Annotated in this window: 74 protein-coding genes, 7 tRNA genes and 1 pseudogene (1 of these 82 cut by a window edge); 18 read left to right on the top strand and 64 right to left on the bottom strand. The window is 71.5% G+C overall.

All coding sequences use genetic code 11. The features are described from left to right. The 10 genes from ACFW48_RS26615 to ACFW48_RS26660 form a co-directional block, all read right to left on the bottom strand. Positions 1–129 carry the 5' end (the start) of a Pro-rich N-terminal domain-containing protein gene (locus ACFW48_RS26615; RefSeq protein ID WP_386318564.1) on the bottom strand. 786 nt of this gene lie to the left of the window's left edge, so the window shows 129 of its 915 coding nt (coding positions 1–129); its start codon is at positions 127–129; its stop codon lies off the left edge, out of view. A 161-nt stretch (positions 130–290) separates the two neighbouring features. Further along, positions 291–1,382 (bottom strand): 3-dehydroquinate synthase, encoded by a 1,092-nt coding sequence (gene aroB / locus ACFW48_RS26620; RefSeq protein ID WP_386318566.1) that lies wholly within the window; start codon positions 1,380–1,382, stop codon positions 291–293. Continuing rightward, on the bottom strand, positions 1,379–1,861 hold the full coding sequence (locus tag ACFW48_RS26625; RefSeq protein WP_345635374.1) for a shikimate kinase: 483 nt from the start codon (positions 1,859–1,861) through the stop codon (positions 1,379–1,381). The genes aroB and ACFW48_RS26625 overlap by 4 nt, the downstream gene beginning before the upstream one ends. A 32-nt stretch (positions 1,862–1,893) precedes the next feature. Beyond that, positions 1,894–3,078, bottom strand: coding sequence for a chorismate synthase (gene aroC, locus ACFW48_RS26630; RefSeq protein ID WP_386318568.1), 1,185 nt, complete (start codon positions 3,076–3,078; stop codon positions 1,894–1,896). A gap of 229 nt (positions 3,079–3,307) precedes the next feature. Beyond that, entirely contained in the window at positions 3,308–4,147 is an 840-nt protein-coding gene (locus ACFW48_RS26635; protein ID WP_386318569.1) for a shikimate dehydrogenase, read from the bottom strand. Further along, entirely contained in the window at positions 4,128–5,873 is a 1,746-nt protein-coding gene (gene mltG, locus ACFW48_RS26640) for an endolytic transglycosylase MltG (RefSeq protein ID WP_386318571.1), read from the bottom strand. The genes ACFW48_RS26635 and mltG overlap by 20 nt, the downstream gene beginning before the upstream one ends. A 130-nt stretch (positions 5,874–6,003) precedes the next feature. Beyond that, complete coding sequence (gene ruvX / locus ACFW48_RS26645) at positions 6,004–6,507, bottom strand: Holliday junction resolvase RuvX (RefSeq protein ID WP_386318573.1); 504 nt, start codon at positions 6,505–6,507, stop codon at positions 6,004–6,006. Positions 6,508–6,539: 32 nt separating this feature from the next. Then, positions 6,540–9,212 carry an alanine--tRNA ligase gene (alaS, locus tag ACFW48_RS26650; protein WP_386318575.1) on the bottom strand — a complete coding sequence of 891 codons (2,673 nt, stop codon included), beginning with the start codon at positions 9,210–9,212 and terminating at the stop codon, positions 6,540–6,542. Continuing rightward, the gene (locus ACFW48_RS26655; RefSeq protein ID WP_386318577.1) at positions 9,212–9,568 is read right to left on the bottom strand and encodes a hypothetical protein; all 357 of its coding nucleotides are present in this window, start codon (positions 9,566–9,568) and stop codon (positions 9,212–9,214) included. Before ACFW48_RS26655 ends, alaS begins: the two co-directional genes overlap by 1 nt. Before the next feature lie 7 nt (positions 9,569–9,575). Continuing rightward, positions 9,576–10,028, bottom strand: coding sequence for a DUF948 domain-containing protein (locus tag ACFW48_RS26660; RefSeq protein ID WP_121745912.1), 453 nt, complete (start codon positions 10,026–10,028; stop codon positions 9,576–9,578). 166 nt (positions 10,029–10,194) lie between these two features. Here ACFW48_RS26660 and ACFW48_RS26665 point away from each other — a divergent pair, with 166 nt between their 5' ends. Beyond that, positions 10,195–12,381 carry an ATP-binding protein gene (locus ACFW48_RS26665; RefSeq protein WP_386318579.1) on the top strand — a complete coding sequence of 729 codons (2,187 nt, stop codon included), beginning with the start codon at positions 10,195–10,197 and terminating at the stop codon, positions 12,379–12,381. A gap of 121 nt (positions 12,382–12,502) precedes the next feature. Here ACFW48_RS26665 and rpsD read toward each other — a convergent pair whose 3' ends face one another. From rpsD to ACFW48_RS26690, 5 genes are all read right to left on the bottom strand, one after another. Further along, the gene (gene rpsD, locus ACFW48_RS26670; protein WP_003977321.1) at positions 12,503–13,117 is read right to left on the bottom strand and encodes a 30S ribosomal protein S4; all 615 of its coding nucleotides are present in this window, start codon (positions 13,115–13,117) and stop codon (positions 12,503–12,505) included. 296 nt (positions 13,118–13,413) lie between these two features. Beyond that, a complete protein-coding gene (locus ACFW48_RS26675; protein ID WP_386318581.1) occupies positions 13,414–14,769 on the bottom strand; it encodes a replication-associated recombination protein A in 1,356 nt (451 codons plus the stop codon). A 69-nt stretch (positions 14,770–14,838) separates the two neighbouring features. Further along, entirely contained in the window at positions 14,839–15,501 is a 663-nt protein-coding gene (locus ACFW48_RS26680) for a vitamin K epoxide reductase family protein (RefSeq protein WP_386318583.1), read from the bottom strand. Between the two features lie 200 nt (positions 15,502–15,701). Further along, positions 15,702–16,964: a histidine--tRNA ligase gene (gene hisS / locus ACFW48_RS26685; protein WP_386318585.1), complete on the bottom strand. Its 1,263-nt coding sequence runs from the start codon at positions 16,962–16,964 to the stop codon at positions 15,702–15,704. Between the two features lie 13 nt (positions 16,965–16,977). Further along, on the bottom strand, positions 16,978–17,685 hold the full coding sequence (locus ACFW48_RS26690; RefSeq protein WP_386318587.1) for an MBL fold metallo-hydrolase: 708 nt from the start codon (positions 17,683–17,685) through the stop codon (positions 16,978–16,980). Positions 17,686–17,868: 183 nt separating this feature from the next. Between ACFW48_RS26690 and ACFW48_RS26695 the strand changes: the two genes are divergently transcribed. Beyond that, the gene (locus ACFW48_RS26695; RefSeq protein WP_386318589.1) at positions 17,869–18,693 is read left to right on the top strand and encodes a peptidylprolyl isomerase; all 825 of its coding nucleotides are present in this window, start codon (positions 17,869–17,871) and stop codon (positions 18,691–18,693) included. 135 nt (positions 18,694–18,828) lie between these two features. Continuing rightward, complete coding sequence (locus tag ACFW48_RS26700; RefSeq protein ID WP_386318591.1) at positions 18,829–20,058, top strand: DUF349 domain-containing protein; 1,230 nt, start codon at positions 18,829–18,831, stop codon at positions 20,056–20,058. 75 nt (positions 20,059–20,133) lie between these two features. Here ACFW48_RS26700 and relA read toward each other — a convergent pair whose 3' ends face one another. The 15 genes from relA to pgsA all read right to left on the bottom strand — a co-directional run bounded on the left by relA (position 20,134) and on the right by pgsA (position 35,463). Further along, positions 20,134–22,677 (bottom strand): GTP pyrophosphokinase, encoded by a 2,544-nt coding sequence (gene relA, locus ACFW48_RS26705; RefSeq protein ID WP_386318593.1) that lies wholly within the window; start codon positions 22,675–22,677, stop codon positions 20,134–20,136. A gap of 172 nt (positions 22,678–22,849) precedes the next feature. Beyond that, the gene (locus ACFW48_RS26710) at positions 22,850–23,398 is read right to left on the bottom strand and encodes an adenine phosphoribosyltransferase (protein ID WP_386318595.1); all 549 of its coding nucleotides are present in this window, start codon (positions 23,396–23,398) and stop codon (positions 22,850–22,852) included. Next, on the bottom strand, positions 23,395–24,528 hold the full coding sequence (gene secF / locus ACFW48_RS26715) for a protein translocase subunit SecF (RefSeq protein ID WP_386318597.1): 1,134 nt from the start codon (positions 24,526–24,528) through the stop codon (positions 23,395–23,397). Before secF ends, ACFW48_RS26710 begins: the two co-directional genes overlap by 4 nt. 1 nt (position 24,529) lies before the next feature. Then, a complete protein-coding gene (gene secD / locus ACFW48_RS26720; protein WP_386318599.1) occupies positions 24,530–26,329 on the bottom strand; it encodes a protein translocase subunit SecD in 1,800 nt (599 codons plus the stop codon). Positions 26,330–26,461: 132 nt separating this feature from the next. Beyond that, positions 26,462–26,977, bottom strand: a complete 516-nt coding sequence (yajC, locus tag ACFW48_RS26725) for a preprotein translocase subunit YajC (RefSeq protein WP_386318601.1) — start codon at positions 26,975–26,977, stop codon at positions 26,462–26,464. A gap of 175 nt (positions 26,978–27,152) precedes the next feature. Continuing rightward, on the bottom strand, positions 27,153–28,226 hold the full coding sequence (gene ruvB / locus ACFW48_RS26730; protein ID WP_386318603.1) for a Holliday junction branch migration DNA helicase RuvB: 1,074 nt from the start codon (positions 28,224–28,226) through the stop codon (positions 27,153–27,155). Positions 28,227–28,253: 27 nt separating this feature from the next. Next, positions 28,254–28,859, bottom strand: coding sequence for a Holliday junction branch migration protein RuvA (gene ruvA, locus ACFW48_RS26735; protein WP_386318604.1), 606 nt, complete (start codon positions 28,857–28,859; stop codon positions 28,254–28,256). After that, a complete protein-coding gene (gene ruvC, locus ACFW48_RS26740) occupies positions 28,856–29,422 on the bottom strand; it encodes a crossover junction endodeoxyribonuclease RuvC (RefSeq protein ID WP_386318606.1) in 567 nt (188 codons plus the stop codon). Before ruvC ends, ruvA begins: the two co-directional genes overlap by 4 nt. 118 nt (positions 29,423–29,540) lie before the next feature. Next, positions 29,541–30,293, bottom strand: coding sequence for a YebC/PmpR family DNA-binding transcriptional regulator (locus ACFW48_RS26745; protein WP_121745926.1), 753 nt, complete (start codon positions 30,291–30,293; stop codon positions 29,541–29,543). A gap of 51 nt (positions 30,294–30,344) precedes the next feature. After that, the gene (pdxT, locus tag ACFW48_RS26750; RefSeq protein WP_386318608.1) at positions 30,345–30,953 is read right to left on the bottom strand and encodes a pyridoxal 5'-phosphate synthase glutaminase subunit PdxT; all 609 of its coding nucleotides are present in this window, start codon (positions 30,951–30,953) and stop codon (positions 30,345–30,347) included. 18 nt (positions 30,954–30,971) lie between these two features. After that, on the bottom strand, positions 30,972–31,883 hold the full coding sequence (gene pdxS / locus ACFW48_RS26755; RefSeq protein WP_386318609.1) for a pyridoxal 5'-phosphate synthase lyase subunit PdxS: 912 nt from the start codon (positions 31,881–31,883) through the stop codon (positions 30,972–30,974). Between the two features lie 123 nt (positions 31,884–32,006). Continuing rightward, positions 32,007–32,549 carry a hypothetical protein gene (locus ACFW48_RS26760; RefSeq protein WP_386318611.1) on the bottom strand — a complete coding sequence of 181 codons (543 nt, stop codon included), beginning with the start codon at positions 32,547–32,549 and terminating at the stop codon, positions 32,007–32,009. 156 nt (positions 32,550–32,705) lie between these two features. Next, positions 32,706–33,869 (bottom strand): glycosyltransferase family 4 protein, encoded by a 1,164-nt coding sequence (locus tag ACFW48_RS26765; protein WP_386318613.1) that lies wholly within the window; start codon positions 33,867–33,869, stop codon positions 32,706–32,708. Beyond that, the gene (locus ACFW48_RS26770; RefSeq protein ID WP_386318615.1) at positions 33,866–34,798 is read right to left on the bottom strand and encodes a phosphatidylinositol mannoside acyltransferase; all 933 of its coding nucleotides are present in this window, start codon (positions 34,796–34,798) and stop codon (positions 33,866–33,868) included. The genes ACFW48_RS26765 and ACFW48_RS26770 overlap by 4 nt, the downstream gene beginning before the upstream one ends. After that, a complete protein-coding gene (gene pgsA, locus ACFW48_RS26775; protein WP_386318617.1) occupies positions 34,795–35,463 on the bottom strand; it encodes a phosphatidylinositol phosphate synthase in 669 nt (222 codons plus the stop codon). Before pgsA ends, ACFW48_RS26770 begins: the two co-directional genes overlap by 4 nt. A gap of 262 nt (positions 35,464–35,725) precedes the next feature. Between pgsA and ACFW48_RS26780 the strand changes: the two genes are divergently transcribed. Together ACFW48_RS26780 and ACFW48_RS26785 are read left to right on the top strand one after the other, a co-directional pair. Then, positions 35,726–37,924, top strand: a complete 2,199-nt coding sequence (locus ACFW48_RS26780; protein WP_386318619.1) for an elongation factor G-like protein EF-G2 — start codon at positions 35,726–35,728, stop codon at positions 37,922–37,924. Between the two features lie 265 nt (positions 37,925–38,189). Further along, complete coding sequence (locus tag ACFW48_RS26785) at positions 38,190–39,851, top strand: hypothetical protein (protein WP_386318621.1); 1,662 nt, start codon at positions 38,190–38,192, stop codon at positions 39,849–39,851. Between the two features lie 121 nt (positions 39,852–39,972). Here ACFW48_RS26785 and ACFW48_RS26790 read toward each other — a convergent pair whose 3' ends face one another. From ACFW48_RS26790 to ACFW48_RS26805, 4 genes are all read right to left on the bottom strand, one after another. Further along, entirely contained in the window at positions 39,973–40,521 is a 549-nt protein-coding gene (locus ACFW48_RS26790) for an HIT family protein (RefSeq protein ID WP_386318623.1), read from the bottom strand. A gap of 87 nt (positions 40,522–40,608) precedes the next feature. Then, the gene (thrS, locus tag ACFW48_RS26795) at positions 40,609–42,585 is read right to left on the bottom strand and encodes a threonine--tRNA ligase (RefSeq protein WP_386318625.1); all 1,977 of its coding nucleotides are present in this window, start codon (positions 42,583–42,585) and stop codon (positions 40,609–40,611) included. 91 nt (positions 42,586–42,676) lie between these two features. Next, entirely contained in the window at positions 42,677–43,948 is a 1,272-nt protein-coding gene (locus tag ACFW48_RS26800) for a hypothetical protein (RefSeq protein WP_386318626.1), read from the bottom strand. Next, positions 43,945–44,511: a DUF4365 domain-containing protein gene (locus ACFW48_RS26805; RefSeq protein WP_210961489.1), complete on the bottom strand. Its 567-nt coding sequence runs from the start codon at positions 44,509–44,511 to the stop codon at positions 43,945–43,947. The genes ACFW48_RS26800 and ACFW48_RS26805 overlap by 4 nt, the downstream gene beginning before the upstream one ends. 171 nt (positions 44,512–44,682) lie before the next feature. Here ACFW48_RS26805 and ACFW48_RS26810 point away from each other — a divergent pair, with 171 nt between their 5' ends. Continuing rightward, positions 44,683–45,408 carry a 3'-5' exonuclease gene (locus tag ACFW48_RS26810; RefSeq protein WP_386318628.1) on the top strand — a complete coding sequence of 242 codons (726 nt, stop codon included), beginning with the start codon at positions 44,683–44,685 and terminating at the stop codon, positions 45,406–45,408. Positions 45,409–45,548: 140 nt separating this feature from the next. On the opposite strand, the gene ACFW48_RS26815 is transcribed toward ACFW48_RS26810, so the two are convergent. The 9 genes from ACFW48_RS26815 to ACFW48_RS26855 all read right to left on the bottom strand — a co-directional run bounded on the left by ACFW48_RS26815 (position 45,549) and on the right by ACFW48_RS26855 (position 53,837). Next, positions 45,549–45,620, bottom strand: a tRNA-Val gene (locus ACFW48_RS26815). A gap of 39 nt (positions 45,621–45,659) precedes the next feature. Next, a complete protein-coding gene (locus ACFW48_RS26820; protein ID WP_386318630.1) occupies positions 45,660–46,118 on the bottom strand; it encodes an SRPBCC family protein in 459 nt (152 codons plus the stop codon). Between the two features lie 39 nt (positions 46,119–46,157). Then, positions 46,158–48,893, bottom strand: coding sequence for a Tat pathway signal sequence domain protein (locus ACFW48_RS26825; RefSeq protein WP_386318632.1), 2,736 nt, complete (start codon positions 48,891–48,893; stop codon positions 46,158–46,160). 137 nt (positions 48,894–49,030) lie between these two features. Further along, complete coding sequence (locus ACFW48_RS26830) at positions 49,031–49,630, bottom strand: hypothetical protein (RefSeq protein WP_386318634.1); 600 nt, start codon at positions 49,628–49,630, stop codon at positions 49,031–49,033. A 12-nt stretch (positions 49,631–49,642) separates the two neighbouring features. After that, complete coding sequence (locus tag ACFW48_RS26835; RefSeq protein WP_386318636.1) at positions 49,643–50,533, bottom strand: carbohydrate ABC transporter permease; 891 nt, start codon at positions 50,531–50,533, stop codon at positions 49,643–49,645. Then, the gene (locus tag ACFW48_RS26840; RefSeq protein ID WP_386318638.1) at positions 50,530–51,531 is read right to left on the bottom strand and encodes a carbohydrate ABC transporter permease; all 1,002 of its coding nucleotides are present in this window, start codon (positions 51,529–51,531) and stop codon (positions 50,530–50,532) included. The genes ACFW48_RS26835 and ACFW48_RS26840 overlap by 4 nt, the downstream gene beginning before the upstream one ends. After that, positions 51,531–52,832: an ABC transporter substrate-binding protein gene (locus ACFW48_RS26845; RefSeq protein WP_386318640.1), complete on the bottom strand. Its 1,302-nt coding sequence runs from the start codon at positions 52,830–52,832 to the stop codon at positions 51,531–51,533. Before ACFW48_RS26845 ends, ACFW48_RS26840 begins: the two co-directional genes overlap by 1 nt. A 401-nt stretch (positions 52,833–53,233) precedes the next feature. Further along, positions 53,234–53,305: transfer RNA gene (locus ACFW48_RS26850), tRNA-Val, on the bottom strand. A gap of 79 nt (positions 53,306–53,384) precedes the next feature. Next, entirely contained in the window at positions 53,385–53,837 is a 453-nt protein-coding gene (locus ACFW48_RS26855) for a TIGR02611 family protein (RefSeq protein WP_386318642.1), read from the bottom strand. 191 nt (positions 53,838–54,028) lie between these two features. Between ACFW48_RS26855 and ACFW48_RS26860 the strand changes: the two genes are divergently transcribed. Next, positions 54,029–54,442 (top strand): SsgA family sporulation/cell division regulator, encoded by a 414-nt coding sequence (locus ACFW48_RS26860; protein WP_004002642.1) that lies wholly within the window; start codon positions 54,029–54,031, stop codon positions 54,440–54,442. Between the two features lie 408 nt (positions 54,443–54,850). Continuing rightward, a complete protein-coding gene (locus ACFW48_RS26865) occupies positions 54,851–55,411 on the top strand; it encodes a CGNR zinc finger domain-containing protein (RefSeq protein WP_210961498.1) in 561 nt (186 codons plus the stop codon). An 86-nt stretch (positions 55,412–55,497) separates the two neighbouring features. Here the strand turns inward: ACFW48_RS26865 and ACFW48_RS26870 are convergent, their stop codons facing one another. Together ACFW48_RS26870 and ACFW48_RS26875 are read right to left on the bottom strand one after the other, a co-directional pair. Then, positions 55,498–55,677, bottom strand: coding sequence for a hypothetical protein (locus tag ACFW48_RS26870; protein WP_386318644.1), 180 nt, complete (start codon positions 55,675–55,677; stop codon positions 55,498–55,500). A gap of 186 nt (positions 55,678–55,863) precedes the next feature. Continuing rightward, the gene (locus tag ACFW48_RS26875) at positions 55,864–56,313 is read right to left on the bottom strand and encodes a hypothetical protein (RefSeq protein WP_386318646.1); all 450 of its coding nucleotides are present in this window, start codon (positions 56,311–56,313) and stop codon (positions 55,864–55,866) included. A gap of 191 nt (positions 56,314–56,504) precedes the next feature. On the opposite strand from ACFW48_RS26875, the gene ACFW48_RS26880 reads away from it, so the two are divergent. Next, positions 56,505–57,029: a DsbA family protein gene (locus ACFW48_RS26880; protein WP_386318648.1), complete on the top strand. Its 525-nt coding sequence runs from the start codon at positions 56,505–56,507 to the stop codon at positions 57,027–57,029. A gap of 47 nt (positions 57,030–57,076) precedes the next feature. Here the strand turns inward: ACFW48_RS26880 and ACFW48_RS26885 are convergent, their stop codons facing one another. From ACFW48_RS26885 to ACFW48_RS26895, 3 genes are read right to left on the bottom strand one after another with little or no spacing between them, the layout of a single operon-like run. Further along, a complete protein-coding gene (locus tag ACFW48_RS26885; protein WP_386318650.1) occupies positions 57,077–57,901 on the bottom strand; it encodes a GNAT family N-acetyltransferase in 825 nt (274 codons plus the stop codon). Positions 57,902–57,951: 50 nt separating this feature from the next. Further along, positions 57,952–58,773 carry an aminotransferase class IV gene (locus ACFW48_RS26890; RefSeq protein WP_386318652.1) on the bottom strand — a complete coding sequence of 274 codons (822 nt, stop codon included), beginning with the start codon at positions 58,771–58,773 and terminating at the stop codon, positions 57,952–57,954. Continuing rightward, positions 58,770–59,822 (bottom strand): chorismate-binding protein, encoded by a 1,053-nt coding sequence (locus ACFW48_RS26895; protein ID WP_386318654.1) that lies wholly within the window; start codon positions 59,820–59,822, stop codon positions 58,770–58,772. Before ACFW48_RS26895 ends, ACFW48_RS26890 begins: the two co-directional genes overlap by 4 nt. Before the next feature lie 177 nt (positions 59,823–59,999). On the opposite strand from ACFW48_RS26895, the gene ACFW48_RS26900 reads away from it, so the two are divergent. The 5 genes from ACFW48_RS26900 (at position 60,000) to ACFW48_RS26920 (ending at position 60,474) form a co-directional block, all read left to right on the top strand. Beyond that, positions 60,000–60,072 (top strand) — tRNA-Gly (locus ACFW48_RS26900). Between the two features lie 38 nt (positions 60,073–60,110). Next, positions 60,111–60,184 (top strand) — tRNA-Cys (locus tag ACFW48_RS26905). A 1-nt stretch (position 60,185) separates the two neighbouring features. Beyond that, positions 60,186–60,257: transfer RNA gene (locus ACFW48_RS26910), tRNA-Val, on the top strand. Between the two features lie 51 nt (positions 60,258–60,308). Next, a tRNA-Val gene (locus ACFW48_RS26915) sits at positions 60,309–60,380 on the top strand. A 22-nt stretch (positions 60,381–60,402) separates the two neighbouring features. Then, positions 60,403–60,474: transfer RNA gene (locus ACFW48_RS26920), tRNA-Val, on the top strand. A gap of 59 nt (positions 60,475–60,533) precedes the next feature. Here ACFW48_RS26920 and ACFW48_RS26925 read toward each other — a convergent pair. From ACFW48_RS26925 to ACFW48_RS26935, 3 genes are all read right to left on the bottom strand, one after another. After that, entirely contained in the window at positions 60,534–60,833 is a 300-nt protein-coding gene (locus ACFW48_RS26925; RefSeq protein ID WP_386318656.1) for a zf-TFIIB domain-containing protein, read from the bottom strand. 101 nt (positions 60,834–60,934) lie between these two features. Then, positions 60,935–61,879 carry a phosphotransferase family protein gene (locus ACFW48_RS26930; RefSeq protein ID WP_386318658.1) on the bottom strand — a complete coding sequence of 315 codons (945 nt, stop codon included), beginning with the start codon at positions 61,877–61,879 and terminating at the stop codon, positions 60,935–60,937. Positions 61,880–62,057: 178 nt separating this feature from the next. After that, positions 62,058–62,240 carry a hypothetical protein gene (locus ACFW48_RS26935; RefSeq protein WP_310874268.1) on the bottom strand — a complete coding sequence of 61 codons (183 nt, stop codon included), beginning with the start codon at positions 62,238–62,240 and terminating at the stop codon, positions 62,058–62,060. 599 nt (positions 62,241–62,839) lie between these two features. Here ACFW48_RS26935 and ACFW48_RS26940 point away from each other — a divergent pair. Beyond that, on the top strand, positions 62,840–64,312 hold the full coding sequence (locus tag ACFW48_RS26940; protein ID WP_386318684.1) for a protein kinase: 1,473 nt from the start codon (positions 62,840–62,842) through the stop codon (positions 64,310–64,312). A 122-nt stretch (positions 64,313–64,434) separates the two neighbouring features. On the opposite strand, the gene ACFW48_RS26945 is transcribed toward ACFW48_RS26940, so the two are convergent. The 9 genes from ACFW48_RS26945 to ACFW48_RS26985 form a co-directional block, all read right to left on the bottom strand. Next, positions 64,435–65,253: a TrmH family RNA methyltransferase gene (locus ACFW48_RS26945; protein ID WP_386318660.1), complete on the bottom strand. Its 819-nt coding sequence runs from the start codon at positions 65,251–65,253 to the stop codon at positions 64,435–64,437. A 1-nt stretch (position 65,254) separates the two neighbouring features. Continuing rightward, positions 65,255–66,487 carry a uroporphyrinogen-III C-methyltransferase gene (gene cobA, locus ACFW48_RS26950; RefSeq protein ID WP_386318662.1) on the bottom strand — a complete coding sequence of 411 codons (1,233 nt, stop codon included), beginning with the start codon at positions 66,485–66,487 and terminating at the stop codon, positions 65,255–65,257. Between the two features lie 210 nt (positions 66,488–66,697). Further along, complete coding sequence (gene cobT, locus ACFW48_RS26955) at positions 66,698–70,567, bottom strand: nicotinate-nucleotide--dimethylbenzimidazole phosphoribosyltransferase (RefSeq protein WP_386318663.1); 3,870 nt, start codon at positions 70,565–70,567, stop codon at positions 66,698–66,700. Between the two features lie 348 nt (positions 70,568–70,915). Then, positions 70,916–72,136: a precorrin-6y C5,15-methyltransferase (decarboxylating) subunit CbiE gene (gene cbiE / locus ACFW48_RS26960; RefSeq protein ID WP_386318664.1), complete on the bottom strand. Its 1,221-nt coding sequence runs from the start codon at positions 72,134–72,136 to the stop codon at positions 70,916–70,918. A gap of 119 nt (positions 72,137–72,255) precedes the next feature. Further along, a complete protein-coding gene (locus tag ACFW48_RS26965; protein WP_386318666.1) occupies positions 72,256–72,894 on the bottom strand; it encodes a GNAT family N-acetyltransferase in 639 nt (212 codons plus the stop codon). 147 nt (positions 72,895–73,041) lie between these two features. Then, complete coding sequence (locus ACFW48_RS26970; RefSeq protein WP_386318667.1) at positions 73,042–73,869, bottom strand: MetQ/NlpA family ABC transporter substrate-binding protein; 828 nt, start codon at positions 73,867–73,869, stop codon at positions 73,042–73,044. 78 nt (positions 73,870–73,947) lie between these two features. Next, positions 73,948–74,685 carry a methionine ABC transporter permease gene (locus ACFW48_RS26975; protein ID WP_386318668.1) on the bottom strand — a complete coding sequence of 246 codons (738 nt, stop codon included), beginning with the start codon at positions 74,683–74,685 and terminating at the stop codon, positions 73,948–73,950. After that, positions 74,682–75,728, bottom strand: coding sequence for a methionine ABC transporter ATP-binding protein (locus tag ACFW48_RS26980; protein WP_386318670.1), 1,047 nt, complete (start codon positions 75,726–75,728; stop codon positions 74,682–74,684). The genes ACFW48_RS26975 and ACFW48_RS26980 overlap by 4 nt, the downstream gene beginning before the upstream one ends. Positions 75,729–76,151: 423 nt before the next feature. Next, a complete protein-coding gene (locus ACFW48_RS26985) occupies positions 76,152–76,802 on the bottom strand; it encodes an HAD family hydrolase (RefSeq protein WP_386318671.1) in 651 nt (216 codons plus the stop codon). A gap of 141 nt (positions 76,803–76,943) precedes the next feature. On the opposite strand from ACFW48_RS26985, the gene ACFW48_RS26990 reads away from it, so the two are divergent. Further along, positions 76,944–77,303, top strand: coding sequence for a hypothetical protein (locus ACFW48_RS26990; protein ID WP_210961514.1), 360 nt, complete (start codon positions 76,944–76,946; stop codon positions 77,301–77,303). Then, a complete protein-coding gene (locus ACFW48_RS26995; protein WP_386318672.1) occupies positions 77,284–77,721 on the top strand; it encodes a hypothetical protein in 438 nt (145 codons plus the stop codon). The genes ACFW48_RS26990 and ACFW48_RS26995 overlap by 20 nt, the downstream gene beginning before the upstream one ends. Positions 77,722–77,752: 31 nt before the next feature. Here ACFW48_RS26995 and ACFW48_RS27000 read toward each other — a convergent pair whose 3' ends face one another. The 4 genes from ACFW48_RS27000 to ACFW48_RS27015 all read right to left on the bottom strand — a co-directional run bounded on the left by ACFW48_RS27000 (position 77,753) and on the right by ACFW48_RS27015 (position 80,468). Further along, the gene (locus tag ACFW48_RS27000) at positions 77,753–78,250 is read right to left on the bottom strand and encodes a GNAT family N-acetyltransferase (protein WP_386318674.1); all 498 of its coding nucleotides are present in this window, start codon (positions 78,248–78,250) and stop codon (positions 77,753–77,755) included. Between the two features lie 57 nt (positions 78,251–78,307). After that, positions 78,308–78,802: an RNA polymerase sigma factor gene (locus ACFW48_RS27005; RefSeq protein WP_386318675.1), complete on the bottom strand. Its 495-nt coding sequence runs from the start codon at positions 78,800–78,802 to the stop codon at positions 78,308–78,310. A gap of 74 nt (positions 78,803–78,876) precedes the next feature. Continuing rightward, on the bottom strand, positions 78,877–80,052 hold the full coding sequence (locus tag ACFW48_RS27010) for a glycerophosphodiester phosphodiesterase (protein WP_386318677.1): 1,176 nt from the start codon (positions 80,050–80,052) through the stop codon (positions 78,877–78,879). 188 nt (positions 80,053–80,240) lie between these two features. Next, positions 80,241–80,468, bottom strand: coding sequence for a hypothetical protein (locus ACFW48_RS27015; RefSeq protein WP_386318678.1), 228 nt, complete (start codon positions 80,466–80,468; stop codon positions 80,241–80,243). Positions 80,469–80,593: 125 nt separating this feature from the next. On the opposite strand from ACFW48_RS27015, the pseudogene ACFW48_RS27020 reads away from it, so the two are divergent. After that, positions 80,594–81,338: pseudogene (locus tag ACFW48_RS27020) on the top strand (lysophospholipid acyltransferase family protein). Positions 81,339–81,451 lie beyond the last annotated feature (113 nt).

An 81,451-nucleotide genomic window follows, 5' to 3' on the forward strand; every position in this document is an offset into this window, starting at 1 on the left:
CGCAGGCGGAGGAACGGGGGCGGAACCCTGGTGCGGGCCCGGGTGGTGTGCGGCCGGGGACCAGCCGACGGCCGGTCCGTGCCCCGGCTGATGGGGCGGCGGCAGCGGAGAACCCACTGCGTGCTGCATCCGGTGCCACTCCGTCTCGTACAGGCGATGGGCGCTGACAGCGGGACGGGGCCCGCTTGCTACCGAACGGTACCGCCCCCGGCTGTCGTTTGGTGAACGGCCGGGGGCGGTCCGAAGTGCCCGCCTCGCAGAGCGAATCGGACGGAAGGTACGCCGGGGTACTACTCGCCCACCTCGCCGTAGGCGGCGAGGAGGACGGCCGGGTCGGGGCCCTCCAGGACGGTGGGCTTGGCGAGGCCGTCCAGGACGATGAAGCGCAGCAGGTCGCCGCGGGACTTCTTGTCGACCTTCATGTTCTCGACCAGCTTGGGCCACTGGTCGTGGCGGTAGTGCAGCGGCAGGCCGACCGCTTCGAGGATGGTGCGGTGGCGGTCGGCGGTCGCGTCGTCCAGGCGGCCCGCGAGACGGCCCAGTTCGGCGGCGAAGTGCATGCCGACCGAGACCGCGGCGCCGTGGCGCCACTTGTAGCGCTCGTTCTTCTCGATGGCGTGGCCGAGCGTGTGACCGTAGTTCAGGATCTCCCGCAGCCCCGCCTCCTTCAGGTCGGCGGAGACGACCTCCGCCTTGACCCTGATCGAACGCACGATCAGCTCGGAGGTGTGCGGTCCGGCCGGGGTGCGCGCGGCCTGGGGGTCGGACTCGATCAGATCCAGGATCACCGGGTCGGCGATGAAGCCGGCCTTGATGACCTCGGCGAGCCCGGAGACGTAGTCGTTGACCGGGAGGGAGTCCAGCGCGGCCAGGTCGCACAGGACACCGGCCGGCGGGTGGAAGGAGCCGACGAGGTTCTTGCCCTCGGCGGTGTTGATGCCGGTCTTGCCGCCGACGGCCGCGTCCACCATGGCCAGCACGGTGGTGGGGACGGCGATCCAGCGCACGCCGCGCAACCAGGTCGCGGCCACGAATCCGGCCAGGTCGGTGCTGGCTCCGCCGCCGACGCCGACGATCACGTCGGTGCGGGTGAAGCCGGACTGGCCGAGCGCCTTCCAGCAGTAGGCGGCGACCTCGGCGGTCTTCGCCTCCTCGGCGTTGGGCACCTGGATGGCGATCGCCTCGTAGCCCTGCCCGGCGAGGTCGGCGCGCAGCGCGTCGCCGGTCTCGGCGAGGGCCTCGGGGTGGATCACCGCGACCTTCTTGGCCTTGGGGCCGATCAGACCGCCGAGCTCGCCCAGGAGCTGACGCCCCACCAGGACCTCGTAGGGGTCGGATCCCGCGGTGCCGCCGACCTGGATCCGGGTGACTGCCTCGCTCATGCTTCTTTCAACTCCAGTGCGTCGAGGGCGGCTCGGGTGACTTCTTCCGGCGTACGCCCATCGGTGGCCACGACGACCGTGGCGACCTCCTCGTACAGGTGGCGGCGGGCCTCCATCAGCTCGCGCCACTGTCTGCGCGGGTTGACCGCCAGCAGCGGCCGCGCGGCGTTCAGGCCGGTCCGCTTGACGGCCTCCTCGACGTCCATCGAGAGGTAGACGACGCGCTGCGCGGCGAGCAGGCCGCGCGTGTCCGCGTCCAGGATCGCGCCGCCGCCGAGGGCGAGGACGCCGTCGTGCTCGGCGAGCGCCCGGTGCACGGTCTGCTTCTCCAGGGCCCGGAAGGCCGCCTCGCCCTCGTCGACGAAGATGTCGGCGACGGTGCGGCCCTGCCCGGTGACGATGTCCTCGTCCGTGTCCCGGTAACCGACACCGAGCCGCTCGGCCAGCAGCTGTCCGACGGTGGACTTGCCGACGCCCATCGGGCCGACGAGGACGATCAGCGGGGCCGCGGTCACCGGATGGCCAGGTTGTCGAGGTACGAGGTGACGTTGCGGCGGGTCTCGGCCACGCTGTCGCCACCGAACTTCTCCGCCACCGCGTCCGCCAGGACCAGGGCGACCATCGCCTCGGCGACGATGCCGGCGGCGGGCACCGCGCACACGTCGGAGCGCTGGTGGTGGGCCTGCGCGGCCTCGCCGGTGGCGACGTCCACCGTCTGCAGGGCCCGCGGTACGGTCGCGATCGGCTTCATGGCCGCCTTCACGCGCAGCAGCTCGCCGGTGGTGAGACCCCCCTCGGTGCCGCCGGAGCGGCCGGACGCCCGCTTGATGCCGTCGGGGCCGGTGAGGATCTCGTCGTGCGCCTGGGAGCCGGGCACCCGGGCCAGTCCGAAGCCGTCGCCGACCTCGACGCCCTTGATGGCCTGGATGCCCATGAGGGCGGCGGCCAGCCGGGCGTCCAGTCGGCGGTCCCAGTGCACGTGCGAGCCGAGCCCGACCGGGACGTCGTAGGCCAGCACCTCGACCACGCCACCGAGGGTGTCGCCGTCCTTGTGCGCCTGGTCGATCTCCGCGACCATCGCCTTCGAGGCGTCCGCGTCCAGGCAGCGCACCGGGTCGGCGTCCAGCTTCGCCACGTCCGCCGGCGTCGGGTAGACGCCGTAGGGAGCCTTGGCGGCGGCCAGCTCGACGACGTGGCTGACGACCTCGATGCCGGCCGTCTCCTTCAGGTACGACCGCGCCACCGCGCCGAGCGCCACCCGGGCGGCGGTCTCCCGCGCGGAGGCGCGCTCCAGGATCGGCCGGGCCTCGTCGAAGCCGTACTTCTGCATGCCCGCGAGGTCGGCGTGGCCGGGGCGGGGGCGGGTCAGCGGGGCGTTGCGCGCCAGACCGGCCAGCACCTCCGGGTCCACCGGGTCGGCGGACATGACCTGCTCCCACTTGGGCCACTCGGTGTTGCCGACCATGACCGCGACCGGGGAACCGAGGGTGAGCCCGTGCCGGACGCCACCGAGGAAGGTGACCTCGTCCCGCTCGAACTTCATCCGCGCACCGCGACCGTAGCCGAGCCGCCGCCTCGCCAGGTGGTCCGCGACCATGTCCGTGGTGATCGGCACGCCGGCGGGCAGACCCTCCAGCGTCGCGACGAGTGCGGGACCGTGGGACTCCCCCGCGGTCAGCCAGCGCAACCTGCTCAACGGTGCTCCTCAGTGCTCGCGCCCCGGTTATGCCCTGCGTACGCGTCTTCTCCGCGTACGACGACGGCGTGTCCGGGTGCGCGGGCCCCGGTCCGCCACCTCCGATCCTCCCACGTCCGGTCGCCCGGCCCGGCCGCCGGTCCATCTGGCGGACGGGGCGCGGACGCCGGGCGGCGCCGCGGCACGCCTGCGGGCACGTCTGCGGGCACGTCTGCGGGCCGGACGGACGCTAACGGTCCGCGAGGGCTCGCTCTCCCGCGCGGCGCATGGCGGCGAGCGGGGCCGGGGCGCGGCCCGTCATCTGCTCCACCTGGAGCACCGCCTGGTGGAGCAGCAGGTCGAGTCCGCTGACGACGGCCCCGCCGTACGCCGACCAGCGGGCGGCGAGTGCGGTCGGCCACGGGTCGTAGAGGACGTCGAAGAGGGTCGCGGGCCTCTCGGGGACGGCGGCGGCGAGGGCGTCGGTGGTGCCCGCCGGGGTGGTGGCCACCACCAGTGGGGCACGCAACGCCTCCTCGGCGTCCGCCCAGTCGGCGATGCGCACGGTGACGTCCAGCCGCTCGGCCCAGCCCCGCATCTCGGCGGCGCGCGCCTCGCTGCGGACGTAGACGGCGACCTCGCCGGTGCAGATCCGGGCCAGCGCGGCCAGCGCCGAGGAGGCGGTGGCGCCGGCGCCGAGGACCGCGGCGGTCTCGACCTTCTCGATGCCGTGTTCGCGCAGGGCGGCGACGATGCCGGGGATGTCGGTGTTGTCGCCGGTCCTTCGGCCGTCCTCGGTGAGGACCACGGTGTTCACCGCGTCCACGGAGGCCGCCGTCTCGCTGATCTCGTCGAGCAGCGGGATGACCGCCCGCTTGAGCGGCATGGTCAGCGACAGCCCCGCCCATTCGGGGCCCAACTGCTCGAAGAAGCCCGGCAGCGCCTCCTCGTCCACGTCGAAACGGTCGTACGTCCAGCCCTCCAGACCCAGCTCGGCATAGGCGGCGCGGTGCAGTGCCGGGGAGAGGGAGTGGGCGATCGGGGAGCCGAGTACGGCTGCTCGGCGACGGTCAGTTGCCCGAGCTGGCATCGAACTTTTCCTTCAGCTTCAGGAACTCATCGTGCGTCTTGGCGAACTCGGTCTTGCTCACGCCGTCGGTGGCCACGAAGTACATCCAGCCGTCCTTCGTGGGTGCGAGCGCCGCCTGCAGTGCCTCTTCGCCGGGGTTGCCGATGGGTCCGGGCGGCAGGCCCTTGTTGGTGTAGGTGTTGTACGGGTCCGGGTTGCTGTTGATCTCGGACTCGCTGATGCGGATCTTGCTCTGGCCCTTCAGGTAGTTGAAGGTCGAGTCGAACTGGAGCTCCTGGTTGGTCTCCGTGTTGGTGGGCTTGAGCCGGTTGTAGATGACCTCGGACATCCTGCGGAAGTCGTCGTGGGTCTTGCCCTCCGCCTGCACCAGGCTCGCCACGGTGAGCAGCTGCCAGGGCCCGTCGAGGCCGAGGCCTTCCGCCTTCTCCTCGAGCCCGATCTTCTCGTACTGCTCGGTGGCGCGCGCCACCATCTGCTTCAGCACGTCCTCGGGCTTCTGCCCCTTGGTCGCCGAATAGCTGGACGGATAGAGGAATCCTTCCAGCGGATCCTTCACGTTCTTGTGGTTCATCGCCCAGTCGGGCAGGCCGAGAGACTTCCACTCGGACTTGGCGACGCCGGCCGTGGTGCCCTCGTCCACCCCGAGCTGCTTGTCGATCATCTTGTAGACGTCGACGTTGCGTTTGCCCTCGGCGATGATCAGGTTGCTGCGGCTCTTGGGGTTGAGCAGGAGTTCGACCGCGCTCTCGGCCGACATCTCCTTCTGCAGCGTGTACGCGCCGTCCTGGATGCTCTTGCCGCGGGGATTGCTCTGCTGGGCGGCGATGAAGGCGTCGACGCTCTTCACCACGCCCTTCCGCTTGAGCTCCTGGCCGATGGTCGAGCCGCCCGCTCCCTTGGGGATGGAGACGGTCACCTGCTCGCCGTTGCCGTCGCCCGCGTAGTCCGGGGCGGCGCCGAAACGATCCTGGTAGAACTGGTAGCCGAAATATCCGACTCCCGCCACGCCGCCGCCCAGCACCAGGCAGACCACGAGGCACGCGACTCCGCTGCGGCCCTTCTTGGGCTTGCCGCCCCGGCCGCCCCTGCGGTCACCGCGCCCGTGGCCGCCGAAGCCGTCGTCTTCTCCGTCCGCGTCCCCACCCGCGAAGAAGGCGTGCTCGCCCTCGTCGGGGCCGGGGTCCCAGTCGGTGCGCTCGGGATCGGGATCGGTGCGCCGGCGGGCGGGCGGTTCCGGTGGCGGGTACGCCTCCGGGGTGCCGTAGAAGTCGGGCTGCTCCGCGCCGTAGGCGGCGGACTGCTGGCCGTAGGGGTCCGACGGGTCGGCGGGGTACTGCGCGTGGGGGTGCGCGCCGGCGCCCCAGCCGCCGTTGTCGTAGCCGTGCTGGGGCTGCCCCTGAGAGGCATACTGCTGGTCGTACTGCTGCCGGTCGTACTGCTGCTGGTCGTACCGCGGCTGACCGTACTGGTCGTACTGCGGCTCGGGGGGCTGCTGCTGACCGTACTGGTCGTACTGCGGCTGCTGACCGTAAGCGGGCTGGCCGCCGTCGCCCCAGTCGCCGTACTGCTGCTGCGACTGCTGCTGCTCCGGATACTGCTGTGGCTGGCCGCCGTAGGGGGACTGCCGACCCGTATGGGCCTGCTGTCCGCCCCATCCGCCGTCCCCGTACAACGGGTCCTCCGGATGCCACGGTTCGGAGCCTGGGCCCCGGCCATACTCAGTCATCGATCCCCTAGAGCCGCGAGGCGACGGGGTGCGTCCGACCTTGCATGGGGGGCCGGCTTCCGTTCCGCCTCTTGCTGTGCGGTGGCTGTTCGAATGCCTCCGCATCGCGCGGAACGTTACCGTATCGCGATCAGATGACCACTTCGACGCCCTCGCCGGGCGGCCTGCCTGACACCCGTTCGGATTCCAGTGCCTGCTGGAGGATGATCACAGCGGCGGCCTGGTCGATGACGGACCGGCCCTTCTTGGACCTCACTCCCGAGGCGCGCAGCCCCTGACTGGCGGTCACCGTCGTCATCCGCTCGTCGACCAGCCTGACCGGGACCGGCGCGATGCCGCGGGCCAGCTCCTGCGCGAAGCGTCTGACCTTGGCCGCGGCCGGGCCCTCGCCCCCCTTGAGGGAGCGAGGGAGACCGACGACGACCTCGATCGGTTCGTACTCCTCGACCAGTTGCCGCAGGCGGCGGTGGGCCGCGGGGACGTCGCGTCCGGGGACGGTCTCCACCGGCGTGGCGAGGATCCCGTCGGGGTCGCACGAGGCGACCCCGATACGGGCGTCCCCGACGTCGATGGCCAGGCGGCGACCGCGGCGCATGACCGGGCCGTCCGCCGCGGCGTCGGCCGGCTCGTCCATCCGGCCGCCGCTCCGGCCGTTCGCCGAGCCGCTCACTTGGCGCTGTCCGCCACGAGGCGCTCGACGGCGTCGACGGCGTCGCCGATGGCGGCCGGGTTCTGGCCGCCGCCCTGGGCGACGTCCGGCTTGCCGCCACCGCCGCCGCCGAGGGTCTTGGCGGCGGTGCGCACCAGGTCACCGGCCTTGAGACCGCGCTCGCGGGCGGCCTCGTTGGTGGCGATCACCGTCAGGGGCTTGCCGCCCACCGTGGTGAACAGGGCGACGACCGCGGCCCGGCCGCCCTGGATCCGGCCGCGCACGTCGAGGACCAGCTTGCGCAGGTCGTCGGCGGTGGTGCCGTCCGGGACCTGCCCGGTCACCAGGGCGACGCCGCGCACGTCCTTGGCGGAGTCGGCGAGCGAGCCGGCGGCCTGGAGGACCTTCTCGGCGCGGAACTTCTCGATCTCCTTCTCGGCGTCCTTGAGCTTGCCGAGCATCGCGGAGACCTTCTCCGGGAGCTCCTCCGGGCGGCCCTTGATCAGCTCCTGGAGCTGGGCGACGACCGTGTGCTCGCGGGCGAGGAAGTTGTAGGCGTCCACGCCGACCAGGGCCTCGATGCGGCGCACGCCGGAGCCGATGGAGGACTCGCCGAGCAGCTTGACCAGACCGAGCTGGGCGGTGTTGTGCACGTGGGTGCCGCCGCACAGCTCCTTGGAGAAGTCGCCGATGGTCACGACGCGCACGCGCTCGCCGTACTTCTCGCCGAACTCGGCGATGGCGCCCTGCTTCTTGGCCTCGTCGATGCCCATGACGTCGGCGCGCACGTCGAGGTCGCGGGCGAGCACCTCGTTGATCTTCTGTTCGACGTCGGTCATCACGGCCGTCGGAACGGCGGACGGCGAGCCGAAGTCGAAGCGGAAGCGGCCGGGCTGGTTCTCGGAACCGGCCTGGGCGGCCGTCGGGCCGAGGGCGTCGCGCAGGGCCTGGTGGGTGAGGTGGGTGGCCGAGTGGGCGCGGGCGATGGCCTTGCGGCGGCGGTCGTCGATGGAGGCCTGGGCCTTGGCACCGACGGTGACCTCGCCGACCTGGACGACGCCCTTGTGGACGTACACGCCCGGGACCGGCTTCTGGCAGTCGCGGATCTCGATGACGGCACCGGTGTCGACCCTGATCCGGCCGGTGTCGCCGATCTGGCCGCCGCCCTCGGCGTAGAACGGGGTGCGGTCGAGGACGATCTCGACCTCGTCGCCCTCGGTGGCGGCCGGGGAGGAGACGCCGTCGACGAGGATGCCGACGATTCGGGACTCGCTCTCGGTGTCGCTGTAGCCGACGAAGTCGGTGGCGCCGGCCTGGTCGGCGATCTCGCGGTAGGCGCCGGTGCCGGCGTGGCCGGTCTTCTTGGCCTGGGCGTCGGCCTTGGCGCGCTCGCGCTGCTCCTTCATGAGGCGCCGGAAGCCGTCCTCGTCCACGGAGAGCCCCTGCTCGGCGGCCATCTCCAGGGTGAGGTCGATCGGGAAGCCCCAGGTGTCGTGGAGCAGGAAGGCCTTGTCGCCGGCGAGGACGGTGCCGCCGGTGGCCTTGGTGTCGCTGACGGCGGTGTCGAGGATGTTGGTGCCGGCCTTCAGCGTCTTCAGGAAGGCGTTCTCCTCGGCGAGGGCGACCTTCTCGATCCGCTCGCGGTCGGTGATCAGCTCGGGGTACTGCTGCCCCATCATCCCGATGACGACGTCGATCAGGTCCTTGACGACCGGACCGGTGGCGCCGAGCAGCCGCATGTTGCGGATGGCGCGCCGCATGATGCGGCGCAGTACGTAGCCGCGGCCCTCGTTGCCGGGGGTGACGCCGTCGCCGATGAGCATGACGGAGGTGCGCATGTGGTCGGTGACCACGCGCAGGGAGACGTCCGAGGCGTGGGCGTCGCCGTAGGCCACGCCGGTCAGCTCGGTGGCCTTCTTGATGACGGCCATGGAGGTGTCGATCTCGTACATGTTCTGCACGCCCTGCAGAATCATGGCGAGCCGCTCCAGGCCGAGCCCGGTGTCGATGTTCTGGCTCGGCAGGTCCCCGAGGATCTCGAAGTCCTCCTTGCCGATGCCCTCGCCCCGCTCGTACTGCATGAAGACGAGGTTCCAGATCTCCACGTACCGCTCGTCGTTGACGGCGGGGCCGCCCTCGGCTCCGAACTCGGGGCCGCGGTCGTAGTTGATCTCGGAGCAGGGGCCGCAGGGGCCGGGGACGCCCATGGACCAGTAGTTGTCCTTCTTGCCGAGGCGCTGGATGCGCTCGGAGGGGACGCCGACGACGTCGTGCCAGATGCGCTCGGCCTCGTCGTCGTCCTTGTAGACGGTGATCCACAGGCGCTCGGGGTCGAGGCCGTAACCGCCCTTGTCCTGGGCGCTGGTGAGCAGCTCCCAGGCGTACTTGATGGCGCCTTCCTTGAAGTAGTCGCCGAAGGAGAAGTTGCCGCACATCTGGAAGAAGGTGCCGTGGCGGGTGGTCTTGCCGACCTCTTCGATGTCCGGCGTGCGCACGCACTTCTGCACGCTGGTGGCGCGGTCGAAGGGCGGCTTGACCTCACCCAGGAAGTAGGGCTTGAAGGGCACCATGCCGGCCGGGACCAGCAGCAGAGTCGGGTCGTCCGCGATGAGCGACGCCGAAGGGACGACGGTGTGACCGCGCTCCTCGAAGAAGCTCAACCAGCGGCGACGAATTTCGGCCGACTCCATCAGTGGTCCTCATTCCGGTTGTACGAGTACGTCGCCCTGACGTCGACGACGGACTTCGGGTTGTTGCGGTTCTCGATGGCGTTGTGACGCCGGGGTGCGGGGAGTTCACCGTCGACGGGGGCGTTCAGCCCGAGCGCGTCGTCCAGTTCGGCCTCCCGCTGGGCCATGTTCTCGCGGACGTCGAGTGCGAAGCCCACCGCGCGGTCCTTGAGCCGGGAGCCCGCGTCGAGCGCCTTGTTCGCCGCGGTCGCGGCGAGGCTGTCGGGGGTCAGCTGCTTGAGCTTCCGGTTGACCTTGGTGGTGGCCCACACGCCGGCGGCGACGCCGGTGCCGAACCAGAACGTACGGCGGAACATCGCTGGATCAGTCCTTCTTCCGCTTCGTCCGCCGCGCCGCCGGGATCGTACGGCCGACGATCACGGTGCGCCGCGGCTCCTTGGCCGGGCCCGCGGGCACGTCCTCCTTGCGACCGCCGAGTGCCCGGCGCACGCCGTACCCGAACGCGGCGACCTTGACCAGGGGCCCGCCGAACGTGGAGGCCACGGTGGTGGACAGCGCGGAGGCGTTCGACGTGACCTCCTGGACGTCGGAGGCGATCGCGTCGACCCGGTCGATCTGGGTCTGCGCGGAGCGCACCGCCGAGGAGGCGTCGGACAGCAGCGGGACGGCCTGGTCGGTCACGTCCGCCACGAGCTTGGTGGTCGCCCTGAGTGTCTGGGCCAGCCTCGCCAGTGCGACGGCGAGGAAGGAGACCAGGATCGCCCAGAAGACGGCCACCAGGATCCCGGCCACCTCGCCACCGGACACTGTGTGCACCCGCTCCCTGAAAAGACATGCCTGAACATCGGGAAAGTCGTTCACCGAGCCTATCGCGCCGGGCGCGGGGCTCCGTACCGGATTGCCGTCCGCGCGCGGCGCGGGGCGGTGGAATCGCAAGAAGCGATTGTACGGAGTGAATTCGGTTCAGTACGCTCCGTGTTTCATGCGAGACCATCGGCGCGACGGCATCCCGCACGGCAACCTACCGCTGGAACTCGACGCCTTCGTGGGGAGAGCGACGGAACTCGCGGAGCTGGCCCGGGCGCTGGGCTCCGGGCGGCTGGTGACCGTGACCGGGACCGGCGGGGTCGGGAAGTCGCGGCTGGCGGCGCGGGCGGCCGCGCGGTGCGCGCCCCGGGACGGGGTGTGGCGGGTGGAACTCGCGCCGGTGCGCGACGAGGAGTTCGTCGACTACGCGGTGGTGGAGGCGCTGGGCCTGACCGACCACACGACCCGGCTGCCGCGCGAGACGCTGCTCGCGCACCTCGCCGAGCGGGAGTTGCTCCTGGTCCTCGACGGGGTCGAGCACCTGGTGGACGCCTGTGCCGCGCTGACGACCGACCTGCTGGGCCGCGCTCCGGGGCTGCGGGTCCTGGCGGTGGGGCGCAGGCCGCTGGGCGTGGCCGGGGAGCGGCGGGTTCCGCTGGCGCCGTTGAGTCCGGAGGAGGCGGTGGAGCTGCTGACGGTCCGAGCGGGGCAGCGGCACCTGTCGTACGGGGACGACGCCGGCCTCGAGGACGACCACGGGGACGTGCGCGAACTGTGCCGGCGCCTGGACGGGATCCCGCTGGCGATCGAACTGGCGGCGGGGCGGCTGGACGCGCTGTCGCCGGGACAGGTGCTGCAACGGCTGGACGACCGCTTCCGCCTGCTGACCGGCCAGGGCCGCACCGCGCTCCCCCGGCACCGGACACTGCGTACGGCGATCGGGTGGAGCCATGAGCTGTGCACGCCTGCGGAGCGGCTGCTGTGGGCGCGGCTGTCGGTGTTCGCGGGACCGTTCGACCTGGAGGCCGCCGAGTACGTGTGCGGCGGCGAGGGGCTGCCCGCCGACGACGTGCTCGACGTGCTCTCCGCGCTGCTCGCGCAGTCCGTGCTGACCCGCGAGGAGGACCCGGCCGGGGTGCGCTACCGGATGCTCGACACGGTGCGGGCGTACGGTGCCGACTGGCTGGAGGCGACGGGTGACGCGACGCGGCTGCGGCGGCGGCACCGGGACTGGTACGTGGGTCTGGCGACCTGGTGCGAGCTGGAGTGGTTCTCGCCGCGCCAGCGCGAGGTCGCCGCGCGGGTGGAGGCGGAGCTGCCGAATCTGCGCAGCGCCCTGGAGCACTGCATGACCGAGCCGGACGAGGCTCACCTGGGCCAGTACCTGGCGGGCGCGCTGTGGTTCCACTGGGTCGGCTGCGGACGGCTGTCGGAGGGGCGGCGCTGGCTGGAGCAGGCGGTGCGGCTGGACGTGGAGGGGACGGCGGGCGAGCAGTCCCGGCTGAAGGCGCTGTGGGTGCTCGGCTACGTGGCGATCCTGCAGGGCGACACGGTGCCCGCGCTGGCGGCCCTCCAGGAGTGCCGGGAGGAGGCCGAGCGGTCGGCGAATCCCACGGCGGTGGCCTACGCGGAGCACCGCACCGGGTGTCTGGCCCTGGTCACGGACGACATGCCGCGTGCGGAGACGCTGCTGCGCTCCGCGCTGCGGCGGTACCGGGAGATCGGCGAACTCAACAGCAACGTCCTGATGGGCCAGGTGGAGCTGGCGATGACGCGGGCGTTCCAGGGCGATCTGCCGGAAGCGGTGCGATTGTGCGAGGACGTGCGCCAGGTGTGCGAGGACCACGGCGAGCGCTGGGCCCGGGGCTACGCCCTGTATGTGCTGGCCTACGCGGCGTGGAGCGACGGGGAACCGGGGCGCGCCCGCGAGCTGCTGGCCGACTGCCTGGCCGGTGCGCACCGCTTCCGGGACCAGCTCGGCTCGGTGCTGGCGGTGGAACTGCTGGCCCTGGTCACCGTGGCGGACGGGAACGCGGCGGAGGCGGCGGTGCTGCAGGGCGCGGCGGGGCGGATGTGGCCGTCGGTGGGCCTGCCGCTGTTCGGCTCGGCGCACTACAACGCGCCGCACGAGCTGTGCGAGGCGGCGGCCCGGGAGCAGCTGGGCGACGAGCGGTACGAGGAGTGCGTGCGGCACGGGTCGCGGCTCGGCCGCCGGGAGGCGGTGTCGCGGGCGCTGCGGCGGCCCGGGGTGCCGGCCTCGCTGCCGGCGCCGCGCGGGAGCGGGCGGCGTGCCACGGCGGGCGCGCGTACGGCGAAGCCCGCCGCCTCGCCCACCCGGAAGGGCGGGGAGACGGCGGGCTAGGGGGCGTCGTCCGGATCTGGCCGGCTCCGGGCTGCGGCGCCTTGTGCCAGACCCCGCGACCCCCGGCAGGATCCAAACGGCACCCTCTGGTACCGCTGGTGGTACTGCGCCGGGGCTGGGATCAGCGGGCGTAGTACTCGACGACGAGCTGCTCGTCGCAGATCACCGGGATCTCCTTGCGGTTCGGCTCACGGTCCAGGCGGAACGCCAGGGCCTTGAGGTTCACCTGGAGGTAGCGCGGGGTCTCGCCGTCGGGGGCGAAGCCACCCTCACGGGCGATCGTGAAGAGCGTCTTCTCCTTGGAGCGCTCGCGCACCTGCACGACGTCGTCCGGGCGGACACGGAAGGACGGCTTGTCGACCTTCTGGCCGTTGACCTGGATGTGGCCGTGGACGACCATCTGGCGGGCCTGGTAGATCGTGCGGGCGATGCCCGAACGCAGGACCAGCGCGTCGAGGCGACGCTCCAGCTCGATGACCAGGGCCTCGCCGGTCTTCATGTTGGTCTTGGAGGCACGCTCGTAGGCGCGGACGAGCTGACGCTCGCTGAGGTCGTACTGCGCGCGCAGACGCTGCTTCTCGAGCAGACGGACCTTGTAGTCCGAGTTCTGCTTGCGGCCGCGGCCGTGCTCGCCCGGCGGGTAGGGGCGGGCCTCGAAGTACTTGACGGCCTTCGGGGTCAGCGCGATGCCGAGGGCACGCGACTTCTTGACCTTGGGACGGGGCTGGTTCGCCACTGTCTGTGTCTCTTTCCTGGTTTCCGGCTTGTCAGGGTTGAGGGAGGTCGCAATCCGCAGCCGGGGAAACCCGCCTGGTCCGCGTGGGGACCTGCCGGGCAGCCGCTCCCTGGTCTGGGCACATACGTGCAGCACGCGAGTGGCCCACCGACCGCTCCCGGAGCTCCGGGTGGTGGTGGGCTGCCCGCGACACCTGTCGACGGTGCGCGACGCTCCTGGAACCCGCTGGGGGTTCCGGCCGGTTGTCCCGTTCTGACTGCACGGGACTCGGCGCTCCGGGCGATTCTACAGGCTGCTCAGGACCGCTTGCGACCGAGGTGCCCGCGGGTCCACTCCACCGCGTCCGCGTACCGGGCCTCGGCGCCGTGCCGGGTCGGCGCGTAGTACGTCCGGTCCTTCAGCTCGTCCGGCGCGTACTGCTGGGCCGCGATGCCCTCCGGCAGGTCGTGGGGGTACACGTACCCCTGCCCGTGTCCGAGCTTGCCCGCGCCCTTGTAGTGGCTGTCGCGCAGGTGCGAGGGGACCGGTCCGGCGTGGCCCTTGCGTACGTCGTCCAGGGCGGCGCCGATGGCGGTGGTCGCGGCGTTGGACTTGGGGGCGAGGGCCAGGGCGATGGTGGCGTGGCTGAGGGTGAGGCCGGCCTCGGGGAAGCCGATCATGGCGACGGCCTGGGCGGCGGCGACGGCGATCGGCAGCGCGTTCGGATCGGCCAGGCCGATGTCCTCGCTGGCGGAGATCATCAGACGCCGCGCGATGAAGCGGGGGTCCTCGCCGGCCTCGATCATCCGGGCCAGGTAGTGCAGGGCGGCGTCCACGTCGGAGCCGCGGATGGACTTGATCAGGGCACTGGCGACGTCGTAGTGCTGGTCGCCGTCGCGGTCGTACTTCACCGCGGCCCGGTCGACCGTCTCCTCCAGCGTCGTCAGGCCGATCTCCGTCTCGCCCTTGTCCAGTGCGGCCCCGGCGGCGGCCTCCAGCGCGGTCAGCGCACGGCGGGCGTCGCCGCCGGCGATGCGCAGCAGGTGTTCCTCGGTGTCCCCGGGGAGGCCGACGGCCTCCTTCAGGCCGCGCTCGTCGGTCAGGGCTCGGCGGAGCAGGCCCCGGACGTCGTCGTCGGTGAGGGGTTCGAGGGTGAGGAGGAGGGAGCGGGAGAGCAGGGGGGAGATCACCGAGAAGTACGGGTTCTCGGTGGTGGCGGCGATCAGGGTGACCCAGCGGTTCTCGACGGCCGGGAGGAGGGAGTCCTGCTGGGCCTTGCTGAAGCGGTGGATCTCGTCGAGGAAGAGGACGGTCTCCTTGCCGTACCCCCCGACCGCGCGGCGGGCGCCGTCGATGACCGCGCGGACCTCCTTGACGCCCGCGGTGATCGCCGACAGCTCCACGAAGCGCTTGTTGGTGGCCTTGGAGACGACGTACGCCAGGGTGGTCTTGCCGGTGCCCGGCGGGCCCCAGAGGATGACCGAGGAGGGCCCCGCGGGGCCGGATCCGCCCTCGCCGACCAGTCGGCGCAGGGGGGAGCCGGGATTGAGCAGGTGCTGCTGACCGACGACCTCGTCGAGGGTGCGCGGGCGCATCCGCACGGCGAGGGGACTGCCGGTCGGGTCCTTCTCCTGGCGTTCTTCGGCTGCGGCGGTGAACAGGTCGGGCTCCACGCTCTGAACCCTAAATGACCGCACTGACAACGCGGCGGGCGCGGTGTGCGGGGGCGGGCCGCCGGCCCGTCAGCTGGTCCAGAAGTCCCACCAGCGAGTCAGGATCATCATGCCGATGATGCCGATGTGCAGAACCGGCAGGACCCAGGTGAACTCGCCGAAGAAACCCTTGAGCCAGTTCGGCGCGGGCAGGAAGCCCTTGCGGACGTTGAAGGACGTCACGTACCAGAACATGATGATCGTCGCGGCCCAGGCCAGGCAGCACCACAGGCACAGGGCGTTGATCCGGTACAGGGACTGGAACTGCAGCCAGGTGACGAACCCGACACCGAACAGGCAGCCGGCGTTGAAGGTGAGCCAGTACCAGCGCGGGAACCGGGCGCCCGCGAGCAGGCTCATGCCGACGCAGACGACGATGCCGTAGGTCACCAGGCCGAGCATCGGGTTGGGGAAGCCGAATACGGAGGCCTGGTCACTCTCCATGATCGGCCCGCAGGCGACGACGGGGTTGAGGCTGCACCCGGGCGTGAAGGTCTCGCCCGCCACCTTCGCCTCTAGCAGCTTGAACTTGTCGAGCGTGATGACCCAGGCGGCGAGCACTCCGGCCGCGCCCGTGATCACCAGGAGCAGGGCGAGGGCACGGCTGCCGCCCTCGGCGCGCGGTGCTCCGGCGGTGGGTTCCGGCGCGGGCTCTGCCACGGTGGAGACGTCCTTCACTGTCGTCTTGCTCATCACGCCGATTCCGTCGCTTGAGTCGGACCTGCTTCGGGCAGGGCCATTGTGCCGCACGGACCTGTATGGCCACGGTTCGATGAACATAAGAACGCACCGGTGATCGCCCTGGAGCGGCGTATTCCGGCCGATGTCCGTTCCCCGGGGGCACACGCGAGCGAACACGGGTGCCCCTGGGGACGACGGGACGTACAGACCTGCTAGCCGAGCCTCGACTCCAGCTCGGCGACGATCTCGTTCACGCCGATCGCCGCCTGCTCACCGGACTCCATGTCCTTGAGCTGGACGACGCCTTCGGCCAGGTCGCGCTCGCCCAGGACCAGGGCGTAGCGGGCGCCCGAGCGGTTGGCCGCCTTCATCGCGGCCTTCAGGCCCTTGCCGCCGTAGGAGAAGTCGGCGGCGACGCCGTTCTTGCGCAGCTCGGTGACCTTGGCGAAGAGGATCCGGCGGGCCTCCTCGCCGAGCGGCACCGCGAAGACGGAGGTGGCGGACGGGATGTCCAGTTCGATGCCCTCGGCTTCCAGGGCGAGGACGGTGCGGTCGACGCCGAGGGCCCAGCCCACGGACGGCAGGGACGGGCCGCCGATCATCTCGGACAGTCCGTCGTAGCGGCCGCCGCCGCCCACCGCGGACTGGGAGCCCAGCCCGTCGTGGACGAACTCGAAGGTCGTGCGCGTGTAGTAGTCGAGCCCGCGCACCAGCTTCGGGTCGTCCTCGAAGACCACGCCGGCCGCCGTGATCAGCTCGCGCACCTCCTCGTGGTACGCCTTGCAGGCGTCGCACAGGTAGTCGCGCAGCAGCGGGGCGTCGGTCAGCTGCCTCTGCACGTCCGGGCGCTTGTCGTCCAGGACGCGCAGCGGGTTGATGTCGGCGCGGCGCAGCGTCTCCTCGTCCAGGTCCAGGCCGCGCAGGAAGTCCTGGAGCGCGGCGCGGTAGACCGGGCGGCACTCCTGGTCGCCGAGGGAGTTGAGCAGGATACGGAAGTCCTGAAGCCCCAGCGAGCGGTACGACTGGTCGGCGAGGATGATCAGTTCGGCGTCCAGTGCCGGGTCCTCGGCGCCGATCGCCTCGGCGCCGACCTGGGAGAAGTGGCGGTAACGGCCCTTCTGCGGGCGCTCGTAGCGGTACTGCGAGCCCGAGTACCAGACCTTCACCGGCAGGTTGCCCGCCTTGTGCAGGTTGGCCTCCAGGACCGCGCGCAGCACGGGGGCCGTCGTCTCCGGGCGCAGGGCGAGCCGGTCACCGCCCTTGGTCTCGAAGACGTACATCTCCTTGGTCACGATGTCGGTGGACTCGCCGACACCGCGCGCGAACAGCTCGACGTTCTCGAAGCCGGGCGTCTCGATGTAGCCGTAACCGGAGTTGCGCAGCGGGGCGGCGATCGCCTCGCGGACCGCCAGGTACTTGGCGGAGTCGGGCGGCAGCAGGTCGTACGTGCCCCTGGGGGCCTTGAAGGTGCTCACGGAAGGTCTCTCGTCACATTCCTCGTCGGGGAGCCTCGGAGGCTCCCTGGCCCGCCGCCACCTGCCGCAGATACGGGTTGGTGGCGCGCTCCTGGCCGATGGTCGTCTGGGGGCCGTGTCCGGACAGCACCACGGTCGAGTCGTCGAGCGGCAGGCACACGCGTGCCAGGGACTCGAGCATGTCGTCCATGGAGCCACCGGGGAAGTCGGTGCGTCCGATGGAGCCGGCGAACAGCAGGTCGCCCGAGAACATGATCGGCGGGATGTCCGCCGCCTCGGGCAGGCCGAAGGTCACCGACCCCTTGGTATGGCCCGGCGCGTGCGCGACGGTCAGTTCCATGCCCGCCAGCTCCAGCTTCGCGCCGTCGGTCAGTTCCCTGACGTCGTCCGGCTCCCCGACGGTCAGCTCGCCCATGAGCGGCATGCCGATGGTGCGGCCGATCCCCTTCTCGGGGTCGCTCATCATGAAGCGGTCGTCGGGGTGGATCCAGGCCGGCACGTCGTGCGCGCCGCAGACCGGGACGACCGAGGCCACATGGTCGATGTGACCGTGGGTGAGGACGACGGCGACGGGCTTGAGCCGATGCTTCCTGATCGCTTCCTCGACTCCCGGGGCCGCCTGATGGCCAGGGTCGATGATCACGCACTCCTCACCGGCGGCGGGGGCGACGAGATAGCAGTTCGTCCCCCAGGCCCCGGCGGGGAACCCGGCAATGAGCACGATCGTCCTTCGTTTGTGTCGGTACGGGTGGGCTTGCGAACGGGCCGCGCCCATGGTCAGAGCCTACCGGCGGTGCCGATTCCTCAGCGAACCCATATACGGTACGGGGCTACACGCCCACGGTCGGCTCATCGCACCCACGCGTACCGGTCGGCACACGAAGACGCATGAGGAGAGAACCCGGTGGTCACCCAGGAGCAGCGGCGGCGTCAGCTCGCCCGGGAGAAGTTCTTGCGGCAGCAGCAGCGACGCACCTCCGCGCGTCGCAAGGCGCGCATGCGCAACGCCGCGATCGCGTCGGTGCTCGGCGTGATCCTGATCGGCAGTGTCGCGCTGTACACGACCGGTGTGGTCCTGGACGACGGCGACAGCAAGACGAACGCCAACGCGGAGGTCACCCCGAGCGCCTCGGCGAGCAGCAAGGCGCCGGACCCGTGCGAGAAGCCGGCCGAGGGCAAGGTCAAGACGCAGACCTGGAAGAAGGAACCTGCGATGACCATCGACAAGTCGGCGAAGTACACGATGAAGCTGGCCACGACCTGCGGCGACATAGACATCGCCCTGAAGACGTCGGCGGCGCCGCACACCGTCAACTCGTTCAACTTCCTGGCCGGCAAGGGCTTCTTCGACCACACGCCGTGCCACCGGCTGACCACCAACGGGATCTACGTGCTCCAGTGCGGCGACCCGACGGGCCAGGGCAACGGCGGTCCGGGCTACAACATCCCGGACGAGAACCTGAAGGACAAGAGCCTGAAGGACAACATGTACCCGGCGGGCACGGTGGCGATGGCCAACACCAGTCAGCCGAACACCGGCGGCAGCCAGTTCTTCCTCGTCTACCAGAACAGCCCGCTGCCCCCCAGCTACACCCCGTTCGGCACCATCTCGGACGAGGGAATGACGGTTCTGAAGAAGATCGCCGCCGCCGGCGAGAGCACCGGCGCGGGCGACGGGGCACCCAACGCGACGGTCGTGATCGACAAGGCCACCGTCACGAAATCCTGACCCTCATCAGCGAAAGTTCGGTCGCGCGGGATGCGGACAGGCCACCCGCCGGTCGCCTATGTTGGCCGTGACGAAACTGTGGACGATGCCCGGGGGTAGCGAAGCCCTCCGCAGGCATCATGTGGAGGAGGCGCTGTGAGCAGCGACCCGTGGGGCCGCGTCGATGAGACGGGGACCGTGTACGTGCGTACGGCCGACGGCGAGCAGGTCGTCGGTTCCTGGCAGGCAGGCTCCCCCGAGGAAGCACTGGCCTACTTTGAACGCAAGTACGAAGGCCTGGTTGTCGAGATCGGCCTCCTCGAGAAGCGAGTGAAGACCACCGACCTGTCGGCGAAGGACGCCCAGACCGCCATCGACCACCTGCGGGAACAGGTCGACGCACACCACGCGGTGGGCGACCTGGACGCGCTCCGGGCCCGGCTGGACAAGCTCGTCGCGCTGGTCGAGACGCGCCGCGAGGAGCGCAAGGCGCAGCGGGCGAAGCAGTCCGACGAGGCGCGCGGCGCCAAGGAGGCACTGGTCGCCGAGGCCGAGGAGCTGGCGCAGTCCGACCAGTGGCGGGCGGCCGGTGAGCGGCTGCGGTCCCTGGTGGACACCTGGAAGGGCCTGCCGCGCCTGGACCGCAAGTCCGACGACGAGCTGTGGCACCGCTTCTCGCACGCGCGCTCGGCGTTCTCCAAGCGCCGCAAGCAGCACTTCGCGCAGCTGGACGCGCAGCGCGAGGAGGCCCGCCGGACCAAGGAACGGCTGGTCGGCGAGGCCGAGGCGCTGTCGAACTCGACGGACTGGGGGCCGACGGCCGCCCGCTACCGCGACCTGATGACCGAGTGGAAGGCCGCCGGCCGCGCCCAGCGCGAGCACGAGGACGACCTGTGGAACCGCTTCCGCGGCGCCCAGGACGTGTTCTTCGCCGCCCGCAGTTCGGTCTTCGCGGAGCGGGACGCCGAGCAGACGGAGAACCTCAAGCTCAAGGAGGAGCTGGCCGAGGAGGCCGAGAAGCTCCTGCCGGTCACCGACCTGAAGGCGGCCCGGGCCGCGTTCCGCTCGGTGAACGAGCGTTGGGAGGCCATCGGTCACGTGCCGCGCGACGCCCGGCCGAAGGTCGAGGGACGGATGCACGCGGTCGAGCGGGCGCTCCAGGAGGCCGAGGAGACCGAGTGGCGCCGGACCAACCCGGAGGCACGCGCGCGTGCCGAGGGTCTGACCGGTCAGCTCCAGGCCGCCGTGGACAAGCTGCGCTCGCAGATCGAGCAGGCCCGCGCCCAGGGCAACAACGCGAAGGCCGACAAGCTCGAGCGTGAGCTGGAGGGCCGGCAGGCACTGCTGGACCAGGCCCTGAAGGGTCTGCACGAGTTCGGCGGCTGACACACACACCCGCGCCATACGCGGAGGGGCTCCCGTACACGCCGTACGGGAGCTCCTCTGCCTGTGTGGTGGCCGCTACGACGGCCTGCGCGCCGACGTCACCCGGTACACGTCGTAGACGCCCTCGACGCCCCGTACGGCCTTCAGGACGTGCCCGAGGTGCTTCGGGTCGCCCATCTCGAAGGTGAAGCGGGAGGTGGCGACGCGGTCGCGGGACGTCTGGACGGCCGCGGAGAGGATGTTGACGTGCTGGTCGGACAGCACGCGCGTGACGTCCGACAGCAGCCGGGAGCGGTCCAGGGCCTCGACCTGGATGGCGACCAGGAAGACGGAGGACTGGCTGGGGGCCCACTCGACCTCGAGGATGCGCTCGGGCTCCCGGGACAGCGAGTCCACGTTCACGCAGTCGCTGCGGTGAACGGATACGCCGCTGCCACGGGTGACGAAGCCGATGACGGGGTCACCGGGGACGGGCGTGCAGCAGCGGGCCAGCTTGATCCACACGTCCTCGACGCCCTTGACGACGACGCCCGGGTCGGCGTTGGTCCGGCGTTTGCGGCCGCGACCGCGGGCCGGCGGTACCGACTCGTCGATCTCCTCGGTGGCGGCCTCCTCGCCGCCGAGCGCCTGCACCAGCTTCTGCACGATGTTCTGCGCGGAGACATGGCCCTCGCCGATCGCCGCGTACAGCGCGGAGATGTCCGAGTAGCGCATCTCGTGGGCGAGCGTGACCAGGGAGTCGCCGGTCAGGATGCGCTGGATCGGCAGGTTCTGCTTGCGCATGGCGCGGACGATGGAGTCCTTGCCCTGCTCGATCGCCTCGTCGCGGCGCTCCTTGGAGAACCAGGCGCGGATCTTGTTGCGGGCGCGGGGCGACTTGACGAAGCCGAGCCAGTCGCGGGAGGGGCCCGCGCCGGCCGCCTTGGAGGTGAAGACCTCCACCAGGTCGCCGTTGTCCAGGGTGGACTCCAGCGGGACGAGACGGCCGTTGACCCGTGCCCCTATGGTGCGGTGGCCGACCTCGGTGTGCACCGCGTACGCGAAGTCGACGGGGGTGGCACTCGCGGGCAGCGCTATGACGTCGCCCTTGGGGGTGAAGACGAAGACCTCGTTGCGGGAGAGGTCGAAGCGCAGGGACTCCAGGAACTCGCCGGGGTCCTCGGTCTCCTTCTGCCAGTCGAGCAGCTGCCGCAGCCACGCCATGTCGTTGAGGTGGTCGTCCTTGCCCTTGCCGGACGACTTGGGAGCGTCGGTGCGGACCTTGGAGGCGCCTGCGACGGCCTCCTGCTTGTACTTCCAGTGCGCGGCGATGCCGTACTCGGCGCGGCGGTGCATGTCGAAGGTGCGGATCTGCAGCTCGACCGGCTTGCCGTTGGGCCCGATGACCGTCGTGTGCAGCGACTGGTACATGTTGAACTTGGGCATCGCGATGTAGTCCTTGAACCGGCCGGGGACCGGGTTCCATCGCGCGTGCACGGTGCCGAGCGCCGCGTAGCAGTCGCGGACGGTGTCCACGAGGACGCGGATGCCCACCAGGTCGTAGATCTCCGCGAAGTCACGGCCGCGGACGATCATCTTCTGGTAGACGCTGTAGTAGTGCTTGGGGCGGCCGGTGACGGTCGCCTTGATGCGGGCCGCGCGCAGGTCCTGCTGGACCTCGTCGGTGACGATGGCGAGGTACTCGTCGCGCTTGGGGGCGCGCTCGGCGACCAGGCGGACGATCTCGTCGTACATCTTGGGGTAGAGGATCGCGAAGGCGAGGTCCTCCAGCTCCCACTTGATGGTGTTCATGCCCAGCCGGTGGGCGAGCGGCGCGTAGATCTCCAGGGTCTCGCGCGCCTTCTTCTCCTGCTTCTCGCGCTTGAGATAGCGCATGGTGCGCATGTTGTGCAGGCGGTCGGCGAGCTTGATGACCAGGACGCGGGGGTCCTTCGCCATGGCGACGACCATCTTGCGCACGGTCTCGGCCTGCGCGGCCTCGCCGAACTTGACCTTGTCGAGCTTGGTGACGCCGTCGACGAGGAGGGTGACCACGTCGCCGAAGTCGCGGCGCAGGTCCTCCAGGCCGTACTCGGTGTCCTCGACGGTGTCGTGTAGGAGACCGGCCATCAGCGTGGCCGGGTCCATGCCCAGCTCGGCGAGGATGGTGGTGACGGCGAGCGGATGCGTGATGTACGGGTCGCCGCTCTTGCGCTTCTGGCCGCGGTGCCAGCGTTCGGCGACCTGGTAGGCGCGCTCGATCTGGCGCAGGGTCGCCGTCTCGATCTTGGGGTCGTTGCTGCGCACTATCCGCAGCAGCGGCTCCAGGACCGGGTTGTACGGGTTGGCGCGCTGCACGCCGAGACGGGCGAGGCGGGCGCGGACGCGGTTGGAGGAGCCGGAGCGGGCGGGCTGCCCGGAGGGCGCGCGGACCACGGGCGCGTTCCGTTCGCGCTCGGGCGGGATCGGCTTGGGACGCGGCTGCTGATCGGCCGGCTTGTCGACGGGCGCGGCCGGGGCGTGCTGGATCGGCCCGCGGGTGTCGTTCTTCGCCTGGGGCGAACTGGGCGCGGGCTTCGCCGCGGGCGCCGAGGCGGACTCGGGCTTTGCGGCGGTCAGTGGCTGGGCCTCGTCTGGCAAGAGGACTCCTCGTGCGCGATCCGGGTCCCCCGGTCAGGCTCCGGAAACCCCATGGTAGCGATCCTGCACCCCCGGATCGCCTTCCGGCCACTGTGAGGGCCGTCAACCCGAGAAACGCATGAGGCGGGCACCGGATTCCTCCGGGCCCGCCTCCGCTGTGCGACGAGGGCTGTCAGACCGTGAGCAGTGCCCGCAGCGGTGCCCCGGCGAGGGCCGGCTCCAGGCGGGCCCGCCCGCCGAGGAAGCCCAGCTCCATCAGGACGGCGAGGCCCGCGACCTGCGCGCCCGCCCGGCGGATGAGCTCCAGCGATGCCTCGGCGGTGCCGCCGGTGGCGAGGACGTCGTCGACGACCAGCACCCGGTCACCGGCGGCCAGGTCCTCGGCGTGCACCTCGATCTCGGCCGAGCCGTACTCCAGCTCGTACGCCTGGCTGAGGGTGGCTCCGGGGAGCTTGCCCGCCTTGCGTACGGGGATGAAGCCGAGGCCGGCCCGCAGGGCCACCGGGGCGCCGAGGATGAAGCCGCGGGCCTCCAGGCCGACGACCTTGGTGGCACCGGTGTGCTCGGCGACCTCGGCGAGCGCGTCGGTCAGGGCGGTGAAAGCGGCCGGGTCGGCCAGGAGCGGGGTGATGTCCTTGAACACCACGCCCGGCTCCGGGTAGTCCGCCACATCACGGATGCGGCTGAGCAGCAGATCCGTGATGTCGGTCGTCTCGGTCATCGGCGCTTCCCCGAGGGTCGGCCGCGGCCCCTGGTGCGGGACGCGGGCTGGCCGCGGGGGCCGACGACCGCGGGCGCCGCGTCCTCGGGCTCGTCGGCGCTGTCATCGTCGGCGTATCGCTCCTCGTCGACGGCGTTCTCCGCGGGCTCGCCCTTGGCCGCGGCCTGGGCGCGCTTGGCGAGGACGCGCTTCTTGAGCGCCTTCATCTGCGGCTCGGCCTCCTTGAGGTCGGCGACGAGCGGTGTGGCGATGAAGATCGACGAGTACGCGCCCGCGGCGAGGCCGACGAACAGCGACAGCGAGATGTCGTTGAGCATGCCCGCGCCGAGGACACCGCCGCCGATGAACAGCAGACCGGCCACCGGCAGCAGCGCGACCACCGTGGTGTTGACGGAGCGGACCAGGGTGCTGTTGATCGAGCGGTTGGCGATTTCGCCGTAGGTCCAGCGGGTCTGTTTGGTGATGTCTCTCGTCTGCTCCTTGAGACTGTCGAAGACCACGACCGTGTCGTAGAGCGAGTAACCGAGGATCGTGAGCAGACCGATCACCGTGCCCGGTGTGACCTCGAACCCGACGAGGGCGTAGACGCCCACCGTGATGGTGATGTCGTGGATCAGCGCGACGAACGCGGCGAGCGCCATGCGCCATTCGAACGCGATCGCCAGGTAGATCACGACCAGAACCATGAAGATCCCGAGGCCCTGCCAGGCCTTGTTCGCGATCTGGTCACCCCAGCTGGGGCCGACCAGGTCGGCGTTGATCTTCTCCGCCGGGACGTCCAGGTCCGCGGACAGCTTTTCCTTGATCTGGTCCGACTTCGCGGTGTCGGTGCCCGCGATCTGGATGCGGAGGCTGCCGTCACCGAGCTTCTGGACGATCGCGTCGTGGCCCGAGGCCTCCTCCGCGTAGGTCTCGGCCTGGGCGACCGAGGCGCTCACGTTCTTCGGGGTGGTGAAGACCGCACCGCCCTGGAACTCGATGCCCATGTGGAGGCCGCGCACCGCCAGGCCGACGATGGCCGTGATGGTGATGAGGATGGAGATGCCGTACCAGAGCTTGCGGTTCTTGACGAAGTCGTAGCCGATCTCGCCATGGTGCAGTCGGGCGCCGAGGTTGCCGAGCTTTCCCATCTCACGCCTCCTTCGGGTCGACAGGGCCGGCAACGGGGCGGGCGGGGCGGCGGGTGCGCCGCAACGGCGGCTTGGCACCCAGGCTCTTCGGGTCGAGGCCGGACCACTTGTGACCGCTCGCGAAGAACTTGCGGCGGGCCATCAGCGTCAGCAGCGGCTTGGTGAAGAGGAACACCACCACCACGTCGAGCAGCGTGGTCAGACCCAGGGTGAACGCGAAGCCCTGCACCTTGCCGACCGTCACGACGAAGAGCACCGCGGCGGCGAGGAAGGAGACGAAGTCGGAGACCAGGATGGTGCGCCGGGCGCGCGGCCAGGCCCGCTCCACGGCGGGTCGCAGCGAGCGGCCTTCCCGGATCTCGTCGCGGACGCGTTCGAAGTACACGATGAACGAGTCCGCCGTGATGCCGATGGCGACGATGGCACCGCACACGGCCGGCAGGTTCAGCGCGAAGCCGATGGTCGGGCCGAGCAGCGACATGATCGCGTACGTGAGGCCCGCGGAGACCAGCAGCGAGGCGACGGCGATGAACGACAGGCCGCGGTAGTAGACCAGCAGGTAGAGGACGACCAGGGCGAGGCCGATCGCGCCGGCGATCAGACCCGCTTCGAGCTGGTCACCGCCGAGCGCGGCGGTGACGGTGGTGACGCTGTCCTCCTGGAAGGTCAGCGGCAGAGCACCGTAGGACAGCATGTTGGCGAGGCCCTGGGCCTCCTCCTGGTCGAAGCTGCCGGAGATCTCCGCGCTGCCGCCGGTGAGTGCCTGGCTGACGTACGGGTCGGAGACGACCTCGTTGTCCAGGACGATGGCGAACTGGTTCTGCGGGGACTGGTTCTGCGCCAGCTTGCCGGTGATGTCCGCGAACTTCTTGGCACCGTCGTCCGTGAACTTCATCGTCACGGTCCAGCCGGCGGCGGTCTGCGTGTTGAAGACGGCCTCGGAGTCGTCGACGTCCGTACCGTCGACCGCGGCGGGGCCCAGGACGTACTTCTGCCACTGGCCTTGCGAGTTCTGGCCGCAGGCCACCATCGAGTCGCCCTGCTTGGCGCCGTCGCCCGCCTTGGCCCGGGCCGCCGGGTCGGTGCAGTCCAGTGCGGCGTACTCGGCCTGGAGCTTGGCGTTCGCGTCGTCGCCGGGGGCGCTGGCGCTCGGGGACGGGGAGGCGCCGTCGGAGGCCCCGCCGGACGGGCTGGGGTCGGCCTTCAGGGCGTCGCTGGCCGCGCGGCCCTGGGGGCTGGAGCTCGCCGAGGCGGAGCCGGAGGGCGAGTCGCTCGCCTTGTCCCCGTCGGTGGCCTTGTCCTGGTCGGTCGCGCCGTCCGTGGCCTTGTCGGTCGCCTCGTCGGAGGCGTTGCCGGTGGCACTCGGGGAGGGGCTGCCGGTCGCGTTCGCGCCGGAGAGTTCGGTGGCGAGGACCGGACGGAAGTAGAGCTTGGCGGTGGTCCCGACCTGCTGCCGCGCTTCCTTGGAGTTCGTGCCCTTGGGGATGTTGACGATGATGTTCCGGTCGCCCTGGGTCTGTACCTCGGCCTCGGAGACACCCAGACCATTGACACGGCGCTCCATGATCTCGACCGCGGTGTCCATGTTGGTCTTGTTGATCGCGGACTCCTGGCCCGCCTCCGGAACCGCGCGGAGCGTGATGCTGGTGCCGCCGGCCAGGTCGATGCCGAGACGCGGAGTCGTGTGTCCGGAGGCGAACATGCCTCCGGTGAGCGCCACGATGGCGATCAGAATCAGGGCCAGCGAGCGCCCGGGTTTACTCTGAGCGCTCGCATTCTTTCCCTTTTTAGGTGCTACCACCTTTGCGTACTCCCTCTCGGGCCGCTTCGCGCCGGGTAGGCGTCACCGGCGGCCATCACATGGTGTCCGGATCCGTGCGAGCCGCGCGTCGCACAGGGTACGCGGGAACGACCCGCGCGCCCCGGGGCACGGCTACTTCGCCTCGGAACCGCCGTCGGACTTCTTCGGCTGCTCGTCGGTCTTCGCCTCGGCGGGCGCGGCGTCGACGGTCGGCTCGTCGGCCGGCTCGTCGTCCGCGTCCTTCTTGCCGAGGTCGACGGACTTGCCGTCGGAGGCGGCGGCAGCGTCGTCGGCGGAGGCGTCGGTCTCGGTGAGGGAGGAGGCGTCGTCCGGGACGACGTCGGCGTCGGACTTCAGGTCGTGCTCGATGCCGTGGACGATGCGGTTGTACTCGTCGTCGGTCAGGACGGCACCGATGGAGTTCTTGGCGAAGAGCAGCTCGACGCCCGGACCGGCGTCGAGGAGGACCGTGTCCTCGCTGACCTCCTTGACCGTGGCGTACATGCCCCCGATGGTGCGGACTCCGGAACCGGGCTGCATCTGGTTCCGCATGTCGGCGGCCTGCTGCTGCTTCTTCTTCGCCGACCGGGTCATCAGGAACATGGCCCCGATGAGCACGATGAACGGGAGGAGGGTCACGAGACTCACGGGTCGGTACTTCCTTCACACGACCGCGATGGTGAGCGGCCTGATGGTTGGGGGTGTGTGCGCCGCCGACAAGGGCGGCATCGGCGGAGTCTAAGCGAGTCCGCGCGCATGGAACAACGCTCAGCATGGCACCGGGGTTCCTGCTCCGGCGAATGTCCTCTTCGTGACGGTGTCGTCACGCCCCGAACAAGTCCTGTTGTCCGTTTCCCGAACTCTGCGAACGCGGCGGGGTGAGGCCGAGGTGCGCCCATGCGGCCGGGGTCGCCACGCGCCCGCGCGGGGTGCGGGCGAGCAGACCCTCCCGTACGAGGAAGGGTTCGGCGACCTCTTCCACTGTCTCACGCTCCTCCCCCACGGCGACGGCGAGCGTGGACAGGCCCACGGGACCGCCGCCGAACAGCTTGAGCAGGGCCTCCAGCACACCCCGGTCCAGCCGGTCCAGGCCCCGGGCGTCGACCTCGTAGACCGCGAGGGCGGCCGCGGCGATCTCCTGGGTGATCAGGCCGTCGGCCTTGACCTGGGCGTAGTCCCGGACCCGGCGCAGCAGACGGTTGGCGATGCGGGGGGTGCCGCGGGAGCGGCCGGCGATCTCGGCGGCGCCCGCGGTGTCGATCTCGACGTCGAGCAGGCCCGCCGAGCGGTGGATGACGCGTTCCAGTTCGGCCGGTCCGTAGAACTCCATGTGCGCGGTGAAGCCGAAGCGGTCGCGCAGCGGAGGCGGCAGCAGCCCCGCGCGCGTGGTGGCGCCGACCAGGGTGAAGGGCGGCAGCTCCAGGGGGATGGCGGTGGCGCCCGGGCCCTTGCCGACGATGACGTCGACGCGGAAGTCCTCCATCGCCATGTAGAGCATCTCCTCGGCGGGCCGCGACATGCGGTGGATCTCGTCGAGGAAGAGGACCTCGCCCTCCTGGAGGGAGGAGAGGATCGCCGCGAGGTCGCCGGCGTGCTGGATGGCCGGGCCGGAGGTGATGCGGATGGGGGCTTCCATCTCGGCCGCGATGATCATCGAGAGGGTGGTCTTGCCGAGGCCGGGAGCGCCGGAGAGCAGCACGTGGTCGGCGGTCGCCCCGCGCGCGCGTGCGGCGCGCAGCACGAGGTCGAGCTGCTCGCGGACCTTCTCCTGGCCGATGAACTCGCCCAGGTCCTTGGGACGCAGGGCGGCCTCCACGGCCTGGTCCTCGCCGTCGGCGGACGCACCCACCAGCCGTTCGCCCGCGGCGTCCGTGTCGGTCGTGTCGTCCCAGTTCATCAGGTGTGCCTCGGCTCTCGGTACGGGCTATCGGGCGCGGTTCAGGGTCTGCAGGGCCGCCTTCAGCAGCTGGCCCACCTGGGGCGTGCCCCCGGCGGCCTCGGCCTGGGGCGCCACCGCGGAGACGGCCTCGTCGGCCTCGCGGGTCGCGTACCCGAGGCCGATGAGGGCCGCGTGCAGCTGGTCGCGCCAGCCGGTGCTGACCGGCGCGCCGACGGCGGGGGCCCCGATGGGCTCGCCGAGGCGGTCCTTCAGTTCCAGGAGCAGCTTCTGCGCGCCCTTCTTACCGATGCCGGGGACGGCGGTGAGCGCCTTCTCGTCGCCGGTGGAGACGGCTCTGCGCAGGGCGTCGGGGCTGTGCACGGCGAGCATCGCCTGGGCCAGGCGGGGGCCGACGCCGCTGGCCGTCTGGAGCAGCACGAAGACCTGGCGCTCGTCGTCGTCGGCGAAGCCGTACAGAGTGAGCGAGTCCTCGCGGACGACGAGGGAGGTGGCGAGCTTGGCGGGCTTGCCCAGGCGGAGGGTGGAGAGCGTGTTCGGCGTGCACTGGACGGCCATGCCGACGCCGCCGACCTCGACCACCGCGGCGTCGGGGGCGAGGGCGGCGACCGTGCCGCTGACGAAGGCGATCATGCCGTACGGCCTTTCGGTGCGGTCGGGGCTTTCGAGGTCTTCGGGGCTTTCGAGGCGTGCAGGGCGACGGCCTGCTGGAGCCGGTTCTGTGCCGGGGCGCGCCAGATGTGGCAGATGGCGAGCGCGAGGGCGTCGGCGGCGTCGGCGGGCTTGGGCGGTTCGGCGAGCCGCAGCAGCCGGGTGACCATGGCACCGACCTGCGCCTTGTCGGCGCGTCCGCTGCCCGTGACGGCGGCCTTGACCTCGCTGGGGGTGTGCAGGGCGACGGGGATGCCGCGGCGGGAGGCGCACAGGATGGCGACGGCGCTGGCCTGGGCGGTGCCCATGACCGTGCGGACGTTGTGCTGGCTGAAGACGCGCTCCACGGCGACGCACTCCGGCCGGTGCTCGTCCAGCCACTGCTCGATGCCCTGCTCGACGGCGACCAGGCGGTGGCCGAGTTCCGCGTTCGCGGGTGTACGGACCACGCCGACGCCGAGCATGGTGAGCGGCCGGCCCGCGACGCCCTCCACGACACCGATCCCGCAGCGGGTCAGCCCCGGGTCCACCCCCAGTACGCGCAACGCACGGCTCCCCTCACATCGATCGCCTGTTTGTGCAGGCTATCGGGTGCCACCGACAACGGCGGCGGGCCGGGGACGTGTCCCCCGGCCCGCCGGAATCGTCGTGCGCGCGGCGGCGCTACGCGTCGACCTTCTCCATGACCTCGTCGCTCACGTCGAAGTTGGCGAAGACGTTCTGCACGTCGTCGCTGTCCTCCAGGGCGTCGATCAGCCTGAAGATCTTCCTGGCGCCCTCCTCGTCCAGCTCGACCTGCATGGTCGGGACGAAGTTGGCGTCGGCGGACTCGTAGTCGATACCGGCGTCCTGGAGGGCGGTGCGGACCGCGACCAGGTCGGTGGCCTCGCTCAGTACCTCGAAGGTCTCGCCGAGGTCGTTGACCTCCTCGGCGCCCGCGTCCAGGACGGCGGCCAGGACGTCGTCCTCGCCCAGCTCGCCCTTGGGGACGATCACGACGCCCTTGCGGTTGAACAGGTACGACACCGAGCCCGGGTCGGCCATGGAGCCGCCGTTGCGGGTCATGGCGACGCGGACGTCGGAGGCGGCGCGGTTGCGGTTGTCGGTGAGGCACTCGATGAGTACCGCGACACCGTTCGGGCCGTAACCCTCGTACATGATCGTCTCGTAGTCGGCGCCGCCGGCCTCGAGGCCACCGCCCCGCTTGACCGCGGAGTCGATGTTCTTGTTCGGGACCGACTGCTTCTTCGCCTTCTGGATGGCGTCGTAGAGCGTCGGGTTGCCCTCGATGTCGACGCCCCCCATCCGGGCCGCGACCTCGATGTTCTTGATCAGCTTCGCGAAGAGCTTGCCGCGCTTGGCATCGATGACGGCCTTCTTGTGCTTCGTCGTGGCCCATTTAGAGTGGCCGGACATCTGCCTGTCTCCTTCGCGTAACCCGTCTTTGAACGAACGAACGCAGGAATCCTACAAGGACTCCGCCGTCCGGTTCGCGCGCACCATGTCGGCGAAGAGGCGGTGCACGCGGTGGTCGCCGGTCAGCTCCGGGTGGAACGACGTGGCCAGAGCGTTGCCCTGGCGGACCGCGACGATGTGGCCCTCGTGCTCGGCGAGCACCTCGGCCGTGGCGCCCACGGACTCCACCCAGGGGGCGCGGATGAAGACGCCCTCCACAGGATCGCCCTCGACGCCCTTGATGTCGACGGCCGCCTCGAAGGACTCGTTCTGCCGTCCGAAGGCGTTGCGCCGCACGATCATGTCGATGCCGCCGACCGTCTCCTGTCCGGAGCGCGGGTCGAGGATCTTGTCGGCCAGCATGATCATGCCGGCGCAGGTGCCGTAGACGGGCAGGCCGTCCCGCACGCGCGCGCGGAGGGGCTCCATCACTCCGAAGAGGACGGCCAGTTTGGAGATGGTGGTGGACTCGCCGCCGGGCAGGACCAGGCCGTCGACCTCGGCGAGTTCTTCGGGGCGCCTGACCGGCCTGGCCACGGCGTCGGCCGCGGCCAGGGCGACGAGGTGCTCCCGTACGTCGCCCTGGAGGGCCAGGACGCCGATGACGGGGGTGTCGCTCATGGATCCGGTGTCCTCGTCCTACCAGCCGCGGTTCGCGTAGCGCTCGGTCTCGGGGAGGGTGTCGCAGTTGATGCCGACCATGGCCTCGCCGAGGTTGCGGGACGCCTCCGCGATGATCTTCGGGTCGTCGTAGAAGGTGGTCGCCTTCACGATGGCGGCGGCGCGCTTGGCCGGGTCGCCGGACTTGAAGATGCCGGAGCCGACGAAGACGCCCTCGGCGCCGAGCTGGCGCATGAGCGCGGCGTCGGCCGGGGTGGCGACGCCGCCGGCGGAGAAGAGGACCACGGGGAGCTTGCCCAGCTCGGCGACCTCCCGGACCAGCTCGTACGGGGCGCGCAGCTCCTTGGCGGCGGCGTACAGCTCGTTGTTGTCGTAGCCGCGCAGGCGGGCGATCTCGTTCTTGATCTGGCGCAGGTGGCGGACGGCCTCGACGACGTTGCCGGTACCGGCCTCGCCCTTGGAGCGGATCATCGCGGCGCCCTCGGCGATACGGCGCAGTGCCTCACCGAGGTTGGTGGCGCCGCAGACGAAGGGGGTGGTGAAGGCGAACTTGTCGGAGTGGTTGACCTCGTCGGCCGGAGTGAGGACCTCGGACTCGTCGATGTAGTCGACACCGAGGGACTGCAGGACCTGGGCCTCGACGAAGTGGCCGATGCGGGACTTGGCCATCACGGGGATGGAGACCGCGCCGATGATGCCCTCGATCATGTCCGGGTCGGACATGCGGGCCACGCCGCCGTCCTTGCGGATGTCGGCCGGGACCCGCTCCAGGGCCATGACGGCGACGGCGCCCGCGTCCTCGGCGATCTTCGCCTGCTCCGGCGTGACGACGTCCATGATCACGCCACCCTTGAGCTGCTCGGCCATGCCGCGCTTCACGCGGGCGGTGCCGGTCTCGGGGGCCTGGTTCTCGGAGTACGTGCTGGACACGGGTACCTCGCTGAAGTGAAGGGGGTTTCTGCAGCTCCGAGGAAACGCGAACGAAGCAGGCCACAGCAAGGGCCAATGGGTAGCTGGTGGATCCTTTTCGGGCGCGGGCCCGGCTGGGGGCCGCTACGCCGCCCTGTCCACCAGAGCGGCCGGCGACTCGTCGTCCATCTCGAAGGCCAGCGGGAAGGGCGCGTGACCGGCGAGGCGGAACCAGCGGACCTTGCGGTGCTCGCGCAGCCTGCGCGCGGCGCCCACCGCGTCGTTGTGGAAACGCCGGGCCATCGGGACGCGCCGCACGGCCTCGGCCAGCTCGTGCGCCGCTTCCTCTCCCCCGGGCGCCTCGCGCAGGACGTCCACCTGCTGCGGGACGGCGAACACCGCCCGCAGTGCCTGGCTCAGCTCGCTCTCGGCGACCTCCCGCTGCTCCTCCTCGGCCTGCCGGGCGGCGTGCGCGGCCTCGTACAGGACGATGGAGGCGGCCGGGTCGAGCACGCCCGAGGTGGCCAGTTCCTGCGCCACGGAGGCCCTGCGCAGCAACTGGGCGTCGAGGGCGGCGCGGGCGGCGTCGATCCGGGCGTGCAGCCGGTCCAGCCGCCCCGCCGTCCAGCTCAGGTACAGGCCGATCGCGACGAGGACGACCAGGATCCAGATGAGGGTTGCGGTCACGGGGCGCAACCCTACGGGAGCGCTCCGCTGGGTTGGGCGGTGCCTCTCGGTGGGCGCCACTGGGGGCTGCGCCCCCAGACCCCCCTTCGGCCTGGACGGCCTCGTCCTCAAACGCCGGACGGGCTGATACCGCGGACGTCGGCTGGAAAATCAGCCTCAGTCCCGCGCCAGGCCGAAGCGTGCCCTCAGTCCCGTCGCCCGGTCGTCCGTCGCCACCGCCGCCGCGCCCGCCGTGACCGTCTCGTAGACCGACAGGATGTCCGCGCCGACCGTGGACCAGTCGAAGCGCCGTACGTGGGCGCTGCCCCGCTCCCGCAGCGCGGTCCGGCGTTCCGGGTCCGCCAGCAGCCGCACCGCCGTGTCGGCCAGTGCGTCGGCGTCCTCGTTGGGGAACAGCTCACCGGCCGCCCCCTGGTCGAGGACCTGGGCGAAGGCGTCCAGGTCCGAGGCGAGTACGGGAGCACCGGCCGACATGGCCTCGACCAGGATGATCCCGAAGCTCTCGCCGCCGGTGTTGGGGGCCACGTACAGGTCGACGCTCCGCAGGAAGCGGGCCTTGTCCTCGTCGCTGACCATGCCGAGGAACTCCACCCGGGAGCGCAGCTCGGCGGGCAGGGAGGCCACGGCCTCCTTCTCGTCGCCGCGCCCGGCGACCAGCAGCCGGGACTGCGGGCGGGCGGCGAGGATCCTCGGCAGCGCCCGCATCAGCACCGGCAGGCCCTTGCGGGGTTCGTCGATGCGCCCTATGAAGCCGATCGTGTCGCCCTGCCACTCGGGCTTCGGCTCGGCGCCTGCGAAGAAGTCGACGTCGACGCCGTTGGGGATGACGACCGCGTCCCCGCCGAGGTGCTCGACCAGGGTGCGGCGGGCGTACTCGCTCACCGCGATGCGGGCGCTGATCTTCTCCAGCGCGGCCTGGAGGATCGAGTACGCGGCGATCATCGCGCGGGAGCGCGGGTTGGACGTGTGGAAGGTCGCCACGATCGGGCCCTGTGCCGCCCAGCAGGTCAGCAGGCCGAGCGAGGGCGAGGTCGGTTCGTGGATGTGGATGACGTCGAAGGCGCCGTCGTGCAGCCAGCGACGCACCCGGGCCGCCGACAGGAAGCCGAAGTTGAGGCGGGCCACCGAGCCGTTGTACGGCACCGGCACCGCGCGGCCGGCCGAGACGACGTACGGCGGCAGCGGGGTGTCGTCGTCGGCGGGGGCGAGGACGGAGACCTCGTGGCCGAGACGGATGAAGTACTCGGCCAGGTCCCGGATGTGGAACTGGACGCCGCCCGGCACGTCCCAGGAGTACGGGCAGACGATGCCGATCCTCACGAGGCGCCCTGCCCGTCGGCCACCGCGGGGGCCTTGGCGGGGTCGAGGTCCTTCAGCCACAAGCGCTGGAGCATGTGCCAGTCCTCCGGGTGGTCGGCGATCCCCGTGGCGAAGGCATCGGCCAGCGCCTGTGTCATGACAGACGTCTTCTCGGCCCGGGTACCTGACTCGGGGACCTCGACCGGCGGATGCACCCGGCCCTTCATGACGGGCGACTCGTCGTACCAGAGCGTCACCGGCAGCAGCCGTGCGCCGGTCTGCAGCGCCAGCAGGGCCGGCCCCGCGGGCATCCGCGCCGTCTCGCCGAAGAAGTCGACCTCCACACCGGAGGCGGACAGGTCGCGGTCGGCGACCAGGCAGACCAGGCCGCCGTCGCGCAGCCGCCGGGCCAGTGTGCCGAAGGCCGTGCCGCCACTGTGCGGCAGGACCTCCATGCCGAGGCCCTCGCGGTAGGCGACGAAACGGTCGTAAAGGGTCTCCGGCTTGAGGCGTTCGGCGACCGTGGTGAAGGGGATGCCCAGCTTGGTGGTGACCCAGGCGCCCGCGAGGTCCCAGTTGGCCAGGTGCGGGAGGGCGAGGACGACGCCCTTGCCCGCGTCCATGCCGTCGGTGAGGTGGTGCAGGTCCTTGACGGTCAAGCCGGTCCTGATCCGCTCGTCGCTCCACGCCGGGAGCCGGAAGGACTCCATCCAGTAGCGCAGGTAGGAGCGCATGCCCGCGCGCGAGAGCGCGGCGAGCCGCTCGGGGCCCGCCTCCGGCACCACGCGCGCGTAGTTGCTCTCCAGCCGCCGCACGCCCGTGCCGCGCTGCTTCCAGGCGATGTCCGCGACGGTGCGGCCGAGCCGTGCGGCGACCGGCTCCGGGAGCTTCTTCACGGTGCTCCAGCCGGCGCCGTACAGGCCGTCGGTCAGCCGGTCCCGAGCGCTCACTTCGCCGCCTCGGTGCCCTGGCTCTCCTGGGCGGCGGCGTCCGCCTCGGCGGCCTCCCGGCGGACCGTGACGACGCGCTGGATCAGCGTGACGAGACTGCCGACGGCGACGATCCACAGGGCGATCGGCAGGAGGTACTGGATGCCCGGCACACCGAACGCGTGCAGTCCCGCGAGACCGGCCGCGACCAGCGAGACGACGAGCCGTTCGGCGCGCTCGACCAGTCCGTTGACGGCGACCGGCAGGCCGATCGACTCGCCGCGCGCCTTGGTGTACGACACCACCTGGCCGCTGGCCAGGCAGAAGATCGACACGGCGCACAGCACGATGTCGTCACCGCCGGCCGCGTACCAGAGGGCGAAGCCGCCGAAGATCGCGCCGTCGGCGACCCGGTCCAGCGTGGAGTCCAGGAAGGCGCCCCAGCGGCTGGAGCGGCCGAGCTGGCGTGCCATGTTGCCGTCGACGAGGTCGGAGAAGACGAAGAGCGTGATCACGACCGTGCCCCAGAAGAACTCACCCAGGGGGTAGAAGACCAGCGCACCCGCGACCACGCCGGCGGTGCCGATCAGCGTGACCGTGTCCGGGCTGACGCCCCGGCGGATGAGAAACGCGGCGAACGGTGTGAGGACACGCGTAAAAAATGCACGCGCGTACTTGTTCAGCATGGCCTTCCCGACGGTCGGTGTGGCCGCGGCCCCTGCTGGCCACCGGCTGGCCCATCGTAGTCACGCGCGCGCACGGGTGACGGACGGGCACCCTGAGCCCCTGGTGGGCGACGGGTGGGCGGCGGGATCGGGTCCGTCGTATGGACGCGGCGTGACGGGAGTGGAAAGCTCGAAGGACCGCGGGCGTCGCCGGAGCCGCCAGTGCACGCGGTCCCGCGTGTCCGCGCCCACAGTGACCTCACCGTGCACGGGAGGCAAGGACATGGGCGACAAGGCACACACCCACCCCGGAGCCGCCGGAAGGGCTACGGCGGCCGACCACCCCACGTCCGTACGGAATGTGGTGCTGGTCGGCCACTCCGGATCGGGCAAGACGACTCTGGTGGAAGCTCTCGCGCTGACGGCGGGAGCACTGAACCGGGCGGGCCGCGTGGAGGACGGCGGCTGCGTCTCGGACTACGACGAGATGGAGCACCGGCAGCAGCGCTCCGTACAGCTCTCCCTGGTGCCGGTCGAATGGGACGGCATCAAGATCAATCTCTTGGACACTCCCGGGTACGCCGACTTCGTCGGTGAGCTGAGGGCCGGTCTGCGGGCGGCGGACGCGGCCCTCTTCGTCGTCTCGGCCTCCGACGGGGTGGACGGCTCGACCCGCATGGTGTGGGAGGAGTGCGCCGCCGTCGGCATGCCGCGCGCCATCGTGATCACGCACCTGGAGGCCGCCCGCGCGGACTTCGAGGAGATGACGCGGATCTGCGCGGAGGCCTTCGGCGGGGACGACCCCGACGCCGTGCTGCCGCTGTACCTGCCGCTGCGCGGGCCGCAGGCGCCCGACGGGCACGCCCCCGTGACCGGGCTCGTCGGGCTGCTGTCGCGCAAACTGTTCGACTACGCGTCCGGCGAGCGCGAGGAGTCCGAGCCGGGCGAGGAACAGTTGCCGTCGCTCGACGAGGCGCGCTCCATGCTGATCGAGGGGATCATCTCGGAGAGCGAGGACGAGACCCTCATGGAGCGTTATCTGGGCGGCGAGCAGGTCGACGTCAAGACGCTCATCGAGGACCTGGAGCGGGCCGTGGCTCGCGGGGTGTTCTTCCCCGTCCTGGCCGCCGCCCCCGCGGCCGAGGGCGCCCGGCAGGGGCTGGGCACGGTCGAACTGCTGGAGCTGATCACGCGCGGCTTCCCGACCCCCTTGGAGCGCGAGGCGCCGCGGGTCACCACGCCCGACGGCGCTCCGCGCGAGCTGCGGATGTGCGATCCCGACGAGTCGCTGGTCGCGGAGGTCGTCAAGACGTCCTCCGACCCGTACGTCGGCCGGATATCGCTGGTCCGCGTCTTCTCCGGCACCCTGCGCGCCGACCAGACGGTGCACGTCTCCGGGCACGGGCTGGCCGATCGCGGCCACGAGGACCACGACGTCGACGAGCGGATCGGCGCCCTGTCGACGCCGTTCGGCAAGCAGCAGCGGCCGGTCTCGCACGTGATCGCGGGCGACCTGGCGTGCGTGGCCAAGCTGAGCCGCGCGGAGACCGGGGACACGCTCTCGGCCAAGGACGACCCGCTGCTCATGGCCCCGTGGGAGATGCCCGACCCGCTGCTGCCGCTCGCCATCCAGGCGCACAGCAAGCCCGACGAGGACAAGCTCTCCCAGGGGCTCGCGCGGCTGGTGGCCGAGGATCCGACGATGCGCCTGGAGCAGAACCAGGACACGCACCAGGTGGTCCTGTGGTGCCTGGGCGAGGCCCACGCCGACGTGGCGCTGGAACGGCTGCGCAGCCGCTACGGCGTCCAGGTCGACGTCGTACCCCACCGGGTCTGCCTGCGGGAGACGTTCGGGGACCGGGCGGCCGGGCGCGGGCGGCACGTGAAGCAGTCCGGCGGGCACGGCCAGTACGCCATCTGCGAGATCGAGGTGGAGCCGCTGCCGGGCGGTTCCGGCATCGAGTTCGTGGACGAGGTGGTCGGCGGCGCGGTGCCCCGGCAGTTCATCCCGTCCGTCGAGAAGGGCGTCCGCGCGCAGGCCGCCAAGGGCGTCGTCGCGGGCCATCCGCTGATCGACGTGCGGGTCACGCTGCGGGACGGCAAGGCGCACTCGGTGGACTCCTCCGACGCCGCCTTCCAGACGGCCGGCGCGCTGGCGCTGCGGGAGGCCGCGGCTCAGGCGAGGATCCATCTGCTGGAGCCGGTGGCCGAGGTGAGCGTGCTGGTCGGCGACGACTATGTGGGCGCCGTGATGAGCGACCTGTCCGGACGGCGTGGCAAGGTGCTCGGCACCGAGCAGACGAGCGGCGGGCGGACCCTGATCCGGGCCGAGGTACCGGAGATCGAGATCGGCCGGTACGCGGTGGACCTGCGCTCCCTGACGCACGGCACCGCGCGCTTCGGCCGCCGTTACGCGCGGCACGAACCGATGCCGCCGCAGATCGCGGAACGTCTCCGGGAGGGGCTGCGGGCGGCGTCCTAGGGGTACGCGGCAGCGGGCCGGCGCGGACATCCTCCGCGCCGGTCGCGCGTTCGACTCCCGCCGGGGAGACGCTCGTCACCGTCCTGGCGGGTCCGGGCGCACGACGGCGCGACACCGGGGCAAACCGCGCGCGCGGGGGCGCCTTTCGCCGTCCGGTGCCGCATGTCGGTGTCGGCGGATACGCTGGCGACCTGATCAACAGGTGTGCCGGGCAGGGAAGTCGGGAAGGCCGCAGGAGCGACAGTGGTGGCGATCGGGGGCGGGAATGACCGTTGACGGCGGTTACGCGGACTTCTTCGGACCGCAGGTGCCGCGTACGGACGACGGAGGCCAGACGGCCACCTTCGCGCTGGCCTCGGCCGCCTACCGGGACAGCGAGTTGAAGGAGATCAAGAAGGCCGACAACGAGTGGCACCAGACGACCCTCAACGCGGGCCGGTCCTGGGCCACGATCTTCCGACCCAACCTCGGCGAGGCCTTCTCCCGCGCGGTGGCCGACCGGATGCTGGGCAGCGACCGCAAGCCCCTCATCCAGTCCTTCGGCGCCGAGCCGCAGGTGGTCGTCGAGCACTGCCTGGCGGCCAACGGCATCCGCAAGGCGCGCGACGCCCGGCTGTCCACGGTGATCGTGCTGTGCGGCCTGCTGTTCCTGCCCGGCATGCTGGTCTGGCTGCTCGGCTTCCAGATCCGCACCACCGTCGCCAAGGCGGAGAACAAGCAGGCCGGGGCGCTGGGCACCGCGGTGCTCGTGGCGATCGCCGCGCTGGCCGTGCTGTTCCTCGTCAAGATGCCCTTCTCCGGCTTCTGGGCCTGGTACGCGCGCGCAGCGGTCGTCCTGCCCGTCGTCGGCTGGTTCTGGGCCAAGCGGATCTGCGAGGGCACGGCGAAGGACCTGCGGGGGCGCTGGGACAGCCTCCTGTCGGGCAGCGGCGTCGGCGCCAAGGTCCCCGAGGCGGTGCCCAGCAACCCGGGTGAGACCGCGGCCGAGCAGCTGCGCCAGTCACTGGCCAAGCTCGGCGCCGAGCAGCAGTCCAACTCGGTCTTCTACGCCGGCCCCAAGGGCATACTCGGCATGGGCACCCGCTGGGGCAGCTGGCAGCTCGCCGAGAACCTGGTGCCGGCCGACCCGACCCGGGAGATCCATCCCTTCCGCAGCTGGGACGTCGTCCGGGCCATCCACGACCAGCTGCGCATGCTGGAGCGCGGCCCGCTGAACACCGGCGGCTTCACGAAGCCGTCCATACGGCACTGGGTCGTGACGCCCATCGGGGAGAACGCCAAGGCGGTGTCCCGTCCGGAGGGGACGGACGTCGAGGCGTACCAGGTCAAGTCGCACGCGATACAGGACATCTGCAACAAGCAGCAGTTCGGCGCCGGTGACCGGCACTACCTGGGCGTCCAGTGGACCCTGTGGGACGGCCAGCTGGTCATCACCATGCTGATCACGGTGACCGTGCTGCACGAGACGCTGCGCATCGAGGTCACCGGTCACGCCCTGGGCCCGGTGAACCCACTGTTCACCACCAAGCCGGAGGCTCCCTCCAAGGAGGTCGCCAAGTCGTTCAAGCCGTGGGAGACGCGCAAGGTGATGCTCCCGCTGGTCACCGCGAACGAGGTCGTACGGCTCGCCGTCCGCGCCCCGCTCACCTGGTATCCGCCGCTGCTGAACTGGCTCGGCGGCACGATCGTTCTGCCGGAGCCGTTCGGGCTGCGGCACGCGTGGGCGGACCAGCCGTGGCGCCACCGCTTCATGGCCGACGACGCGTTGCGGGCGGCGGCGCCGGTGCTGCGGGTGGTGCACTCGTCGGCGATCAGGGTGCTGGAGGAGAACGGCGTGGACACGGAGAAGTTCGGGACGCGGTCGGCGTTCCTCAGTACGGCGGTGCAGGATCCGACGCCGGGTAAGGCGGACCTGTACAACGCGTAGGCCTGTCTTCAGGTGCCGGAGGCTGCGGCTCAGGGGTGGAACGCGCGGCCCGGCGCTGACGGGGTGCCGCTGCGCCCACCCGTGCCGCCCCAGCGGCACGACTGCCCGCAGCTGAGCAGGATCAGCCCGTCGGCCACGCCTCCGCCAGCATCTTGCGGGTGTCCCCCAGCAGCTGCGGCAGCACCTTCGTGTGGCCGACGACCGGCATGAAGTTGGTGTCGCCGCCCCAGCGGGGCACGACGTGCTGGTGGAGATGGGCGGCGATGCCCGCGCCGGCCACGGTGCCCTGGTTCATGCCGATGTTGAAGCCGTGGGCGCCCGACGCGGTGCGCAGGGCCGTCATCGCCTGCTTGGTCAGCTCGGCGAGCTCCGCGGTCTCCACGTCGGTCAGCTCGGTGTAGTCGGCGACGTGCCGGTAGGGCACGGTCATCAGATGACCGCCGTTGTACGGGTACAGGTTGAGCACCGCGTACACGTGCTCACCGCGCCGGACGACCAGCCCGTCCTCGTCGGACTTGGCCGGGATCGAGCAGAAGGGGCAGCCGTCGTCGGCGCCGGGGCCGCTCGGCTTGTTCTCGCCCTGGATGTAGGCCATCCGGTGGGGCGTCCACAGGCGCTGGAACGCGTCCTGGGTCCCCACTCCCCACTGCTGCTCCGGCTCACTCGTCATACGTGCAGCATATGGCGTCGCGTGCGGCGACAGGGAAAGGCCCCCGGATCTCCCCGGGGGCCCGCCGAACCCTGTTCAGCCCCGTGCTCAGACCTGCGTCCGCTCCTCGACGACCTTCGCGATCTTCGCGATGGCCTCGTCGACGGGGATGCCGTTCTCCTGGGAGCCGTCGCGGTAGCGGAAGGAGACGGCGTTGTTCGCCATGTCCTCGTCGCCCGCGATGACCATGAAGGGCACCTTCTGCTTCTGGGCGTTGCGGATCTTCTTCTGCATGCGGTCGGAGGAGGAGTCGACCTCGACGCGCAGGCCCTGCTTCCGGGCCGCCACAGCGAACTTCTCCAGGTACTCGACGTGCGCGTCGCCGATCGGGATGCCGACGGCCTGGACGGGGGCCAGCCACGCCGGGAAGGCGCCCGCGTAGTGCTCCAGGAGCACCGCGAAGAAGCGCTCGATGGAGCCGAACAGCGCGCGGTGGATCATGACCGGGCGGGTCTTGGTGCCGTCCGCGCCCGTGTACTCCAGGTTGAAGCGCTCCGGCAGGTTGAAGTCGAGCTGGATGGTCGACATCTGCCAGGTGCGGCCGATGGCGTCCTTGGTCTGGACGGAGATCTTCGGGCCGTAGAAGGCGGCGCCGCCCGGGTCCGGGACCAGGGGCAGGCCCTGCTTCTCGGCGACCTGGCGCAGCGTCTCGGTGGCCTCTTCCCAGGCCTCGTCGGAGCCGACGAACTTCTCCGGGTCCTTGGTGGACAGCTCCAGGTAGAAGTCGGTCAGGCCGTAGTCGCGCAGCAGGTTCAGCACGAAGGTGAGCGTCTTGTCGAGCTCCTCCGACATCTGCTCGCGGGTGCAGTAGATGTGCGCGTCGTCCTGGGTGAAGCCGCGGGCGCGGGTCAGGCCGTGCACGACGCCCGACTTCTCGTAGCGGTAGACCGTGCCGAACTCGAAGAGCCTCAAGGGCAATTCACGGTACGAGCGGCCGCGCGCGTCGAAGATCAGGTTGTGCATCGGGCAGTTCATGGGCTTGAGGTAGTAGTCCACGCCCTCGTCGAGCTGCATGGGCGGGTACATGCCGTCGGCGTACCAGTCCAGGTGGCCCGAGGTCTCGAAGAGCTTCCCCTTCGTCGCGTGCGGGGTGTAGACGAACTCGTACCCCTCCTCCTCGTGGCGGCGCCGCGAGTAGTCCTCCATGACCCGGCGGATCACGCCGCCCTTGGGGTGGAAGACCGCGAGGCCGGAGCCGATCTGCTCCGGGATGGAGAACAGGTCCAGCTCGCTGCCGAGCTTGCGGTGGTCGCGCTTCTCGGCCTCGGCGAGGAACTCCAGGTGCGCCTTCAGCTCGTCCTTGGACGGCCAGGCGGTGCCGTAGATGCGCTGGAGCATCGGGTTCTTCTCGCTGCCGCGCCAGTAGGCGGCGGCGTTGCGCATCAGCTTGAACGCCGGGATGTTCCTGGTGGTGGGCAGGTGGGGGCCGCGGCAGAGGTCCTTCCAGCACAGCTCGCCGGTCTTGGCGTCCAGGTTGTCGTAGATCGTCAGCTCGCCGGCGCCGACCTCGACGTCCGCGCCGTCGTCGTGCGACGCGGCGCCCTTGAGGCCGATCAGCTCCAGCTTGTACGGCTCGTCGGCCAGCTCCTCGCGGGCGGCGTCGTCGGTGACGACGCGGCGCGAGAAGCGCTGGCCGCGCTTCTGGATCTCCTGCATCTTCTTCTCGATGGCCTTGAGGTCATCGGGGTGGAAGGGCTTCTCGACGTCGAAGTCGTAGTAGAAGCCGTCCTTGACGGGCGGGCCGATGCCCAGCTTGGCCTCGGGGAACAGCTCCTGCACGGCCTGCGCCATGACGTGCGCGGTGGAGTGGCGCAGGATGTTCAGGCCGTCCTCGGAGGAGATCTCGACGCCCTCGACGGTCTCGCCGTCCTGGACCTCGTGGGCGAGGTCCTTCAGTTCACCGGACACGCGGGCGGCGACGATCGAGCGCTCGCCGGCGAAGAGCTCGGCGGCCGTCGTGCCCGTAGTCACCACGCGTTCTTCCCGCTCGGAATCGCGCTGGATGATCACACGGACGTCTGACACCGGTCTCTCCTGACTGAAGTGGGGCTGCGGCGCCATACCAAAGCGCACGCATGAGGGCGATCGTACCGACCCCGGCCCGCTGACCGCGAAATCAGTCCCCGCGGTCGCCGTCGTCCTCCCCGTCCCCTCCGCAGGTCTCCTCGAAGAAGGCCGCCACCTCCACATGCTCCTGGACCGACTTCAGCAGCCGGTCCCGCTCCGCGTCGTCGACCTGTACGGGGGCGATCTCGCAGGCGCCGGTGAGCCGGCGGAACCCGCCCCGGCTCTCCAGCCGGCCGAGCACCCGCACCGGCAGCCCGACGAGATGGGCGTGCCCCGCGATCCGGTACGCCTCCTCGTCCAGCGTGATCCGTACGTGCGGGACGTCCGCCCCGGCCAGCACCCGCAGCCGTACGGTGCCCGCGCCGCGCGGCCCGGGCCGGCGCATGCGGACGACGGTGCCGGTGATCCGGACCGGCACCGAGGGCTCGGCGCGCAGGTAGCGGGCGGCGGCCTCGCGCAGGGCGGGGAGGTCGCCGGGCGAGAACTCGACGGGTTCGGCGACAGCGGCGCAGCCCTCGGGGACCCCGGCGGCCGGCGCCCAGTCGACGGCGATCCGGGCGCCCTCCGTGCCGCGGACCAGGGCGACGAGCGCCTCGGTCAGCTCGTGACTGACGCCCGCGGCGACGGCTGTGTCGAAGGCCTCCATGCCGCCGGTGGCCCGCCGGTAGTCGACGGCCTCGCGGGCGGCGTAGAGGGCGTGGTGGAGGCGTACGGCGAGGGGGCGGCCGGTGGTGACGGGCACGAACGCGGTGAGCCGGCGGCCGCCGGGGGCGGGAGCGACCAGGACGTTCTCCAGGGCCTCGACGGCGGCGCGCCGGTGCCGGGCGCCGTAGTAGCCCGCACGCGCGCGCGTGGCGAGCGCTCCGGCGAGCAGCATCCGGCGGGCGGCGGAGCGCAGCCGTTCGTCCACGGTCCAGGAGGCGGTGTCGCCGGGCCCGGTCGGTACGTCGCGCTCCCAGCGGATCTCGTCGCTGGGCACGGCGAGGGAGAGGAGGATCTCGCGGGCGGCGGGCGTGCCGGCGCGGGACAGGGCGAGCAGAGCCTCGCCGAGCAGGTCGTCGCTGTCGGGGAAGGCGCGGCTGACGGGCACCAGCAGGCTGGTGGCACCGGCGGCCGGGCCGGGCGGGGTCCAGCGACCGTAGCGGCCCGGGGCGCCGCCGCGCCGCCGCCACCCGTGCCGGTGGAGCAGGGCGGTCAGCACGGCCGGGTCGACGGTGCCGGACTCGGGCGGGCGGCCGTCGTCCCAGGCCGTGTCGCCGGCGGTGTCGGCGGGGTGTGGCCGCACGGCGCGCAGGGGTTCGCCGGTCGGGCGGTGCGTCATGGTTTCCCTCCCGTCCCGACCCGCGTCATGATCTCGCACAGCGCCCGGTCGTCGAAGACCCGCGCGGTCGGTATCCGCACGGTGGTGCGCCGCCGGCCGGTGACCGGGTGTCCGGCGAGGTTGGTCCAGTAGCAGCAGTGCCTGAGATCGAGCCGGTCGTGCCCGGCCCGCAGCCACTGGTCCCGGGACCGGGGGACGATCATCACGACCAGGATCTTGTGCACCGAGACCGGGGTGCGCGCGAGCTTCGCCAGGTGGTCGTTGTCGAGCGTGAAGGAGAAGAAGCGGCCGGGCGGGCTCGGCGGGATCTGGTACGTCGCCTTGAGCTGCACCTTGATGGTGACCTCGTCGTCGACCGTGTGCCCGGGGGCGCTGTGGCTGACGTGCCAGTCGATGCCGTTGTCCGGGAAGGGCTGGGAGAGCGAGCAGCCCGCCGCCGCGGCGACCGCGTGGAGGTAGCCGACCTGCAGTGTCTCCATGCAGGCGGTGGTGGCGAGAGAGCCGCGAGAGGGCGCCGTGCGCTCGGGCAGCAGCCCGCCCCGTTCGGGCTGCGCTATGGCCATGGCCAACAGCCTTCCAGAACTGGTGTAACCCCACTGCGGGTCGCTGAACTGCGAGGACCCGTACTCCTGTTGTGTCCTTCCGGCGTACGTCGCAAACAGCCCGGGTATCACCGAATCGGGACAGAAGACGGCGCGTCAGCTGCCGTACGCGGACGAGGAGTTGAGTGCCCTATGACGAGCTGGTTCGAGGGGCCGCTGGCCGCCTTCGACACGGAGACGACGGGTGTGGACGTCGAGACCGACCGGATCGTGTCGGCGGCCCTCGTCGTGCAGGACGCGCCGGGGCTGAGGCCGCGCGTGACCCGGTGGCTGGTGAACCCGGGCGTGCCGGTGCCCGAGGCGGCGACCGCGGTGCACGGGCTGACGGAGGAGCATGTGCAGCGCCACGGCCGTTGGCCGGCGCCGGTGATGTACGAGATAGCGGAGGCACTGGCCGAGCAGGCCCGCGCCGGGCGTCCGCTCGTGGTGATGAACGCGCCGTTCGACCTCACGCTGCTGGACCGGGAGTTGCGCCGGCACCGCGCCTCCTCCCTCGGCCGCTGGGTGGAGCGGACGTCGCTGCACGTCCTCGACCCGCGCGTGCTCGACAAACACCTGGACCGGTACCGCAAGGGCCGCCGCACCCTCACCGACCTGTGCGCGCACTACGGCGTCGAACTGGCGGGCGCGCACGACGCGGCGGCCGACGCGCAGGCCGCGCTGGAGGTCGTACGGGCGGTGGGGCGCCGCTTCCCGGGGCGGCTGGAGCGTCTCTCCGCCGCCGAGTTGCACACGCTCCAGGCCGTCTGGCATGCGGGGCAGGCGCGGGGGCTGCAGGCGTGGTTCGCGCTCAACGGGACCGAGGAGGCGGTGGACCCGGCCTGGCCACTGCGGCCGGACCTGCCGGCGGCGGCGTGAGCGAGCACCCCGGCCGCGGGCGACGTCGGGCACGGCGGTGTGGGTGGCGGAGCCCCCACTTCGCGCGGCGAAGCCGCGCGGAACACGACGAGAGCGACGTGGTCCGCGTTGTCTGCGGACACACGTCGCTCTCGCGAACGTGGGCGATACTGGGTTCGAACCAGTGACCTCTTCGGTGTGAACGAAGCGCTCTCCCACTGAGCTAATCGCCCGGGAACGCACCGAACAATACAGGGCTCGGCGCGTTTCGTTCAAACCGCTTGGCGACCGCCTTCCAGGTGGGCGGCCAGTCCGCGCCGTCCCGCCCGCATCATCAGGCGGTGGTTGGCCCGGAACAGGGGCCGCCCGGGCACGGCGAGGCGGCGCAGCAGCGGCTTGCGTACGTCGACCTCCTGGTCGTAGCAGACGAGGGTGCCGGAGCCCCGCGTGGTGACCGTCCAGCGCGCCCAGCCCTCCATGTCGCCGCTCATCGCGACTTCCAGCAGCCCCGCCGCCGGGTCGCGCCGTCCCTCGCGCAGGGTCGCGGTCAGGTCGTACGGGAGGAGTGAGCGGAACCGGACGACCCCGCCGGTGTCGTCGAGCCGGGTGACCTGGCGCACCTGGGGCCACCAGCGGGGATAGTCCTCGATCCGTTCCAGCGCGCGGTAGACGGCCGGGACGGGCGCGGGCAGGGCCCACAGGCTGCGGAATCGGTAATGGTTCCAGTCCACCCGTGGAGTGTGCCCGGGCCCGCGCCCGTCACGTGCCGGTCACGGCATCCTGTCGCCCAGAAGTGCCAGGTTCTCGATGGCGGCGAGGCCGTAGAGCGCGGTGTCGTTGGTGGACACCCAGCTCGCCTCGCTGCCCGGCACCAGCGTGGTCGGACCGCTCACCTTCTCCGTCCTCCAGGGCGCGGACTCCTTGTAGCCGTCGGAGTTGTAGAACTTCTGCCACGCGCGCGCGGCGAGCTTCTCGTCCCCGGTCTGTACGGCCGCGTAGGCGTCGAGGCGCGAGTGGCCCTGGAAGAGGATGAGGCTGCCGAAGTTGCTGCCGTACCGTGCCGCCTGTTCGGTCTTGGAGGCGTTGAAGTAGCGGCAGTAGTCGTAGTACGCCTCGTTGAACTCCGGCATGTCGACGAGGTCGATCAGCTCGGCGCACAGTTCGTTCAGGCCGAAGACGGCCGAGAGGTGGGAGACCTCGACCTTCGGGGTGTCGGCGACGGCGAACCTCCCGGTGTCCAGGTCGTAGAGGCCGCTGCCCTGGACGAAGCCGTTGGGCTGGGCGGCGATGGTCTCCATGGTGGACAGGACGCGGGCCTTGGCCTTCTCCCACTTGGGGCCCTTGCGTTCCCACTCGGTCAGCCAAGCTGAGACCAGGCCGCTCCAGTCGGTGCCGAAGCCGACCGACAGGGCGTGCCGGTCGGGGGTGTACGGCTCGGTGCGGATCTTGCGGAGCGGGTCGAGGGCGAGGAACGTCTCGTCGGAGTCGACGTTGGCGTGCATGAGGTCGCCGACGCGTTCGTCGGCGGTGAGGAAGTAGTAGTAGCGCCGGTAGGTGGTGTTGGCGATGCGTTGCTGCTTGGCGCTGTCGGCGTAGTGCTGGACTCCGTGCCGGGTGCCGAGGCCGGCCCATTCGCCGAGGTGGTAGACGTCGACCTCGCCGGTGTGCCGGGTCATGGCCTCGGCGAAGCGGAAGATGTCGGCGCGGCCGGAGCGCAGGTAGGCGTACCAGAGCCAGAGGTCCGGGGAGAGTTCGGAGTTGTCCCAGGCGTAGCCGCCGATGTCGTAGCGCCACTGGTGCCGGGCGGCGTCGTAGGTGTGCATGATGTCGCCGTAGTCCCAGAAGCCGTACCAGCGGCGCTGCTCCACCTGGTCCTTGTAGTAGGTGAAGAGGAAGTCGAGGTGGTCCTCGATCTTCGCCTTGGCTGGTGTGGAGCGGTCGGGCTCGGAGTAGAGGCCGGGGCCGAAGACCTTGGACTTGATGAGCTGCGCCGGCGGGGCGGCCAGCTGGGGCAGTACGCGCACGGCCTCGACCTGTTCGGCGAGTGTCTCGGCGCTCGGGGTGGCGGCGTTGGCCCAGAAGAGCAGCTCGGAGGTGCGGGCGATGCCGTAGGGGGTGCCGAAGCCGGGCTCGTAGTCCTCGTAGGTGATGTTGAGGCCCTCGATCTGTTCGGGGAAGGTGTCCTGGCCCATGCCGTCGTGGTAGAAGCGCAGGTCCATGGGCTGGGCCTCGGGCGACCAGAGCCAGAGGGTGACCTCGGCCTCGTCGGTCTGGGCGTCGCGGATGTCGAGCTGGGCGGGGTGCTTCTCCCAGAAGTCGCGCAGGCCGAAGGAGAGTCCGCCGCTCGCCCCGCCGACGTAGCCGAAGCCGGAGGCGCGGCGGCCGCCGCCGGCGCCGATCCAGCCGTGGCCCTTCTTGGTGCGCTTGCGCAGGGTGAATCCGTCGGCGGAGAGCTGGGAGAGGGTGTAGTCGCCCCACTCCGGGATGTACTGGAGGCGGGTGGTGACGCGCTGGTCCCAGGTGGAGGGGTCGGGCAGCTTCTCCCCCGCGTACTGGGCCGCCTGCACGGCGGCGCCCGGGTCGCGGCGCAGGCCGGTGACGCCCTTCACCGCCTCGCGCAGCAGGCCGGTGCCCTCGCCGCCGATGCGGATGTGCCGGTCGTAGGACTCGTCGCGCATCGGGACGGTGAAGCGGACGCCGAGGCCGCGGATGAAGTCGCCGCTCGCCTTGCCGGGTTCCTGCTTCCCGTCGAACGTGATGGTGTGCACCATGCGGAAGGAGTCGGCGCCCGCGTAGAAGTAGAGGCGGATGGAGAAGGGCAGCCAGCCGCGGCCTCCCTTGCGGTGCTTGCCGTCGATGCGGACGACGGCGCGGACCGGGCCGTCCTGCTCGACCTTCACCTCGTCGATGGCGCCGTCGAAGCGCTCGTACTTCACGGTGCCCTGGTCGCCGTCCTCGATCTCGGGCTGGCGCAGCAGGACGAGGCGGCCGTTCTTCGCGATCTCGGTGGAGCCTCTGGTGACCGACTTGATCAGGGTCGATCCCGACGTGCCGATTCTCGTGGTGATGACGCCGGTCGATATGTCGATGGTGCCGCCGCGCCGGTCGACGGTGACCTCCTTCGCGGGTGCGGCGGGGGTGCCGGCGGTCAGGGTGAGCTTGCCGTCGCCCGAGCCGACGGCGTGCGCGGTCCACTTCAGGGAGCCGTCCGGCCAGTAGGCGAGGGGCCAGGACTGGGTGGGTACGGCCTTGCCGTCCGCGTCCGTGACGGCGAAGGACTGGTCCTGCCGGTAGGTGCCCTTGGGCCACGGGACACCGACGGTGGAGCCGGGGGCGGCGCCCAGGCCGCCGTCCTCCAGCCAGGTCAGGGTGACGGGGTCGGCGTCGGCGTCCTTGGCGGCGGGTGCGGCCTGGGCGTTCTTGGCGCCCAGTGCCCAGCTGAACTGGGCGGCGGCTCCGGCGACGGCGGCCGCCTTGAGGAGGGACCTGCGGGGGATGGGGGACATGGCCTTTCCTTTCCGTTCCGTGCGGATGCAGGGGGTGTCAAGGGCGTGGCTCTGGCGTGCGAGATGGCGCCTGTCAAGGGCATGACAGGACGAGGTACGGCGCCGGGGCGCCGGTCCTGGGGGCGGTGGCGCCGTCGTCAGCGGCGCCGGTAGCGCTCCTCCACGGCGACGGCCGCCGCCGCTACGGCGCCGAGGACGGCGACCGCCAGCGGCGCGCTGAACCAGGCGGAGCAGACCACGACGGCCAGCCCGCCGACGATCAGGAAGGAACCCGCGGGGTCCAGCACGGTTCGGCGCCCGGCCTGCGCGAGCAGCGACCGCCAGGAGGCGCCGGGTCGCCAGGCCGCCGCCGCGCGCAGCCCGGCCACGGCCGCGCCGATCAGGGCGAGGACCCCGACGGCGCCCACGAACGGACCGCCCGGCAAACCGTTGCGTACGGCCTGCACATCCACCCAGACCGCGGCCAGGGCGGCCCACCCGGCGAGCCCGACGAGCCACCCGCGGCGCACCGCCGCCCGGAAGTCGGCCGCGAACTCCCGCCAGCCACCGCGCTCGTGGGCTAGTCGGCGCCCGAGATGCCGCGCGCCGGCCGCGAACGCGGCGGGGTAGGTGACCAGCGGCAGCGAGGCCACCGCGATCCACACCCCGGTGAGCAGGCACTCGGCGAACAGGGCGAACCCGTCGGCGAACCGTGACTCCCCCCGCTCCGTGCGGGCCTTGGCGCGTGCATCGGTCACGATCGGTTCACCTCAGCCCTTCAGACCGGACGTCGCCATGCCGTCGATCAGATAGCGCTGGAAGGCCAGGAAGAAGGCGAGGACGGGCAGCAGGGCGACGAGCGACATGGCGATCATGCCGCCGTAGTTCGCCAGCCCTTCCTGGTCCACGAACATCTTCAGGCCGAGGGAGACGGTGTACTTGCCGGGCTCGTTGAGGTAGATCAGCGGGCCCATGAAGTCGTTCCAAGAGTTGATGAAGGTGAAGATCGCACTGGTGATCAGGGCCGGCCGGCACAGCGGGAGCACGATCGACCAGTAGATGCGGAAGTGCCCGCAGCCGTCGAGACGGGCCGCCTCGTCCAGTTCCCTGGGCAGGTTGCGCATGAACTGCACCATCAGGAAGACGAAGAACGCCTCCGTGGCCAGATACTTCCCCAGCAGCAGCGGGGTGTACGTGTTGATCATGTCCATGTTGCGGAACAGCACGTACTGCGGGATCAGCAGCACGTGGTACGGCAGCAGCAGCGTGCCGATCATCAGCGTGAAGAGCAGATTGCGGCCCGCGAACCTGATCTTCGCGAAGGCGTAGGCCGTCAGCGAGCAGGACACCACGATCCCGATCACCGAACCGACCGCGAGAAAGAGGGAGTTGAAGAAGAACGTGGAGACCGAGATGTCCGCGATGCCGTCGGCGAGGCTCGTGTAGTTGGAGAGGATCGGGTCGCCCGGGAAGAGGTCCAGGCTGCCGACGATGTCTCCGCTCTCCTTGAAGGAGCCGCCGATCACCCAGAGCACCGGGTAGAGGATCACCGCGAGGATCGCCAGCGACCCGATGTGCCAGGCGAGCGAGCCCGGCAGCCTGCGCCGCAGGGCCCCCTTCGCGGGCGGGGCCGGCGTGATGTCGGTGGCCTGCGCGCTCATCGGCCGCCCTCCTCGTAGTGCACCCAGCGCTTCTGGGACCAGAACAGCACCGCGGTGACCAGGGCGACCGCGACCAGCAGCATCCACGCCATGGCGGAGGCCAGGCCCATGCGGCTGTTCTCGAAGCCCTGGACGTACAGATAGCAGGTGTAGACCATCGTGCCGTCCGCGGGACCGCAGGCGTTGCCCCCGGCGCCGCCGCCGACGATGTAGGCGGAGCTGAAGATCTGGAAGGAGTGGATGGTCTCCAGCAGGACGTTGAAGAAGAGGACCGGGGAGATCATCGGCAGGGTGATGCTCCAGAACTGCCGCACCTTGCTCGCCCCGTCGACGCTCGCCGCCTCGTACAGCTCGCGCGGCACCTGCTTGAGGCCGGCCAGGAAGATGACCATGGGGGCACCGAACTGCCAGACGGTGAGCGCCACCAGGCTGTAGATGATCAGGTCCGGGTCGCCGGTCCAGCCGCCGGCGTCGACCCCGAAGAGCTGCTGCGTACGGTCGACGACCGCGTCGTCCGAGAAGATCGCCTTCCACACGATGGCGACGGACACGCTCGCGCCGATCAGTGACGGCGCGTAGAAGGCGGCCCGGTAGAAGGCCTGTCCGCGCCGCTTCTGCGCCAGCAGCAGCGCGACGCCGAGCGCCGCGACCAGCTTGATCGGGGTGCCGACGACGACGTACCACAGGGTGACCTGGACCGAGTGGCGCCAGCGCGGGTCGCCGAACATCTCGGAGAAGTTGTCCAGGCCGATCCACTTGGGCGCGTCGAACAGGTTGTAGTCGGTGAACGCGAAGTAGAGCGAGGCGACCATCGGTCCCGCCGTCAGCAGCAGGAAACCGGCGATCCAGGGGGACATGAAGAGGTAGCCGGCCAGGTTCTCCCGGCGGCCCCGCCGCTTCAGCTCGGCGGGGCGCGGGGACTTCACCGGACCGTGCCGCGGCTCGGAGTCCTTGGCCAGGCCCTCCATCGCAGGGGCGTGTGTCACGGCGTTTCCCATCAGCCGGCGAGAGCCGTCTTCGACTCGGTGAAGAACTGCTCGACGGCGTCCGCGACGGTCCGCTCGCCGAGCGCCATCTCCTCGGCGATGCGCGAGAACGCGGACTCGCAGACGTCGGCGCCGTTCGGGTGCGGGGTGATGGTCTCCAGGACGCCCGCGTCGACGAGGGACTGCTCGTAGGCGGCGATCGCCTTGTTGACCGGGTCGGTCGGCTGGAAGGCGTCGTACTGCGCCTGCGTCGCGGGAACCCCTCGGTCGTAGCCCATGATCTTGGCGACCTCGGGGTCGTGCACCATGAAGTGGATGAACTGGGCGACTTCCTTGGGGTGCTGGGTACGCTTGTAGGCGCTGAGCATCAGTGAGCCGAGGTACTGGCCGGTCCTCTTGCCGTCCGTGGTCGGGATGGGCGCGAGACCGTACTCGCTCTTCCCCTCGGAGGTGTAGCGGACGGTGAAGTTGTCCCAGGTGTACTCGCTGCCGGCGAGCTCGGCGGAGAGTGCCGACTTGGGCTTGACCTGCACGACCTTCTTCGCGTCGGCGAACAGCCCGGACTTCACACCCTTCTCCGCCTTCGTCCACCACGCGGTCAGATCCGCCTCGGAGAAACCGAGTCCGTCCTCGGTGAAGAAGGCCTTGCCGTTCTGACGCAGGTACAGGTCGTAGAGGTACATGACGCCGTACATACCGCTGTCCCCGGCCCGACCGGTCCTGTCGCGGATCTTCGTCATCGCCTCGTCGAAGTCGTCCCAGGTCCAGCCCTGTTCGGGTTTGACGCCGGCCCGTGTGTAGACGGGCTTGTCGATGACGAGCGCCATGGAGTTGGAACCCACGGGCACACCGAGGAGCTTGCCGTCGATCTCGCCGAACTTCTCGAGGCCCGCCCGGAAGCCGTCCGTGGAGAGATTGCCCGCCTTCACCTGCTCGCTCAGGTCGAGCAGGACATTCTTGGCGTCGTATTTCCGAAGAAATCCGATGGCATTCTGGAAGACGTCCGGCGGATTCCCTCCGGAGGCCTGGGTGTTGAACTTCTTCCAGAAGTCGGGGTACTGCTGGAAGTCGGTCTTGACCTTGATCTTCGGGTACTTCTTCTCGAAGAGCGCGATGGTCTTGTTGATGCGTTCGGCCCGGTCCTCGGCGCCCCACCATGAGTAACGGATCGTCACCGTTCCGTCCCCCGAACCGCTGCCGCCGCCGCACGCGGTGGCCGTCGCACCCAGCCCCGCGACGGCCAGCGAGGCCCCCGCCGCTTTGAGGATCGTGCGCCTCCCGGTCTGCCTCTCCGCATTCCCGCCCTGCTGCATACGAGCCTCCCCGCGACGTCGCGTCCGCCTCATGAATCGTTTCAAGTAAGCGCTTGCTGGCACAAGTTACGGAGGGCCCGGGGGCGCGTCAATGATTCGGACAGGAATTCATGGGCGCCGGGCGCGGACAGCGCGGACGACCATCCCGGCCGCGCCGTCGGCAGCACCGGAAAAGGCCCAGGTCGACGCGGTGTGGCCGACGGACCGAACACCGATGAGCCCACCGGGGCGGGCGGCACGGAAGGTCACGGTTGGGTGAAGACGCGCGGAAGCGGAACGGCCGCACAGCCGGCTCGGGACACGCCGCACGTGACGCTCGGGGACGCCTCGGGATCCCCCGGGCGCACGTCACACGAAACGGCCCGGCTCACGATGGTGAGCCGGGCCGCCTGATGATCCGGTGGGCGATACTGGGTTCGAACCAGTGACCTCTTCGGTGTGAACGAAGCGCTCTCCCACTGAGCTAATCGCCCGGACGCAGAGAGAACATTACCCCATGTCAGGGGGTGCCCGTGACCAGCGGAGGCCGGGTCGCCGCGTCCCCGCCGCGGATCACTGGTCCTTGATCTTCCAGGGCATCTGGAGCCCGAACTCGTACAGGTAGATCCCGGCCAGCACAGCCACGATCACCACGCCGATCGAGGTCAGGATGATGTTCCGGCGCCGCACCTTGGGATCGAGGGCGCGCTGCGCCGCCTCGGTGACCTTGCGCTTGGTCCAGCGCAGCACCAGCTGGGCCCAGACGAACTCGGTCGCCCAGATCGCCATGCCGCCGAAGATCACCACCCAGCCCGGTCCGGGCAGCACCAGCATGGCGACGCCGGCCACCACGACCGCGAGGCCGACGATGAAGACGCCGACCTGCCAGCTCAGGTGGAGGGCGCGGCGCGCCCTGATGAATTCCGGTGCCCGTGAGCCCAGCGCGCGGTCGGTCGCGGCCTCGTCCGTCCCCGTACGGTCTTCCGCCACGACTGCCTCGCCGGGCGTGTTACTCCCCGTGTTCATACAGCCAAACACTACCGGAGCGAAACCTGTCACCGGAATGGGCGCACGACCCGAACGATCACTCGGCCGGAAGAGTTACGTAAACGCACGCAAAACACTCAGAGGGGTTTACAACGGCACCGTAGGTGGCATGTCGATTTCGCCGACGTGCGAATCCCCGAGCGCACACTGAGCGAAAGGCCCTGGCGCTTATGAACACCACGGTCAGCTGCGAGCTGCACCTGCGCCTCGTTGTGTCGAGCGAGTCCTCCCTGCCTGTCCCCGCAGGCCTGCGGTACGACACGGCCGACCCCTACGCCGTGCACGCCACCTTCCACACCGGAGCCGAGGAAACCGTCGAGTGGGTGTTCGCCCGCGACCTCCTCGCCGAAGGTCTCCACCGCCCCACCGGCACCGGCGACGTCCGTGTCTGGCCGTCCCGCAGTCATGGCCAGGGCGTCGTGTGCATCGCCCTGAGCTCCCCGGAGGGCGAGGCACTGCTCGAGGCCCCGGCACGGGCTCTGGAGTCCTTCCTGAAGCGCACAGACGCCGCCGTGCCGCCCGGCACGGAACACCGGCACTTCGATCTCGATCAGGAGCTCTCGCACATCCTGGCGGAAAGCTAGGGCGAGGCACCGTGAAGCCGCCCGTCGCCGTCGACTCGGGGTGACGGCACGGGCCCGGACAACCGCATACGGCACACACCGGCGTCGTCGCCGCGGTTCTCCGCGGGGGCGGCGCCGGTGCGCGTGCGGCGACCGGACCCCACACGGCCGGCCGCCTGGCGCTGCTCCTGCCGCTCCTGCCACCTCCTGCTGCTGACTCCTGCCACCTCCCGCCCCCTCCCGCTGCTGACTCCTGCCACCTCCCGCCCCCTCCCGCCGCCCTCTCCGGGAACGAAGGCAGGTCGGGCGCCGTTCTACCGGCAACCGACGGCCGGGGCCGCGATCGGAGCCGGTTGGCCCGCCGCGGAAGCCACTACCATCGGCCAGCATCGGCGGGCGCCCGCCCGACCCCAGGCCAGGGAGCGAAATGTGCTGATCACCCACGACACCCGGTGCGCCCTCGACACCGTGGTGGATCTGGTGAACACCGTGCCGGAGGACGAATCGGCGCCGGACGGGCTGCCGGATGTCGCGGCCCTCCAGGAATTTGTGGGAACGCACGAAATCAGCGACGTCGGCGTGCTCTCGGAGCTCGATCTCTCGGCGGTGCGCAAGATCCGCGGCCGGTTCGCGGCGGTCTTCGCGGCCCCCGAGGCCCGGGCCGCGGCGGGACTGATCAACGACCTGGTCGCCGCTGCCGGAACCACGCCCCGGCTCACCGACCACGACGGCTACGACTGGCACATCCACTACTTCGCGCCCGGCGCCTCCGTCGCGGACCACCTGGCCGCCGACTGCGGAATGGCGCTGGCGTTCTTCGTCGTCGCCGGTGAGCAGGAGCGGCTGCGGCGGTGCGAGGCTCCCGACTGCCGGCGCGCCTTCGTCGACCTGTCCCGGAACCGCTCGCGGCGGTACTGCGACAGCCGCACGTGCGGAAACCGCTTGCACGTGGCCGCGTACCGAGCACGGCGCAAAGAGGCGGCGGGCTGACACCGCCCTCCCGACCGGCGCGGACTCCGATGCCCTTGGTGGCGACGCGGTCCCCGGCGGGTGGCGCCGGGGAACGCGGGTACGGCTCACAGCAACAGCAGATCGTGCAACGAAGCCATGAGCAGCAGACACCCGATCACCGCAAGGAAGATCATGAGCGGTGGCTGGGAAAGGGCGAAGAGGCAGCCGCGCGGTTCGCTGTGCGCCCGCGCGGTTTCGCTCTGTCTCGGGTCCAGCTGGGTATCCAGCTGAGTGGTGTCCGGCATCTCGCCGCGATGATGACGCAGCACGCGGGGCCTACGCGATCAACACGCCCGTAAAGACCGGGAGTTCGTTGAATGTCGCAATGTCCAGGTCGGATCGTGATCATTCCGGAGCACGCTCTGACGGCCTCGGACCGCTGTGTCGTTTCAGTCCGGGACGCCGATGGCCGGTCGGCGGTCGGCCGACGGTCAGATCCCGTGCTTCTTCAGGATCGCCTCGATGTCGCTGAAGTCGTCCTCACCGCGGGACGTCGTCGCAGGTCGGGACGCGGGCTGGGGGGCCGGGCGGGAGCCGGGGCCCAGGGAGGGCTCCGAGGCAGCCGGGGCAACCGCGTCGCGCTGGGCGGCGGCGCGGGCCTCCTTGCGCTCCTTGCGGGTGCCGCCGCGGCGGCGCTCCACGGTGCGCGTGGTCATGAACAGCACCCAGGACACGCCCAGCACCGCGAAGCCTGCCCAGGCCACCGGGCTGAAGGCCGTGTCGGCCAGCCACTCGACGACCCCGGTCATCACCAGGCCGATCGGGACGAGGGAGTAGGCGGCGATGCGGGCCGCGGTGAGGAATCGCCTGCGGTACGCGGTGACCGCCGCGATGCCCAGGCCTGCCGCGGACACCGCGGAGCAGACGGTCTCGGCAATCATCCGGTCCTCCAGGCTGGGCTCGGTCGGGCACGAGTAGGTTCTGTCCCTTCCATCCTGCACCGTCCGGGCGCCGTGGGGCCATGCTCCGGCCCGAGATCAGGGAGATCTCGGGGTCGGCTCCTCCCCAGGTGCCGGTGGCCGTCGCACGACGGTGGTCGGGGCACCGCCCCGTCTGCTGGGAGAATGGGAGCATGAGCGACTCCTCCCCCGCCCGTCCCGCCGCGCCCGTCCTCGACGTCTGGTGCGAGCTCCAGTGTCCGGACTGCCGCACCGCCCTGGACGACCTCCGCGCCCTGCGCGCCCGCTACGGCGACCGCCTGGAGCTGCGGCTGCGGCACTTCCCCCTGGAGAAGCACAAGCACTCCTTCGCGGCCGCCCAGGCCGCCGAGGAGGCCGTCGCCCAGGGGCAGGGGTGGCCGTACGCCGAGGCCGTGCTGGACCGGGTGTCGGAGCTGGACCGCGAGGGAGAACCCCTCCTGGTGGAGGTGGCCCGGGAACTGGGACTGGACGCGGAGGAGTTCGACACCGCGCTGATCGACGGCCGGCACATCCTGATCGTCGACGCCGACCAGGCCGAGGGCAAGGCGATCGGCGTGACCGGCACCCCCACGTACGTGATCGGCGGCGAGCGCCTCGACGGGGGCAAGAGCCAGGAGGGGCTGCGCGAGCGTGTCGAGGAGATCGCGGACCGGCTGCTGGCCGAACAGCGGGACTGATCCGGGAACACTCTCCTCGGCCCCGCCACACCCGATCCCACCCGCCGTCAGAGCAGCGGTTTGTAGAAGCTGTACCGCGTCGTCCCGTAGCCGAGCGACTCGTAGAGGCGCTCGGCCGCGGTGTTCCCCGCGAAGACGTTGAGCCCGATCAGCGCTCGGCCCGCGGCGATCGCCTGCGCCTCGGCCAGCAGCATCAGCGTGCGGCCGTGTCCCCGGCCCCGGTGGGCCGCGTCGGCCTCGACGTCGAAGACGAAGGCCCGGCCCTCGTGCAGCGCCAGCCACAGGACGCCGACCCGCGTCCTCTCGTGCTCCAGCACGCTGAACAGCATGTTCTCTGTGTCCAGCCCCTGCGGCAGCAGCATCTCGTGATCACTGCGCGCCTTCTCGTAAGCCTCCGCCTCGGGCATTCCCCGCTCGATCCAGGTCCGGGCGTACTGCTGCGACTCGTAGGCCTGCCAGGCGTCGAACTCGTCCCGTGTCATGGGCCGCGCCCGGCTGTCCGCGGGCAGGGCGGGCGGGGTGTCGCCGAGCTGCTTGGTCATGCCGCGGGTGCGCAGGACGTAGCCGAGCGCCTGGGCGAGCCGCAGACCCGCCACGGCGTCGGGGGCGACGCTCGCCTCGATCTGCCCGCAGCCCCAGCCCCGCGCGATCTCCTCGGCCGCGAGAGCGGCCACCGTACCCCGGCCGCGCCGGCGGTCCGGCTCGTCGATGCGCAGCTTGTGGATCACGGCAACCGAGTCGCCGAAGGCTCTCGACGTGCCGAGGTGTATGGCGCCGGCGGGACGGCTGTTCACGCACACCTGGTAGTGGCGTGAACGCGTTCCGTCGGCGGCGCGCTGAAGCGGCTCGGTCGGCCGCAGGGTGGTGGTCATCACGGGTGTTCTACCCGCCGGGGGTGCGAAGTGCAGCCGAATATCCGCGCCTACGGGTCCAGGACGTCCCCGGACCGCTCCTCGAAGATCCGCATGGCCTTCGCGGTCACCGGTCCCGGGGCGCCCGGCAGTTCACGGTCGTCGACGCGGTGTACGGCCTGCACGTCCCGCAGCGTGGAGGTCAGGAACACCTCGTCGGCGCGGTCCAGGACGTCCAGCGGCAGATCGGTCTCGCGGGCGTCGGTCCACTCGACGGCCAGGGCCCGGGTGATTCCGGCGAGGCAGCCGGAGGCGACCGGCGGGGTGTGGACCTCGCCGTCGAGGACGACGAAGACGTTCGACCCCGTGCCCTCGCACAGCTGCCCCACCGTGTTGCCGAACAGCGCCTCCGAGGCGCCCCGTTCGCGGGCGCGGGCGAGGGCGACGACGTTCTCGGCGTAGGAGGTGGTCTTCAGGCCGGTGAGCGCGCCGCGCTCGTTGCGGGTCCAGGGCACCGTGACGACGGCCGTGGAGTCGGGGCGGCGGCCGGTCTCGCCGAGGGCGACGACGAGGGTCGGGCCGTGCTCGCCGCGGTCGGAGCCGAGCGGGCCGTGGCCGCCGGTGTAGGTGACGCGCAGCCGGCCCAGCGGCATGGGGTTGGCTTCGAGGACGGCGGCGCAGGCGCGGCGCACCTCGTCGAGGTCGGGATCGGGCAGACCCAGGCCGCGCGCCGAACGGGTCAGCCGGTCGAGGTGCCGGGTCAGCGCGAACGGCCTGCCGGCCACCGCCTTCACCGTCTCGAAGATGCCGTCGCCCACGGTCAGTCCGTGGTCGAGGACGGAGACGCGGGCGGACTCGATGTCCTGCAGCCCGCCGTCGAGCCAGATCTTCACGTCAGTAGCGCCTCTCCGCTTCCGTTCACCTCGTACGCACCCGACGCTACCGCGAGCAGCCGGGACGCCTTCAGTTCGGTCTCCCGCCACTCCCCCTCGGGATCGGAGCCCCAGGTGATGCCGGCGCCGGTACCGAAGCGCAGCAGGCCCGCGGCACGATCGATCCAGAAGGTGCGGATGCCGACGGCCAGCTCGCCGGTGCCCCGGTCGGCGTCGACCCAGCCGATGCCCCCGCAGTACGGGCCCCGGGGCGCGGTCTCCAGGGCGTCGATGATCCGCAGGGCGCTCGACTTGGGCGCGCCGGTGACGGACCCGGGCGGAAAGGCCGCCTCGAGCAGCTCCGGCCACCCGGCGCCCGCGCGCAGCTCGCCGCGTACCGACGACACCAGGTGCACGAGACCCGGGTGCTTCTCGACGGCGCACAGGTCGGGCACCGTCACGGTCCCCGTGGCGCAGACCCGACCGATGTCGTTGCGGACCAGGTCCACGATCATCACGTTCTCGGCGTAGTCCTTCTCCAGCAGGTCGGCCTCGGTCCGCCCGGTCCCCTTGATCGGCCCGGACTCGACGACCCGGCCGTCCCGGCGCAGGAACAGCTCGGGCGACGCGGTGGCGATCTCGACGCCGTGCCCGGGCAGCCGGATCGTTCCGGCGTACGGCGCGGGATTGCCGCGGGCCAGCAGGGCGGTGAGGGCGTCCACGTCGGCGTCGGGGGCGACGGGCGCCGAGAGCACCCGGCAGAGGTTGGCCTGGTAGACCTCGCCGGCGGCTATGTGCTCGCGAATGCGCCGTACGGCCGCCGTGTACGCGGTGCGGTCGAGGGAGGACGCCCAGTCACCGACGCCCGGCCCCCGCCACCGTCCCGGTACCGGCGCCGGCACCGGGGATGTCCGCACCTCGGCGAAGCGTGCGCAGGTCAGACGGCCTTCGAAGTCCGCGCGGACGGCCCAGAAACCTGTGGAGTCGAGGGCGGCGGGATCGCTCGTGACGTCGAGGAGACCGGTGGCGAGGCGGTCGCCGAAGCGGGCGAGGGGAGGGAGGTCGGGCACGCTGTCGAGTCTAGGCCGGTGTCCCGGAGGTGACCCGAACCTGTCCTTCCGGGTGTCCTGACCAGGTCCGCGAGCGGACGCACCGCAGCACGCTGCACAAACGCGTTTTTGTACTGGCCCCGGAATCCGCTAGAGTTCATGACGTCGCCGGGACGCGCAAGCGGACCGCACCGACAGGCGGACGTAGCTCAGTTGGTAGAGCGCAACCTTGCCAAGGTTGAGGTCGCGAGTTCGAACCTCGTCGTCCGCTCGCAGGAACAGGGGGTCTCCCGGGTCCCCTACACTCCTGGTGGAGTGGCCGAGAGGCGAGGCAACGGCCTGCAAAGCCGTCTACACGGGTTCAAATCCCGTCTCCACCTCCAAGGACGATTAGCTCAGCGGGAGAGCGCTTCCCTGACACGGAAGAGGTCACTGGTTCAATCCCAGTATCGTCCACTGATCCGCAAGGATCACCGACCCGTACGGATCATCTCCGTATGGATCCCCGCGCGATTAGCTCAGCGGGAGAGCGCTTCCCTGACACGGAAGAGGTCACTGGTTCAATCCCAGTATCGCGCACGCAGCACTCGCACCACTCCCAGGACGATTAGCTCAGCGGGAGAGCGCTTCCCTGACACGGAAGAGGTCACTGGTTCAATCCCAGTATCGTCCACACACCGAAGCCCCGGCCGTTCCGTACGGCCGGGGCTTCGTCGTGCTTCCGCCGCTCGCTCAGCTGGAGAAGAGCATGCGGCCGAAGCCCTTCTGGCGGTGGTGACCGTGGTGGCCGTAGTGGCCGTGGTGGCTGCCGTGCGGGGCACCCCAGGCGGGGGCCGGAGCGGCCGGGTAGGCCTGCGGGGCGGCGGGCGGGGCCGGCGGCGGAGCGGACTGGGACCACTGGGCCTCCAGGCGGGTCAGCGACTCCAGCTCGCCGTAGTCGAGGAAGATCCCGCGGCAGCCGCCGCACTGCTCGATCTGAACGCCGTTGCGGTTGTAGGTGTGCATCGGTGCGCGACACTTGGGGCACTGCATGCTCGGCTCAACTCCTCGCCGGTCGGTCCTGCTTCGCGTATCGCCAGGACAGACTCTGTCCGGCGGGGGGTCGGTTGCACCCTGCTTCGCGAAACTTCGGCTCAACCGCTTGGGGCGCGGGGGCCGACGGAGGCCATCCGGGCGCAGGCGTCGACCAGTGACCGCTCCACCTCGTCCAGGGGCCGGTCCGTCGCGACGGCCTTGGCGACGGCCCGGGCGGCGGTCTGCGCGGTGAGGGCGCGGGCCGGGACGTCCAGGGCGGGCCAGGGGTCGCCGTGCGGCGGGACGGCCGGGCCGCCGGCCGCGCGATAGGCGGTCAGGAAGCGGTGCCAGTCGTCGGGCGGCAGCAGCCCGCAGGCGTACCAGGCCGCCGGGCGGGCCAGGTCCCAGGCCGGGACGCCGGTGCCGAGGTCGTCGACGTCTATCAGCAGCCAGGGGCCCTCGGGCGCGGGGTGGCGTACGAACTGGCCGAGGTGGAGGTCGCCGTGGCAGAGGGTGGCCGGGCCCGGCATGGCGGCCTCCCCGCGGGCCCAGGCGGGGAGGGTGGCCCAGGCGTGCAGCACGGGGGCGGTGGCGGGGTGGTGCGGGGCGGCGGTCCGGAGGCGGGCGACGGCTTGCGCGGCCTTCGCGGGGCCGCGCATGGGGGGTACGGCACTGGGGGCCGGAGTCCGGTGGAGGCGGGCGAGGAGGGTGGCCGCGGCCTCCCAGGGCGCCGCGTCCGGGTCCTCCGGGTCCACGGGGGTGCCGTAGGGCCAGGACGTGACGAGCCGCCCGTGCAGGGCGACGGGCGTCGGGTCGAGCGGGGGCAGGAGGATGCCGGGGAGGCGGGCGGCGACGGTGACACGGAGGGCCAGCTCGGCGGGGTCGGCGTCCGCCGCGTGAGCCTTGGCGACGATGCCGGCGTGCCGGACGACGGTGGCGTCGGGGCGGTCGGCGAGGGTGGTGCCGGCGAGGGGGGCACCGCCGCAGGGGCAGTCCGGGGCGCCGGCGTGGGCCCTCTCCCTGGCGCGGGCCGTCAGGGCGGGCAGGAGGTGGTCCGTTGTCACGGGGTGAGGGTACGCAGGCGTCCGCCCGCCGCCGCCCCTCGGCCCCGGAGGCAAAAGCAATGCCGGCGCAGCTCCCCAGCTGCGCCGGCATTTTGCCGTCCGCCGCACCCCCGTCCCCACGGGGTTTCATGGATGGATGTCCCCGCCCGGACCGCTCTTCCGGGCCTGGGGTCGCCGCTCAGCGCCCCAGCATCACACCCACGGACGACGCCTGTGTGGCCACTGTCTCCCACCCGTCGAAGACGAGGAGGAGCAGGACCGCCAGGGGCAGGGCCATGAGCGTCGCCACCGCGGGGTGGCGACGTCCCTGACGGCGGCTTCGCCGCGTGCGGACCAGCGTCCGCGGTACCGTCTGGGCCATGGTCCCTCTCCTGACCGATTCCGTTGTCTTTGGCAGCGGCGGGCGTCTGACCTCGGGGGACGAGTGCTGCACCCGCCGCTTGACCTCAAATCTAGGCGTCCGGCGCTCCCCGGACGTCATGCCCTCGTACCGATTGCCGGGCCTCCCGGAGGATGAGCCATGACCAGCGGTGTACTCCCCTGGGTGGAGACGGGTCCAAACGACGCCCCTGGGTCTCGGGGTCTTCCCGGAGGGGGAGCCCGCGTGCCCCGGTATCTCCGCGCCGCCCGGTGACTTCGCTCACTTCCGCCGGGTCCGGGCGCACCCCTGCCTCCGCCCCGCGCACGAGCTCGTCCGCCGCCACGCCGCGGGGGCGGGGCGCCTTGCCGGTGTCCTCCGCCGTCCCCACCCGCTCCACCTCCCCCAGTCCAATCCCCGCCCCGTGGCGGGCGGTTGGGATCACCGGCGGACCGGTGCCGAGCCGCTCCCACGTTCCCTGACCGCTCCTCAACTCTCGCACCCGGCACTGACAATCCGTCGTTCCGAGAGGGCGCGGCCTCTGCGCGCGGGCGGCCGTGGAAACGTAAGCTGTGGCTCGTCACAGGGACCGGGCAGCGGGGATGAACATGGCGATGATGCGCCTGAGGCGCGAGGACCCGCGCGTCGTCGGCTCGTTCAGGCTTCACAGGCGGCTCGGCGCGGGTGGAATGGGCGTGGTCTACCTGGGCTCCGACAAGAAGGGGCAGCGGGTCGCGCTCAAGGTCATCCGGCCCGACCTGGCCGAGGACCAGGAATTCCGCTCACGGTTCGCTCGTGAGGTCTCGGCCGCCCGGCGCATCCGCGGCGGCTGCACCGCCCGGCTGGTCGCCGCTGACCTGGAGGCGGACCGGCCGTGGTTCGCCACGCAGTACGTGCCCGGCCCCTCCCTGCACGACAAGGTCGCCGACGGAGGCCCGCTCGGCGCGGCGGACGTCGCCGCCGTGGGCGCCGCCCTGTCCGAGGGACTGGTCGCCGTGCACGAGGCCGGCGTGGTGCACCGGGACCTGAAGCCGTCCAACATCCTGCTGTCCCCGAAGGGGCCGCGGATCATCGACTTCGGCATCGCCTGGGCGACGGGCGCCTCCACGCTCACGCACGTCGGCACCGCGGTCGGCTCCCCCGGGTTCCTCGCGCCGGAGCAGGTGCGCGGGGCGGCGGTCACACCGGCCACGGACGTGTTCTCGCTCGGCGCCACACTGGCGTACGCCTCGATGGGCGACTCGCCCTTCGGGCACGGCAGTTCCGAGGTGATGCTGTACCGCGTGGTGCATGAGGAGGCCCAGCTGCACGGCGTCCCCGACGCCGTCGCCCCGCTGGTGCGGGCGTGCCTGGCCAAGGACCCCGAGGAGCGCCCCAGCACACTGCAACTGTCCCTGCGGCTCAAGGAGATCGCCGCCCGGGAGGCACAGGGCCTGGCCGACGTACGGCCGCCCGCGCCGCGCAGCGGGGAGGCGGACCTGCCCACGGGTCGGCTCGCCGACACCTACCCGGAGCGTGCTCAGCGGCGTCCGCAGGGCCGGCCGGGCGCACCGGGCACGCCCGCGCCGCGGAGCACTTCGGGGGCCCGGGGCCCGGCTGCGGCACGCGGTGGCGATCCGTCGCGCGGTGCCGACCCGTCGCGTGGCGGCTCACCCTCGCGCGGTGGCACGCCGTCCCGCAACGGATCCACCGCCCGGGGCGGCAGCGCCTCGCGCGGCGGCGGACCAGGGGCGCGGTCGGGGTCGCGGCCCACTCCCGCCTCCCGCAACACCACCGGCCGGAACACCTCCCGCAACGACAGCGGCGGACGGCCCGCGCCGCGCAGTGGAGCCGGCCGTACGGCGCCGAGGACCACGGGAACCCGTTGGCGACGGCCCGCGAATCCGCGGCTGCTGCGGCAGCGGCTGTTCGTGTTCGTGGTCGTGACGCTGCTGGTCGCGCTGGGCATCGCCGCCGCGCAGGGCTGCCAGGGCCCGGCGCGGGGTCTCGGCGACGACCGGGACGGCGTACGGACGCAGCAGGAGCGGGTGGACGTACGGAGCCACTCTCCCGGACACCGGGTGTCCGGGCTGTAGACGGACGGGTGCAGACCGTCGACGGGCTGTGGACGGACGGGTTGCGGACGGTCGACGAGCGGCCCGCGGTCCTCGGCCGGGTGGCCTGCGCGTAGGCCGAGTGGCCGGTCGGCCTGCCGGTCCTACGCCGAGGGCCGGCCCGTCGCCACCGCGTAGAAGGCGACCGCTGCCGCCGCGCCCACGTTGAGGGAGTCGACGCCGTGGGACATCGGGATGCGGACCCACTCGTCGGACGCCGCCAGGGCCCGCCGGGACAGGCCGTCGCCCTCGGCGCCCAGCATGAGGGCCACCCGGTCCATCCGGTGCGGGGCGACCTCGTCGAGGGGCTTGGCCCGCTCGTCGGGGGTGAGGGCGAGGACCGTGCAGCCCGCGTCGCGGAGCGTCTCCAGGCCGGCCGGCCAGGCGTCGAGGCGGGCGTACGGGACGGAGAAGACCGCGCCCATCGAGACCTTCACGCTGCGCCGGTACAGGGGGTCCGCGCAGTCCGGGGAGAGCAGGACCGCGTCCATGCCGAGGGCGGCGGCGGAGCGGAAGATGGCGCCGATGTTGGTGTGGTCGTTGACCGACTCCATGACGACGACACGGCGGGCGGTGCGCAGCAGGTCCGCCGCCGTGGGAAGCGGCTTGCGCTGCATGGAGGCGAGGGCGCCGCGGTGCACGTGGTAGCCGGTGACCCGTTCGGCGAGCGCGGGGTCGACGACGTACACCGGGGCGGGGGCCTCGTCGATGATGTCCCGCATGGTGTCGACCCACTTGGCCGAGAGCAGCATCGAGCGCATCGCGTAGCCCGCTTCGCCGGCCCGCCGGATGACCTTCTCGCCCTCGGCGATGAACAGGCCCTCGGCGGGTTCGCGGCGGCGGCGCAGTTCGACGTCGGTCAAGCCGGTGTAGTCGTGCAGGCGCGGGTCGTCGGGGTCGTGGATCGTGATGAGGTCGGCCATGTCACGCCGCCCCGTGCGGGCCGACGCCGACGACTTCACCGACGACGATGACGGCGGGTGGCCTGACCTCCTGCGTGACGACCGTCTCGGCGACCGTGGCGAGGGTCGCGTCGACTCGGCGCTGGGCGGCCGTCGTGCCCTCCTGGACGAGGGCGACCGGGGTCTTCGGGGACTTGCCGTGCGCGACGAGGGTCTCGGCGATCCGGCCGATCTTGTCGACGCCCATGAGGATCACGAGCGTGCCGGTGAGCTTGGCGAGGGACGGCCAGTCGACCAGGGAGCGCTCGTCGTCGGGGGCGACGTGCCCGCTGACCACGGTGAACTCGTGGGCGACGCCCCGGTGGGTGACCGGGATGCCGGCCGCGCCGGGGACCGAGATGGAGCTGGAGATGCCGGGGACGACGGTGCACGGGATGCCCGCCTCGGCCAGCGCCTGCGCCTCCTCCATGCCCCGGCCGAAGACGAACGGGTCGCCGCCCTTGAGGCGTACGACCGCCTTGCCCTGCTTGGCGTGCTCGATCAGCGCGTTGTTGATGGCCTCCTGGGCCATGAAACGGCCGTACGGGATCTTCGCCGCGTCGATGACCTCGACGTGCGGCGGCAGCTCGGCGAGCAGGTCGCGCGGGCCGAGCCGGTCGGCGATGACGACGTCGGCCTCGGCGAGCAGGCGGCGGCCGCGCACGGTGATCAGGTCGGGGTCACCGGGACCGCCGCCGACCAGGGCGACTCCGGCGGTGCGGGTGCGGTGGTGCGGGGCGACGAGGGTGCCGTCGCGCAGGCCCTCCACGACCGCGTCCCGGATGGCGGCGGTGTGGCGGGGGTCGCGGCCGCGCGCGTTCGTGGTGAGCACGGCGACGGTCACGCCCTCGCTGTGGCCGGTCGCCGGGGTCCACGCCGTGGCCCGGTCGGCGTCGTCGGAGCGGACGCACCAGACGCGGTGCCGCTCGGCCTCGGCGGAGGCGGCGGCGTTGGCTTCGGTGTCGCTGGTGGCGATCAGGGCGTACCAGGCGTCCGCGAGGTCGCCTTCCGCGTACCGGCGCTTCTCCCAGGCGATTTCGCCCGCGTCCGCCATGGCCTCGACGGAGGGGGTCGCCTCGGGAGAGACGAGGCGGATGTCCGCGCCCGCCGCGATGAGGGCGGGCAGGCGGCGCTGGGCGACCTGCCCGCCGCCGAGGACGACCACGCGACGGCCGGTGAGGCGGAGGCCTACGGGGTAGGCGGGGTGTTCGGCCATGAGGGAGGGCTCCTCGTCCTGGCGGTGCGGTGGGCGCTGCGGCGATGGAGCGGCCCTGACGTGGGGATACGTGCGGATTCTAGGAGACGTGCGGAGGTGGCACGAGGTCGGTCCAGCGTACGGCGGGGTGGGGCGGGGCGGGCGACCGGGCGCGGGCGGCGGGCAGCGGGCGACGGATCGCCGGCCGCGCCGCCCTGCCCCGCCGCGGTGCTACTTCTCGGTGACGCCCGCCGAGTCGAACGTCGCGACCTCGTGCATCGCCCGCGCGGTGCTCTGCACCATCGGCAGCGCGAGCAGCGCGCCCGTGCCCTCGCCGAGGCGGAGGTCCAGGTCGACCAGCGGGCGCAGGCCCAGCTTGTTGAGCGCGGCGACGTGGCCGGGCTCGGCGCTGCGGTGACCCGCGATGCAGGCCGCGAGGACCTCGGGGGCGATCGCGCGGGCCACCAGGGCGGCGGCGCCGGCGCTGACGCCGTCCAGGATCACCGGCGTGCGCAGGGAGGCGCCGCCGAGCAGCAGGCCGACCATGGCCGCGTGCTCGAAGCCGCCGACCGCCGCGAGGACGCCGATGGGGTCGGCCGGGTCGGGCTGGTGGACTTCCAGCGCGCGGCGGACGACCTCGGTCTTGCGGGCGAGTGTCTCGTCGTTGATGCCGGTGCCCCGGCCGGTGACGTCGGCCGGGTCCGCGCCGGTGAAGACGGAGATGAGCGCGGCGGACGCGGTGGTGTTCGCGATGCCCATCTCGCCGGTGAGCAACGCCTTGTTGCCGGCCGCCACCAGGTCGCGGGCGGTCTCGATGCCGACCTCGATGGCCTGCTTGGCCTCCTCGCGGGTCATCGCGGGACCGGTGGTCATGTCGGACGTGCCCGCGCGGACCTTGCGGGGCAGCAGGCCGGGCGTGGCGGGCAGGTCGGTGGCGACACCGACGTCCACGACGCAGACCTCGGCGCCGACCTGGGTGGCGAAGGCGTTGCAGACCGCTCCCCCGCCCAGGAAGTTGGCCACCATCTGGGCGGTGACCTCCTGCGGCCAGGGGGTGACGCCCTGAGCGTGCACCCCGTGGTCGCCGGCGAAGACCGCGACGGCGGCGGGTTCCGGGATCGGCGGCGGGCACTGGCGGGACAGGCCGGACAGCTGGGCGGAGATGATCTCCAGCATGCCGAGCGCGCCGGCCGGCTTGGTCATGCGCTTCTGCCGCTCCCATGCCTCGCCGAGCGCCTTGGCGTCGAGCGGGCGGATCTGTGCGACGGTCTCGGCAAGCAGGTCGTGGGGGTCCTCTCCGGGCAGGGCGCGTCGGCCGTACGTCTCCTCGTGCACGACCCAGGACAGCGGGCGTCGCTTGGACCAGCCGGCCTGCATCAGCTCGGGCTCGTCCGGGAACTCGTCGACGTAGCCCACGCACAGGTACGCCACGACGTCCAGGTGCTCGGGCAGGCCGAGGGCGCGGACCATCTCGCGCTCGTCGAAGAAGCTGACCCAGCCGACGCCGAGGCCCTCGGCGCGGGCGGCGAGCCAGAGGTTCTCGACCGCGAGCGCGGAGGAGTACGGCGCCATCTGCGGCTGGGTGTGCCGGCCCAGGGTGTGCCGGCCGCCGCGGGTCTGGTCGGCGGTGACGACGATGTTGACCGGGGTGTCGAGGATGGCCTCGATCTTCAGTTCCTTGAACTGCTTGGCCCGGCCCTTGGGGAGGGACTTCGCGTACGCCTCACGCTGGCGCATCGCCAGTTCGTGCATGGCGCGGCGGGTGTCGGCGGAGCGGATGACGACGAAGTCCCAGGGCTGCGAGTGGCCGACGGAGGGCGCGGTGTGGGCGGCCTCCAGGACGCGGAGCAGCACCTCGTGCGGGATGGGGTCGCTGCGGAAGCCGTTGCGGATGTCACGGCGTTCGCGCATGACTTTGAGGACGGCCTCGCGTTCGACGTCGTCGTAGGCGGGTGCCGCCGGGCCGGCGGACTGCCGTACTTCCGCCACGGCGGCCGTGCTCACGTCGTGCGGGTCTTCCTGGTCGGCGGCGCGCGTGTCCAGGTCGTCGGCGCTTTGGGCGACCTCGGGGTCGGCCTCGCGCGGGGCGGGGACCGCGGCGACGTGGTCCGGCTCCTGCGCGTCAGCCTGTGCCTCCGAGGGGAGGAGGACGGCCTCGGGCGGCGTCGGGGCGAGGTGCGGGGTGGTGGGCACCTGACCGCCGTCGACCGGCACGAACTGGCCGACGGGCTGGTCGGGGTACTCGCCGACGGCTTGGTGGGGGTGGGGCTCGGACTGGGCCTCGGCCTCGGGCTGAGCCGCGGGCTCTGCGTCGACTGCCTCTGCCTCTGCCTCTGCCTCTGCCTCTGCCTCGACGGTGCCCGTCGGCGTCGCGTCGGACTCCACGGGTTCGGGCACGCTGTGGGGCACGTCCGCTTCCTGCGGTACGGCGACGTCCACGAGGGACTGCGGGCCCTGAGCGGGGTGCGGCTGGTCCGGGACGGGCTGGACGTGCGGCCGGTCGTCGGCGGCGGGCTGGACGTCCGGCTGTGGTCTGGTGTCCTGGGGTGCGGGCTGCGCAGCAGGCTGTGGGTGTGCCGCCGTTGCCTGTGCGGGCCGCGCGTCGGGCTCGGGCTGCGCGCCCGGCCGCGGGTGCGCCTGTGCCTGTGCCTGCATCGGCTGTACGGCCGTTGCCGGTACCGGTGTCTCCGGGGACGGCTCGGATTCGGCGTGGTTGGACGGCGCGACCGCGTCGGGTGCCTGGTCGACAGCGGGTGCCTCGGCGAGCGAGGGCTCCTGCGGCTCGGGAGCCTCGGCCGGCTCGGCTGTCTGGACGGGCGCGGGCGCTTCGGTGGCCTCGGCAACCTGCGGGTCCTCCGAGACCGGCTGCGCGAAGACCTCTTGGGCGGGCTGAGCGGGCTCGACGGGCTCGACGGCCCGGACAGGCTCGGGCGCGGGCTCCGGAGTGACCGCCTCGGGGGCCGGTACGGCTTCCTCCACAGGCTCGGGGCCGGGGCCGGGGCCGGGGCCGGGTCCCGGGTCGGGCTCGGCGGCCTGCTCCGCCTCGGCCTCCGGGGCGGGCGCCTCCCCCTCGACGGCCTCGGGCACTACTGCGGCCGCCAGGTCCTCGCCGCCGGTGTTCGGCGTCTCGGGGTCGGAGGTGGCCTCGTCACCCGGCACCGCGTCGGCACCGACGGGACCGTCTGCGTCGTCGGCCACGGTCTCGGTCCGGTCCTCGGCGGCGGCGTCGACAGTCGGAATCTCGGCCTCGGCGGCGGCGACGACAGTCGGAATCTCGGCCTCGCCGACTGCGCCGGGGGCACCGGGCTCACCGGGTTCGCCGAACTCAGCGGGTTCGCCGGACTCAGCGGACTCACCTGAATCGCTGGTCTCGCTGGTCTCGCTGGTCTCACCGGAATCGCTGGTCTCACCGGAATCGCACTCGCCGGACTCGCCGACCTCAGCCTCTCCGGTCGTACCGCCCGTCGCCGCCACGGCCTCCGTCGCCACGCGGGTCACGAGCGCCTGGGCCGCGCCCACCGGCTCGGCCGCCTGTTCCGGTACCGGAACAACCGTTTCCGCATGCGCCGCCCCGTCGCTCACCGGGGCCTGCGCTCCCCAGGGCGCCGCACCCTGCGGTGGCATCGCGGCCGCCTGCGGGGCGTCGAGGTACTCGGGACCGGCGGCCGGCGGGCCGGAGTGCCGCGCCGGCGCGTCGGCCGGGCCGCGGTCGGCGAGGGAACGGACCGGGCTCGCGGAGGTGTCGGGGATCGGCGGACCGAGGTGCAGCGGCCTGCGCGGTGGCACCGGCGCGGACGCGGGCTCGGGTGTCGCTTCGGGCTCCGGCAGGCGGACGCCGCCGAGGTCGACCGAGCCGCTGTCGCGGCCGGACATCTCGTGCGGGCCCGGCTGGTGCACGGTCTCGACGACCGGTTCCGGCGCGGGCGGCGCGACCTCGTTGCCCCAGGCGCTCTTGGCTCCCGGCAGCAACAACAGGTCCTCGTCCTCGGCGGTGGTCTCGGAGAGGTAGGCGTACGCGCCGGGTGCGGGGACGCCCGGCTGCTCCACCATGCCTGCGTTCTCCGGCAGCCCCTCGCCCGGGATCTGGCCGGTGTCGGTCATGCGTAACCCCTCGCCCATCGGTTAGTGCTTCTACGACCAGCTACACCCGGGACGGCGCACCGACCGCCCCGCAGTGAAGAACGAGCGTGCGTGCCCAGCGGCACGAACGACCCGCCGGAAAAGACGACAAAGCCATTGAGTGGCATTGTCGCGGTCATTCCCCCGCCACGACAGCTTGATCCGCGACGGCCCGCTGTGGACTGCGCCACGTTGCGCGTCCTCCGGTTCTGCCGTACCACACCCAGCCCGGATCGGGCGGGTTTTTACGGACATTGACCGACGAAGTGCCGGGTGTCCGAGTGCGGTACAACAATCCGCCAGCCTACCCCGCGCGGTATGACAAGCCGATCACGGGGCGCGGTCCGGAAGGACCCCGCTGAGCAGGAACACGACGCTCCGCTCGGTCTCCGTCCAGGCCCGGGTGTCGAGTCCGACGGACTGCAGCAGGGCGCACTCGACCCGGTAGCCGTGCTCCGTCAGGTCCCTGCCGACGAGTTCGGCCGCGTCACGGGTCGCGGCGTGCGCGACGATGCGCTGCGGCCGCCGGTCGGCGACCGCGGAGACCACGGCCGCTCCCCCGCCGCCGACCCGGACGACGTCGGGCTCGGGGAGGTTCTCCAGGACGTGCGGAGCGGTGCCGTGCACGATCTGGAGCTGGGCGCCGAAGTGCCGTGCGGTGGCCTCGGTGCGGGCGCAGGCGTCCGGGTCGCGGTCGACCGCGATGACCGCGGCGCCCGCGCGGGCGGCCTCGGTGGCGAAGGCGCCGCTGCCGCAGCCGATGTCCCACACCAGGTCGCCGAGGCGCGGGCCGAGCCGGGCGAGTTGGGCCACGCGGAGCAGGTCGGTCTCGCCCTCGCCGAGTTCGCCGGCGTACGCCTCGGCGGGCAGGGCCCAGCCGCGCGGACCGGCGGCGGGGTCGCGGCCGGCGACCCAGCCCGTGCCGTCGGTCGCGGTGCCGGGGCCTACCGCACCGCCGACGACGATGACGACGTTCGGGTCGCGCCAGGTGTGGTCGGCGGCCTTGTCGGAGGTGACGACGGTGACCCGTTCGCGCGTGGTGCCGAGTTCCTCGCAGATGACGAAGGTGCGGTGGATGCCCTCCATCAGCAGGCCCAGTTCGGCGGGTCCGGCGCCCGGGGAGGTGAGGACCGCGACCTTGGTGTGGGCCCGGCATACGTTCACCGCGCGCCGCAGGGTGCGGGGGTGGGCGACGACCACATGGGCGTCGTCCCAGGGCATACCGGCGCGCGCGAAGGCGGCGGCCACGGAGGAGACCGCCGGGACGACTTCGACCTCCAGGCCGAACTCGGGTGCGCGCAGAGTGCGTACGACGCCGAAGAAGCCGGGGTCGCCGTCGGCCAGCACGACCGCCGTTCCGCGGTGGGCGGCGATGCGGCGGGCGGCGAGGGCGACGCTGCCGAGGCGGACGCGTTCGGCGGCTGGCGGTACCTCGGGAAGTGCCAGGTGGTGGGCGGCTCCGGCCACCAGTGTGGCGGCGCCCAGTGCGGAGCGTGCCGCGGCGGTCGGCGGCGAACCGTCCCAGCCGATCACCGTGACCCGGTCGGCCATCGTCGTCAGTCTCCAGGGTTTCGCAGGTCGTGGTCGCGGAACCGTTGGCCGGCGCGCCCCGTGAGGGTACCTGGTGCGGCCTGGGGGCGGGGCGGTGGTGTGGTCGGAGCCCCCGTGGATCAGTTCCAGTCGGTGAAGGTGGTGAAACCGTCGTTGTCGGTCAGTTGCCCGGCCGCGCCCTCGAGGTCCTCCGGCAGCAGGCTCCACACGATGAAGTCGGTGCGTACGTCCGTCCAGACACCGTCGTCGGTGCGGACGCGGGCTATGCAGGCGTTGCGCAGGACGCCCTCGCTGATGCAGCCGATCTTCTGGGCCACCTGCTGGGAGGCGGTGTTGTCGGCGGCGGTGCGCAGCTCGATGCGTTCGAACTTCTGGTCGCCGAAGAGCCATTGGGCGGTGGCGAGCGCCGCCTCGGAGGCATAGCCCTCGCCCCGGGCCCAGGGGGCGACGATGTACGACAGCTCGGTGGACCGTACGTGCCAGTTGGTCTTGGACAGCTGGATGACGCCGACCAGGCGCTGGGTGAGGAACTCGGTGACCGCGAGGTCGAGTCCCCGGCCGGATGTGCGCTCGGCGGGGGCGTACTCGCCGATCCAGGTGCGTGCGGACTGCTCGGTGAAGGGCTGGGGGACGTGGGTCCAGGCGGCGACCTGCTCGTCGTTCATCATGGCGGCGAGGGCGGGGACGTCGTCCTCGTCGAGGGGGCGCAGCACCAACCGCTCCGTGCTGATGGAGATGTTGGGGAAGGTGCTCGTCATGCGCCGCTCCGTAACCTGTGTAACCGTCAGGGCCTACTCGAACTGCCCAGCATGCAGCATGAAAGCACTCAACCACACCACGGGGTCCGCCCCGGTGCGGAGCGGACCCCCGTGCGCAGCGGACCCCGTGCGGGACCGGCGGTGCGGTCAGAAGGAGGGCAGGACGGCGCCGGCGTACTTGTCCTCGATGAACTTCTTCACCTCGGGCGAGTTGAGGAGCTTCGCGAGCTTCTTCACGCGCGGATCGTCCTCCTGGCCCTCCTTGACGGCGAGGAGGTTGCTGTTCGGGTTGCCCTTGGCGCTCTCCAGGAGGAGGGAGTCCTCGGCCGGCTTCAGGTCGGCTTCGATGGCGTAGTTGCCGTTGACGACGGCCGCGTCCACGTCGTCCAGGGAGCGGGGGGTCTGGGCCGCCTCCAGCTCCTTGAACTTGAGGTTCTTCGGGTTCTCGGTGATGTCCGAGGGGGTCGCCGAGGTGCCGGCGCCGTCCTTGAGCGTGATGAGCCCGTTGGCCGCGAGCAGCTGCAGGGCGCGGCCCTCGTTGACGGTGTCGTTCGGGACCGCGACGGTCGCACCGCTCTTCAGGCCGTCGGCCTTGTCGACCTTGTGGGAGTAGAGGCCGAGGGGCTCCAGGTGCACGTCGACGACGGACACGATGTGGGTGCCGTTCTTCTTGTTGAAGTCGTCGAGGTACGGCTGGGTCTGGAAGTAGTTGGCCCCCACCGAGCCGTCCTCCGTCGCCGTGTTCGGCGTGACGTAGTCGGTGAACTCCTTGACCTCGAGGTCGAGGCCCGCGTCCTTCGCCAGGTTGTCCTTGACGTAGTTCAGGATCTCGGCGTGCGGGGTGGGGCTCGCGGCGACGATCAGCGGGCCGGAGGTGTCCGAGGCGGAGTCCTTGTCCGAGCCGCAGGCGGCGAGTCCGAGGGTGAGCGCTCCGGCGGCGAGGACAGCGGTGGTGATCTTGGCGGTGTTACGCACGAAAAGTGCCTTTCCTGATGGGGTGGTGCGACCCCGTCACGGGTGACGGGGAGTCCGGTGAAGAAGTCGAGCGGCCGGTTACGCGACCTTGCTCACGTCGGCTGCCGCGGGCTCCTTGGCCCTGAGCAGCCGCAGCCTGGGCCCGGCGCCCCCGCGTCCCCCGCGGCGGTGCAGGGTGCGGGCGGCGTAGTCGCCGGCGAACTGGATGAGCGAGATGACGACGGCGAGGATCGCGACGGTGATCCACATCAGCCCGGTCTCGAAACGCTGGTAGCCGTAGCGGACGGCGAGGTCGCCGAGACCTCCGCCGCCGACGGTGCCGGCCATGGCCGAGTAGCCGATGAGGGCGATGATCGTGGTGGTGGTGCTGGCGATCAGCGACGGAAGCGCTTCGGGGACCAGGACCTTGCGGACGATGGTCCAGCTGTTGCCGCCCATGGACTGGACGGCCTCGACGAGCCCTCCGTCGACCTCGCGTACGGCCGTCTCGACGAGCCGCGCGAAGAAGGGGATGCCGCCGATGGCGAGCGGCACGATCGCGGCCTCGCTGCCGATGGTGGTGCCGGTGACCCAGCGGGTGAAACTCATCAGCGCGACCATGAGGATGATGAACGGCATCGAGCGGCCGACGTTCACGATCTGGCCGATGACCTTGTTGACCAGGACGTTCTGCAGCAGGCCGCCCTTGTCGGTGAGGACGAGGAGTACGCCGAGCGGGAGCCCGGCCACCACGGCGATCAGGGTGGACCAGCCGACCATGATCAGGGTCTCCCAGGACGCCTGCTCCAGCAGGGGCTGCATCTCGGACCAGGTCACTTGGCACCTTCCTTCACCAGCAGGGACGGCTCCTCGGTCGTCTCGCTCACCACGTCGATCTGCAGGCCCTGTTCGCGCAGGAAGCCGACGGGCACCACGTTGTCCTCGTAGTGGCCGGGCAGTTCGATCCGCATCCGGCCCACCTGGAGGCCGCCGACGGTGTCGATGGCGGCGCCGAGGATCGATATGTCGATGTTGTAGGTGCGGGACAGCTGGGAGATGACGGGCTGCGTGGCGGCCTCGCCGTGGAAGGTGACGTCGAGGACGGTGCGGTCGGCGCCGGACGCGTCGCCGCCGACCGGGAAGAGCGCGGCGGCCAGCTCGGAGCCCGGGGTGGCGAGCAGCTCGCCGACCGTGCCGGACTCGACGACGCGACCCCGGTCCATGAGGGCGGCCGAGTCGCAGACGCTCTTGACGACGTCCATCTCGTGGGTGATGAGCAGGACGGTCAGGCCGAGCTGCCGGTTCAGGTCGCGCAGCAGCTGGAGGATGGAGCGGGTGGTCTCCGGGTCGAGGGCGCTGGTGGCCTCGTCGGAGAGCAGGACCTTGGGGTCGCCGGCCAGGGCGCGGGCGATGCCGACGCGCTGCTTCTGGCCGCCGGAGAGCTGGGCCGGGTAGGCGCCCGCCTTGTCGGCGAGGCCGACGAGGTCGAGCAGCTCCAGCGCCTTGCGGGAACGTTCCTTCCCGGACTTGCCGAGGATCTCCAGCGGCAGTTCGACGTTGTCCCGCACGGTCCGGGAGGAGAGCAGGTTGAAGTGCTGGAAGACCATGCCGATACGGCTGCGCGCCTGCCGCAGTTCCTTGCCGGCGCGGGGGCCGCGGCCGGCGAGCGCGGTGAGGTCCTGGCCGGCGACGGTGACCGTGCCGGCGGTGGGGCGCTCCAGGAGGTTGACGCAGCGGATGAGCGAGGACTTGCCGGCGCCGGACTGGCCGATGACGCCGTACACCTCACCCTCGCGGACGTGCAGGTCGACGCCGTCCAGGGCGGTGACCTCGCGGCCGCGTGAGCGATAGACCTTCGTGAGGCCCGATGTGGTGATCACGTGGGTTTCCGTCACTGTCGAGTGCGCGGCGCGGTGGTGTGCGCCGGGCACGGGGCGTTGTTCTTCGGGGTCTTGGGGGTCCTTCGGAACGCGGCACGGATCTCGCGGTGGCGATGCGCGGTGGCGTGGAAAACCGGGGAGAAACGTGTGCGCGGGGCGTGGCTCGGCCGCGTGCGCGGGGCGCGGTGGCGGGTACGAGCCGGCGCTCGCTTCGGGGCGCGAGGCTCAGGTGGTGCAGGGGCCCTCTAGAAGGCGCACATTCGACACATACAACGAGCACCGGGCGTCATCGTCGCCTCGGTCGCAGGGGTGCGGTCGCTCGTCGTGCTCATGCGATCAGTAAAGCAGACGTATGGTCCTGACCGGACACCGCTGTCCGGATGTTGGACAACGGTGGACGGTGGCCGGTCGCGGGGGCGCCGATCAGCCGCGGACGGAGATCTCGACTCCCGCGTCGGTGACCAGTGCCGACAAGGCCGACAGGTCGGTGACCACCAAGTCGGCGTCGAGTTCGTCGGCCCGGTGGGTTGTGGCCAACGCCACGGTGGTCATGCCGGCGGCGCGGCCGGCCTGGAGTCCGGCGGGGGCGTCCTCGAAGACCACGCAGGCGGCCGGGTCGACGCCCAGGGCGCGGGCGCCGAGCAGGTAGGGCTCGGGGTCGGGCTTGCCGCGGGTGATGTCGTCGGCGGCGACGAGTGTCTTGGGCAGGACGCCGACGGCGCCGAGCCGGGCCTCGGCGAGCCGGCGCGTCGCCGAGGTGACGACGGCCCAGCGGTCGGCCGGCAGGGCGTCGAGGAACTCCCAGGTGCCGGGCAGCAGGTGCACGCCCCCGCCCGGTACGTCCTCGACCTCGAGCTGCTCGATCCGCGCGACGGCCTCCGAGACCCTGCCCACGGGCAGCAGGTCGGCGGCTATCTCCGCTGCGGGCCGCCCGTGCAGCTCGACCCGCGCGAACTCCTGCGCCGTGATCCCGTACTCACCGGCCCACCGCGTCCAGCAGCGGCGCACGGACTCGAGGGAGGAGACGAGGGTTCCGTCGTTGTCGAACAGGAGGGCCTGTGCGTGGATCTTCATACCCTCGACCCTACGGCCCGACCGGTCCTCGCCGGACGGGACCAACGCCCCGTTCCTCGCGACAGGGGACCCGAAGTGCGGAACTCCCGACGGGCGGGGCCGGGGGCGGCGGGCCTTTTGGGCCGTAATAGGGTCGCTGCCATGCTTGACGTCCTGACGCTGGTGACCGGCGTCGCCGCGCTGCTGCTCGCCGCATGGTGCGGCTGGGCGGCCTACCGTGACCAGCCGACGAAGGACTGGCACTTCATCGGCATGGCCGTGGTCTCGGTGCTGGCGCTGGTCCAGCTCGTGGTCGGGATCGTGCAGCTGGCGCGCGGCGAGGAGCCCGGCCAGGGCACGACGATCTTCGTGGCGTATCTGCTGGGCGCCTTCGCCTGTGTCCCGGCGGCGGGGTTCATGTCGCTGGCCGAGCGCACCCGCTGGGGCTCGGTGACGGTCGCCGCCGGCGGTGTCGTCCTCGCCGTCCTCGAGGTGCGGCTGTATGACATCTGGGGAGGCTGAGATGGTGGCCGCGGAGGAGAAGACGGACCGGAAGCGGTTGATCAGCGGTCCCGGGATCCTGCTGGTGTGGCTGTACGGGGTGATGGTCGTCGGCGCCGTGTCCCGGTCCGCTTACCAGATCGCGACAGAGTTCGACCGGGCTCCGCTCCCCTACACGCTGTCGGCCGTCGCGGGCGTCGTATACGGATTCATCACGTACACCCTGGTGCGCGGCGGCGAGACGGCCCGCAAGGCGGCGCTGGTGTGCTGCGCCGCCGAGCTCGTGGGCGTCCTGACGGTCGGCACCTGGACGCTGGTGGAGCCGTCCGCCTTCCCCGACGCGACCGTGTGGTCGGACTACGGGATGGGGTACCTCTTCATCCCCGTGCTGCTGCCGCTGTCGGCCGTGTACTGGCTGCGCCGGGCCCGCACCGCGTAGCGGCGGCCGGGCCCGGGCCCCGTCGGCACCTTCAGGCCGTGGTCGCGTACGCCTCGGCCGGCTTCTCCAGGACGATCATGGGTACGCCGTCCGCGCCCCGCGCGGTCCCCACCGTCTCGTAGCCGACCCGCCGGTACAGCCGCAGGTTGTTCTCGCTGCGGTGCCCGGTGTGCAGGCGGAAGCGCTTGGCGCCCCGCTCCGCGGCGAGGGCGGACTCGGCGGCACGCAGCAGGCGGGCGCCGATGCCGTGTCCCTGGAGCCGCGGATGGACGCACAGCTTGCCGATGGACGCCGCCCCGTCCTCGGTCACCCGGCCGTGCACCGAGCCGACGACCTCGTCGCCGAGCCGCGCCACGAAGACGCAGTCGTCGGCGACCTCCTGGCGCACGGAGTCGAGGGTCTGGACGAGCGGGTCGATGCGGTAGTTGCCGTACAGCGCCGCCTCGCTCTGGAAGCAGAGGTACTGCAGCCGGAAGATCTGCTCGGCATCCTGCTCGGTCGCCGCCGAGATGGTCACGCTCATGCCCATGTGTGCATGCCTCCCGCTCACCTGATCACCTGTGGTCCCCCACTCCTATCCCCGTCCTCAGCGAGCCGCAACCTCCGGCGTCAGCAATCGGCGCAGACATCCCAGACATCGGGAACGTTCCGGGCCAAGACTGCCTTGTGAGATACCCAACTCCCCCGCGATTTCCCGGTATGTGAGGTCCTTCGGCGACAGCAGGGCCTCCATCAGCCGGGGGCAACGGCCGGGCAGCCGGCGCACGGCGTCGCGCAGGGCGCGGTGCCTGGCCGCGGTGAGCGCGAGCTGCTCGGGCTCGTGCTCGGCCGCGCCGGCGGGTTCGGTCTCGTACGGCCGCTCGTTGCGCGTCGTACGGCGGGTGCGGCGGGCTTCGATGCGGACGGCGCTGCGCAGCCAGCGATGCGGGTCGCGGGGCGGGCCGTCGACCTTCAGGCGTTCCAGAAGGCGCAGCCAGACCGCCTGTTCGAGGTCGCCGGGCTCGGCCCCCGACGCATATGCCTCGGCCGATGCCTCGGCGGTGAGCAGGGGGCGCAGGGAGGTGACCAGGTCGTGCGTCATATGCGGGTCGACGCGGCCGCCCGGGCGGGTGGTTGCCCGGACGGCCGAAGGTCACCCCAACCGGGGGCAGGCGCTCAGTCGTTGACGAAGTCCTCGCGGGCCAGCAGGCCCGTGTCCGGGTGGTCGGTGAAGACGCCGTCGATGCCGGTGGCGAAGTAGGTCCGGAACGCGCCGAAGACGTCGCCGTAGGCATCCGGGTCGCTGCCCCTGCGGAAGTCCGCGGGGAGGAAGGGGTTCTCGTTGCGCATGGTGTACGGGTGCAGGATCAGGCCCGCGCGGTGCGCGTCGCGCACCAGCGTGGTCGGCTCGGTGAGCCGGCCGGCGGAGTCCTTCGGAATGATCAGGTCCAGGGTCGGGCCGATGCCCTGCGCGTAGGACGCGATCTCCTTCAGGCCCTTCGGCGTGATGAGGTCGGCCGTGGTGCGCGGGTCGCCGGTCTTGACGAAGTCCCAGGGGCGGCTGTTCGCGCCGGACAGCAGCACGGCGAGGGGGTTGCCGACGAGCCTGTTCATCCGCTGGATGCTGGTGGGCTCGAAGGACTGGATGATGACGGGCGAGTTCTTCCGGTCCTTGCCGTACTTGCGCAGCAGCCGCGCGAGGCGTTCCTCCGTGCCGAGGCCCAGCTCGCGGAAGTACGTGGGGTGCTTGAGCTCGGGGTAGATCCAGACCTGCTTGCCGCGCCTGCGGGTCTGCTCGTTCTGCCAGCGGAGCACCTCTTCGAAGGTGGGGATCTCCCAGCGGCCGTCGTAGAGGGTGTTGTGCGGGCGGTTGGCCGGGATGCGCTCGGTCGCGCGGAGCGTCTTGAGCTCGGCGAGCGTGAAGTCCTCGGTGAACCAGCCGGTGACGGAGACGCCGTCGAGCTGCTTGGTGCGCTTGCGGTCGGCGAACTCGGGGTGGTCGGCGACGTCCGTGGTGCCGCCGATCTCCGGCTCGTGCCGGCAGACGAGGTGACCGTCCTTGGTGGGGACCAGGTCACCGGCCTCGACGATGTCGGCGCCCATGTCGAGGGCCAGTTCGTAGGCGCCGAAGGTGTGCTCGGGGCGGTAGCCGCTGGCGCCGCGGTGACCGATGACCGTCGGGACGGGCAGGCTCTTCACCCCGCCGCCGCGCCCCCCTCCGTGCCGGGCGTCGGCGGCTCTCGCCGTGCCGGACAGGCCGAGCACGGCTCCGCCCGCGCCGAGCACCGCCGCTCCGAGGAGCGCCCGCCGTCCGGTGCCGCCCGCCTGCTCGTCCGACTCCTGCGTTCCCATCAGGGCCCTCCTGCCGTTGACCGTCAGTGCGGGCCGATCGTAGGGGCGCGTACATGACGAGCGGGAGTCCGCGACCGGAACACGCGGGTGCCTGGGAATGTCGTATGGGCGTGGAGAGGCCGGTGAGGCGGGCGGAACTGGATGCCTGACGTGCCGTCGGCTTCGCGGCGGCCGGGTGGGGTACGCGGTCAGTGGCCGCGTTCGTCGTGGCGGTGCCCGACGAGCCCCGTGGCCACGGAGTAGGGGTCGGCGGCACGGCTCCAGCGGCGCGCCTCGCGCAGTCCGCTCGTGGCCCGTGCTTCGATCCGTGCGGTGTCCGGACCCCCGGACCAACGACGCCGGTCCCTGCGGACCAGGACGGTGACGGCGGCGGCCATGACGACACAGAGCACGGCGAGTGCGGCGAGGATCGGCACGCGGTCCCTTCCCCTGCGGACGCGACCTGCCTCACGTCCTCTTGTGGGCGTTACGGCCCCTCGACACCCTGCACCGCAGGTGAACGTACGTCAACACCGTGTAAGACCCGGATGACCCGACGTGCGTGACCCCCTCGGCCGCGAGTAATGTCCTCACCTGCACAGACTCATACCGCATCCCCGACACCGGAGGACCCGTTGTCCCGCTTCGCGCTCATCAAGGCAGTGCTCGGCCCGATCATGCGCCTGATGTTCCGCCCACAGGTGGAGGGCGTGGAGAACATCCCGGGCGACGGTCCGGTCATCCTGGCCGGCAACCATCTCACCTTCATCGACTCGGTGATCATGCCCCTGAAGTGCGACCGGCAGGTCTTCTTCATCGGCAAGGACGAGTACGTCACCGGCAAGGGCCTCAAGGGACGGCTGATGGCCTGGTTCTTCACCGGCGTCGGCATGATCCCGGTCGACCGGGACGGCGGCCGGGGCGGGGTCGCGGCACTGATGACCGGCCGCCGCGTGCTGGACGAGGGCAAGGTCTTCGCCATCTACCCGGAGGGCACCCGCTCCCCCGACGGCCGCCTCTACCGCGGCCGCACCGGCATCGCCCGGCTCACCCTGATGACCGGCGCCCCCGTCGTCCCGTTCGCCGTGATCGGCACCGACAAGCTCCAGCCTGGGGGCGCGGGCCTGCCCCGGCCGGGCAAGGTCACGGTCCGCTTCGGCGAGGCGATGGAGTTCTCCCGCTACGAGGGCATGGACCGCGACCGCTATGTCCTGCGGGCCGTGACCGACTCCGTGATGACCGAGGTCATGCGGCTGTCCGGTCAGGAGTACGTGGACATGTACGCGAGCAAGGCCAAGGCGGCGTAAGGCCGCGACGCGTACGGACACGGACGGCGGGCCGCTCGGTGAGCGGCCCGCCGTCCGTACGTTGTGGGCGCCCGGCGGCGTCCCGGCGGCAGAGGGGCTGGGGGCTGGGGCTG

The sequence above is a fragment of the Streptomyces sp. NPDC058812 genome (assembly GCF_042744565.1).
GTDB classification, from domain to species: Bacteria; Actinomycetota; Actinomycetes; order Streptomycetales; family Streptomycetaceae; genus Streptomyces; species Streptomyces thinghirensis.

Bases quoted from the DNA above. Each gene is read 5' to 3' on its own strand.
- aroB (WP_386318566.1), bottom strand. From the start codon at position 1,382: ATGAGCGAGGCAGTCACCCGGATCCAGGTCGGCGGCACCGCGGGATCC.
- ACFW48_RS26625 (WP_345635374.1), bottom strand. From the start codon at position 1,861: ATGGGCGTCGGCAAGTCCACCGTCGGACAGCTGCTGGCCGAGCGGCTC.
- ACFW48_RS26635 (WP_386318569.1), bottom strand. From the start codon at position 4,147: ATGCCAGCTCGGGCAACTGACCGTCGCCGAGCAGCCGTACTCGGCTCC.
- mltG (WP_386318571.1), bottom strand. From the start codon at position 5,873: ATGACTGAGTATGGCCGGGGCCCAGGCTCCGAACCGTGGCATCCGGAG.
- ruvX (WP_386318573.1), bottom strand. From the start codon at position 6,507: ATGGACGAGCCGGCCGACGCCGCGGCGGACGGCCCGGTCATGCGCCGC.
- alaS (WP_386318575.1), bottom strand. From the start codon at position 9,212: ATGGAGTCGGCCGAAATTCGTCGCCGCTGGTTGAGCTTCTTCGAGGAG.
- ACFW48_RS26655 (WP_386318577.1), bottom strand. From the start codon at position 9,568: ATGTTCCGCCGTACGTTCTGGTTCGGCACCGGCGTCGCCGCCGGCGTG.
- ACFW48_RS26665 (WP_386318579.1), top strand. From the start codon at position 10,195: ATGCGAGACCATCGGCGCGACGGCATCCCGCACGGCAACCTACCGCTG.
- ACFW48_RS26680 (WP_386318583.1), bottom strand. From the start codon at position 15,501: ATGAGCAAGACGACAGTGAAGGACGTCTCCACCGTGGCAGAGCCCGCG.
- ACFW48_RS26710 (WP_386318595.1), bottom strand. From the start codon at position 23,398: ATGACCGAGACGACCGACATCACGGATCTGCTGCTCAGCCGCATCCGT.
- secF (WP_386318597.1), bottom strand. From the start codon at position 24,528: ATGGGAAAGCTCGGCAACCTCGGCGCCCGACTGCACCATGGCGAGATC.
- ruvB (WP_386318603.1), bottom strand. From the start codon at position 28,226: ATGAACTGGGACGACACGACCGACACGGACGCCGCGGGCGAACGGCTG.
- ruvA (WP_386318604.1), bottom strand. From the start codon at position 28,859: ATGATCGCCTTCGTCAGCGGCACGGTCGCCGCCCTCGCCCCCGACGCC.
- ACFW48_RS26745 (WP_121745926.1), bottom strand. From the start codon at position 30,293: ATGTCCGGCCACTCTAAATGGGCCACGACGAAGCACAAGAAGGCCGTC.
- pdxT (WP_386318608.1), bottom strand. From the start codon at position 30,953: ATGAGCGACACCCCCGTCATCGGCGTCCTGGCCCTCCAGGGCGACGTA.
- pgsA (WP_386318617.1), bottom strand. From the start codon at position 35,463: ATGCTGAACAAGTACGCGCGTGCATTTTTTACGCGTGTCCTCACACCG.
- ACFW48_RS26780 (WP_386318619.1), top strand. From the start codon at position 35,726: ATGGGCGACAAGGCACACACCCACCCCGGAGCCGCCGGAAGGGCTACG.
- ACFW48_RS26785 (WP_386318621.1), top strand. From the start codon at position 38,190: ATGACCGTTGACGGCGGTTACGCGGACTTCTTCGGACCGCAGGTGCCG.
- ACFW48_RS26790 (WP_386318623.1), bottom strand. From the start codon at position 40,521: ATGACGAGTGAGCCGGAGCAGCAGTGGGGAGTGGGGACCCAGGACGCG.
- ACFW48_RS26800 (WP_386318626.1), bottom strand. From the start codon at position 43,948: ATGACGCACCGCCCGACCGGCGAACCCCTGCGCGCCGTGCGGCCACAC.
- ACFW48_RS26805 (WP_210961489.1), bottom strand. From the start codon at position 44,511: ATGGCCATAGCGCAGCCCGAACGGGGCGGGCTGCTGCCCGAGCGCACG.
- ACFW48_RS26810 (WP_386318628.1), top strand. From the start codon at position 44,683: ATGACGAGCTGGTTCGAGGGGCCGCTGGCCGCCTTCGACACGGAGACG.
- ACFW48_RS26825 (WP_386318632.1), bottom strand. From the start codon at position 48,893: ATGTCCCCCATCCCCCGCAGGTCCCTCCTCAAGGCGGCCGCCGTCGCC.
- ACFW48_RS26835 (WP_386318636.1), bottom strand. From the start codon at position 50,533: ATGAGCGCGCAGGCCACCGACATCACGCCGGCCCCGCCCGCGAAGGGG.
- ACFW48_RS26840 (WP_386318638.1), bottom strand. From the start codon at position 51,531: ATGGGAAACGCCGTGACACACGCCCCTGCGATGGAGGGCCTGGCCAAG.
- ACFW48_RS26845 (WP_386318640.1), bottom strand. From the start codon at position 52,832: ATGCAGCAGGGCGGGAATGCGGAGAGGCAGACCGGGAGGCGCACGATC.
- ACFW48_RS26855 (WP_386318642.1), bottom strand. From the start codon at position 53,837: ATGAACACGGGGAGTAACACGCCCGGCGAGGCAGTCGTGGCGGAAGAC.
- ACFW48_RS26860 (WP_004002642.1), top strand. From the start codon at position 54,029: ATGAACACCACGGTCAGCTGCGAGCTGCACCTGCGCCTCGTTGTGTCG.
- ACFW48_RS26870 (WP_386318644.1), bottom strand. From the start codon at position 55,677: ATGCCGGACACCACTCAGCTGGATACCCAGCTGGACCCGAGACAGAGC.
- ACFW48_RS26875 (WP_386318646.1), bottom strand. From the start codon at position 56,313: ATGATTGCCGAGACCGTCTGCTCCGCGGTGTCCGCGGCAGGCCTGGGC.
- ACFW48_RS26880 (WP_386318648.1), top strand. From the start codon at position 56,505: ATGAGCGACTCCTCCCCCGCCCGTCCCGCCGCGCCCGTCCTCGACGTC.
- ACFW48_RS26885 (WP_386318650.1), bottom strand. From the start codon at position 57,901: ATGACCACCACCCTGCGGCCGACCGAGCCGCTTCAGCGCGCCGCCGAC.
- ACFW48_RS26925 (WP_386318656.1), bottom strand. From the start codon at position 60,833: ATGCAGTGCCCCAAGTGTCGCGCACCGATGCACACCTACAACCGCAAC.
- ACFW48_RS26935 (WP_310874268.1), bottom strand. From the start codon at position 62,240: ATGGCCCAGACGGTACCGCGGACGCTGGTCCGCACGCGGCGAAGCCGC.
- ACFW48_RS26940 (WP_386318684.1), top strand. From the start codon at position 62,840: ATGAACATGGCGATGATGCGCCTGAGGCGCGAGGACCCGCGCGTCGTC.
- ACFW48_RS26945 (WP_386318660.1), bottom strand. From the start codon at position 65,253: ATGGCCGACCTCATCACGATCCACGACCCCGACGACCCGCGCCTGCAC.
- cobA (WP_386318662.1), bottom strand. From the start codon at position 66,487: ATGGCCGAACACCCCGCCTACCCCGTAGGCCTCCGCCTCACCGGCCGT.
- cobT (WP_386318663.1), bottom strand. From the start codon at position 70,567: ATGACCGACACCGGCCAGATCCCGGGCGAGGGGCTGCCGGAGAACGCA.
- cbiE (WP_386318664.1), bottom strand. From the start codon at position 72,136: ATGGCCGACCGGGTCACGGTGATCGGCTGGGACGGTTCGCCGCCGACC.
- ACFW48_RS26965 (WP_386318666.1), bottom strand. From the start codon at position 72,894: ATGACGAGCACCTTCCCCAACATCTCCATCAGCACGGAGCGGTTGGTG.
- ACFW48_RS26985 (WP_386318671.1), bottom strand. From the start codon at position 76,802: ATGAAGATCCACGCACAGGCCCTCCTGTTCGACAACGACGGAACCCTC.
- ACFW48_RS26990 (WP_210961514.1), top strand. From the start codon at position 76,944: ATGCTTGACGTCCTGACGCTGGTGACCGGCGTCGCCGCGCTGCTGCTC.
- ACFW48_RS26995 (WP_386318672.1), top strand. From the start codon at position 77,284: ATGACATCTGGGGAGGCTGAGATGGTGGCCGCGGAGGAGAAGACGGAC.
- ACFW48_RS27000 (WP_386318674.1), bottom strand. From the start codon at position 78,250: ATGGGCATGAGCGTGACCATCTCGGCGGCGACCGAGCAGGATGCCGAG.
- ACFW48_RS27005 (WP_386318675.1), bottom strand. From the start codon at position 78,802: ATGACGCACGACCTGGTCACCTCCCTGCGCCCCCTGCTCACCGCCGAG.
- ACFW48_RS27010 (WP_386318677.1), bottom strand. From the start codon at position 80,052: ATGGGAACGCAGGAGTCGGACGAGCAGGCGGGCGGCACCGGACGGCGG.